This window comes from Paenibacillus sp. GQ49, from assembly GCF_059759055.1.
The window spans coordinates 57,672-173,014 of the sequence record NZ_JCAXEL010000015.1 but is presented as its reverse complement, the minus strand read 5'-3'; the positions used below and the strand labels follow the sequence as shown (position 1 = coordinate 173,014).

Below are 115,343 nucleotides of genomic sequence, written 5' to 3'. Positions count from 1 at the left end.
GGCGATTCAGTTGCAGACTAATGGCGCGTGTCTGTGAGGACATATGAATGCCTATATAGTCCATGCGTTCTTTAGGCAACTCGTCTGCCCGATATCGCGTAGTCAGCAGTTCGTGAAGAAATTGTTTGCGCAAATACGGAAGTACCCGTCCAACCTCCTGCTTGTATGTCCGCTCCAGCCGCTCATGCCGCTCTCGCACATCTTGTTCCAGTAGCACCTCACGCAGCACAGACTCAATCTCCTCAACCTCTGCCGGCTTCAGCAAAAAGTGATTCACCCCCCAACGCATGGCTGCCCGGGCGTTCTCGAATTCGTCATATCCACTAAGAATGATGATCGGCAAGTGGGGATGATCACGGCGCAACGTCTGTGTGATCTCAAGCCCGGTCATCCCCGGCAGGTAGACGTCAGTCATAACGACGTCTGGATGCATGCGGTGAAACAACTCCAGCGCATCCAAGCCATTGGAAGCAGTGCCTGCAATGCTGAGGCCCAGAGAAGGCCAATCGATATGATCTGTTAATGCCTTTACAATATGAGGATCGTCATCAACAAGCATAATGGTCTTCATCATTTTTCACCGTCCAGCCATAGATTTAATTGCTCGTCGGTCTCAATACGCGGCAGCGTAATGGTCACTTCCACGCCACCTGACTCTCTATCGCTCAGTTGAACGCCATACCTCTTCCCACAATAGAGCTGAATGCGCTGATGTACATTCCGTACACCGATGCCACACGTCTCTTCGAGTTTCCACCCCTCCGGCAAACCCCGCCCATTATCCGTGATACGAATGACGATATCCTCATGCGGGCCAACCTCTTCGTGCATATGCACCTGAATTCGAAGTGTGCCTTCTTCAGGGCGCCCGTGCATAACGGCATTTTCGATGAAGGGCTGCAAAATGATCTTGGGAATGTAACAACCGCGAATATGCGGATCGATCTGCTCCTGATATTGAATGGAGAACGGCAGCCGCTCTGACTGGATGTTAACGTAGCAACGGGCATGTTCCAACTCATCACGAACCCGTATAAACAGTCTCCCTCCACTCAGTCCGATCCGTAACAGCTTACTTAGTTGTACAATCATGCGACTGATATCCTTGGCTTCGTAATCAAGTGCGCGCCAGTGGATCATGTCGAGGGTATTGTATAAAAAATGGGGTTTGATCTGGGCCTCAAGCAAGCCCGTCTGGGCTTCACGCTTGGCCCGGCTCTCATCCTTCACCTGTTCCATCAGCGTAGTGAGCTGTGAAGCCATATGATTAAAGCCATAAGCCAAATGGGCATATTCCTCTGTAAACGAAAGTTGGACCCGGGTATCGAAGTCCCCTTTCTCCAGTTGTCTCATTCGCTTGATTAATTGTCGCAAAGGCCGGATGATCTGCCTTACAAACAGGTACGCCAACACAGCCGAGCATAATAGTCCCAGCACGGCGATGCCGAGGATCTGCCAGCCCGCTTGTCTGAGCGGAGATAACAGTGTATATACCGGAATAGTCTGTACGAGGCGCCACTGAAGCATCGCTGGCCTGGAGTACAGCACCAATTGAGCACCTCCGGGTTGGCCGGAAACTACTTCGTACCCGTCTGCACCATGCTGGACATGTTCCTGAATCCATGCACTATCTATAATAGAAGAAGATGAATTTACAGCTCCACCCGTTTCCTGTACTTTACTCGCTTCATTTCTTCGATCCGCTCGTTCCTTCTCCCCTGCTGGATCAACTCTCCCCATCTGCATTACGACATTACCAGCGGTATCTACCAACAGGACTTTTCCATCAAGCACCATGGGTACATCGGCAAACCTGCGTACAATGTCCGCTCTACTCAGTCGAATGAGCACATAAGCAACCGTTCCACCACGACTGTCGAAAATCCGTTGGGCGTATCCGACCAGGGATTGGCCAGATTCGTTCTCACGCAGCGGAACCCAAGCCGCATCAGCCTTTTCCAGCGTAGCAAACCAAGAGTCGTGTGCGATGGTGTCCACCGGAAATATGCGATCAGCCATAGTCACTGTCACTTCATTAAAGGCATCCGTATACAGTTCAATGGAAGTGATGCCTTCACTCACGACCATGGTATGATCCAGAATTCGAGAGACCTCTCTCCGCTGGTGAATCTGTGCAAGCCTGCCCGTATCAGCCGTTTCGAGCAGACTGGACAGTTCCCGATTGCTTGCCAAGGCATAAGCGGTTCCAGTTACCCCTGTTATAAAATCAAATCCCCGACGTGTGCTTTCGTTCAGAAGAGCCAGGCGTGCTTTGCTAATCTCGGCAAAGGTGACTGCTGAGAAAGACTGATATGCCAGCCAGACCACAACCGAGACGAGCAGAAGGTTAAACGCAATAAAGCAAGTCACCATCAACGTGGAGAGCTTGCTTTGTTGCAGCTTTTGATTAATAAATGAAGACCATCTTCCTTTCCTCATGGAAAAATCAACTCGTTTCGTCTTGGAATTACCCTTTGAGCCCAGAGGTCGCGATTCCTTCCACGAAGTACTTTTGACACACGATAAATACAATGAAACATGGCACCAACGACAATACCGACATCGCAAACATCGGACCCCAATCGGATTGAGAGCTGGAATCAAGGAACAGGCGCAGACCCAGCGGCACGGTATATTTGCTCACGTCACTCAAGTAGATCAACTGACTGAAGAAGTCGTCCCATGTCCACAAAAACGTAAAGATCATCGTGGTAACCAATGCTGGGAAAGCCAGTGGAATGATGATTTTGGTGTATATTTTCACAGGACCACATCCATCGATGGTGGCCGCCTCATCCAGCTCTTTAGGCAATCCCCGGAAGAACTGTACCATGAGAAAAATGAAGAAGGCATCTGTCGCCAGCCATTTAGGCACGACAAGTGGCAGATACGTATTCACCCACTCCAGGTGGTTGAAGAGAATATACTGCGGGATCAGCGTCACATGATGTGGCAGCATGATCGTCATGAGCATCAGTCCGAAGCAGATGGCTTTGAAACGAAAATTCAATCGGGCGAAGGCATATGCCGCCATAGAGCAGGAAATGACATTGCCCAGCACGGCACCAAGCGACAGGATGACAGAGTTGGTTAGAAACCGGGAGAACGGGTTGCCCTGAATTCCGGACCAGCCATTCATGTAATTTTGCCAATTCCATTCCTGTGGCCAAAACCAGGTCTCTGTAAAGATCATATGTCCCGGTTTGAATGAGCTGCCCAGCATCCAGAGGATCGGGTAGAGCATGACAAAGGCGATGCCTGAGATCAACACATGTTTGCCGACGACCCATGCTGTAGAGTTCCGTTGTCCAATCATGATTTCCCACCATCCTCATAGTGCACCCACAGCTTGCTACTGCGGAATACGAGCAATGTAAATACGCCAATCAGGATGACCAGCACCCAGGCCATCGCAGAAGCATAGCCCATCTGAAAGAATGAAAATCCTTTTTTGTACAGATACAGAGAGTACATTAGGGTTGAGTTCACTGGCCCTCCGCTACCATTACTGATAACAAAAGCCTGCGTGAACGATTGAAAGGATGTAATCAGCTGCATGACAAGATTGAAGAAGATAACGGGTGACAGAATCGGCAACGTTATATAGAAGAATCTCCGCAGAGGACCTGCACCATCTACCGCTGAGGCTTCATCATACTCGGGCGGAATCTGCTTCAGGCCTGCCAGGAAAATAATCATGGATGATCCGAACTGCCACACGGATAACAGCACGATGGAGTACAGAGCATATTTCGGATTCGCTACCCAATCGGGCGCTTTAATGCCCACCATGGCAAGCACACTATTGAGTAGCCCGTCCCCACCCAGCATTTTACGCCACAACATTGCAATCGCCACGCTACCTCCAAGCAATGTCGGGATGTAATACACCGTACGGTAAATACCGAGTCCTCGAATCCCTTTGTTCAGCAACATCGCTACAAGCAGCGCGAAAATCAATTTGACCGGTACGGATACAGCGACATACGTGAAGGTGACTTTGAGCGACTGGGTGAACAGTTTATCCGATGTAAACATCGTGGTGTAGTTATCCAGACCGACCCAGGAAGGGGCGGCCAGTATACTGTAATCGGTGAACGAGATGTATAACGATACCAACATTGGACCTAGGGTAAGGAATAACAATCCGACAAGCCATGGGGCGAGAAACAGAAGTGCGGCTCCATTATGCGCATATCTCCGTTTGACCCGCCGGGTAGTTACACGCTCGATTCGGGCTTGACTGACCTGTGATGTCGTCATCTTCGCAACCTCCCCGCAGAATTAGAAGTGTGAGACAGTTTCAATCATTATTGACTCGATCCAAGCGTAGCCTTGGCTCCTTCAATAAACTGGGCAATGACATCTGGAGTATTACCTTGACCGAAGGCGATCTGCTCGCTTGCGCTCTTGAAACTTGTGTCCACTTCAGCGAATCCTTGCGGGTATGGCGGGTCAATCTCGCTGGAGTTCTTCGATACCGTATCGATAAATTGGAAAATGGTTTGCTCCGCTTCCGGTAGCGTAGGCTGCATCTGTTCACGAATGCTGGAATTGACCGGAACCCCACGTTCAGAACCAAGAATAGCGGTTGCTTCTGGATCATTGACCATGAAATCAATGAACATGGCAACTTCCTTTGGATGTTTGGTTTTACCATAACCGGAGAGGAACTGGCCTGGTTTCAGATATTCACCGATTTGCTTTTCACCTACACCATGCGGAAGCACTTGTATGCCAAGCTTATGATCCTGGTTTTTATTGACCTGCTGGAATGTCAGTAATTGATTGGACCATGCAAAATCCATGGCAGCTGTGCCCAGTGAGATCGGGCGTGTCTCCAGCGCATTGGTTGTGGATGCCGTTATCTCCGCTGTGGTCACTCCACCATTCTCGCGTAGTGCGCTCCACATATCGAACCATTGCTGAAGCTCCTCGCTGGTAGCGGTCATTGTGCCACCATCAAACAATCCTTTACCGGATTGCCGAATAAACACTTCAAACATGTTCGTTGTACCAGAAATGTCTGCAGATCCATAGAACCCCTCACCTTTGGCTACGGCGATCTTGGTTGCAATATCCCCAAAATCCTTCCATGTCCAGCTCTCTTGTGGTTCTTCGATACCTAATTCCTGAAATACGGTGGCGTCATAGATGACACCTGGTGCGTTAACTCCGAGGGTAATCGCATATAATTTATCGTCAATCGAACCGGCTGTAATCATGCTCTGATCATGATCCTCTGTCCGCAGCTCTTTGCTCTCTGCAAACGGAGTCAGGTCAAGCAAGGCACCACGCCGGGCAAAGTCAGTCAAAAAGGCGTAATCCATCTGGATGATATCTGGTGCATTTGAACCGGCTACCTGTGTAGTCAACTTGTCAAAGTAACCGTCCCAACCGGAATATTCAGGTTTAATGGTGATTCCCGGATGTTTCTCTTCAAACAATTGGATCACTTTGGTCGTCAGATCATGTCTGGTCTGTGATCCCCACCAGGTCATGCGCAGTTCAATCTTGCCTGATGAATCTCCTTCACTTCCACTTGCTTCCCCAGAAGAAGAAGATGTATCGGCGGCCCCTCCAGAACAGGCTGTAGCGAACAATAACAGGGACAGACAGAACAGGGTTACCCACTTTTTTGTAATCATCATAAATGAATTTCCTCCCCTTCTTGCATTTATGGAATCGCTTACAAAACCTATTGTATCGGTCCATTGCTGCACATGACATAAACAAAAGTAAGCTTTCCTGTCAAAAAAGTAAGGAGTTACAGGAATCAAAAACCACCAGGAATGATATTCCCGGCGGTTCCGTTCCCGTATCGGTATGATTACGGGTATACATGCATGATACGTGAGAAGAAGATAGCGGGTTGCTGTCAGGAATGTGAGACGGCAGGTGAAGACACCCTGTGTTCAGCCAGATGTTTCTTCATTTTTGCTACTTCAGTTCCTGCCAGCATCATAATGCCTATTCCGTGATTGTCATTGGTGACGGTACGCAAGTCCTGATCATAATACTCTGCCGTAAACGCATATCTCGAACCGCTACACACGCCATGCACATTCCCTTGACGGTCAATTGCTTTGCAGATGAGTCCTTTCCAAGCCCGCTCGGCAGCTGTGACGTAAACTTCAGGGTCTTTGAACCAGCCAAAGCGTACACCTCTCGCAAAACCATAGGCAAACATCGCCGTGCAGGAGGCTTCTTCATACGTCTGCGGAACATTCAACACCTGATGCCACAACCCGCTTTCCCCTTGAAGCGCTGCGTACCCCTCACACAGCTCATTGAAGAAATCTATTAAGGCTGGGCGCTCGGGATGTACTGTTGGCAAAGCTTCCAATACCTCTGTCAAGGAAAACAGTGTCCAGCCATTTCCCCGTCCCCATGGAATCTGCGTTGCCTGTCCGTATTTGAAATCATACACATGGGACATGATCTTGAACTCAGGCATAAACAGATACTTCCGATACAGTGAAAATTGTCTGGCGGCTTCATCCAATGCGGCTGAGTTGCCTGTCACCCGTGCATAACGAACGAGAAACGGCGTGCTCATATAGAGGTCATCTGCCCACATGGTATTCTCGGCATACTCCCCTACACATGTGCGATAAAATGCACCATCCTCCTGCCGTTCCAGGCGGGAAAGCATGAAATCTGCAATCCGTTCAGCAATCGGAAGAAACGTTGGTTCATGACACTCTGAATACGCTTCCAGCATGGCTGAACCAAAAGAACCGCAGTTATCCAGCATTTTTAGCATGACCAATTGTTGATTGACTGCTGGGAAACCATACTGCTCCCGATCCCATAAGGAGTATTCATACATCTGGGTACATGCCTGCACATGCTCAGCCGCATAACGTGTAATGTCCGGTCTTTGCAAATAACGCCCCGTCCGTAATAGACCATATACAGTGACACCCAATGGATAATCCCAGCGACCATAATTGGTCACACTGCCCACTGTCCATTTGTTGCTTAACATCGCGTTCTCATAATAAGGTCTGATCCAAGCATCCGGTCGATCTAAGCGCCAATACGTCTGTTCTAGACCCGTTTGATACACTCGGTCCGTTCGAGTCAGATCCGCCAAGTCCGGTTCAACCTCCGACTCAAAAGGTCCAACATATAACCAAGACTCTCCATTAGCTCCGTGCACACGCTGAGGAAGTTCCAGTGAGAGCGGCTTACCCGACACGGTTGCGTTCAAATTAAAATGCCAAGGTCCAGCTGTATCGTCATATTCACTTCGGACAAGCAGGTCACTCCGCCCAAAGGAAGCTGGTACATCCACCTCGAACGGACCCGCTTCCTTCACTTGCGCCACAGGCTTGCCGCTAATCCATATACTTAGAGAACCGGAAGATTGACCTGACAATCGCACTGCATTCCCGGTTGAATCGTTATTGTTCAGATGGGTCCAAGCATAAGCATGCTTACCAGCAAGATTTCCGAATATTCGCTCGAAAGCTGGCTTGGTTTTATCTTCATCAGACCAGCCTGTCTCAGGCAACCAGTTCAAGCTGACGTCTGATTCTTTTCCAAGCAGGTCCGGTTGTTTACTCGTGGCTGGGTTCGGTTGGGAGAACACCCACCCCGCTTGCCCCTGTCTCTCCTGAAATGGAGCATATACATTCAAAATGCGCACTTTTCCTTCATCTGACCCAAATTGGCAGCCAAATCCGGCAGGGGTGTTTTTCATCTCCAGCCAAATGGTGTTCCAACCAGGCTTGATATCGATGCTGAGCTTCACCGTTGCGTCTGGACTAATCTCATCCATTACGGTAGAGCGATAGACCAACTGCTCATTGAAATAGAAACGAACAGGCCCATAACAGCGGACCAACACGTCCAGATTCCGGTCCTCGTCCCCCCAAACCAATGCAGCTGCGTAGGATATATGGTCTTTAGGTGCATCAGGAAAGCGTTTACTTAAATTCAGATCATAAAGCCCTTTTTCATTTTGCAAAATACCAGACTTCTGGAATACCCGATATACAAAATCAGCCTGCGCATTGGCTCCAATATACCTCTCGGCTAGTACCTTCAACACCTGATCCTGATCTTCTCCAAATCGGTAATACATGCTCTGCGGTTCACTGAAATAGGTCGTCATCGATGGCACACATCCTTCTTCTGTTGAAATAAAGTCTTATATCATAGCATTCATACCGTCCACACTAGAGCACTAAACTAATATGCAGTAATAAAGTATAGCGCTTAACCTAGGTGGGTAATCCCCTTACCGGGAAATAGGTATGTCCCTTGGTTATCTTCTGAATAGCCGAATAATAATCCCAGTATAACTGACATGTTCGGTGGTGGCTACAGATTTTTGATTACGCTTTCAAAAAATCAGAAAATTCGGTTTTTACTTCGCCAATTACACCTTCATTGGGACATTAATTCAAAAAAACGGAAAATGTTACCGATATAGAAACTATATATGTTGAACTAATCATTTACACAGAAACGTAGAGGACAGAAAAAAACTGAAAAAGCGAAGCGTTCGCCTAAAAGCTTTCTGAAAGAAAGCTGCATCGGAAGCATACGCTATCACCGGATTTTTCCCTTGAGAAAAGGGAATCAAAAAAATCTGGGGATAACAGCGATTGGAAGGTTATTCTGTCATCGGAGTGTACGTGTGAATATATCTTTAGTTCAACTTATATAGATTGAAAAATTCCACTTTTTGTATTGGGAAGGAAAGATGCACATTGAATACTCTTGAATCTCTGGCAAATGCTATGCCTTTTGTTAGCCAAATGTTCCGTGACGACATATCCATATCCATTAATGATCATGAGAAAGTATTGTATTTTTCCGAGGCAAAAAGTCTGGAGATTGGCGTGAAGGTTGGGGATGAGCTGCATGATGATTATAAACATTTCAAAATGCTGACTAACAGAGATTCCCGTACCGTGGCACGTATGCCTGGTGATCTGCAGGGCAGACCTTTTGATGCCATTCTAATCCCTATTAAAGAGAACGATCAGGTCGTGGGTATATTGGGTGTGAACTACGCACTGGATAGTCACATGACACTGGAAACGCTGATCCGTGAAAATGAAACGACCATTAATGCGCTGGTCGGCGGCATTCAGCAGATTGCGGCACATTCCGAAGAACTCTCCGCGACATCGGAAGAGATTCTGCGCAATTCCAAAAAAGCTTCAGAGAACTCGGTCAGTGTAAGTAAAGTAACAAACGTCATTCGTGAAGTATCGGAACAAACCAATCTGCTTGGACTAAACGCCATGATAGAGGCAGCCCGTGTGGGCGATCAGGGGGCCGGATTCGGTGTGGTGGCCAGTGAAGTACGTAAACTGTCGGATCATACGAAACAAGCAGCAGCTGATATCGAATCGTCCCTAGGCAGCGTGCAAGATTCCATGAAACATATGGAGCAGGAGATCGGTCAGATTACAACCGCAACAGTGGATCAGGCCAAGCTTGTTACCGAGTTCATGGAAAGTATCGAACAGCTTAGTGAGACAAGCGCGAATCTGAAAAAGTTCGTACATCAGATGCTGGCGCTCGAATAACAATAGAGTTCCACAACAGAAAGAACAAACGATATGAAATGTACATAACAAATGATTTAGAATGTGAAAAGCCTCCGGCCACTTCCCTTTACAGGAAGTCAGCGGAGGCTTTGTTTCGTACTTGCGGTGATATCACCTTTACGGTTTATGCTCACACGGCTGTTATATCTCTACAGCGACGCCAAAATGGTCAGACACGACCGGTCCATTTTTACCGTTCAAGACCACGGTTGAAGATTTAGCCTGAATCGGACGATTGGAGAAAATATAGTCGATCCGAAGATCGCGTTTGTTATCTGCCCAGCCGGCAATGGCCTTCACCACGGTTGCTCCTTCATCCTTTTGCAATGCTGTAGTGTACAGGTCATTCCATCCTTTGCTCATCATATAATCATAGCCTTCTCCACGCACTTCCGCGACATTATTAAAATCACCCATTATATATAACGGCTGATCCATGTAGGGGGCAAGCTTGCTCTCCGTCAACTCCCACTGTCCCTTGAAAGGTTCCTGCGCATCATCCCACCAGTTATAGTGTCCGTTCACAAACCAGATTGCTTCACCTTGGACGACCGTCTGGATTCCCACAATCTTGCGTGTACGGTAATTGTTATAATCCCGCATGTGGGACACGTATTCTCCAAAAGCCTGCATAATCGGCGTCCGGCTAAGGATCGCCAGTCCTTCATCGTATTTTTGGAACCCGACATGCGCGGGAATCCACGTCCAGTGATATTGCTCTGTCAGCTGCTGAAGCAGGACGTATGCATAGTTGTCTTTTTTAATCACAGCATCCGATTCAGTAGGATAATACATCTTCAGTTCTTCTTCAGAAAGCGCCGCTTCCTGCATGGACTGGTTAACCTCTTGCATGGAGATGACATCAAATTGATGTGTATTAATAAAATCAGCCAGCTGACTGATCTTGTTCAGTTGATCTTCTTCCGCCCAAGCGTGTGTGTTTAACGTCAGTATTTTCATATGCTCTCTCCTGTTGTTTGTAATATGACCGTTTCCCCGGCCTGCATCGTTCCTGAAAGGAATACATACGATAAGCATACACAATATGGAGCAATCATGCATGCCACTCGCTCACGGCACCTGCGTATTCATCTTGATTCCTGTGAGTCTGAAATAACTTCAAATTCTTCATAACCCATGCACGGATCGGCTCATAACTGATATGATGGATACAGCAAATTTACAACATCACGTCATAGACGTGGTGATTACTGAACCTATGTTTACCCCAGGAGATGGAATGATGAACATACCGAATAACATGAGGATGGATGATGCGCAGTGGCAACAGTTGATCAGGCAGGTTGCAGAGCATTTTAATAACCTGACGATCATGCGCGGATTCCAATATTATAAACAGAAACGTGTCGGACCATTAACCTATTCAGAACAACAAGGGATCTCGGCCGATGTACAAGGATCGGAAGAATATGAGGTCACCCTGAGCATGCAATCCCTGTCTACCAGTCATTGTACCTGCCCGGTGAGTTCCGTATGCAAACATATGACGGCTGTCTTGATGAGTTATGCCGAGCAACTGGAGCGACCTGTGCACGCGATTGTGAATGCGCACTCCAGTACTGCGCTCAAACAAACGACCAAACCTGTCGGGGCCATGTCCGCAGGACTATCCAGTTACGCAGATGCCGATGAACAGCAGGATATGGACTTTCCCGACAACCAATACAGCCAGATCAAGGAACGTGCAACAGAGCTTGCCGATCTCGAAATCTCGGAATGGCATGAGTTATTCCACTCCTGTCTGAAACGGCTGGGTACCGGCACAGCCAGCACATCCTACGTGCAGGAAGCAACGGACGAGTTATATGCGATTAAGCCAAGGCTGACCACTGCGATGGACCAACTTTTTGAACTACATGTGCAGCTGCACCTCATACGATTCTGCGTGCCGCCGGCTCGTAACTCAATCACGCATACCCCGGTGTACTTGAGCTACCCTGCTCAGCTCGCGGTGGATGCACTTCTGAAAGACATTGAGCGGATCTTTAACCATCCACTAGACCTGTCGGGTCTAAAGGGAAACAAGCTTGAACAACTTTGGAACAGACTGTCTGAAACCTCAGCTTATTTACGTAAACAGATGATGCCTGAGACAGCCAGCATGATGTTCTTCACTCCGATCTATCGACAACTGTGGTTGAACTGGATTGTACCTGAGCTTCAAGGGTCGCGGGACATGTTAGCGTCGGAACAGGCCATCTTAAATGATATAGAGCGCAATATAACCGCCGCTTCGACACCTTCCCAGTCAGGTGGAAGTGTCTTGAGTAGCGCTCAGAGTAATGGAAGTAGCATTGATAGACCAGGCAAAGCCGTAACACTGCCCCTGCCGCTAGTACTCGCGCAGAGCTGGATGCACTTCCTTCTGGGGCAGGATGATCAGGCATGGCAGCGACTCATCCATGGAAGCTCGGCCTACGGTTTCCCGCCAGAACAACTGTTGCATTTTCTCCATGTACTCGCAGATTCGGCTGAATGGAAGCGGCTTGGCGATTGGTTGGCACAACTTGGCCCTCTTCTGGCGAATCGCCGTAATACACCTTTGAATGATTACATGCATCTATGGGATACGGCCATTCAACATCTGCCCGATGCAGAGAACCGTATGTGGGACACGCTTGTCAGTATGCTTCCCCACTCCCGCCCCGCCTACGAGGATGCTATGCATTCGCGTGGACAGTGGCGCAGATGGATTGATTTTCAGCTGAGTACGGGAACGGAACCTCTCGAATTCCGCGTAGCGATGCTGCAACCTATCGAAAAAGATGCACCTGAGCTGCTGCTTCCCTTCTATCATCAGGCAGTGGAGCGTTATATCGGACACAAAAACAGGGACGGATACAAAGCAGCGGTGAAACTGCTGAAACGTCTGTCCAAAATCTATAAAAAAATGAAGCAAGAAGCGCACTGGGAGCAATTCATCACCACACTCGCCGTTCGTAACAGTCGGCTGCGCGCCCTGCAGGAAGAGCTTCGGAAAGGTAAACTGATCTCATGAGCTTAATTCATCCTTACACTGAAACGATTGAGGTTCACGTCGCTTTAACCGGATATGGCGATGCTTTGTTTTACGGAGCACTCAACACACACCACTTTGTATCAGGACAGTCGCTGAAGCAGCGATTGTTCGCTTGGCATGTGCCTTCCTTCTACGGTACCGAACTGGAAGTTCGGCAGATTGAGGAGATTGAGCTGGTTGTTCTGCCTGCGGAAGAAGTGATTCCCTTCTTTGCCGAGATGCATACCCTGCTTCATATTGAATGGAAATGGGATGAACAGGCTGAACATCTGATTCGACTAGCTCCCGCGCTCGCAGCATCTATCGAAAAACGCAAATACGTACCTAGCTTCGAGGCCTACCGTGCAGGACAGCTTCAGTGGACTTGGGACCCGGATAGCTTGAAAAAGCAGGAGCGGGCATCGCTTACCAAGGCGATTCAGCAAACGGACGAGAGTTATGCCGAAGGACTCGGGGCGGCTTACTCCGCCTTCGTATTCCAGCGCTGGTACAGTTCGGAAGAAGCTGCAACGGATCTGCGGCGTGAATTCCCGCAGTTGTTCCCAGAGCGCGGCACTCTCCCCAAGACAGCCGGAATGGACGCCCAGTCCTGGCTCGTATCTATTGGCTGGAAAGCGGATGCCGCACCATTCAGACCCATGCTGCAATTGCAGGAGCCGGATGAGGATGAGCCATCATGGCGACTGCGACTGGTATTACAGAATAAGCTGGATGCCGCCGTATTGGTACCAGTCATGCTGGATTCACGGGGTAGGCTTGAAGGGGAATGGCCAGAGGTATGGACCCCCTTCGTTCTGGACCGCTCTGCCGGATGGCTGGATCAACTGCGTGCACATCTGCCGAGTCTCGGAGGTTCCATTAGCGGTAGACGCGATGTGCTGAGTGATCCTTTGGGAGATCAGGAAGCCTGGCAGTTCCTGACGCAGGATAGCGGGCGGTTGCTCGCAGCAGGCTGGCAAGTTCTGCTGCCTGGTTGGTGGGAAGCAGCCCGTAAGAAGAAACCAAAGCTGCGTGCCAAGGTGCAGCCGGAGGAAGGCAGTGAGCGGGGACAGTCGTTCTTTGGACTGGACTCGATTATTCATTTTGACTGGCGAATTGCGATTGGTGACACGGATCTTAGCGAAGATGAATTCGCCGACCTTGTTGCCCGTAATGAACGATTGGTTCGCTTCCGCGGAGAATGGGTTCCTCTCGACCCCGACCTGCTGGAACAGATACGTCGTGCCATGGGCGGTGTAGATCGGGAACAGGGACTCTCATTCCAGGATATTCTGCACCTGCATCTGCTGCATAATGAACAGCGCGAATATCGCAATCAGAAATGGAAGGAAGGACAACAAACCGAGGAAGAGCAGCAACCGCAGGATGATCAGAACATTCGGCTTGAAGTAGAGCTGAATGAGCACCTGAACCGGGTTATTGCACAACTCGGGGGCGGACAAGGCGGCGCACCTTCCTTACCCATTCCGACAGGGCTTCATGCCGAGCTGCGATCGTATCAGAAGGAAGGTTTTGCATGGCTTGGTTTCCTGCGCAGATTCGGACTTGGGGCATGTCTTGCCGATGATATGGGTCTTGGAAAAACCATTCAGTTCATCACGTATCTGTTACACATCAAGGATCATGAACCACGTAAGCCGGGACAAGCCCCGGTACTTCTAATCTGCCCAACCTCCGTACTGGGCAACTGGCAAAAGGAAATTAGCCGCTTCGCACCCTCCATTAATGTCAGTCTGCATTATGGTGCACGCCGATTAAGTGGAGAAGAATTCCGGGAGCAGACCGAGCAGGTGGATATTATTATCACGTCCTTTGCTACGGCTACACTGGATCAGGAGATGTTACAAACCTATACCTGGTCATGCATCTGTCTCGATGAAGCACAGAATATCAAGAATGCTCAGACCAAACAGTCGCTGGCTGTCCGCAGCTTCCCTGCGAAACACCGCATTGCCATGACAGGTACGCCGATCGAGAATCGGTTGTCCGAGCTGTGGTCGATCTATGACTTTATCAATCCAGGATATCTGGGCAACGCCCGGGCATTCCAGACTCGCTTCATCAGTGCTATCGAAAAAGACAAAGATGAGCAGCGGATGCAGGATCTGCAGCAATTGGTGAAACCATTCATGTTGCGCCGCAAGAAAAAAGATCCCAATATCCAGCTTGATCTGCCGGACAAAAACGAGATGAAAACCTATATTCACCTCACGGGCGAACAAAGTGCATTGTATGACCAATCCGTGCAGGCCCTGATGGATAAAATGAAAGAGCTGGAAGGTATCAAGCGCAAAGGTGCAATTCTATCGGCGTTAACCCAGCTTAAACAGTTGTGTGATCACCCTCTGCTGCTGACAAAAGAAGCTTTGCCGGAGGAACTGCCCGAAGACGGTGCACTGAAATCTGCTTATGACGTGTACAGCCCGCAAGATATGGCGATGCTGATCAGCCGCTCTGCAAAGCTGGAGCGACTGATGGAGCTTGTCCGTGAATTACGGGACGAGGGCGAGCGATGCCTGATTTTCACCCAATACATCGGTATGGGACAGATGCTGCAACAAGTACTGCGTCAGGAGTTGCAGGAGCCTGTGCTGTATCTGCACGGGGGTACGTCCAAAACGGCGCGGGATCGTATGATTGAGGAATTCCAATCCCGTACATTGCCTGAGGATAAGCAACCGTCCGTCTTCATTCTGTCCATCAAGGCAGGCGGTGTGGGATTGAATCTGACCGCAGCCAACCATGTCTTCCATTTTGACCGCTGGTGGAACCCGGCTGTTGAGAATCAAGCCACCGACAGAGCTTATCGGATGGGTCAGACCAAAGATGTTCAGGTGCATAAGTTCATCTCTCTTGGCACATTGGAGGAGCGGATCGACGAGATGTTGGAGAGCAAACAGCAGCTCAGCGATAACATCATCACAAGCTCTGAGAACTGGATTACCGAATTGTCGACGGATGAGTTGCAGGATCTGTTCACTCGGCGTCGTGACTGGTCGGGCTAACTTGGATTGAAGAAAACAGTATACAGACTGGGTCCACACCCGGAATAGATGAGATATATCATAAAAAAGAGAAATACAAAAAGAGCGAAGTTTCGGAAAGTAAATTCCGGCTTCGCTCTTTTTGTATTGTTGCAGATAATTATCCGTTCTTAACGCATGTTACCGATGATGGATGATCTTGAATCCTGCATTTTCTTGATAAAGTTTGTCATGACATCAAACGCTTCATTGCGCTTGTTGGACATGGACTGCAGACGAAGCATGTCCATCTGTTGGGAATTGCCCGCTGCATCAATTTGGCCTTTCAGCTTTTGAACAGCTGCTTCATCCCCGTTTTGCTGGGCTATCTGCAATTGAGAGTTCAAATCCGCGATCTGTTGATTACGGTTCTGTACCTCCTGAATTTGCGTTTGCAATTGCGCATCCAGCAATTTGGTACGTTCGCTCTGAACCATCATCAAAGCCGTTTCGATATCCATACTGCTAATGTTGATAGGTGTTACGCCAGAGATGTTGGAGACGGAAACTGTGCTCGCTGAAGCTGAAGAGACGATAGATACTGCAGCGACAGCAGCAACTACGGATGAAGCGAAAAATTTACCTGAACGTTTCATGACTGTTCCTCCGAGTCCATATGTAATATGTACCAGTTTTTTGTTGGTATCTTCCGTCATTCTAAATCAAAAGAACTAGTTGTTCAATCAAATCAACTTCAAATTTGAATCAATTTTCGAGATCCCTTACACACGCCTACCTCCGCTTACAATATGAGTAAAATAAACAGGGCATTATAAGTAAAAGTGTATTCTTACGGGCATATTTACTACAACTAGATTGTTCTTTAATCCTAAGCTTGAAAGTCACATTAGAGATCGACGATACGTTCATGATTTTACTTTAGAACATGGTTATGTTATATTCACTAATATATTTTACACAATTTAATTTTGTGATATTTAATATAAATTGATGTTATATACTTTACGGGAGGTTTTTATATGAAAAAGATACTGGTTGTTCTAACAAATGTAGATAAGTACGCAACAAAGGACGAGCCTACTGGCTTATGGCTGAGCGAAGCAACTCACTTTATTGAAGAGTTTGACCATAATGACAATGTTCAGATCGATCTGGTTAGCCCTAAAGGTGGGAACGTACCTCTTGATCCGAAAAGTCTGGGCGACTCTCTGGATGAGAGCACCAAAGCCTATTTCGAGAACGAAACGTTCATGAACCAATTGAAAAATACGTTGAAACCTGGCGAAGTAAACGCGAGTGACTACGATGCAATCTACTTCACAGGGGGTCACGGTACGATGTGGGATTTCCCGGACAATGCCGAACTTCAAGAGCTTTCTCGTGATATCTATGAAAAAGGTGGCGTTGTATCCGGCGTGTGCCACGGGGTTACAGCCCTGCTGAATGTGAAGCTGTCCAACGCCCTGCTTCTAATCAACGATAAAACCGTTTCCGGCTTCACGAATGAGGAAGAAGCATTGGCTCAACAAACCGAGTATGTTCCTTTCCTGCTGGAAGATGCTTTGAGAGAACGCGCTGCACAATATGATAAAGCTGCTGCCTTCAGTTCCTATGTCACAACAGATGGCCGCGTGGTCACAGGACAGAATCCGCAATCCAGCAAAGCTGTAGCTGAAAGTGTTAAACAACTGCTGGGTCTGTAAAATAAACCGATTGATCCTTCTCCTCCCCCAGGAGATCATATAGATGTACAAAGCAAAACAGCACGTGATCCGTCATAATCTGACAGAACACATGCTGTTTTTTTCTAGTGATTTGTCGAAGCAGAAGCTTCCGTCGCTGTTCCTCCCGCCAAACGCTTCACGATATAAGGCACGGTCACCGACGTCAGGATCACGGCAAACGCAATCTGAGCGATAGCTGTGTCCACATATGGCGCATACACCGGATTGAATTCGGCAGCCATCGAAGGCACCACCATGGATAATCCAGCAACCGAACATGTCGCAGCCGCTGCGTAACCGGGCCGTCTTAATATCGTGCGATCGATTCCAATGAGCGGCAGCATGCAGATCAGCAAAAATAACACCGTGACCAGCAAACCGGACAGACTGGACTGAAATGCAATACGCAGATCAATATTGGACCCAAAGCTTGTACCTAGGAAAGGCAGCAGAATCAGTGTTCCCGGAGCGAACATCTTCTGTATATTTCTGTCCAGGTTACCAAGCAGTATCCCGATCAAGAAAGGTACTAGCGTAGCAAGTACACTGAGATAATCAATACCGACACCGCTTGCCGAATTCAATATCATAACCGGAATAACCGGTACGGCGATCAGATTCAGAATACCAAACGCAGCACGATCCACATCATCTCCGTACGTGTTCATCAAGGCCAGATATAATCCCGGATTACAACTGGTCAGAACGGCAATGAAGGCTACCGCAGAAACTCCACCGATCCCACTTATACCAAAAAAGTGTACAAACGCCCAGCCGAACAGGCAGCTGATGAGGATGCGTGAAATACAGAGCACTCCTGCTCTCTTCAATGTCACCAGAAGCTGTGACAAGTTAAGCTGTGTTCCTGATATCAGTAAAATCATACCGATCAGCACCATGGTACCTTTCGATGTGAACAGCGCTGTCGTTGGATCTCCGATCTGAAAGAACGATGGAAACATTGTGTTAATGACCGCGGCAGCCAGCATAGGAACAATTAGCAAGCCGCCGGGTATTTTTTTGATACGACCCAAAATATTCATGCTCTGTTACAGTTCTGCTCCGTTGGTACGGATCACATTCTGATACCAGAAGAACGAATCCTTACGATATCTTTCGAGCGTACCATTGCCATAGTCATTCTGATCCACATAGATAAATCCGTAACGTTTGCTCATCTCGGAAGTCCCTGAACTGATCATGTCGATTGGTCCCCACATCGTGTATCCCGACACCTCGACCCCATCAGCAATGGCGAGTCCCATCTGTTCGATATGTTTGCTCAGGAAATCAATCCGGTAAGGATCGTTGATCGTTCCGTCTTCATTCAATTTATCGTAGAAGCCTGAGCTGTTCTCCAGAATAAAGACCGGTTTTTGATACCGATCATAGACGAGATTCAGCGTATACCGCAGGCCAATCGGATCAATCTGCCAACCCCACTCGTTAGCGGGCAGATGCGGGTTTTTATATACACTGTGTACATTGCCTGCCGTTAGTTCGAGTTGTTCGGTATCACTACTGGAAATCATCGAGTTGTAATACGACATCCCCACGAAATCAGCCGTGTGCGCGCGAATACTATCCAGATCGCCATCCTTGATATTCAGCTGGATCTCCTTGTTTTTGAAATACGTTTTACTATAGTAAGGGTACTCGCCTTTATTGAGCACATCGAGATAGAACTGATTTTTCATCTGATCATCCTGTTGCATCTGGAGTGCATCCTCCGGCTTGCAAGTGTAAGGATACGTTGTAAAATAAGCCACCATACTTCCGATCTGGTTATTCGGATCAATCTCATGAGCCATCTTGGTTGCTCTGGACGCAGCTACAAATTGATGATGCAGCCCCTGGAACAGCATTTCTTCATAATTTGGAGCATCATAATCAATGATTCCCAGCGTTTTGGCCGATGCTTTCACGCTCATGTTGATCTCGTTGAATGTCACCCAATATTTCACTTTGCCCTTGTAGCGATTAAACAACACATCACAATAGTTCACATACAGATCGATCAGCTTGCGGTTATACCATCCTCCGAACTTGTCCATCAGTACAATTGGTGTATCAAAGTGACTGATAGTGATCAGGGGCTCCATACCGTGTTTAAGACATTCATCAATAACCTGATCATAGAACTCTAATGCCTTTTCATTCGGAGTAGCATCGTCGCCACCCGGGAATACTCTGGCCCATGAAATCGAATAACGGAATACTTTGAAGCCCATCTCAGCAAACAAGGCGATATCCTCACGGAAAGAATGATAAAAATCAATTCCCCGGCGCTTGGGATATTTAACTGTATCCTGGTCATTCCTGGCCTCTTCAATCATCTCCCAATTCACTCTGATCTGCTTGGTCACTTTGCGGTCGTTCTTCTCGTTAAATTTCATCACTTCAGGGATGGTCAGACTCTTGCCGTCCACATTATAAGCTCCCTCGGCCTGACAGGCAGACAGTGCACCGCCCCATAAAAAATCTTTTGGAAAATTGGAATTCGTCATTTTAGTTTCCTCCTGTTATTACGTGTTATTAGAGTCTTATTACAAGTTTTATGGGATCAGCTTAATTAAAGCTTCACTCTCCCGGATCGGGCCGCTGGTCGCTGTAGTCAGTACGTCTCCATACTGTTGCATGTTGGTTACCACAATCGATGTAATCGTGTTATATCCTGCTGACGTAATGCCTTCTGGATCAAACTCCACTAATAAATCCCCAGCCGTGATTTTCTGTCCCTGTTCGATATGGGCGTTAAAATATTTCCCTTTCAGACTGACGGTATCCACTCCGATATGAATCAGGATCTCGACACCATTCGCAGCTTTCAATCCGATGGCGTGTTTGGTGCGGTAAAGTGCTTCGACTACCCCGTCAAATGGAGCGTATACTTTGCCATCTGTCGGAATGATTGCAATGCCTTTACCCATTAACTCTTGGGCAAACGCCTGATCTTCTACCTCAGAGATTGGTTTGATCTCCCCTGTCATTGGACTAACGATAAGCATGTCAGAAGATGTGGATGTCTGTGATGATACGGACGCTGGAGTTACCTCTGTGGCAACGACTGTCTGATTGCTATTTACTTTATCCGTAGCTAGCTGCTTCGATTTACTTCCTTCAGTATCTTCCTTGATGCCCGCCAACAGCGTGAACACAAACCCGAGTACAACTGCGGCAACACAACCAATAACGACATACATGTAACGATCAGAGGAATACGTGCCAATGGCCAATACACCTGGAAGTGAAATTGCATTCGCTGTTGTATGCACCAAGCTGTAGAATCCACCAACTAATCCTCCTGCAAGACAACCTGCGAAAAAGGGACGTTTGTATTTTAGCGTTACACCATAGATCGCCGGCTCGGTAATCCCGAACAACGCAGTGAATCCACTCGAAGCAGCCGCTGATTTCATCGTTTTACTCTTCGTTAGGACAAACACACCGAAGGCTGCTCCAGCCTGAGCCAAATTCGCCGCCAGTGCCGTTGGTAACAGTACGGTTGCACCCAATGTAGCCACTTGTTGAACCTGAATCGGCATGATCGCATAGTGCATACCAAACATGACCATGATCGGTTTGAAAAATCCAAGAATCGCACCAGCAAGAACACCTGCGGTTGAGAACAATGAGTTAATGCCATTGGTCAACCAGTCACCGATATATGAACCTACTGGACCAAGCACGATTAATTCCACTGGAATCATAATGAACAAAACAATCATTGGGGTAAGCAGGACCTGTAGAAACTTGGGAATCACTCGATTGACGATTGGATACACATAACTCATAATCCATACCGCCAGAATGATGGGAATGACGGAAGAGGAATATTTCATCAACAGAATCGGCATGCCGAGAAAATCAATACTGTTTACACCCGTCTCAGCAATCTGGGACGCAGCGTTCAGAATGATGGGGTGCATCAGCCCCGCAGCGAGAGCTACCGCCAAATAGGGATTGGTTTTGAAACGGTTTGCTGCACTAACAGCCAGGAAGAATGGCATGAAGTAGAAAATACAATCCCCGATCATGTTAATGATCGTCAGGAAGCCGGAGCCTTCCAGGTAACCCATGGCAGTTATAACGGTAGCCAGACATTTGATCATCCCGCAACCAACAAGTGCTGGCAGAACAGGCGTGAATATACCTGCGATAGTTTCAAGCACTACGTTGATGGGGTTACGTCTCTTTTTCGGTCCACTGTCTGTAGACTCCGTAAGCTCGCCAATATGGTCAGAAGTTAAATTCTTCACTTCACTGTATACCGCGTCTACTTTGGCACCGATAACAACCTGAACCTGTCCACCGGAATTTTGTGCCTTGAGCACGCCTTCGAGCTGATCCAGCGCCTTGAGGTCTGCTTTGTTATCATCCTTCAATACGAATCTCAAACGGGTTGCACAGTGTGTTAGCCCGGATATATTTTGCTCGCCGCCAACGAGATCAAGTACGTTTTTAGCCAATTCTTTGTTGTTCATGATCTTTCTCCTCTACATGAATAAATTGGATATATAAAAATGACCAAGCCGGGGAATCGTCATTCCCTACGCTTGGTCATGCCTGATCGAATCAGTAACAGTCCAATATGGATTATTCGGTTAGTTCCTTCACTAGTTCATTCCGTTGGTTCATTTGAAATCAATCGTTGGATATGCAGTATCAGATATAATTTTTCATCATCCGAACAGGTCCAGCCATAGTTATTTTTCAGAAAGTCCGCAATCTTCTCCACACAAGCGAGTTCTTTCGGAAACTTCTCCTTCACCATCAGGAACAGCGATTCATTCTCGTCTTTGAGCGATTTACCGCTCATCTGCCTCAGAATGAAATACCGGATATGTGTGGCAAAGCGCATGAAATGGATGGATTCCTCCTGAAAGTCAATTTTGAGCGCATATTTGATCACGGACAGGATCTCGCCCGTAACTGTAGTTACCTTGGTTGTATCCGTCATCTCTCCCGAGCCAACCTGTGCATTGACAAAATGTAATGCAATTAGTGTTGTTTCAGCTGTTGGCAGAGCGATATCTGTTTTTTCCTGAATCAGCTTCAGCGCAGCCTCCCCCACCCGGGTCTCGTCCGGATAGAGTGTCCGCACTTCCCATTCCAGCGGGTTTTTGATACGGATACCTTCTCTGGTTCGGGTTAATGCAAAACTGATATGGTCGGACAGGGTGAGAAGCAGATTCGGGTTAAATGTTTTATTCAAGATCTGACTGCCCAGCTTGATGACTTCCTCCGCGAGATAAATATCCTCAATCGGAATACTGTTCAGCAGATCATACATCCGGATGTTCTTTGGTGCCACGAAAATTTTCTCCACCAAGTCTGTCTCCGTCAGCTCATAGGGCGTTTTCAGAAATCCTACACCCTTGCCTACGACAAAAACCTCTTCGTTATGTTCATTAATAGCGATGGCTACGTTATTGTTTACTTTCTTGATAACCTTCAATGTTCTCACCCCCCAACAAAAATAAAAAAAGACCGAAAGCGATTACAGTAAAGCAATCGAATTCGGTCATGCCTGGTTTCCCCAGTAACAGTCCGTGTTATGAATATAAGTTTATTATAGTGCTGTTTTTAAAAAAGTCAATCATCCAATCTTAGGGAAAAATCAGCCACTCTTATCATTGAAGGGAACGCAGAGACCCGATACGTCATATATAACAACACCCTTTTTTAAAACTATAAAAAGAAAATGTGACCATATGCCCTACCCGCCAGTCTAATTCATATAAAAACCAGCCAAGTGCTGGCTTCATCCCTCCAATACGAAAGGAGCTGTTATCCATGGGTTCAACCGATCTCGTTAACCAGGCCATCCAAGGAGATCGTGAAGCCTTTATCCGGCTTATTCGAGACATTGAAAACTCTTTGTACAATACGGCAAAATCCATGCTGCGAAAAGAGGAGGACGTGGCCGATGCCATTCAGGAGACAATCCTGAACGCATACAAATCGGTGCATACACTCCGGGAACCCCGGTATTTCAAAACCTGGCTGTTTCGCATCCTCATCAATGAATGCAACACGATGCTGTCCCGCCGCGCTCTCTCCACCGCTTATGCGGAAGTACCTTCAGAAAAGCGGGAGCATTCCAGTCCCTACGATGAGGTCGATATGCGAGAAGCGGTAGACCATCTGGAGGAATCGAAACGAATTGTTGTCGTTTTGCATTATTTTGAAGACCTGTCCCTCCGTCAAGTCGCCCATGCCCTGAATATTTCCGAAAGTGCAGTGAAAATGAGACTTACTCGGGCAAGGCAGGAGTTATATCAGAAATTTAAAAATTTTCGGGAGGTAAACTTACATGTCAAACCCGTTTAATATCGATCAGGAATTAAAGAACCAAGCGAAGGAGCGTCCTCTGATGTCTGAACTCGTTCGTAACCGGATTGATGCCACACTGGATTCTCTGCCGGCGTCACCAAATACATTGAAAACCGAACAGACTTTGCGCTCCAGTCGCCGGAACAAGCGATGGCACAAGGCTGCAGCTGCGACGATCGCAGCGGGAGTGTTGGGCGTTACCGTATTTGCATCCGGCTTTGTATCACCGGCCATGGCTGCCTCCTTGCGCAATATCCCACTCGTAGGCAGCCTCTTCAGCTCGATAGAAGCCGATATGGGTCTGCGAACGGCGGGCAACGAAGGCTTAACTACCCCTGTTAACAGCAAGGTCGCTTACCAGGATGTGAAGCTCGAAGTACTTGAAGCGGTATATGATGGTACACGTGCTGCGTTTCTGGTTCATTTCACTGCGCCTAATCTGAATCAAGGCGAATATGACAATGGCAAGGACATCGTGAAACTGAGCAGCGGAATTGAGAATGTCTTTTTCAAAGTCGACGGGACCCGTCCGAATAGTGGACTGTTCTATAGTTCGGTAGGAGAAACGCAGCCAGATACACTGCTCTTTGAGCAGGTCATTTCCTCCGATCAGGGAACGGCACAATTGCCGGATCAGTTCGAGGCGAAGGTTCAATTGACGTTGCAGGGCATCGATCATGAGTTCGAGTTGACGGTTCCTTTTGCCAAATCAACAGAAAACGTTCATCAGGTTCTGCCTAACACAGCCATGACCAACGATGTGTATACAGCCGCTATTACGGAAGCGGAGGTTACCCCTGTCACCACCCGCTTAACTACCGTTATTGGGTTGAACGATAAGAGTACACTTACGGCAAAAGAGGAAGAACAGCTGCGTCACATCGGATTCGCCGTCTATGATGATCAGGGGCGGCAGCTAACCGCTCTCAGCGGCGAAGGTCTATACGAGGGGAACCAACTGAAATCGGAACGCATATATGCCACAACTGCCAAGAATATAAAATATCTGATAGTGAAACCTTTTGAGATCAAGGATGACTTCGCTGAAGAGGTTAAAGATAAACAATTCATCAAGGGAATGGAAATGAAGATTCAACTTCAATAGCCTAATATCAGTGCCTTATCGAAGGAGCCATTCCATGTCCATCCAATATTCAATCTCATCTCTCATCGTACTTGGTCCGTTATTCGTTCTGGTCCTGCTCGCCCTGATGCTCCATGCCAGGGTGAGCAAAACCAGGTACACGGTCAGACAGTATGTGTCGATGCTCGCATTTGCCATATATATGTTGGGCGTTATGCATTTTGTATTTTTCCCTATCGACGTGAACATCGGAATCTATGCCAATCAGACCCCATGGTATCAAAGCATTCAATGGATTCCGCTCCTAACCGCGGATGCAGTAAGCTTTCTCCTAAACATCGTGCTGTTTATGCCACTGGGGTTCATGCTTCCTTTCATAAAGCCTTGGATTCATTCGATGCGAACAGCAGCATTAGCGGGATTGGCTATAAGTATCCTCATTGAAGTAACACAGTTACTGCTCCGAGTAACCTTGGGCAACGGTCGTAGTACTGATCTGAACGATATAATAGCCAATACAACAGGAAGTGTACTTGGTTTTATCATCCTGAATCTGTTCACCAAAAGTTCCATCGGCCAGCGACTAATGGCCCTATGGGAGTCACCACAGGGAGTATCATCCAAAAATATGCAGTAAAATGAATATGAGCATGCATAACGCCCCTTGAAGGCAAAACATGGTCCATACACCAAGATGAAAAAAGTCGAGTGCTATGGTACAATGAAGGAATTGTGTATTCAGAGACAGACATGTGGATAAAGGCCATGAACGAAGGATTTCTGATGCGCTTTTATCCATTCATCATGCTGCCATTTTAGGGAGGCTTATGGAACAACCATGCTCATTATTGGTATCGCCGGAGGAACCGGCTCCGGTAAAACGACGGTAGCCCGCTCCGTCATAGACCGTCTGGGATCAGCTAAAGTTACGTTTATATCCCAAGACAATTATTACAAAGACCAGTCGCAGCTCACACCTGAGCAACGCCGACTCACCAATTACGATCACCCGTTTGCCTTCGATAATGATCTGTTGATTGAGCATCTCACCCTGTTGAAAAAAGGCCAAGCGGCGTATGCTCCCGTATATGACTTCACCATAGATAACCGTGCTGCCAATGAGACGGTTGAACTGGCACCGAACCATATTGTCATTGTAGAAGGATTGCATGTGCTGATTGACGAACATCTTCGCAGTCTGATGGACATCAAAGTATTTGTTGATACCGATTCCGATGTGCGGATTCTACGTAGAGTACTGCGGGACATTGAAGAACGCGGACGCACGATCCAATCCGTGTACAAACAATATCTCGAAACGGTAAAACCAATGCACGATGCTTTTATCGAGCCATCCAAAAAGTATGCCGATATCATTATTCCAGAAGGCGGACATAATGAAGTAGGTATTCAGATGTTATCCATCCTCACTGAGAAATACCTCACCGGAGAGAATTGGAACGGCGCTTAATTTGCTGTAAAACAACACAACAGAAATCCAGGTTACGATACAGCGTAATCTGGATTTTTTGTTAATTTTTCATTTATAATAGTCCCCAATAGTTGAAAGGAGATCTACCCCTATGGCTACTTTTGAAGAATTCATGCAGCATGACATCCGGGTTGGTACCGTGGTGGAAGCCGAACCCTTCCCCAAGGCTCGCATACCCGCAATTAAAATGACGATCGACTTCGGACCACTTGGTCTTAAACGTTCCAGTGCACAGATCACCCAGCGCTATACCCCTGACATGATCATCGGCAAACAGGTCGTTGCAGTAGTTAATTTTCCACCTCGGCGTATTGCCGGTTTTGTCTCTGAAGTACTTGTGCTTGGCGGCGTGCCTGGTGAAGGCGATGTTGTCTTACTTACACCGAATAGCCCATTGCCTAATGGAACACCGATAGCCTGACTTTATTTTGAGGAAGAAGAATATGGGCTTTTCAAATGTTTGGAAATCGAGTATTCTTGATTTATTGATTATTGATTTGAACTACATATGTTGGAGACCTTAAAGCATAAGGCTATGAATCTGCGGATTCGTGGCCTTTTTTTGTATTTTTAGAGGAAATATAGGTCTTGAGCATTAGTAACAGTTGGGTGGAGAGGAGGAAATATATTGATAAATCATACCAACAGCCTAGTTATACATGGTAGAATATTGATTATTATTACAAATTTAGTATCTAGTAGCCTGAAAAGTACATATCAAGGAGAGAAATTCACAATTGAGAGGAGTAAAATTCATGAGAAAAATGATGATTTCCGGCGTAACGGCATTAGCTTTATTAACAGGGGGTATCGTAGGTTTTGGAAGCGTTGGGAGTTCTGTAGAAGCCGCACAAGTTACAACTACATTCAAGGACGTCCCTTCTACACACTGGGCATCTTCAGCAATTAATTCGGCCGTGGAACTAGGTTATTTCAAGGGGTATGCCGACGGGACATTTAAACCAAGTTCACCTGTCACCAAAGCTGAAATGGCAAGTATCCTGGGACGTTTATCCGACCAGCCTAATGTATCAACACAAGAACAAAACAATTTCACGGACATACCCGAGTGGGCAAAAAGTGGTGTCTCTACTGCTATAGCAAAAGGTTTTATCAGCCCTTCTAATTACAAGGGAAAATTGGATGCTCAAGGCGCTCTTCAACGAGGCGAAATGGCTATTTGGCTGACTCAAGGGCTAACCGTGGTTGATCCTGAGTACAAACAAGCACTCTCTGATGTAACCAACACCGTTGTGCCTGCAAAGGAATATTTCACAGGTAAACTCGCAAGCGCTCAAAAAAATGCAGTAGCCGTTGCCCTGGGAACAGGACTGATGAGTGTCGCAAACGATAAAACATTTGGCGTTGATCGTACTACAACACGAGCTGAAGTAGCTGTATTGATCGCCCGTTATGCAGCAGTTGCCAAGACAAAACCTGCCGATTTCCAGGGTCTGAATGAGCTGCGAGCAGTGGGTTTGACGGGGACGAATTTGAGTATTATTGCGCCTAAGTATCAGAAGACACCAAAAAATAAATTCTTTGATTCGTATGATTACAGTAAAGTCACTGATCAATTCTCTCAAGTCAGAAATAAAGAATTAGTTACAGTTACTAGTTATGCAGATGTTAAATTAAAAAATTGGATTATCATAAATCCGTATGTTACAGGATTGAAACGTAGTATCTATTATCCAGTTTTTGTTGATGAGAAAGACACCTTACTGCGTGGATCGTATTATTCTTTTGCTGAATTTGATTTAAATATTAAAAATTCCATGACTCAACTTCAGGCTGGTAGCCTTTTACAATCTCCAAGTATCAATGCTTTAAAATCACCAAATTCTGAATCTTTCTCTAAATACTCAGTACCACATGTTAATGATTTCCTTGGTAGTAAAGGGTTATTTCAGGTTAAGAATCCTACTTACTGGTCTATGGGATTGTTACACTTTGATAAAGAATTAACCACTCATGTGAAACTCATTACCAAAGAGGGAATCGACTTCAATGTCACATCAAATTAATTTCAAAAGGGTGATTCGCATTGCGTTTCGATTCCGTACTTAAAAAATCATTCATTTCTTTACTCATAATAAGTATATTATCACCTATTCCTTCTATTCTTGCTGGAGGTGGCCCGGGGGTAAAACCCCCTTTGGAGGCTCCACGTTGGGAGCCTTCCACCCCAGCAAAATCTCAAAAGAAAGTTAGTCCTGTCGAAGGTAAAGGTACAAGTAATATCGGCATTTACATATATCAACTAGATAATATGAAGTGGCAAGTAGACGGAGAATGTAATGGACAAGAATTATCAAATAATTCTACGACAAATAAACCCAATTCATCCTTGGTGTGTATCAATCTTCCTTTAGACAAACCAGTCTACAAGCCAACTGCATATACAGATAAGCTTGGTGAACCACATCATAGCTCTGAATTCAAATCTGCTTCACTAAAACCAATGTATATGGACAATAAAGATTACTATACTTCGGGTGAACCTATTTTGGTGAGCGTAGATAGTTTCACAGGTGATGCAGTAAAATTTACGATGCAAATCGGAGGTGCTATTGAACCAACAGCCCACAGACCCTATAATCCACCTAAATTTTCTGCCGACTACATATTCAATACGGATATATATTGGAGGGCCGTAGCCGAAATAACAAAAGAGATCAACCTTACCGCTGGCGGGCAACTTAGCTTGAACCAGTCCAAACAATTGACTGCAACGGTCAAGACGAAAACTGGAGATGGAAACTTTGGAGCGGAGACCAATGTAAACACTGGAAGCGGTGGTACAACTACATGGGAATCTTCCAATCCTGGTGTTGCTACCGTTAGTAACTCCGGAGTAGTTCAAGCTGTCAGTAGGGGAACTACAACCATCACCGTACTGTGGAAGAAAGATGGATTTCAGTTAACTACCACAACAAACATTGGTGTTGAAGAGAACCCAGGTACGGGCGGGGGCGGGGGCGACGGTAACGGAGGCGGTGGTGGAAGTTGCACGCCAACGATTGGACCACCTTCTGCTGCAACCATCATGAGCATGAATGATCTCGATCCAAATGCCAACGGTGTTATCAAGTCAGATAACAGAGATAATGAAACATTCAATGTGTTAAGAGGAATCCCTACTTCCGAGTCACTCTACACAAATGCCTTTGCTGACAATTATCTGTTTAAACAAGCTTGGGCAAAAATGAGTGGTAAAGTTACATACAACTGTAATGTCACAATCTCGTACGACAGAGAGTGGACAGTACCTGGACCAGAGGAATGTGATGATGATGGTTGTACACCAGGGCCACCTGTACCCGCGAACGACACGGTACCCAAGCCATACAACTTCCAGATCACAAGAGACTACTCCTACTGGAAAATTAACAATCTGGAAGTATACAAGATCGCTAAAGCAACCATGAACAATTATGCTTTGCCTGGAGAGACCGTTACGATGAGTCCTGCAGGATATACACCACCAACACTGGAGTCTACAAATGATGAATCCGTAGAAAGCCATGTACAACCAGGGCAAACCACTTCAATCTCATATACTCCACCCAAATTAACAGGTGGTTTGAACCAACCTCCCAGTGTGCCTGATGATACATCACGTTTAAAAGGAATGGCTGAATCCAACACACCTCAAAGTAAAGTGAAGAATGATTTGGTGAAATTCAACAACACAACCATTATGAATGATGTGGAAGCAACCAAAGATGGGCCAACACCATCCAACATTCCTAATCCAACGACGATTGGGCGTGATGTGCTGTACAAACCGGGTAATATGATCAGCAATTCCCTGCTGAATAAAGCAAACACCACAAGCTCTGGTGAGATCTATTATGATTTGCTACCGGGTAACGTGAATGGCGGCGCCAATAAAATATTACCGATTAACGGCATCAACACCGTCACGGTACACACCCCTGTCGTCAACTACGCCTGGGTATCGGATGATCAGCCGCATAATCAGAAAACCGTACCGGACCCGACCAGCGCTGCACTCATTCTGGAACGCCCGTTCATTGTACGAATTCCCACATCGGGACAGCACTTGGACGCAGCGAGTTATCCCGGTTATGGAAATCGGGACTATGCCAAATATTTTCGAATCAAACAGGTGCAATTCCCGTTTGATGTCTATAACGCTGACCGGAGTCAGTTTATCCCTGCCAAGACATGGGTCGATATTCCGGTCAATCAACTGGATACCACATTCTATCTCCCTGTATGGGTAGACGAAGGCAAGTACCACATTGTATTCCGCAATATTGCAGAGAATGCACCTGCAAACTTTACCGAGCAACAGGATGCCAATACCAATCTGGCACATCATGTTGCAGCAGACACCGTGCCGGTAGATATTATCGGAAGGTTATATGATTTTCACGTCACTGATATCTCCGATTACAATTGGGAAAATGTATTTCGCAAGCGATTGGGTAGTCCCGAACCAACGGGCTATAGCTACTGGACCGGGAGGAATAGCATTGATGGTGATCCGCGAGGTAACCTGGCTCCATTTGTATTGCCCATCCGACCAGGAAGCCATCCGGTGCAGGGATTCGCTAACGCAACTGTGAAGACAGGATACCATTTCAAGTTTGATCTAAAGACCAAGGGCAATATGTTTGGCAAGCAGGATGGTATTCGCATAACACCAACTTTTTCTTTTGTAAGCAAAGACGGGTCCTCCCGGCAAGAAGTGGATCTGTACTACCATCGAGGCCAGGAACGCCTAATCCGTATCGGATCGGCACAGGATCTGGAGAAACGCTTTGTTGTGCTGAACTCACGGCTTCGAAATGTACCCGGCACAGAGTTAGGCGATACAGCGCGTTATCAGTATACTTATGAACTGTCAGCGGAAGAACGCAACCAGCGTACGTTGGCAGAACATATGGTTCGCCTGGTCGATCAGACTTCTCATCAAAAAACATGGGTAGGTCGTTATGACTGGATGATCCTGTCTGCTCCAATTCGGACACTCATCGGACCCAAAACGGGCATTCCTTCCGGGGTCAACGTGGACCGGGCCAATGCAGCAATCCAACGCTGGTACGGGGAGTACAGCTTGCCGGCCGATGTATATGCCGTACCAAAAGGTACGGATCTTGAACCCCTCGCCCGACAAAATCAGCTGGATGAGAAATCGAATGTTTTCCTAAAAAATGGTTATATCGTAGTCAACTTCAACATGGAGAGCCTGCGGAATGGAAATACAGAGGCGCCCCATCTGCAATACATTCATGCACCATTGATGAATCAATGGCAGATGGAAGGTTTCAACAAAACGCCAACAGACAGTCAAAGCAGAACCTGGCCGCTGAAGGATGGCGACATTGTCTTTTATCATGCTGATCAGTCCAGCCGGAATGACTTCCAATCCCAAGTACCACACTAGTTTGAATCTCTCATGTCAGCACGACTGGCTAAGCAGATGTAGCCAACTACATGTGGACAGAAGAGTCTATATGCGGAGTACCTCTCCAAAATAAGACTGACTGTCTTTATAGCGTTCATCACCAATGAAGCAATCAATAATTGTATGATAAAATAGCCATGAAGTGTCAGACTAAGTACTATACAGCCTGCGCAAAACTATGGTGTACTGAATGACATAGGTGCACTGAACCACATACGATAAAGCTTTCACAAGTGATTCCAGTGTCACATCCCAGCTACACACAACATGCCTGTTATACAACAAAAGGGTTATCCTGGAAGTCATCTATGGACTTCTGGGGTAACCCTTCTTGCATCATTCTCATTTTATAACCTTACTTAGACTATAAAGAAAACCCGCACATTAGTATTATCCTGACAGACTTTCTCCAGGAGACAGGTAGGTTAGCAGGAACGTGATGCCGAACAATACGACAACCAGTTGTAATAAACGCTTAACGATATATCTGCTCAAGTGCTCAAACGTCCTTCCCCAAAACTTTATGTATGTGCCATGATGTTCTCCGTCCACAGCTCCGCTGAAAACTTATAAATTCTATCAAAAAAAAGCGTCCCTCTCCGTGTTACTGGATGAGGACGCCTTAAATAAACAGAATTTCATAAAAAACCATGCTCTCTAAACACCTTCCTATCTCCCGTAGGGTACTACTGTGTTTGTTAAACCTGGCAGGTCTCCTGGCTCCAGAATCATCGTCACTTGCAGCTCCTTCCCGGCTTAAACCAGTGGATTATCGCTACTTGACTCCTCTGTTACAGTGGCGGGACCGCGCCGGTATCACACCGGACTTCCCTATTAAGCTTCCACCCTGACGGGCAAAGCACCAAGTTCCACATATTCAATTACACTTCTGTATCAGTTTAGCGGGACGACGAATAATGATCAAAACTTTTCTTTTAAATTTGAAACCCTGGATACGTCTAACCGCCAATTCTCGAACCCTTCGGAGACACACCCGTCACTCGCTTGAACATCTTGGAAAACAATAATGGGTCTGTATAGCCAACCGAATGTGCCACTTCACTGACCGACAGCCCTGGATTCTGAAGAAGTTCGGCAGCCCGATTCATACGGTACTCCAGGAAAAAGGACTGTAGCGACATGCCATATCGCTCTTTGAACAATCCTGATAGATACGTGCGATCCAGCCCCACAGCTTGGGCAATATCCAGAATGGAGGTTCGCTGGCTGTACCTGTTCTCCATAAACTGCACCGCCTGCCGGATGTACGTCTCTTTGTTCGAAAGGGGCTGTCCGATTTCTTCCTCCACAGGTGAAGAAGAGATTAATTCTGCCATCAAGCGGTACAAGAGACTCTGATTCATCACATCGCCTCCCGGACGCGTAGAAGCCTGGACCAACTCCGTATACAACTGTTCCATCGTATTGGTATCCTGAGCATCATATATCGGACGCTCCGGGCTCAATTGGGCACGTTGCATGAATGCTTTGGCTTGTACGCTTTTAAAACCAAACCAAGAATACGTCCAGGGCTCCTGCGGATCTGCCTCATAATGTATAAGTGTGTCCGGGAGAATGACAAAACCCTGTCCCTGGGTCAGATTGTACTCCTGATCCCCCATGTACACGGTGCCCCGTCCTTCATGGATGTAGTGCACAATGTAAGAATCACGTACACCCGGTCCCCAATAATGCGCAGGGTCACATGCCTCCCACCCGAAAAACAACAAAATCAGCTCCATCTGTGTCCAGCCGGCGGGAACCACATTCATCTCAATGCGACTCACTTTTTCGCCCCCCTCCTTATTTCCTTCCGCGGTTCACCATCTGTATGTCTAATTAAATTATAACAGCTAAAGTACACAATTATTAGTTGAAAACGGAAACAAAAATGGGATTATACCATGTTTGAGAGGGGTTGAACCATAGTTATATGTGCCAAATCGGCCTATAGTTGGGGTACAACATTTTTCAGGGAGGCTGAACTTAAGATGAACAAAATTACATTTCTCGGTGCGGGAAGCACCGTCTTTGTCAAAAATGTATTGGGTGATGTCATGATGACCGAAGCACTGCAGGATTTTGAATTAGCATTGTTTGATATCGATGCTGAACGTTTGAGCGATTCAGAGCGTTTGCTGACCAGTCTGGCTCGTTCACTCGGAAGTCGTTGCGTCGTGAACGTATATCATGACCGCAAAGAAGCGCTGCGCGGGGCCAAATATGTCATCAACGCTATCCAGGTCGGTGGATATGATCCATGTACCATTACAGACTTCGAGATTCCGAAGAAATACGGACTGCGTCAAACCATTGCAGATACACTCGGTATCGGCGGAATTTTCCGTAATTTGCGGACGATTCCGGTCATGCTGGATTTCGCCCGGGATATGCAGGAAGTATGTCCAGATGCATGGTTCCTGAACTACACCAACCCGATGGCTGTGCTTACTAACGTCATGAATGTGCATGGTGGGATCAAAACCGTAGGTTTGTGTCATAGTGTGCAGGTATGTGTACCACATCTGTTTGATGCACTGGGGATCGATCAGACAGGTGTTGTGGCTAAGATTGCAGGGATCAATCACATGGCGTGGCTGCTCGAAGTTACAAAAGACGGGCAGGATCTGTACCCCGAGATTAAACGTTTAGCGAAGGAAAAACAGAAAGAACAGCATGACGACATGGTTCGTTTTGAGTTGATGCAGCGTTTTGGCTATTATGTAACGGAATCCTCCGAACACAATGCCGAGTACCACCCTTACTTCATCAAGCGGAATTATCCGGAGCTGATTGAACGCTTCAACATTCCACTGGATGAGTATCCACGCCGCTGTGTGAACCAGATTGAAGGCTGGAAAGAAATGCGTACCAAGCTGTTTGCCAGCGAAAATATTGAACATACCCGCAGCCGTGAATACGCATCGCATATTATCGAAGCGATGGAGACGAATAACCCGTACAAAATTGGCGGCAACGTCATGAACAACGGACTGATTACGAACCTGCCGCGCGAGGCATGTGTCGAGGTCCCTTGTCTGGTAGATGGATCAGGAATCAGCCCTACGTACATTGGGGATCTGCCTCCACAACTCGCGGCATTGAACCGGACAAACATCAACACGCAACTGCTAACAATTGAAGCGGCAATCACTGGAAAAAAAGAACATATCTATCACGCCGCCATGCTTGATCCACACACAGCTGCAGAACTGTCTATCGATGACATCGTAGCGATGTGTGATGAGTTGATTGAGGCTCACGGCGACTGGTTGCCAAAATACACGTCATAATATAAAAGCACCGTTTCCTTTGCAGCTAAAGGGGACGGTGTTTTGTTCTTTCCGTATCGCTTACCCGCTGAATGGTGCATCACATCATTGTTACGAAATGTCCCGCTCTCTTAAACCCTTATTCGGCAGGGAGCAAAAAGCGATAACCAATGCCAGGCTCCGTCTGAATATATCGCGGATTCGTTGGATCTTCATTTAATTTTTTACGGAGATGTCCCACATATACCCGAAGATAATGGCTATCAGACTCATGATGATGCCCTCCCCATACTTGCTGCAAAAGCTGGCGCTGAGTGATGATTTTCCCTGCATTGGAGGCAAGCACCTTCAGCATCTCATATTCCGTTGGGGTTAATTTGACCAAAGCCCCCTCCAGTTCGACCTGCCTTTGGGCCAGATCAACCCTCAGTGATCCGAAGCGCAGTGTTGGCTCATCCGTCGTTTTGGCTACATGACGCAGCGCAACCCGAATACGGGCGACCAACTCACCCATCCCAAAGGGTTTGGTCACATAATCATCTGCACCACCATCCAGCGCAGCAATTTTATCCCCCTCCTGATCCTTGGCTGTCAGCACGATAATCGGCACCTGTGACCATTCACGAATCCGGCGAAGCACCTCCATACCGGACATGCCCGGCAAACCGAGATCTAGGATGATCAGATCCGGATGTACAATGCTGGCCTGAATAACGCCCTCTTCGCCATCCCCACACTCGTGGAGTTCGAATTGGTGTGCCTGAAGGGTGACCTTGAGCAATTTGCGAATCTGCGGCTCATCATCGATCACCAGTATGCGAGCCCCTAGTGGTGCGTTCATGTTATTCTTCAACCTCTCCTTGTTCTGAATAGGGAAACCGTGGTCCGTGAGCCTCCATGGGGATATCTATGCGCATTCTCGTTCCCCCGCCCGGATTCGGCTCTGCTACTATGGTACCTCCGTGGACTTCCACAATGCCTTTGCAGATCGCCAGACCAAGCCCCGTTCCTGTGACATGCTGAGTCGACTCCGAGCGATAGAACTTATCAAATATACGTAATCTTTCCGCTTCCGGTATACCGATACCTTGATCAGCTACCCAGATCGTCAATTGACTTGAACTCTTATCACTCGTCACAGTGATGACAATCTGGCTCCCATCAGGCGAATATTTGATGGCGTTGCTGACGATATTGACCAACACCTGCTCCAGTAACACTTCATCTCCGTAGATAAAGGCCGGGTCATCAGGCAGTTCAACTTGAATGTTACGATGCGGACTGAATTCCCGAACTTGTGTCAGCACAACGCTAATGATATCTCCCACGTCACACCATTTCCGGTTCAATTGCAACATGCCGCTCTCCAGCCGGACCATACCCAACAGATTTGTGACGAGACGATTCATGCGCAAGGCCCCATCCCGAATGTTGCCTGTTAATTCTCTCCGATCCTCGGGTGTAAAAAGAGTATCATTCTCGAGCAGTCCCGTAGCCGAGCCGATAATGGCGGTTAGGGGCGTACGCAATTCATGAGAGACAGAGTCCAGCAGCGCTGTGCGTATGCGCTCTGATTCAGCAGTGATCTGCGCCAACCGGGCCTCTTCCGCCAGCTTCACTCGGGCAATAGCACCTGCGGCCAGCCCACCGCATGCCTCCAACAGCCGAAGTTGTTCTTGCTGCTCATGAACCTTGCCGGCGTCCATGCTCACGGCGAGTACGCCATGAATCTGCTCCTCTGTGCGTAGCGGCACGTAAAGTCCGGGAGATTCCCGCAAAGTAGATGATCCTTTACCGGCGACCTGTCCGTGATTATACACCCATTTGGCAATGGAAATCTCCGACTCTCCATCTCCCCAGCCATCCTTTTCCCCCTCTGATGCGGGTGCAGAAGAGCTTGTAACCAGCAGATCCCCCTGCCCATCCGGAAGATACACAGCTGCTGGCTTGCCCAAGGTGAGCGAAACCTGGGTTGCAATGTTAACCAGCAACGTATTCAGATCCGTAATGGCTGTCATCTGACGACTCAATGCGTACAGAGAATTAGTCGTGGCCTCGCGTGCTTTTACCATCTCCAGTTGTTGTCGCAATCGACCTGCAAGACTCGCTGTCAGGATCGCCACAGCAAGATACACGACAAAAGAGATGAGATATCTCAAATCCTCAACCGTAAAGCTCAGATATGGCGGTACAAAAAAGAAGTCAAACATAATGACGCTAAAACTCGCGGCATATACAGCTGGCCCCATTCCCCAATACACGGCACTCACTAATACGGGAAACAGGTATAACAGCGCTACATTAACCAGATCACCATTCATACCGATCACATGAAGCAGCAAGGTTAACAGCGTAACTCCTAGGGTTACCCATACATATGCCGGAACCCGTTTCCCATGGAATGCCCGCGTTTCTTTTTTTATTCGTTCAGATAACATACATTCACATCCCGCTCAGTTCATAATCGTAATCTGCAACGATCAATATATCCAGATGCCGCGACAAACGTACAAGTCGGTTGACCACCGAACCTGAGCCGCGGTAGCCATTCAGCCACCACACCCGTCTTGCCTGCCCGACCACCAACTGCGTTGCTCTCGCCTCCGATGCCTTTCTGGCCAACATCCCAGGTACATCGCGTAGCCTTGGACTGTGATGAATATGAAATTGACCACCAAGCCGAATCGTCAGCTGCTCCAACGCTTCCAGATGGCACTTCACTTCGTCACTCATGGACTCACCAATGTGGATATGGTGTACATGCCAGATGGCTTTTAGACGATAAGCCATACGGAATCCGCGCCGGATCAGCCGCTCGGCATGACGATCACTGCTTACACATACAAAGACTGCCTCCTGTCTGCGCCAAGGTCCTCGAAGTGCAATTTTGGCCTGCTGTGCTTCAAGCCGTTCATCCACATCGTCCGCCAGTTCACGAAGGGCAAGTTCACGCAAGGCAATCAGATTACCGATTTTGAAGAAATTCGCAAGGGCTTGCTCGACCTTGGCAGTTGCATAGATTTTACCCTCCCTCATCCGCTGCCGCAAGGCCTGGGGCGCCACATCAATCAACTGCACCTCATCCGCCATCTGAATGATCCGATCGGGTACGGTCTCGCGGACACGAACACCGGTAATATGTTCAACGGCATCATTCAGACTTTCTAGATGCTGTACGTTCATTGTGGTAATCACCGAGATGCCTGCATTCAGCAGGAGCAGAACATCTTCATAACGCTTTTGCCGAACACTCCCGGGTACATTCGTATGCGCCAGTTCATCCACAAGCACCACTTCTGGGCAAAGATGCAGAATAGCCTCTGTGTCCATCTCTTCCAGACGCGCCCCCTGATAAACGCGTTGCGCGCGAGGGATCGCAGACAGGTGGCCCATCTGCTCCACGGTCTCCGCCCTCCCATGTGTCTCCAGCAAGCCGATCTGCACATCGATGCCCTTGCGGAGCAAATCATTGCCTTCCCGAAGCATCATGTAGGTTTTGCCTACACCTGGTGCAGCTCCGATATATATTTTAAATGTGCCGCGCTGAATCTGACCAATCTGTTCCTTCATTTCCTGCTCGCTTAGTCTGCGGTATGTCAGCGACTCCACATCGTTAACTTTAGCCGGAACCACACGTTCACCCTCCCGGGCCGCTCGATCAGCAACCAGAAACAGGTCGACACCACGTAATCTGCGCAGCAGCGAGTTAACAACGGACCCTTGCCACAGTTCCTGCCAGCGCGTACGCCGGGAGTGTCCCATTACAATGCGGGTAATCTGGTGTTCCATTGCGTAACGTGCCAGCGTAGACGGGATGTTGCGACGGCGTAATATAGACAGCTCCTCCATATGGCCGCCAAACTTCTCTACCAACTTGATCATATTACGCCGAAATACGGTTGCCTCCTTGGTTAATGGCTGCTTCATATTCCGAAAAACCACAGCGCACAAATCACCATTCAGCCGTTTGGCAATCTGTTGTCCACGCCGGATATAGATGGAGCCATTCCAGTGATATTGTGTAGACACCAAAATCCGTTCCATGATGCCTGTTGTGACGGTAATTCCCATCTCCTCTCGATGCTCACGCAGGGATTCATTAACTCCCTCCGCAACCAATCTCAGGGCCAGTTCGCGCAGAATGCCCAGATTGCCTTGACGAAAAACAGCTTCTCCCTCATGCCCCTTCAGATGACCTTCTGCCAGACGGCTCAGTATGGTTTCCGGCGTGACGTCAATCAACTTCACTTCATCCGCAAGCTCCAATGTATCGGCAGGCACCGTATATTCTGCTGCGATCCCCGTAAGTTGTCGTGCCAGCTCTGTATAGCCTTCCAGCTCATACACATTCACCGTTGTCATGACACTGATGTTGTTTCGGAGCAAGAACTGAATGTCCTCCAGCCGGGTAGCATAGCGAGCGCCTGCTCTGTTGCGATGTGCCAAACCATCCACCAGCACAACCTCCGGATTACGCACCATTAGTGCATCCAAGTTCAGATCCTTCATCTCTACATCATCACTCTGGCGCACCCAGTGAATGCTTGGAATCCGTTCGAGTGCGCCAAGTTGCTCTACCGTTTCCGGTCTGCGCATCGTGGACACGGCACAGATGACCACATCAATGCCCCGCTCACGCAACGTATTCCCTTCTCGTAACATGTGATACGTTTTGCCCGATCCGCTGACTGGGCCAATGTAAATTTTGAGCGTACCCTGCTGCAGCTTCGTAATCATCTTCAACATCTCTTCTGGTGACTTGCGCTTGAAGCTGTCTTCCATCCGTCCTCTCCACCCTTTCGTATTAGAGCGTGTCTTATAATATGAAGAAAAAAATGGAGAAAGCCCCTCCCGATATATCGTGAGCAGGCTAATATGTTCGTTAGTTCAGTTCTGCTGTCAGCGCCATATTCAGAGCCGTTACATTCACACGCGGCTCCCCGAATATACCCATTTGCCGGCCTTCTGTATGCTCATTTACAAGTTGCACAAGTTGCTGTTCACTGAGCCCTGTAGCTTTGCTAATGCGCGGGATCTGTGCCTCAGCGGCTTCGGGAGAGAGATCCGGGTCAAGTCCAGAGCCTGAACCCGTCACGAGATCAGCAGGGATCTGCTTCAATCCCGGGTTTTCCTGCTGGAGCTGAGCAATCTTTTCCTTCATCTCGCCGATATACTCCCCCGAGGCTACGGCGCGATTTGAACCAGCTGAAGCCGTTGGGTCATAACTGGCACTCGATGCCCGGGGCTGGAACAGCCCCGGCGATTGGATTTCCTGCGCCAGCAGGGATGAGCCGATGATTTTCTCATTTTGCGTAATCAGACTTCCATTCGCCTGCGCAGGAAAGAGAAGCTGGGCTACGCCAGTCGTTACGAGCGGGTAGATTAGGCCGCATATCAGCATAAGCACAACGGATAACCGTATAGCGGGCAAGAACATGTTCATACAGATCACTTCCTGAATTCATTAGGATAAAAGAATAATGTTGATAAACGTTGTTATCTCGTTAAAGGATTCCCGACAGAACCATGTCAATCAGCTTAATGCCGATAAAAGGTACAATCACACCGCCCACGCCATAGATGAACACATTGCGACCAAGTAACCGTTCGGCTGACATCGCCCGATACTTAACCCCTTTCATCGCAATGGGAATAAGCAGTGGAATAATAATGGCGTTGAAGATCAGCGCCGACAGGATCGCAGACTGTGGTGAAGCCAGATTCATAATATTCAGCGCCTGAAGCTGCGGCATGGCGAGAATGAACATGGCTGGAATGATGGCAAAATACTTCGCGATATCATTGGATATCGAAAAGGTTGTGAGTGCGCCGCGTGTAATCAGCAGCTGCTTGCCAATGGAGACAACCGACAATAACTTGGTCGGGTCGGAATCCAGGTCAATCATGTTGGCCGCTTCCTTGGCCGCCATGGTACCCGAATTCATCGCCAGGCCCACATCGGCCTGCGCCAGAGCAGGAGCATCGTTGGTACCGTCGCCCGTCATGGCGACGAGTTTGCCCTCCTGCTGCTCTTTTTTGATCGCCGCAATCTTGTCTTCGGGCTTCGCTTCGGCAATAAAATCATCCACGCCCGCTTCCAGCGCTATGGTCGCTGCGGTTAGCGGATTGTCGCCTGTACACATAATGGTCTTAATGCCCATGGCACGCATCTCAGCGAACTTCTCTTTCAGTCCTGGCTTCACAGTGTCTTTCAGATAGATCACACCGTAGATTCGCTCATCGATGGCCACAGCAAGCGGCGTGCCTCCAGCCTTCGCAATACGATTTGCAATCTCATCCAGATCATCGGGTATGCGACCTCCTTCGGAAGCAATATAACGTTTGATCGCATCCACCGCACCTTTGCGGATCTTCATACCGCTACTCAGATTGAGACCGGACATCCGAGTCTCTGCTGTGAATTCCACATTTTCCGCATTTGCATACTCCGTCTCAGACCAGCTCTGACCTTGTTTGCCTGCCAGTTCCACAACAGAACGTCCTTCCGGGGTCTCATCTCGCACAGAAGCCTGTAAAGCAGCTTGCGTCATCTCTGACGAAGTAATGCCCTGAACGGGAATAAACTCAGATGCCATGCGGTTTCCGTATGTGATCGTTCCTGTTTTGTCCAAAATCAACGTATCGATATCCCCGGCCGCTTCCACCGCCTTACCCGACATGGCGAGCACATTGAACTGCGTAACACGGTCCATCCCGGCAATACCAATGGCAGACAGTAATCCACCAATTGTGGTTGGGATCAGGCAGACGAGCAGTGCAATCAGGGTCGCCAGATCCAGTCGAATACCCAGGTAATTCGCCATCGGGACCATCGTCAGAATGACGATCAAAAAGATCAGGGTTAATACGGCGAGCAGGGTTGTCAACGCAATTTCATTGGGTGTTTTCTGGCGCTGAGCACCCTCAACCAGAGAGATCATCCGGTCAAGGAATGACTCACCCGGATCGGTCTGAACACGCATGACGATGTAATCGGACACGACGCGGGTACCTCCGGTAACGGAGGAGAAATCGCCTCCTGCTTCCTTGATAACTGGTGCGGATTCTCCCGTAATGGCCGATTCATCAATGGAGGCCAAGCCTTCTGTAATTTCACCGTCCGTTGGGATCAGTTCACCGACCTCCACACGGACCATATCGCCTTTTTTCAACTGGGTCGAAGACACTTGCCGGATTGTTCCATCCTTCTGCACCAGATTGGCCAGGGTGTCCGACTTCGTCTTGCGTAACGTATCCGCCTGAGCCTTACCTCTGCCTTCTGCAAGTGCCTCCGCGAAGTTAGCGAACAGCAGCGTGAACAGCAGAATGAAAAACACGGCGATGTTGTACCCGCGTCCAGCCTCGGATGCGGTGAAAAGATCGGGGTTAATGCATAATAAGAGCGTAATGAATGTACCTACTTCGACAATAAACATGACCGGATTTTTGATCATGACCACCGGATTTAGCTTTTTGAACCCATCGAGTGAAGCCTGAAGTATCATATCCTTGCTTAACGACCGTTTCGATCCGGGATCACGTTGAATATTACCACGGTTGTTATCCGGCTCTTTGCCCTTCGTTCTGAACATTTCTGTATCCATGTGTTGCATCGTCTGCTCCTTCTTTCGTTCGACTGCATTCATCGTGCACTGCCACCTCCATACATTACGTCCTTGCACCAATTCCTCTGTTGCTCCCCTGTTATATCCCTCATTGAATCATCGCCAGATGCTCTGCAATCGGTCCAAGAGCAAGCGAAGGGAAGAACGTAAGCGCGCCGACAACAACGATCATCATGACCAAGATACCAGCAAATAAAGGCGTGTGTGTACGCAGCGTACCTGTAGTTACCGGTACAACCCGTTTCGTAGCGAGTGAACCCGCAATAGCCAGCATGGCGATCATCGAAACGTACCTTCCCAGCAGCATAACGCTACCAATCGCGATGTTGTAAAAATCAGTATTGGCATTTAGTCCGGCAAAAGCCGATCCGTTATTGGCCGCACCTGAGGCAAAAGCATAGAGAACCTCCGTCAGACCATGCATGCCCCCATTCGAGATGGACGCAACGGCTTCAGGCCGCATAAGTGCGAGTGCCGTTGGCACAAGAATAATCAACGGATGAATGAGCAACGCAATGGATGCGAGCTTCACCTCTTTGCCCTCAATTTTTTTGCCCAGAAACTCAGGTGTTCGTCCCACCATCAATCCACAGATAAACACAGCCAGAATCACATACAACAGTCCGTTGATTAGCCCTACCCCTTTGCCACCAAACACATTATTGAGCATCATCTGCGCCAGTGCCACCAGACCTCCAAGCGGAGTAAGAGACTCGTGCATATTGTTGACCGACCCTGTTGTAGCTGCCGTCGTGACCGCTGTAAATAAAGCCGACTCCGGTATGCCGAACCTGACTTCTTTCCCCTCCATATTGCCCTGAAGACCTGCTGCATCCAGTGCGGGTACACCGCGATATTCGGAGACAAATACGGTGGTCAACATCACAAGGAAAAGAAAACTCATCGCTGCGAACAATGCCCAACCCTGCTTCCGGTTATTGACCATCAAGCCGAAAGCGTATACCAGTGCAGTGGGTAACAGCATCATGCAGACGATATGCACCAGATTGCTCAGGGCCGTCGGATTCTCGAATGGATGTGCAGCATTGGTTCCAAACCAGCCACCACCGTTGGTGCCAATGTGTTTGATCGACTCCAGTGAGGCGACCAGTCCACGTGAGATCGTCTGCTGCGCGCCTTCGAGCGTGGTTGCATTCACCGCTCCCGCAAGTGTCTGAGGCACCCCCTGGAACACAAGGAATAAGGCTACAATGAAACTGAGCGGTAAAAAAATTCTCGTAATCGACCGTACAAGGTCGACGTAAAAGTTCCCCAGTTCATCCCGGCGGCCTATCAGCCCGCGAATGAACGCAATAGCCACCGCAAATCCCGTCGCTGCGGACGTAAACATCGGGAACGTCACGACCAGCATCTGTGACAGGTACGACAGGGCATTCTCGCCCGTATACGACTGCCAGTTCGTATTGGTCATGAAAGATACAGCCGTATTAAATGCCTGTGCGGCAGGCATATTGCCGATTCCATCCGGATTGAGCGGTAAATATTTTTGCAGCCGCAGCACCAGAAACATCAATACCAACATTACAAAGTTGGAGAGGAGAACGGCCGTGAGATACTTTTTCCACCCCATGGACTCGTTCTCCCGTACCCCCATCACTCGATAGAGCAGTCGCTCCGGCCCGCCAAAAACCCGATCCAGCCCCGTTCGCTGTCCATCAAACACGTTCACTACATATTTTCCCACCGGTTTCACCAATAGCAGGATGATCAGTAGCGTCACTACTACTTGCACTACACCGATACCCATATCCGCATTTCCTCCCTATTCAACGTTCCCTTGTTCCCGTATTACGCACATCGCCAGCATCAGAATTTCTCTGGCTTCACCAGCACATAACCGAGATATATCACCAGTGCGAGTACAATCATGCCAATGACGATCATCTGGCTTCCCCCTCTCTACCCTCAAGCCTTCTCGCAGAATTTCAAGAATCCCCAAAATACCGCAAATAGCAGCACAACCAATCCAATCATCGTGGCATCATTCACCATGCGCCTTTCCTCCCTCTCTCTACCGTTCTCTGCACCTGCTACATGTAAAATCGTAATACGAAACGCTGTAAAAAAGGGGTAAAAAAATGCCTCCACAGGTGTAAAAAAAACGTAAAAAAGACCCGATCTCCTCAGCAATGGGCTGAAAAGAACGGGTCTATCATCATTTTTATACGGAGCACTCCATTACGTGCCAATCTATTACCTACCCGTCATTTCAAGAACTACGTGTAGGCATTTCCCTAACATTTTTAATACTAGTTTGTGGCTTGTTCGTCATGTACTTGTTAAAAAAGTCGGTGTTTATTCCTGTCATATGATGAAAGAAGGAAGTCTCCACTTTCCAATCCTCCTCAATCATATAACGGATATCCACAAAACCTTTATTGGAAAGCAGGTCAATAATGGTTTTAATTCGCATCGGCTTTTGAAGTGGAATCTCCCTGTCGAAAGGCTCCTTTTCCAGATATCCTCTTCGGTGCATCGCCGCATAGAAATTACGATGATCCTTAGCTTCCATCATTCCTAGATGTGCTGCTCGGTATCCCAGCACTTGTAGTGAAGTCTTCCATTTATTTTTCAAATCAAGATATTGATCGGGATTCGTCTTATAAGTGATATCATTCATGTCCGATGAAAACTCTTCTTCGGGCAATAAAAATGCACCCGCAAACAGATTAGCTTCATTTTCAATCAATTTGTGTTCTTTTCGGTCCAGATTGACAAATTCAAGACGATAATGGAGCAACAAATGACCAAGCTCATGTGCAATATCGAAATTCCTACGAACCGCAGAACGTTTGATGTTGCCCAGTATGATAAACGGACGATCATTTCGTGTCCAAAGGCTGTACGCATCAATTTCTTCACCAATCGCTTTTTCAAAAACATATACACCACTTTTTTCGATCCGGAACATCAGGTTCTCATTCGTGGATGGCTCCATATTCAGCCGTTGTCTCGCAAGCTGGGCAACATAATGGATCTGAGTCGTACGATCATCGTCTGTATGGTTCATATACTCAATTGCCTCTTCCCGCAATTGGATAATATTCAGTGTGGGAAGGCTGATCTGAGCGGTAATATAATTAATGAACGTGTCCAGATATTCTACATGCTTTGCTTCTGTCTGTGTCTTGGATATCACATTCATCACTTTCGAACGATAGGCAATGTTCATAACATCAATGTTGGCTGCGTTATTACGCTGTGTAAGCATATCTTTCGTATAAAAATACTTGCTTTTCACACTGAAAATGCGTTTCAACTCATTCACAATTGGCACCTTCGGAGAGGTATACGCATTTTCATATTGCCAGACCGCTTGTTCTGTCACACCTAATTGTTCGGAGAGCTGTTTTCTCGAATACCCATGCATGATCCGCAAATTGGTCAAATTTTCACCAACGAACATGCTGCTCCCTCCTTACTGAACGACACAGGGAATCACCCCCGCTGTTCTCCTTCCAAAATTTCAATATCATAAGCTGCCGGATCAACGATATCTTCCACATCAGGCGTAAGCGCCTCCCGTTCACTATCATCCAGTTCAGCACCAGAGATGAGGTCCGATAAATCTTCTATAAAATAAGCGATATTATCATGCGGATTAGGCAGATAATGCTGAACCTTCGAAATTTGGTATGCATCATCAATAGCATAAGTGAGTATATGAAACTCATTATATGTAGATGCAAGATGTTCAAGTTCTTCTTTCACACGGCTGACCTGACTCTCTGAGATTGGAAAAGAAAGTTGCTCAACCCTCTCCAACTCACCATGTTCATTACGGCGTGGTTGAATAAAAGAAAATTCCAGATCGTTATTAATCTTGGAGAGATCGTGTAAATAGGTACGGAAAGCACCTTTGTTGTCAACGCCCGTAGGTAGCTTGGCACTAGAAAAACTATTCTCATTAAAGTAGGCTGCGTTCTTTATCAGAAATAGAACTTTTGATTCTTCATGTGTGAACTGGAGATAATCCCATGTTAAACCTGCTTTGGATTTCTTGTGAGTGAATCCTTGTTCACCGCAATAATCTGCTATTTTGCTCTCAATAAAATTTCCCTTTGTCCAGGCAAAGGCTGAACTAATCTTCATGTTTCTCTTCCGATCTTTACGGTGATCAATATATTCGCGGTATCCTTCAACAATAGCATCAACAAGCATCTGACTATGTTCCGACTTGAACTTATATTGTTCCATATAGATCACTCCGATTCATAAATATGAAGACAAGTTATATTTTAATCGAAGTTCGTGTGCAAAGATATGATTTTTTTTGATATTTTTAAAGTAAACCTATCTCATACACTTCATCCAAATGGATTCTGTGCCCACTGCAATAATCTCTTCTTCGTGATTTTGCCATGGGAGGTATGATGGACGACTTGTCCCTGATCAAGCAAAAGTACCTGAGGTGACTCATGGTGAACCTCTGTCTCTTCCGCAATATGGCGGGACAACGAGCGATTTTCAATCACTTTGACGATGCGGTAATCCATGGGTTGTTTGGGATCTGATGCATGGGTGCCTACAAACGCCATAAACTCTCTGTACGCTCTCGCACTGGTCGGACACGTCGTGCTGTGCTTCAGGATAAGCACCGGATGATCCTGCGAGCGATGAAGCGCGTCTTCCCAGTCATCTGGTTTGTGCAATTCCCGGACATGCTCGCTGAGCATATGTTCCGAGTCTGACCCCGCACGTTTGCTAACCACCGAACCAATCACAATGCCAAGCGCCAAACCAAAAGCAATGCCGAGTCCAAGCTGCTGCGTAGCCGTACCAATGCTGACTCCCATAGCCGTTCCTATAGCAAGCCATACAGCTTGATGATTTACTTTTTTCTTCATGCAGATCTTCCCTTCTTAAACTATGTATATCAAGGCAACCTTCCCACCTTACATTCTGATCAAATTATAGCATAGCCCTCTGTGAGCAGGTTGATAATCTTCATCTCCGGGTACAGATTTCAGTGATTGGATTTATGCAAAATGCTCATTTGTGATACACTGGTTGTAATTTGGAAACGATGAACATGAAGAATGGATTGGAAGGGCGGAAATTCCATATGACATACGCATTTATGATTGAACCGCAGGATTTTATTGCGCTGGATAACGAAGATGAGCTGATTGAGAAATGTCAGGAGTGGGGCCTGCTTTCTGGTAAAGCGACCAAACTCAAAACGTTCTATTATAAAGGAAACGGATTGAACATGCCGTGCACCATCATTGGATATGTCGATCACATGGCAGCCGTTATTCAACTGGATAATGGACAAAAGCATTGTATTCACCCGTCTTATCTGAAGGAAATGCAAGCGTCCAGTTACAGTGCCAGAAGCATAAGTAATGCCGGTTCAGATCGAAGCACAGAACCCTCAATTTCGGATACAGTCGCACCAGTCGCTGCTGATGTTACGCCAACTCCAGATGCCCTGGTTAACCCGGATGAAATGCCGGTGGATCTGGATGATTCGGACGATACGGACACAGATGAATTCTCCTCGGGGCTGAAGGGTGATCCGGATGGGTTAGTAGAAGAGTATGTTGGACCTCAGTCTGGGGCAACCAGTGAAGCCAAACCCAAAGCCAAAACAGCGAGCAAAGCCAAGACCGTCAAGATTGATCTGCCAGAAGGTAAAGTGAAGATGAGTGCCGTTGTCAAAGAGTTCACCACCGTGCCAAATCACTTCTCGGACAATGACGATGAAGTCATTATCTATGAAGCAGTTACCATCACGGAGCCAGACGTCATCGATGTTGGAGAAGCCTGGTCGAGCCACAGTGCCACCGTTAAGAAACAGGAACTGGAAGTGGGAGATGTCATTACGTTTGAAGCAAAAATTATCAAGAAGAAGCTGACACGCAACCCGGTTCCCTATAAAATCAACAACCCTTCCAAGATTCAGAAGGAAGGCTAACAAGGAAAATTAATTACGAGTCATTACAAAAAAAGCAAAACAACCTCCACAACTGCTCAAAGCAGACCGCGGAGGTTTTTGCCATTTGAAGTTTATATTAGTGAAGAGTACGCTCTTAAGCTTGTCCCGGTGTAGCACTAATTTGAAACTGTACACCAAACTTGTCGACAACCGAGCCGTAGGCTGGACTCCAGAACGTCTCTTGTATCGGCATTTTCACTTCGCCACCGTCTTGCAACTGGTTGAAAATCGCTTTGGCTTCTTCCGCCGTATCCGTGTTCACTGTAACGGTAATATGATTACCTACAGTGTGCGGCATGCCTGGAAACGTATCAGACAACATTAATACCGAGCTGCCTATCTGCAAAGAAGCATGCATAATACGGTCTTTCGCTTCTGGCGGGATCGGGTGATTCGGGTCAGATGGACCGTCGCCAAATGTTTGAAGCGCGAGCACTTCGGATCCAAATGCCTTTTGATAAAATTCAACCGCTTCACGTCCATTACCGTCTGTTACCAGATACACATTCAAGCTGATCGACATGCGTTCTTCATCTCCTTGGGCTCATGTAATTATACGATTCACGCCACTTGCGACATGAGTATATATGAACAGGTTGTCCTTTGACAAGCGTATATTTTCTCACTACTTCTGTTGGACCATTACACGATTAGGGTTACCAAATAATTCTTAATCCATCCCTCTCTCCACTACTTCTTGCGCTTGCGTATATAATAGAGAACCGTGATCAGAACACCCGGAACCAGTGCTGCAAAACTGGCATAGATCAGGCACCATTTCAACAGGGTAAATATCGGAGTGAGTTCAGTAAGCACAGGCGTACGTTCAGGATAACGATACATGATCAGGGATGCACCTATATTTTCAAGCATGTCCATAGCCCAACCTAAGACCGGAATCAGATTCACCCAACGCCAGCGACTCTTTATCGGAAGCACGCGATAGAGTAACGATAACAGAACAACCAAGAGGGACAGATAGGCCAAGGGCCATATGAGGTCAAATGTGAACCGTGCCTGAATATAGGCGCTTTGCCCTGCTTCTCCATACTGCTCAGCCATCTGATAAAGATCATCCGCCGTGTACAGAAAAGAGGAATCCGGGGACTGCCCTCCACCTGTGGCCTGCTCCGACTTTGCCGCCTGCCAAGGCAGAATAAATGCAATGAAACAGGCAAAAACAACAATTGCAGCTACAACCCATTTCCAATTCACCCGCTGATAGAACCAACTTGACACTTTATTCAGCACGTTCTGTCCCCTCTCCGATAAAAAAAAGACCACTCTCCCGAATCCTGTCGGTAAAATGGTTGTGTTCAATCCTATGAAATTATCGAGCTTGAACGATGTTATCTATTTCACTTTTCAATAAGAGGTATCGGTGAACACTTCTCATGATCGGGACCTTCGTTAGTTTGTTCTTGTCCACGTACAGTTTCATCTGGTCTTTGGTCAAACCAAGCAAACTTCCAGCTTCCGATACCGTCAACACTACCTCTGGGTTCGTAGCATTAAACGTCCTCTTTACTTTCTGATTCCAGTCCTCGAATACCTGCATAGATCAGTGACATCTCCTATCCATAGCCAGTTATTATCAGGCTGAATATATCCAGTATACCACACTTGTGCTGCTCGTAACTTAATCCTTGCGCAGAACCATATTCTGATAGGCAGATTTCCTGCTTGACCCTGACGTTAACTCGAGGGTTTATACTGGCTTCAGGAGGGGATTAGCATGAGTATGTCACCTGAACATGTAACCAAGAAACGACGCAGCAGTGGTATAGCCATTATTGGAATGAGTTGGTTGACAATGACATTGGGTCTGTTTTTTGCTACACTCGCAGGGGAGTTTATCAGCACTATTGTTGTTGCTGCTGAATGGATGGTTCATCTCACCCAAGCTGTTGTCATTATTAGTATCGTCTTACCCGTATTATTCGTCATTCGAAGACACTTCCATATGAAGTCCGTTCTTCTTCCTCTGACAGGAAAAAGCATAATTCACTTGCTCTCTGGCGCATTATTTGCCACTTCTCTGGCCTTTATCGGGTTGGCGATAGCCAGTATGAACAACTGGATTACGATTACGGAGTGGCACTTCTCAGCCGAGTTCTTGCTTGCTGTCGTACTTAATAGTTGTATTGCTTTCTTGTATGAAGCTTTGCCAGAGGAACTATCCATGCGAGGCATGGTCTATGATGGATTACGCTCCAGACTGCGACTTCCTGTGTTTTTCGCTTATGTAACTCAAATCATACTCTTTCTGCTGGTTCCAATGAGTGTCGGTCTATTGCAAGAGCTCGTCGGTATGGATGCCGGAAACCGGATAACCTTGGATTATATGATCCTGCTCTTGACTTATGGAATTACGTTACAGCTTCTGCGCAGTTTGACTGGATCTTTATGGGCCTCCATCGGATTTCATATCGCTTACCTGGAAGTAGCCCGATTCGTTGTTGTGCCAGGTGATAGACCGGCATTGTTAAACTATACCGCGCAAGATAACGGGTTGGCCGAAATATTTATTTTGTATATGATGATAATCTTCGTCGGTGGAATCATTCTGGCGGTGCTCAATGCATGGCGCTGGTGGAGAATACATAAATCATGAGGGAGGGTTCTGCCTGTTGTATACCGTTGGACAACTATCCAAACATACCGGAGTATCCATCCGAACACTGCATTATTATGAGAAGCTGGGTTTACTGCGACCGGCCCGTAATGAGAACAATCAGTATCGCTTATATGGTGAAAAGGATATTTTACGGCTTCAGCAGATTACCATTCTGAAGAAAATGCATTTTAAATTGAATGAGATTGGAGAATTCCTCGATCAGGATGCTGCTCGCTCTGAACCAGAGAGTAATCTCACTTTATGGAATAATACGTTGGAACAACAACTGGCCGTCGTTAAGGAACAGCAGGAGAGATTAAGCAAGGTCGAGCATCTTCTTTTTTCAACCATATATGCCATCAGAGCATCCGGTACAATCAGTCTGGATGAAATGTTGGGTTTCATCCGTGAACTGGATCAGCCTCCGGGCAGGTTCCGTCAAGATGTTTTTACACCTGAAGAAATGGAATCGTTACCTCTGAATAATCAGAACAATTCATTATCCATGGAATGGGCCGATATTCTTAAAGATATTCATGCATGCAAGATGGAACCTCCGGATTCCGAAGCCTCACGGTTACTGGCCATCCGAATCTCTGATTATGCTGAAAGGACTTTTCAAGGGAATGCAGAATTGGCAGAAAAATATTGGGATTATATCACCCCAGAGGATGATCAGTCAGCTCGTGTATATGGTATGACAACGGATACCATGCGTTACATCGAAATGATCCTGGATCGATGGGCAGTCCAGAATCCTGATGATCAACAATAAGAGCCACTTCGAAAAGTGGCCCTTGATCCATTCCCTCTTTATGCTTCGTTATGCTTCGTTACGCCTCTTCCCAGAAGCGGCGCAGGTTGTCCATGGCGATCTTGGATGCGGATTTGCATTCCTCCATGCCTTCGAACTCCACCGTAATGTTGCCATCATAGCCGGAGTCTTTGATCAACTTTACAATTTTACGAATTGGAATGTCACCTTGTCCAACGATGGCACCTCTCAGGAAGTTACCGTAGGCGGTGGTGAACCATTCACCCTCACCCGGATGCTCATCATAAGGACGGAAGTAGAAATCTTTGAAGTGGACCAGAGAAGCGTACGGCAGATTTTTCATGACACCGATGATCGGATTCTCATCCACGCACATGAAGTTGCCAATATCGAGTGTTGTTTTGAAGTTCGGACGATCTACAGCATGCAGAACACGCTGCACCCGATCACTCGCCTGCACGCTGAAGCCGTGATTCTCAATAGTTGTGGTGATGCCAAACTGCGCAGCATAGTCCGCAATGATCTGGCTTCCCCGCACCATCAGCGGCAGATGTTCCTCGAACCAGGCAATGGTCATCTTCTCCTTCGGCAGGGTAAACGCCGTGACGTCATGACGCAGATGTTTTACACCCATCCGGTGTACCACATCCACATGTCTTTTGACCCGAGTCATCTCTTCTGCAAACGCCTCTTCCGTCTCCTGCACGAAATTGGCTGGCATCGAGTAGTTGGACAGTTCAATACCCACAGACGCTGCCCGTTCCCGAATTGCATCCGCCAGATCGTGATTATCCTCCACGGTATAACCGTAAGGAACCATCTCCATATGCTCGCCGCCGTTCGCCGCAATCCAGTCGATCACATCCAGCACCGTCATCTCACCCGAATTCAGATCGTTCAACAAACTATACGTGCTCAGGCCCACTTTCATCTGCTCAGCTCCCTATCGATATTGTTGGATAAATTGAACCGCCTTGCGAATATCCTGCTCCGGCTGATGACCAACCTCGCGTTCAATCGTCAGATAACCGGTGTAGCCAATCTCCTGAAGCGCTGCAAAGTATCCGTCAAAATCAACGCCACCCTCGCCCAGTGGCACCTCACGGAAGAACGTTCCGGACGAGACCATCTCGGCAATCTTTTCGTGATCCATAGGCGCATAACCGACCGCTCCGTATACGTCTCGTGGGTCGACTTCCTTCAACCGCACACCATCCTTCACATGGGTATGTACGATGTAATCCTTAAGCAGATGAACGCCCCGAGCCGGATCATCTCCGGTCACCATCACCATATTCGCCGGGTCAAAATTCACCGATACTCCGTTGGTCGACAACGTATCTAGAAATCCTTTCAAATCAGCAGCCGTTTCCGGTCCTGTCTCAATAGCAAAGTATGCACCAACACTTTTGGCGTATTGGCCCAGTTCCTCACAAGCAGCGTGCAGCGTAGCATAGACTTCCGATGAAGGGTCATGTGGAACAATGCCGATATGTGTGGTGACGATGTTGGTGCCCAGATCGAGGGCCAGATCCACGATCCGCTTCGACTTCTCCACTTTCCACGGATTATCTTCCTTGACCTGAAACCCATGTCCGCCCAGGTCACCGACCAATGCTGAAATTTCAAGACCCAAAGAATCGATGTAACTCTTCAGTTCCTTGCGCGCCGTAGGCGACAAATTTTCAGGGTCCATCTCTCCCTTGACAGCATAGATCTGCACACCTTCTGCACCTACGTCTTTGGCTTTGTTCAACCCTTCCCGTACGCCTACGCCAAAGCTATCCACGATGACACCGATCTTATTGGTTAATTTCATGTCATACCTCCTGAGGATTACGTATTTGGATTCACTGGAACAAGCTTCACCGACTTAATCTCATACGGTTTGAATGTCAGTTCGAATGCTCCGTTTGGACAAACCAACGGATGGATCTCATCCTCCAGCAGATTAATGATGGACGCTTTAATTTCCTTTTCAGCCCACTCAACTTGTACCGTTTCCCGACCTCCTGATGATTCGTAGAAACGCAGTACCGTTCCCGAGCCGTCTTCCGCAGCCTTGATGGCATCCAGAATGACATGCTCACTGTGGAACTGAACCCACGCGTGTTCAGATGGCAAGTGACCCGGAGACGGACTCGCTGTTACAACCTCCACCGGATGATTCAGCTCCATCGCCCGGCGAACGACGGCGGCTTGTCGCCAATCGCCCTGATGGGGCAGGATCGAATACGTGAATTCATGATCGCCCTGATCGGCATGTTCATCCGGCCATTTCGGAGCACGAAGCAGAGACAGGCGGATCGTCCGATCCTTGATGTCATACCCGTACTTGCAATCATTCAGCAAACTCACACCGCTGTTGCCCTCCGAGATATCCGCCCAGCGATGCCCGCAGACCTCGAACTGCGCCTGCTCCCAGCTGGTGTTGTTATGAGTTGGACGCTCCAACGCTCCAAACGGGATTTCATAGGCTGCTTTGGCTGCCACCAGATCCACTGGAAAGGCCACCTTGAGCAGCTTATGACTCTCCTTCCAGTTCACTTTTGTATGGAAGTCAACACGCCGCTGGTGACGATGCAAAATGATATCCTGGCTGATCTCGGATTGATTCAGCTTCCAGACAAAACGCAGTACATCTTGCGTAGCCCCGCGCTGTACAACCTCTCTGGAGATCAACTGCACTGCACCTGCTCGCTGGGATTCAAACCGTGGATCGATATCCCAGGCATCCCAGTACGTCGGTTTGTCATGGAAAAACTGCCACTCATTCGCCCGATCACCGGGCTTCAGCCAGTCACGTCCTGCCGTTTTGTCATACCACTTGGTGATCTCTCCTAAGTCATTGAACTCAAGAGTATAAAAATCGGTTTCCCATGTGGAAGGGAAAGATTCTTCTTCCCTTACTGGAAGGATAACATCCGATGCCTCGCGCAGCCATATGGTTGTATACCCAAAAGCAGGAATCGATGGAACATACACGAGCAGCATGTACTTGTCTTCCTTTTGCACCAGATCAACAGCCAGACGGTTTCCTTGACGATCAAATGCAGCCATCCCGGCGAGGTGGGCATCGCCTGTAATGGTGATATTTTCTCCACGTTCCCAGCCGAGGCTGTTAAATACAATGTAGGGAAGACCATCCACTTCATCTGTTGCAATGTTCCCCGCAAGGGTATCCAGCGTTTCCCTCAGTGCGGACGTACCCAGTGCAAATACCTTCGTGTACTCCTCAGTGGACGTTACATAAACTTCAGGAATCGACGTTCCCGGAATAATGTCATGGAATTGGTTGAGCATAATCAGCTTCCAGCCTTCATCCAGATCATTCTTCGTGTGTGCAGCGCAAGCCCCGGCAAATTGCCCCCAGATCTCCGCTTCCCGGTACAATACCTCTGCCTTTCGGTTGCTACGTTTGTTCCTCGCATGGGTCGTATAGGTTCCGCGGTGCAGCTCCAGGTACAAGTCTCCGTGCCACTTTGGCAACGTTGGATGATTTAACGATATGTCTTCAAAAAAAGCGCCTGCCGTGCTGAATTTGCTGATCGGCTGCCCCACCATCAAGTGGGATCGCTCTGCAAACTCCACCATCTCATTCGTCACGCCGCCACCACCATCGCCATGTCCGTAAAGCAACATTTGCTCAGGGTGTACATCCTTTTGTTTAAATGATTGCCAATGTTCATCCACATCTTTAGGCCGTGTATGTTCATTCACCCCATGATTCAGATATGCCAGTACAGAAGTACCATCAATGCCTACCCAGTCAAAGAGGTCATACGGAAACGCATTGGTATCATTCCAATTCAGCTTCGTGGTCATAAAATAAGGAATATCCGCAAGCTTCAGCATCTGCGGTAAAGAAGCACAGTAACCAAACGTATCGGGCAGCCACTCGATGTTGGAGCGTTTGCCAAACTCCGTCTGGTAGAAGTTCTGTCCATACAGAATCTGCCGAACCAACGACTCGCCACTCGGGATGTTCAGATCCGGCTCCACCCACATGCCTCCAACCAATTCCCAGCGTCCCTCGGCAACACGGGCTTTGACTCGCTCATACAGCTCCGGGTAATGCTCCTTCACGAAGGCATACAATTGCGGCTGGCTCTGGGAATACACAAAATCCGGGTACGTATCCATCAAGGTACACATGGTCGAGAATGTGCGACTGGACTTGCGAACTGTCTCACGTACAGGCCACAGCCAGGCAATATCAATGTGGGATTGTCCAACCAGATGCATGAAGCCACTTCGATATTCCTCCGGGTCTTCCTGCTGTACCGACTGTACTAATCCATGTTCAAAGTTCTGTATCCAGGCTGCTTCACTCCAGCGGTTCGGGTCATTGTACATCTCATCCATCACCTGATGAATGGCCTGAATAAGGGCCATCCGCTTGGGCTCCTTCTCGTTATATGCCCGGAGCGACTCGGCGAGTACCGTCACGCTGTACATCAGGCTCTGCAATGGCTGATTGATATGAACCAATGCTGCCCGAATGCCCTGAATAGGCGGCTGAATAACAGCTTGTCGGTTGAGTGGATCATGCGGCTCTGGAATTGGATCGTAGAGTTCAATCTCCAACTTCGGCGTATTCCCTACCCGACTTCGCGGAAGGGGTACGAACCCGTGATTCCGGTCCAGTCCGTGATAAGGCAGGCCATTCACCTTCAGCAGCCCTTCTCCTCCAGTCTCAAAGATCAGCCCAATAGCCTGATCTTGCCATTCCGCAGGAATCTCCACACTTTTGCTCAGAAAATACGTCGTGCCATATACGCTGTTCAGCGGATTCAAGTTTTGCATGGCCTTTTCTGCCTGCTCATCTTCATTTTCATATCCCTGCTCGTACTCGTATTCCCCTGGCCGAATGTATCTGGCCCTCTGCATCTCCCACGCTGGAAGCTCAATCGTATCCAGCCATTGCCGCTGTTTCAGATCTTCGATGAATCGCTGAATTCGAATCATACCTCCACCCCCACCTTCTGGATCTGCAGACTGCAAGCGGTCCAGTCAGCCGAATTGCGGCCAACCATGAGCCTGAATTCGCCCGGTTCCACGACAGACTGAAGACGAGAGTCGATGAGTGCGAGATGTTCTTTTTGCACAGGGAACGTAACGGTATGAGTCTGCCCTGGCTCCAGATGGATCTTACGAAAACCTTTCAGTGACATCTCAGATCTAGTGACCGAAGCCGACACATCCGTGATGTATAACTGCACAACCTCACTTCCCGCAACCGCTCCGATATTTGTGACTTCAACCATCACCTGTGCCTCATCTTCTGGACCAATTACGTCGGGTACAACCCTTACATTCTCGTAACTGAAATCCGTATAACTCAGTCCATATCCGAACGGATACTGCGGCGCAAGATCCATCTCCAGATACCGCTTGCCACGAGTGCGTTTGGCATGATAGTAGACCGGAAGTTGCCCAACATGCTTGGGAATGGAGACGGTCAGGCGGCCCGATGGATTCACATCGCCAAACAGAATATCCGCAATCGCGTTACCACCTTCCTGTCCGGGGTACCACGCTTCCACAATGGCATGGACATGCTCATCAATCCAAGGTTCAGCAATGGGGCGGCCGTTGATATACACCACGATAACGGGTTTCCCCAGCTTATGTACCTCCTGCACCAGTTCCAATTGAACACCCATGAGATTCAGGGACGCCCGGTCAATGCCCTCGCCGCACTCCATGTCGTTCCATGGATCATCGGTCACCACGGATGCTCCTGTCCGTAAGTCTATGGTACCTTCACCAAAATCGCGGGCGCTGGACCCGCCCATCACCATCACAATGGCATCCGCCTGTTCCGCACAGGCGAGCGCTTGTGCAAAGCCCTCTCTGGAATCGCCTTTAATCCGGCAGCCAGGTGCGTACAGCACCTGACCTGAATCCGCGCCAAGCTTGCGCGTAATGCCATCCAGTACGGTGACAATCTGTTCTCTCGGCTGTGGCGAGGTATAGTCCCCAAGCTGGTTATAGATATGGTTCGCGTTCGGACCAATAACAGCTAGCTTTGTACCTGTTTTGGCAAGCGGAAGAGCATTTCCCTCATTTTTCAGTAAAACAATCCCCTCTTGTGCGACTTCTCTCGCCAGCTGAATATGGTCTTCACATCCGATAACCTGTTCTGCAAAGTCAGGATCTACGAAAGGTTGTTCAAACAGACCAAGTCTGAATTTCATCTCCAGCACCCGCCATACAGCCAAGTCCAGATCCTTCTCTTCGATCAATCCCTGCTCCAACGCCTGACCAAGATGTTTGCGGTACATGTACCCGGACATTTCCATGTCTACCCCTGCCTGAAGGGACTGCGCTACGGCCTGCTCCCCGTTCTCGGCGGTGTTATGTCCATGGACCAGCATCTGAATAGCGCCAAAATCAGTAATCACAAACCCATCAAAACCCCACTGCTCACGCAGAAGGTCATTCAGCAGATACGTACTGGACGTGCACGGTACGCCATCAATCTCGTTATAAGCTGTCATCACGGAACATGCCCCGGCTTCCACTGCTTTTTTGAACGGCAACAGATCTATTTCATGCAATTCACGTAATCCCATATGCACAGGTGCTGCATTGCGCCCACCCTCTGAACTGCCATAAGCCGCAAAATGCTTAAGTGTCGCCACAATCGTCCGGTTGGAATCGAGACGCTCACCCTGTAGTCCCTTCATGGCTTCTACTGCAAATTCACCGATTAGGTATGGATCTTCGGCAAAACATTCCTCCGTCCGTCCCCATCTCGGGTCACGTACGACATCAAGCACCGGGGAATACGTTGCCGCTCCCCCCTGGCTCCGGGTCTCCACAGCGATGGCTTCACACATCTTGCGGTACAACTCCATATTCCACGTACTTCCCACCGTTAACGGTACCGGAAATACTGTCGCACCAATCGCCATATGCCCGTGGGAACACTCTTCTCCGAACAAAATGGGAATGCCCAGCCGGGAATGCTCCATGGCATACTGCTGAATGACATTCGTTGCAACGGCTCCCTGCCGTGGGGTCAGCCCCGTTTCCAGCGTCACTTCGGTCCATGGATCGGCCCGAAGCACACCATACAGAGAACCGACACCGCCCTGTTCCATGTCCGCTTTGAACTCTTCCGTCACCCGTACTGTACCATCAGCTGTTTTATCATACGTCTTCCAGCCCATCGGCTGGATGAGTTGCCCAATCTTCTCTGCCGTTGTCATCCGTCCGATCAGATCCTGAACCCGCTCCTGAATGGGAAGCGAAGCATCTTTATAGTCCATATGCATATTCTCCTTATGCGTTCGGAATTAGTTAGGCGCGTGCACTTACATCACATGGCTTTGCGGTAGTCACTTGGTGCCACACCCACCACGTTTTTGAAAGCCCGGTTGAAGGAATTATAGTTCGTGTATCCCACTTCCTCACTGATCTCCTGAATAGCCTTATCGGTCTCCTGCATGAGCAGCTTGGCTTTTTCGATGCGATGACTAATGAGCAGATCCACAAACTTCTCCCCAATCTCATCCTTGAAAAGCTTGCTCAGATACTTCGGATTAATATCGAATAGATCACTAAGGTAGTTCAGTGACAGATCAGGATTGTTGTAATGCTCTTCGATGTATTTGCGAATCTCCAAAATATTCGATCTGTGTTTTCGGGAACAATGCAGCGTCTGCATCTGCAGCGCCAGTTCTCTGAACCCTTCCCAGCACAGCTCACGCAGATCGTCTAACGTCTCCCAGCCCTCAAGCCTTGGGAGAAGCGGGGTGAATATAGCGGCCCACGAATCCTGATACTCCCGTGGAAGTTCGGCGAATTCCCGATTGTAATGTTGAAATAACAATTGGATTGTATTCATAATTTCCTGACGGGACAGAACGGACTCACTGATTTGTCCAAAGAGTCTTTCAAAATGCTTTTCCCAGACATCGTCCGATAAACGCATCGCCTGTACCAGCAGCGAGATGGTTTTCAGGAACTCATACACATCATTGGTTGAATTCGGCACATCGCTACACGGAATGATGCGATTTATCCCCAGTACAGCCTTATACTCCAGCGCGTGCACAGCTTCTTTCAATGAAGCTCTCAACCCCCGAATATCGACAGCAACCCGACCAACACCAATGGTCACGGTGAAGTTCAGATACTGATCGATTCTGTCCAGATAACCAGCAAGCAATCGATGCTCAGTTTCCTCGGCCTGTTCCATGTCCGGAATCCAGAGGATGGCGTACAGACGCTGATCGGAGATCCATTCAGCCCATACTTCCGTTCCTTCATGGCGGGCACTCTCCTGCAGAATACTGGATAACACAAATTTCAGGAGGGATTGGTCCTGATGATGATATTCCGTCGCAAATGCATCATACCGGTCCATCTCAACTACCATGACGGCCCAGCGATGCTCCAGCTCAGGCAGTTTGAACTTCATCATCTCAGCTGTAAGCTCCGTGCTTGTAAAGTCTCGTGTGCCCTCCAGCAACTCCTGAAAGAACATTTTTTTCTGCAAAATCAGATTCTCTTCATGTTCCTCCTGATATTGTCTCGTCTGATCAATCATGCGTTCCAGTGTTGTATGGATGAATCGGAACTCATTCTCTTTGCCATAGTTCAGTCCGGATTGTTTCTGCGAAGAAACGGTCTGAATTAACGTGACAATCTGCTGAATCGGCTTGTAGTTTCTGCGGGTCACATAGATTACCCACACAACCCCGATCAACACAACCACTGCAGCAAAAGCAAACCAGATATTATAAAATTGCAGAGCCCATTTGACGATTTTTCCATTGTTGAGACCTGTCTGTACCTTCCAACCGCTATAACTCGACGTAAATTCGGAGAAGACTTCTCCCGATGTAGTTTTAGTGGAGGCTGTAACCCCTTCTGGCATACTGCTATCCCACAGATTGCCGCCTGAACGGTTGAAGATGTTCACAAACGTAAATTCCGGATCATACATCTGCATGATGGATTTCCTCAGGGTACTCAGGTCCACGTTTGTGACTACAAGTCCTTTACCGTTCCCTACACTTCGCACAATCGTAATCACTTGCTCAGTCGCTTGCGAAGGGAAAGCCCGGAACGCTCGTGCCCCTGCCCACTTCTGTTCATCCCTTGACCGGCTATCTGCAATAAAGTCTGCATCCGGGAACTCTTCAATCGGAACAGCCTTCCCGTTACTGAAGACCGTGCCATCTCCATATCGAACCAGATAAATCGAATCAATCAGCGGATACTCTATTTTCAATTCATCAACCACCTGGACCGCCTGAATGCCGGCATACACATCATCGCTGCCAGATACCGAGAAATAATTCTTCAAGTTAGGGTTGGTCAAAATCTCACGCAGTACCTTGAAGTCGATGGAACGCAGGGAGTTGTCCAGATATTGCGTGACCTGAGAGGCCAGGAATTCATTGGCCTTGAGCGCTTCTCTACGATTCTGTTCATTGAATACTTGAAAGAAAATAAAGAATAGAATGGTCGTCACAATAAAGAAAACAGGCAGATACGATAACAGCAAACGTCTAAACCAATTGTTGTTCATCTCCGAGATCCCCCCACCATTACTATTCATGCTGAATGACGACAAACACCTGTGCTGATCGTTAATTTTCCATAAATATTCAGTACATTATATCGGATGACGTGGGGTTGTCATAGGAGAAGACTGTCCCGGTCACGGGTGACAGACGGGACAGCCTCTATATGGAATCTTTCAACAATTATTGATTCTTCTCAATGGCACGTTGGTAGATCTCAAGGTAATTATTCAGCCCAAGACCATCGAAGCCTTTGACATACGAATCCCATTCCTTATCAATGCTCTTGCTGCCAATAATGAACTGTGCCATATTCGTCTGCACATAATCCTTGATCGCAGTAGTCAGTTGTGCAGCTGATTCCGTATCCTCCGGACGGATAAATACGTTCGCAGGGTACACTTCTTTGGGTGCATATGGTTCATACACATTGGTAGCTTGAGCCAGACGTGTACCATAACCCTCTGCTTCTAAAGGATTCTGTCCTTCGGCAAACAGATTACGGAACGTGTTGGACAAGTCATGTGCTCCGATCTGTGACCAGCTCTCGTTCACAACAACGTTTGGATCACGCTCAGGCAGGTTGTAGTAGCTGTATTTGGCAGGCTCGCCATTGATGTTTTTCTCATCGGCATCTGCCTTCTTCCAGCCCTTGCCTTCGGTTGGACCATACTCCGCGTACAGCGCACCTTCTTCACTGAACATGTAGTCCACAATTTTGATGGCGGCAATCTGCTGTGCTTCTGTCGCTTTGTTCGTGATGGCAAATTCAAACTCACCTACACTCTGTGTGGCGCCTGTCGTCTGCACTCCATCTGGTCCTTTCAATGGAGGAACGATCTCCCAGTGCTGGTGACGGGTGATGTCTTTGTCATACGTATTCACGAGATAACTGACCAGCGCCGTCGTAATGGAGCCAACCACTTCATCACCTTCCTTGTTGCCCAGTTGTCCGATTGCCTGATCGTTCTGTGTAAAGGAAGCCGGATCAATCAGGCCATCTGCATAGAGCTTGTTCATGTACTCCAGCCCCTTCTTCCAGCCTTCCTGATTGGCGGCAAAACTCACCTTGCCATCGTTCACGATCAGGTATTTGTCGTTATCATTGTAGATAAAGCTATTCATCAGGTAGGCATCAATGTTGCCATTCCATACATACTTGTTCGGTGCGCCCGTAAGTGGAATCTCATCCGCTTTCCCGTTACCGTTTGGATCTTGTGTCTTAAACGCCTTAAGAACGGTATACAGTTCATCTGTTGTTGTTGGCATTTTCAGGCCCAAATTATCGAGCCACTCCGTGTTGATCCAGTATTTCTGTGCATACGTGCAGTGGTAACATTCATTGAAGATTGGCAAAGCATAGATATTGCCGTCCGGTGCTGTGATGGCTTCTTTGAAGTAAGGTTTCTCTTCCATAATCTTGGTCAGATTCGGACCATACTCCTTAATCAGATCCTGTAGCGGAAGGAACACGCCTTGTTTTCCATAGGTTTGAAGGTCTGAGGTGGTGAACTTGCCGTGAAGAAACACTTCGGGATAATCACCACTGGCCAGCAGCAATTGTCTGCGATCCTGCAAGGCGTCCGTTGGGGCCAGATCCCATTTTAGGGTAACGTCGAACTTGTCTTCGATAAATTGGGTGAATTCATTCTCTTCCATGGACGCTTTGCCTTGCGGAGCAAAGAGGGTCATGGTTACAGGACCGCCGCTCTCCCCGCTACCGTCGCTACTTCCACCCGATTCCTCGGATGAACTGCACGCGGACAACAAAGCCATCGAAGCAAAGACCAGAAACAACATCGAAATCCAAGATTTTCTCAATCTGACTCCTCCTTTTTGTTCATAACGGCAAATTATTGATTTGTACTGCACGTTTATAAAATCGATCCCGGAAGCCGGCGTGTTCCTTCCACCTCCTCTCAAGAGGCAACCGGGCTTAACTCACAAGGATTAACCTTTCAGGGAACCAACCATGACCCCTTTGACAAAATGCTTCTGTACAAATGGATACATGATTAGAATTGGGATACTCGCAACAACGATCAGTGCATATTTCAACACCTGCTCAAATCCTTGATCCCGCATCTGTTGGCTGGTATTGGCAAGCATCGCCGGATCAGCTGCGTTGAGGATAAGCAGATTGCGAAGCACGTATTGCAGAGGGAACAACTTCTCGGAACGCAGGTAGATCAGTGCATCAAAGTACGCATTCCAGTGACCTACGGCATACATAAGTGTCATGACCGCCAGAATGGGCTTTGATAAGGGAAGAACTACGCTGATCAGATACCGGATATCCCGGCAACCGTCCATTTCCGCGGCCTCCCCGAGTTCTTCCGGAATGGAAGATTGGAAGAAAGTTCTTGCCACGATGACCTGGAATACTGCGAGCGCCCCGGGCAGCCACATCGCCCAACGTGTATCGAGCAGGTGCAAATCCTTCATCAAGAGGTAGGTGGGAATCAGACCGCCATCAAAGAACATCGTGATCATCATGAAAATGATGATGGCACCTCGTCCATAGAACGATTTTCGTGACAAAGGATACGCCAGCATGACGGTCAGCACCACGTTAATGAACGTGCCCACCACGGTGTAGATGATCGTGTTATAAAAACCGAGCATAAGCTGTTGGCTTTTGAAAATGGAGATGTACGCCTTGATGTTAAAGTCTACCGGGAACAGCCACACCTGACCGGATGTCACGGCTCGTGAAGAGCTAAACGAAGAACTGATGATATACAAGAGCGGGTAAAACACCGTTAGCAGTATGGCGAACAGAAAGATATAGTTGAATGTCATGAAAATGCGGTCACCGAGTGGGTCCTTGATCCGGTTACGATTAATCAGGTTGAACATGGATAAACTCCTCCTTTACCACAAGCTGTTCTGGGATACTTTGCGCGATATGCCGTTGACGATAACCAGCAGGATCAGGTTGATAATGGAGTTGAAGAACCCTACTGCCGAGGAGAAGCTGAAATTCGCTCCGATCAGACCCACCTTGTACACATACGTGGAGATGACCTCCGAAGCGCTTGTGTTGAGCGGATTCTGCATCAGGTATATTTTCTCGAAGCCCACGCCCATAATGCTGCCCAGACTCAGAATCAGCATGATAACGGTGACTGGAATGAGCGATGGGAGGTCAATGTGCCATATTTTCCGAAGCCTTGATGCGCCGTCCATCTTTGCTGCTTCATAGAGAGATGGATCAACACCAGCAAGAGCTGCGATATATATAATTGATGAATACCCCATGCCCTGCCACACACCTGACCAGACATAGATCGATTTGAAGTATTCCGGTATGCCCATGAAGTTCGTCATCGGGAAGCCGAGCAGTGTGAACAGCTTGTCTACCACGCCGACATGCGGGGAGAGCATCAGAATGATAATGGATACCATAACAACCGTTGAGATAAAATGCGGAGCGTAAGTGACCATCTGCACGGTCTTCTTGAAGTAACCCGTTCGAATCTCATTCAGCGCCAGCGCAAGAAGGATCGGAATGGGGAAACCGGCAATTAAGGAATAAAAGCTGATGCCTATCGTGTTTTTGATTAACAGCCAGAAGTTTGGAGATTGGAAGAAGGCTTCAAAGTGTTTGAATCCGACCCACGGGCTTCCCCAGATTCCTTTGACTACACTGAAGTCCTTGAAGGCGATTTGGACACCCACCATAGGGATGTACTTGAAGATCAACAGATACAATACCGGGGGCAACACGAGCAGGTAGAGTTCCCAGTGTTTCTTGAGGCTTTTGATGAATGGATGCTGCCGCTTGGGCTCCACATGTTTCCTCTGTTGGAGTTCCATCTTGGCGGGTATGCTTTCCGTAGCTCGACTCATTTGCGTCACTCCTTCTACACCTCAAGTGTAATAATACATTACATTTACATCCCTTAAACATCCTTTTTTCTGTTCCTAGTTCCTTGTTTAACAAACATGATGTAAACATTCATATCAGGTAGCGCTTTCTTAATTTGATAGTACATTGCCCGATAAACTTTTATCAATTTGCAATTTTCTCCGACTTCTCTTTATTCCACAAACCCTTGTGTGACAAGCAATTTCGAGCCGTTTCTATTGGGAATTGTGTCCCTTATGTATGAATAAAAAAATTCCGGAGGCTGTTATATCTCCCCCGGAATTGACATGGCATTCTTTACATGCAAGTTCAAAAAGTTAACGATTCAGCACCGAGAAGGTTGCGAGAACCTGAAGGAGGAGGAGCGGAGTGTAGGCAAACCTACATGAGCACCGGACTCCGAAGGTGAACGCAAGATTCGATGTCGAGTTAGCTTCGTGGTCTACTTCGTGATCAATTGGAGACTTTTTGAATAACCTCTATACGCTTGTGATCAATCTGAACGTGTGTGTGATCGGTGCCGCACTGGTTGTAGCGGATTGTGGCAGATCCACAAGAAGTCCGTCTTCTGTCTGCTGATACGAAAGTACGTCATCGCTACCGACGAGTTCGATCCGCTCTACCTTTTCCAGATAAGGAATGATTAACTGTGGTTGTACCGTCTCATTCTCGTTTCGGTATAACCGGAAGGCATATACGGTGTTGATCTCTTCTTTCTGTGTGAAAGCCCAATCTTTCGTAAAATATGGTCCGCAGATCCGGGTTCCATAGACGCCTTCTCCATGAGTACCCAACCATTCACCGAGGCCCTTGATGCCTCGAATTGCCCCTTTTGGCAGACGCCCATCGGGTTGTGGTCCTACATTCAGCGCCAGGTTACCGCCCTTGGACACCACTTCAAGTAGAATATGTGCCAGCTGTCTTCCCGTTTTATACTGATCATCGAATCCAAAAGCAAAGGAGTTCCCCACGGTAATACAGCTCTCCCATGGAATGTTCATCGGATGTTCCGGTATGGTCTGCTCGGGGGTAACGATATTCTCATACGGTCCACCGACGGTGCGATCTGCGGACAGGAGCCAAGGTTGTGTGGTCTTACGCGCCCGTTCCACAACTTCTCCAAGCCTGATATCCTGACCATTGCGACCTTCGCGCACCCAGCCGGCATCCAGCCACAGACATTCGATTCGCCCGTAATTCGTCAACAGCTCCATGATCTGCTCATGTGTGAACTCCACGAATTTCTCCCACAGCCACGGATACTTATGAGGATCATACGAAGGCCCGCGCCACATATGACGTCCACGCTCCATGCCCGGTGCCCAGTAATACGGGGTATGCCAGTCCGCTTTGGAGAAATACGCTGAGATGCCCAGTCCTTTGACCCGAAAAGCGTCAAACAGTGCTCGGCAAATGTCTGCATACTTATGGGTATGAAAAGGCGTGTCCTTGCCCGTAATCCGGTAATCCGTCGTCTTGGTATCCCACATGCAGAAACCGTCATGGTGCTTGGTGGTAAACAGGAAATATTTGAACCCGTTATCTGCCGCCATCTGTGCCCATTCCTCGGGCTGGAAGCGAATCGGATTGAAGGTTTTGTTCAGATCGAAATATTCCCGTTTGAAGTCTTCCATATCATCCGTCCAGTCGATGTCATCGCGCGACCAATCGCCGTCCTCATCGCTCAGCGCCCAGGATTCCACGAGACCAAGCTGGGAATACGGCCCCCAGTGCATCATCAGCCCCAGCTTCTGATCCTTGAACCACTCCAGCCGCTCATTCAGCAATGGATCTTCCGGTTTGATCCACTCTTCCTCTTTGCTAAAATTGTGCACGCCGGCTTCGACAATCTGCTCTTCCTGCTCCAGTACGGTTTCTTTGGTTTCGCTCATCCTGTTTCATCTCCTCTAGATTTCAATGTCAAACGCTGAACACATAGGTTTACACTCGGCCACTGCGCTGCCAGAATAATCTTCCGATCGCTGTTATCCCCAGATTTTTGTGATTATTTCCCTCGAGGGGAAATCCGGGGATAAAGGCGAGCGCTCCGCTTCTTCAGATTTTTTCTGCCCTCTCCGTTATCGTGTAAACGTTTAGTTCAACTAAGAAGGACATCGTAAATCCTGTCATTTTTAGTGTAGTAGGATCTTCCGAAGCTTTTAGCTTGTTACTTCGGATTGGTTCTGCACTCTCCGTTTTGGCGCAAACGGTAAGTCTCTATAGGATGCGTCTTCAACTTCAGTCAGGGAAGATATATGATGATGGATGTCAGCGCGTTTATAACGTCTCGAAATCCAAGCGGCTGATCCTGGCAAATGGGTAGATAATTTTCTAAGGAACACAGGGCGTCTTATTTAACCTTTTGATCCTCTTTTTAAATTGTAAGGAACATCAGACACGTTATTTTCCGAAATTAGGTGGTAAAAACGCTGTAAACTGCTGCTTATTCTGATATAGCATGTGTCAGGTTCCTTAGATTTCTGCCAGCGCTTCGAATCCTTGAATAAGACGCCTCAGATTCGTTAACGCTCGCCCCCTACTCTGCTCCAACGACGAGCGGAGAGGACAACTTCGAGTCTCGCCCGGAGCGGAGCTTTCATTGAAAAGGAGCAAATTGCTCATAACTTTCAATTCCACAGGGGTAGTAATGTATCAACGTAGCGTAACAACGCTATGCAATGCTCCTTTTACAGCGTGATTTCGCGGCCCTGACGGGCTGATTCGTAGATGGCGCAGAGCATTTTCATCACTTCGACGCCGTCTTCGACGGGACTAAGTGTTTCTTTGCGGCCCTGTGTACTATCTATAAAATGGTTGATTTCATTGCGGAACGAACCCATAAAATCGAATGATTTGAAATCCACCTGTGGGGTCATGTTCAAAATGGTGTTGAATTTCTCGCCAATGATCGAAATTTCCGGCTCCAGCTCGGCACCGCCTTTGTCGCCATATAGCTTGACCGAAGTCTCATCTGCTTTGGCATGAATTGTGAAACTGACATCCACGAGCAGGCTTGCACCGTTCTCGAAACGAATCAGGGCATTCGCCATGTCCTCAACAGTGTTCTGCTCCGCGTCATAGTCGGCTGCTTTGTAGAACGACAGATTGTTAATGTTCGAGCGGTTCCCCAAACGGTTGGACACGTTAGCCGAGACGGATTTCACCTTTGGTCTGCCCATCAGATACCAGCAAATGTCGATCACATGCACCCCGATATCGATTAGTGGCCCGCCGCCGGAGCGGTTGATATCCGAGAACCAGCCACCCGGATTGCCCAAACGACGCAGGCTGGAGGCCTTAGCATAATAGATCTCACCCAGCTCACCCTCGTCGATGAACTTCTTCAGAATCTGTGCATTGTTGCTATAGCGGCGAACAAAACCGACCTGAAGCAGCTTTCCGCTGCGATGAACCGCCTTCTCTACTTCGAGGGCATCCTCCACCGTTTGGCAGAGTGGTTTCTCACACAGCACGTTTTTGCCCGCGTCCAGAGCAGCAATACTAATCTCGGCATGGGAGTCGTTCCATGTACAGATGCTGACGGAATGGATCTCGGGCAGTGCGAGCAGTTCCTTATAATCGGTAAACACATGAGGTGCATTATATTGCTTCGCCACTTCTGTGGCACGTGCTTCATTCAGGTCACAGATAGCATATATTTCAACGTCCGGGTTACTGGCATAGGCTTGCAAATGGCAATCGGATATGGATCCGGCACCGATGACGGCGACTTTCAATTTGGACATAGTGCTGATTCCTCCATAAATAAAATAATTGACGTCCAGCGGGTAGACGTTCCGATTGCGAATCGTTCTTCCGATCGCTCTTATCCCCAGATTTCTTCAATCCCCTTTTTGCAATGGGGAAATCCGGTGATAAAGGCGAACACTTCGTTTCTTCAGAATCGATTTCGCCCCTCCACTACTTTTCCTGACTGAATTAACTTTCCGTTTGAGCCATACGTAACTATTCATATTTCATTTAAAAAAAGTACTCAGCCCTATGCCTCTTCCCATAGGCGGCGGACATTATCCATGGCAATGCGTGAGGCGGTTTTGCAATCCTCCATGCCTTCAAATTCAACCGAGATATATCCTTCATACCTGGATTGTTTCAACACACGGAATACCTCAGGCATGTCGATATCGCCATGGCCCACAATGGCACCGCGCAGGTAATTGCCATGCGAGGTTTGGAACCAGCCTTCACCGGGGTTCCGGTAGGAAGGTCTCCAGTAGAAGTCTTTGGCGTGCACAATCGACGCGTATGGAATGTTATTTTTTACGGCACTCACCGGATCTTCGTCCACACAGAGGAAATTGCCGACATCCAGTGTGGTTCTGAAGTTAGCCCGTGCCGTTTCGTGTAACAAACGCTGAATTCGTTCACTCGACTGCACATAGTACCCATGGTTCTCCACGCTTGTTGTAATTCCAAAATCCGCTGCATAATCGGCTATCCGCTGACAAGCCTTCACCAGTACCGGCAGGTCGATCTCGAACTGGGCTACAGTTCCTTCTGATGCAGGGCGGAAAGCCACGTCATGACGCATCAGTTTCACACCCAATGCAGCAGCCACATCCACATGTCGCATCACATTTTGGATCTCTTGCTCCAACGCTTCGGCGTCTTCCTGCACAGCAAAGTTAGCGCCGATGGCATAATTGGAAATTTCGATCCCGACCTCGTTTGCCACAGCTTTAATCTCATCAATCAACTCCGGATTATCGATTAGACTGAATCCCATTGGAACAATCTCCACATGTTCTCCGCCCTGATCAGCAATCCAGCGAATGGCATCCGGCACGGTCAATTCTTTGCGATCTAATGCTTGTTGCAGACTGTAAGTGCTGAGTCCAACTTTCATTTTCCCTCATCCTCTCCTGTAGGACGTGTCTCAAAACTCACTGAAGTGCATCTTTTACCGCCTTTTCGCCCCCTGCTGCGTCACTTTCCCTATGACGTGCCCCGGCACGCCTGCGGAAAATCTCCTTGCTTGGAACGAAAATTCGGCAAAATCTGCGTCCTTCGGAGTTTTCAGACACGCCCTAGTCGATGTCCATACCCAACGTATACCTTTTTCCGGCGAACACGACAATTCTCAATAATCGTTTGGCTATACTATTTTCCTTTTTCTAGCCCAAATCCGGTGTATCCACGAATGTTACTGCCAGATCATCCGTCTGATGAAGCTCGAGTACAGTGATTTCATTCTCACCTTCACGAAGGAGCGGGGCAGGTACATACAGTGTTTTTTGCGGTCCTTTACTCCAGTAGCGTCCCAAATTGAATCCGTTTACAAATACAACCCCCTTGATCCAGCTATCCAGACCCAGAAAAGTATCTCTTACATCCGTGATATTAAACTCTCCTCGATAAAATGCTGGTCCCTGTACTTCATTAACTGTTTCGTTAATTGCTTCGCTAATCACATTACTAAATTGCAAACCCGACAGATCGGTTAATGGCAGACAATGAATCGTCCAATCATATAAAAATTGAAAACCATGTCGCACTCCCTCCGTAATGCCCTTCGGATCTCTCAGGTACGGGCCATAGTTGATTCGCCCCATATTTTCAACAAGGATCAATAGATCTGCGCCCTCAGGCGGCACTGCAAAGGAAACCGATAATGCCGTATTCCCCCGTTCCAGCACGCCCTGAAATTGCTCATCAACAAACACAAGCGCACGGTCACGCACCTCCTGAACCACCAGTTCCTGTTGCTCCCTGGGCCCGGATATTCGGGTTTGATAACAAATAAATCCATAATCCTGACCCAGCTTCTCCATCGGTTCCGGATTTGTACGCTGCACCGGGGCTGATATCCGGTCCAACTGGGCCAGTAATGGCGCCTGCTGGGTCAACTCCACCCGTCCATAAGCGATGGTCCCCTTCGATTCTGGCAGCACAAGCTCACCCAAGTCTTCGCCGCTATACTGAGCAATAAGGTTCCTCACCGCATGGAACTTCGCTGTCGGCTCCCCGGATTCACTGAGCAGTGAATCATAGTCGTAACTTGTAATTGTGGGTTCATATTGATCCTTCTGCTGACAGTTCGCCCCATTATAAAATCCAAAGTTCGTTCCACCGTGGAACATATAAAAGTTAACCGAAGCCCCTGCCCGGAGCATCTCCTCAAACACACCAGCCACATCTGAGGCTTCTCGGGTATGATGCGACTCACCCCAGTGATCGAACCAGCCATTCCAATACTCCATGCACATCAAAGGTTCATCGGCCTGATATTCACGCAGCTTGGCGAACGCTCCCTCCGTACCTGATCCAAAATTGACTGTAGCCAGATGCCCTGGCACTGATCCCGCTTGCAGCATGTGGTCTGTCGGGCCGTCCGAGGTAAATAACAACACATCCATACCGCGTTCCACCATGCCATCACGTAAATATCGCAGGTAACTGGCGTCATTCCCGAAGCTACCGTACTCATTTTCAATCTGCATTGCGATGATCGGCCCGCCATTGGTACTAAGAAGGGGGTTTAATTTGGGCAAAAGCACATCATAATAACGATCCACATTCGCCAGAAATTTTGCATCATTACACCGCAGACGAATTTCATCATCGGCAAGCAGCCAGGCAGGTAATCCGCCAAACTCCCACTCGGCACATATATAAGGACTTGGGCGAACAATCACATGCAGACCCACATCTCCCGCAGTGCGAATAAAACGTTCCAGATCAGCCATGCCTTCAAAACAATACTGCCCCGGCTGCGGCTCATGAACATTCCACGCCACATACGTCTCCACCGTATTGAAACCGCAGGCTTTCAGCTTGAGTAACCGATCCTCCCAATAGTTGGGGACCACTCTGAAATAATGGATGGCACCCGACAAAATCCGAATGAGCTCGCCATCATACATAAATTGTGAACCTCTATACGTCAGCACGGCCATTCTACGGCCCTCCCCGCTCGCTCAGATATATGCCTAACCCGGACAACGTAGGGCACCATCTGGATTCATGAATGCTTAAACGCATCTTTCTCGATGTGACCTGTGGGAAACAGCAAATTCGCTTATACCCCACCACCGTCCCCTTGTAAAACTCTTCCCAACCACCATCTGCCGTCTGTGACTCCAGTGTAAAACGCTCAATCCGTTGGCCTGTCTGGATATGTTCCATCAGCACCACCCGGTCAAACGATCGTTCTTCCTGCAAATCCAGCTCGATCCAAGCCTGCTCCGTTCCTTCGTGAGGACACCAATACGTATCCCGTCGTTCCGTCAGCACTTCCGATACAGCATGTTGTTCATCCATCGTCTGCGATGCTTTTACCAGCGCCTGCAAGGCGAAATTTTCCTGAAAAATGGTGCGCAGCGAATCTCCCAATTCCTGTAGTCGCTCCACATCCGTTTCGTGAATGAGACCACGTGTATCCGGTGGCAGATTGAGTAAAAAGGTGGCGTTGCCCCCCACTGCGCCGTAATAGACGGCGAGCAGTTCTTCCAATGTTTTGACCTGATCATCTTCACTGGCATGATAGAACCATCCCGGGCGAATCGAGGTATTCACCTCGGCAGGGTACCAGATCAGTTGCTCACCTTGGGAACGAATGACCTCTCGGCTTCCCAAATCACTGTCCTGCGTATTGATCCTTGTGGCGAACTCACCATCATCCACCTGTTGCGATTGCTCCTGAATTTTCTCATTATCCTGCATATGCGCTGGCACAACGCTCCATTCCGATTTCCGCGTATGCCCAGCCTCATTGCCACACCAGCGAACATCCGGGCCACATACCGAGATGACAGCTTTGGGCTGAAGTTCACGAATAAGCGCATAATAGGCGTCCCAGTCATAGACCTGCCTTTTGCCATTCGGACCCTCACCACATGCACCATCAAACCATACACAGAAGATGTCGCCATAATTCGTGAGCAACTCGCGCAACTGATGGAGGAAAAACTGGTTATACCTCTCAGAATCTCCATAAGTGGCTTCATGCCGATCCCAAGGAGACAGGTACACGCCAAACTTCAATCCGCCCTCACGGCAGGCATCGGCGACTTCCCGAACCAAATCCCCCGTCCCGTTCCTCCACGGACTAGCCGCGACCGTATGCGCTGTAAACTGACTTGGCCACAAACAAAATCCATCGTGATGCTTACATGTCAAAATCAGCCCCTTCATCCCCGCAGCCTTGCACGCCTGCACCCATTGCGCTGCGCTCAGTTCAGAAGGATTGAAAATTGACGGGTCTTCCTCCCCAGTGCCCCATTCCTGATCCGTAAATGTATTTACCGTAAAATGAATAAACGCGTAGAACTCCATCTCCTGCCACCTCAACTGGCGTTCCGATGGGCTGACTTGTGCTACGGACTTAATCCATTCGGCTGATTGCAGTTCATAATTCATGGCGTATCACTCCTTTTATTTAGCGCATCCCTATATCATTGGACCACCCTTGCTTGGACCGCTACTCAGTGCACTACTGTCCATGAAATGGCTGTGATGCAAGCAATAACTGCTGCTTGGCTTCTTCAACCAAATGTGGATCAATGGGATAATTAAAGCTGCCTTTGTACCTCACGCCTGATCCCATATGGATTTCCGTGATACCCGTCTGACTCACTAGCGTTTGAATTCCCTCTATGGTGACCCCCGACCCTGCCATGACAGTGATGTTCAAGGTTTGCCCCAATTGCTGAAGTTGTTTCAGTTCCAGTATGGCTTCAGGCGCTGTCTGTTTCCCTCCCGATGTAAGTACACGCTCTACGTTGCCCAATGTGTTAATGGCCTTGAGCGCCTCAGTCAAGCTTGTGCTCACATCAATTGCACGATGAAACGTAACGCCCAAACCCTGAGCCTCGGCCATACATGATTGCAAGGATATGAGGTCGACTTCACCATTTCCGGTGAGGGCACCGATCACAATGCCAGCGGCTCCAAGTTCCCTCGCCACGCGTACATCCCGGGTCATGGCGTGGATGTCATCTGCGCTATAGCGGAACGAGCGGCTATGCGGACGGATCATGACATACACTGGGATGGAGACTTGAGAGAGTACTTGCTTCATGACACCATAACTGGGGGTAAACCCTCCTTCGGACATCGCAGACACCAGCTCAATCCGATCAGCCCCTCCCTCTTCAGCTGCTCTGGCATCTGCCGCATCTACAGCGATGACTTCCAATATAGGCTGTCTTTTCATAAGGATCGCTCCCTTCACTTCTTCGTTGAATATTACAGCGTATTAAGGTGATCATCAGCAGGACATTATGTCGTAAGTAGATACTTCCGAGATTGCAATCCCGTATTCTCACCCAACCCTCGCAACGTTAACCAGTATTGATACACATCTCTCGAACTGCACACAGCCTGATCCATGACATAAAGGACCGACTGAACGCTTCGTCAGCGCTCCTGCGGTCCTTCTTCATCATTATGGGCGACGGTCAGCTTCCCAGATCGCAATCTGCAAAGACTGACCTTCATGAACGATATATGGTTTGTCGGTAATGATCTTCATGATTGGATTCTCCTTTGGGGACCGGAATGGGCTAGCAAATAGAGAGCGCAACGGATTTCATCACTTCATCTAATGAATTTTGTTATTTTTGTTATTTATAATGTTATTATTTATTAGCAATAGTCTAAAACGTTAGGATCAGAACGTCAATACAAAAAAAGACACCCGGAGGATGTCTTCGTGTCTTGGATAACCTTCTGGTTATCCGAGCTTTTTCTATTTTCTACGCCGAGCCTTCGTCATTCGATTAAACATAATCAGTGCAGCAATAATCATAGCTATCATGGCAATATTACTCGCCACTTCTTGTGATAGTCCGAAAAGAACCCCCAGGTTAGTCACCAGGCCTCTCACAATCAGCGCCACCACAACCAGCAGGATTGGACTCAAAAAATTATAATTTCTCATTCCTCGCAACACCCCTGACCCCATTGTTCAGAACTACGAATCTCATAACACTATCATAACAGTAGCTATTCTGTGTTACAACAAAGGACACCCGCGTACAGTGTCCTTTGTCATATACCAACGTATTCTGTTTTGGATTACAGAACAACCTTTCGATTGCTCTTATCACCTGATATTTCCGATTATCTTCTACACCTGTTTGAATTCGATCCAGTCAATCTGGAGGCCTGGTTTCGTGAAGTCCAGTTTCAATTCATATAGTCCTGCTTCAAGATCTACTTTGACAAGCTTCTGTCTGATCCATTTGCCTTCCGTACCATTTGTTTGGATAGTGGTTACCAACTGATCATTTAGGAGCAGGTTACATGCACTTTGAGCGAGTTCCGGCTCAGGGGACATGATCTGTACGATAATCCGGTAATGGCCTGCCTCGTCCACTTTCATGTAGACCGGTTCAGCTGTCGCAGGTTTCACCTGTGCGTTCTCAACCAGATCCTGAGCTTGTGCAGAAGATAGGGAGGCATTCGCTTGGAACGAAGCGACGTTCTCCACGATCTCGTGTTTTCTGCCGGACACCGGTGCATTCATGATGAACTTGCAGATGTTAATCGCGGAACGTTGCAGTTCTCCGCGCGTAAGTGTTCCATTTTCCAAGGATTCAATCGTGTTATCGTCCCAGCCATTAATCTCTGCGCCGTAGTTCGGTACAACCATGTAGAGATCATTCTGCGCACGAATCATCCAGTTGGTGTATTTGCGATCAGCCTCTCCACCTTCGGTCACATCGTTCATAATCGCCCACCAGTCGGTCATTACGATTCCCTCGAAATTCCATTCGCCACGCAAAATCGTGGTGTTCAGGTCGTAGTTGGATGCTGCCCAGTGTCCGTTAACCGGGTTGTAGGAGGTCATGATGGAGTTTGCTCCGCCCTCTTTGACTGCGATTTCGAACCCTTTCAGGTAAATTTCACGCAGTGCGCGCTCAGAGACAACGGCATCTACTTTGCTACGGTGTTTCTCCTGGTTGTTGCAGGCAAAGTGTTTCAGTGTGGCATTGGAACCACCCTTCATGATACCTTTCGTACATGCTGCGGCAAATACACCCGAGATTAGCGGATCTTCGGAGAAGTACTCAAAGTTCCGGCCATTGAGCGGACTCCGACGGATATTGAGTCCAGGTCCGAGCAGGGTATCCACCTGATTTCTCAGCAATTCCTGTCCTTCCATCACATACAACTCTTCAACAAGATCCTTGTTCCATGTCGCCGCAAGCAACGTACCAATGGATACCTGTGTTGCCTTCTCGCCACTATCCATACGAATACCGGACGGGCCATCTGCCGTACATGCTACCGGAATACCGTAGTTAAACAGGCTGTCGCTGACACCACCAAATGCAGATGCCGTCCCCGAAGTAACGAGCGGACTGCTCATGCCTTCGCCACGGACAATCGCCGCCAGATCCTGATCACTCAGTTGAGCGATGAAGGTTTCCAGACTCACTTTGCCAGCCTTAACGTCACTCAGCTTGTGGCCCTGATTACCTGTCTGCTCCAGCGTTTGCGGGAGATTCTGCTCAATCCGGTTTGCCATGGATATCTTACGTTTCGGTACTTCTGCATAAGTCAGTTCATAAGATCCATCTTCCTTGCGTGAACCTGGTTTCATCCGTGTAAAATCTTCAGTTGGGGCCATCGCTTCTTGCAGTTGCTCCACCAATTGAAGAGATTCAATACTATAGCCATCCTGGCCATCAATGCTGATATGCTGCACTTGTTTCACACTGGTTCCTACATGCAGTCGGTATGTGCCTTCTTCCAATACGTACGCGGAAGCAAAACCTGTAACACCCGCATCATCATAGGATGCCATGGCATGGATCGGGAAGCTGATCGTCAGAAGTTCTGACTCGCCCGGCTGCAACAATCCTGTTTTGCCAAAAGCCACCAAAGCCTTCACCGGTTGTCCCAGTTTGCCTTGTGGTGCTTCATAGTAGACCTGCACAACCTCTTTGCCCGCATATGTTGTGCCTGAGTTGGTCACATTTACACGAACTTCAATGTAGGTTTCACCGTCTTTGAACACTGATTTTGCTTCTTCGTGCTGGGCCAAAAACGTCGTATAAGACAGGCCGTAACCGAATTCAAACTGAACGCGCTCAGGTCGAAACGTTTCGAAATAACGATAACCTACATAGATATCTTCCTGATACAGGTTCTTGAACTCATTGCCGTAGTTGCTGGTCGAAGGGTAATCTTCAATGGAATATGCAATCGTATCTGTCAGTTTACCGCTTGGTGTAACGTCCCCCGCCAGCACATCAGCAATCGCGTTGCCACCCTCCATACCGCCATGCCAGGAGTAAATTACACCTTCGATCGGATGTAGATACGTTTCGTTTAGCCAGCTCATGTCGATGATATTTGAGACATTCAACACAACGATCGTGTGTTCAAACTGCGAAGTAACTTGCTTCAACATCGCTTTCTCATCTTCTGTCAGTTGGTAACTTCCTGGCGCATCCGCATTATCCTGGTCTTCTCCTGCTGTACGTCCAATAACGATAATGGCTTTGCTAGACTTGCTTCTGGCCTGTGCAACCAGTTCATCCGTCAAAGGCATTTCTTTCTGATTCCATGGCTCGGCCGCCCATACTTTTCCGCCATCATCAAATGGATTTTCCTCAATCCACTTCTCATAGACAGCTGCTAGCTCTTCATTGACCGTTATATTCTTCTTGCTGCGCAGACCATCCAATAGATTCGTTGTATAAGCCACATGTACACTACCGCCTGAACCTGTACCGCTGCGATAATAATTGACTTGAATTCGACCAAAAACTGAAACGTTTTCGTTTTCACGAAGTGGAAGCACTTGGCCTTCATTTCTGACTAAAACGGCTCCTTCTGCGGCAACCGTACGACTAAACTCTGCAAACCCTTCCAATGGAACTCCGATTTGATGTGTGCTCAATGATTTCCCTCCTGATTGTCATCCCCATCTCTACGAACGAATAAGACCATTCAATATGATCTGGTAGATTCACTTGTACATAGTCTCATATTAACAGATTCTATAGAAGAAATTAAATTAGATTTGTGCTTTTGAGAAGAAATTACCCTAACGTCAAAAGTTGTAGACACAATTACGCGGTTCCACGATGTAAGAACACGCTCATTCAATCAATTATTCGTTAAGAATACAATGATTCAAGGATAATATTTAGGGAATTATTTCCGATAAACGTATGGATAATATCTCCCATTTTGTTGAACTAAAAGGCTTTTGTGGTATACTAGTGATATCAACAAATTAGGAGCGTACTGTGCTCACCAGGGTTGCAACCCTTGGTTCCACTCCGCAGTGGACTTTAAATAAGATGCGGAATAGAGTATTTAGTTGCATAACACACGGTAATACGGAATATACTATATTTGGACCCCTAGGGTCACTGGGGAAGGCGACCCCTAGTTCCACTCCGCGGTGGACTTTAAATAAGACGCGGAACAGAGCTTTTAGTCGCCACCATATTGTAATTGTGAAGGCGCGGGTTCTATCTACCTAGCGTCTTTTTTAGTTTGCAAATAGAAATTGTGAGGGAACCTATATGCTCGAAAGGATATCACATGTCCAGGACTTACACTCACTAGATGTAAAACCAAGAATAGATCAGATTAACCTAAAATTGCTCCTCGACTATTACATCAGCTATCTATTACCTTATCGATTTACATACCATTTGGAAGATGGCTCCATACTCCACTTAGATTTTAACAAAGAAAACTTTTGTCATTTTGTAGGCTTACAGAGTATTGTCAATAAAACTTTGAAGGAACGCGCAGCTTCAAAATATAGGGGCATGCCAGGTTTCAATGGTGTAATGAACGGTATAATTACGTTTGAAGATTTAAAGAAGAAAAACAAGGGTGGATTCAATAGTGTAAAAAGTAAATTAGTTAATTTCCATCTCATTCCCAAGCTACTTATGTCTTCAACACAAGTCGTTTACTACACTCAACCTGTTAATAATATTAATTGTGCCCTATTGATATTTGATGTGTATCACAATGCCTATATCCATCTTGGAATAGATAAAATAGTGGAAGGAACATATGTAGCAAGAACGTTTCTTATCGAACCGATAACACAAAAAAATTCGGGCACTACTTTCATTGATGGTCAAAAAGGACCCATACCCATTGTTAAAACTTTAAAAACGTTAAGACCGTATATACACAAGTAACAGCCTCTACAGCTATCACCATCACTGAATCATCAGATAACTGTTAATGGTGGTTCATCTGGGATCGATTTCAGGTATAAACTAAATAACCGTTCTCCGGTCTACTACTGGAAAACGGTTATTTAGTTTGTTTTGCTACCTAGAAGGTTATAGAATTCCTTTTATATATCAAGTTGTAAGTTTCGCATATACCAGGAAGAATAACATCTCTTCGCCCATGATGACATAACCCGGAACCCGATAGATCAGATCCACAAGGACAAATGCCACCAGCAACCCTACCATCACCGCCAGATGACGTGGCCGGAGTCGTAGATGTGCGTGTCTGTAACGATGGAACACAAGTGATGTCGACAAGAAATATAGCAGCGTTGATCCAAACACAAACCCTAGCATGAACACATAGTTTAACTGATTTTGATATAACAGCTGAATTGAAGCAGCGATCATGCTCATGGAGATGTAGATGAACAGATGGCCGTATATGATCGCTTGCCCGGCTGTCTGAATCTCTTTGCTAACCTTTTTCTCCACGTTGTCGAAGTATTGCCACCACATCGCAATGACAAAGATGGACGTAAAGGCTGCAAACAAGATGGATTTCATATCCCAATGATCTGCTTGCAGCACAGCGATAATGCTTACCACCGATTCACCAAGCAGGATAAGTGTAAAGAGTGCGAAACGTTCCAACAAGTGATGGGTCTGAACGGGCACTTTCACCAGATTTTTGCGTCCGATCAATGGAAGTACGATGTCCACGGCAATCCCCGCATACAAAATCACGTAGCGCAGCCAGGAATCGAAAAACAGTGAACCCGATGAGATCAAGATCCCAATAAGGAAACAGATACCCAAGTAACGAGCGGCTTGCTGCTGATGCTCGCCTTTTGACTTGTGAGCCGTCAGATACTGAATCGCCGTAAATGCCCGTGAGCCGATATATCCAACGAAGAAGGACAGGTAGTATTGGTCAAAATGGGTAGAGAGACTCGCCGTCATGACCATAACGGACAGAAGCTGAAGGATGAGGAATATTCGATGGATGAGGATATCTTGACCATAGCGGTTAATAAACAAGGTCTGACCAACCCATGCCCACCAAACAGGGATAAAAATAAGCACAAACTTCATTAGATATTCAAACGTAATTACTCCGTGTTCGGCATGCAACAAGACATGACCCGCTTTGGCGACCGCTGCTACGAAGAGCAGATCGTAAAACAGCTCCAGCCAGGTAACCTTTTTCTCCATCATCCTTCGTTGCTCCTTTAGGTTTTCTCATAATCTAACGTCAGCTATATAAGTTGAACTAAAGCTGATTCACACATACACTCCGATGACAGAATAACCCTCCAATCGCTGTTATCCCCAGATTTTTTTGATTCCCTTTTCCTAAGGGAAAATCCGGGGATAACGTACGCTTCCGATGTAGCTTTCTTTCAGAAAGCTTTTAGGCGATCGCTTCGCTTTTTCAGGTTTTTTCTAGAACTCTTATTAATTCGCAGCTGTAGCAGGTGCGAGCGTTCTTACCACGATTGGTTGCAGGTTGTCCTCAATTTGAGGGCGGTATTTCTCAAACCACTCTGGCAACATCAATTTTTGTCCAAGTGAATCAGCAGGTTCATCTTTGGCAAAACCCGGAGGATCTGTAGCAATTTCGAACAGAATGCCGCCAGCTTCTCTGAAGTAGATTGCGTTAAAGTACTGACGATCCCGAACTGGAGTTGGTTGGTACCCATACTCGCGTACAGCTTCACTCCACTGTGCATGCTCCTCATCGTCTTTGGCACGCCATGCAATATGGTGCACGGTTCCTGCGCCGCCCATACCCAGAGGTATACGGGTCACTGGAACATCTACGACATTACCGATATCCCCGCTGGACCGGAAACGAGCATATTCTTCATTTTCACTCACTCTGACAAATCCCAAAATTTTCTCAAGAGCATCCATCGTTCTTTGCGGGTTAACACTGAACAGGACAGCACCACCGAAGCCTTTGATTGCTTTATCTGTTGGAATCCCCTCGTGCGCCCAAGTGCTGGTTGCTCCCTCTTCCCGTTCAACAAGCTCAAGCCGCAGGCCTTCGCCATCTTCGAATTGAAGCAGGTCTTCATTGAAGCGACTTGTTTTGGTTACCTCAATGTTATACTGTTCCAGCCGATTCTGCCAGAAGCCAATCGACCCAGGAGGAATGACATAGGAAGTGATGCCGACCTGACCTCCACCAATTTTCCCCCGTGGTGATCCAGCGGATGGGAAGAAGGTAATGATGGTACCTGGGCTTCCGTGCTCATCGCCAAAATACAGATGATATACATCAGGTGCATCGAAGTTGATTGTTTTTTTCACAAGACGAAGTCCCAGAACTCCGGCATAAAAATCAACGTTGGCCTGTGGATCTCCTGCGAAAGCTGTAATATGGTGAATACCTGTTGTTTGAATAGTCATGATTAATTCCTCCTTGGTTTGGTAAGCTTGTTTTGAATTGAGTAGGTGTTAGAGATAGTTGAGATAGTAGATTTATAGTAAGTTTGTATTATCTTTAAATTAAGATATATGATCTAGCGAATTATATTTTAGTTGTTATTTTGATTAGCCTGTTCTTGTTTCAATTTATCAGGAGTCACGTCATCGCCGTTTGGATCATAGATGGTAGCATTCAGCAGAATGTCGTTGACCGAACCGCGAAAAGTTTGCAGATATTCTTGGCGAAGACGAACCTGTTCCTCTTTCTCCATCTCCGTCAATCCGCCCTCTTTGGCTTTTCTTGAAAGTTCATTTATTCTGGTCAATGTTGGGATCATCATCTTGATCTCTCCTTGTCTAATGGATTAAAGATATTTGTTTTGGTTGATATTTATATTTAAATTAAATATCTTAAGTTAAAGATAAATGATTTGTGATCGGTTGTCAACTCTTTTATCTAAACTAAAATAAATGAACCCGTTCCTCTGCTCTACGCCATTTTGCTTTAACTATGAATCCAAAAACAAAAAAAGGGCTAGCTCCGCAGTAATTCACTTACTACGAACCTAGTCCTTCATGTATTGATTTAATTAGCCCAGCTTATGACCACAATTCGGACAGAAGTTGGCTCCTTCATTTTTGGCTCCACAGTTCGGGCAGAAGTTTGGCTTCTTGTTGCCTTCTGTCGATGAAGAGTTACCTGAATCACCATTGCTATTTCCCGCTGGCTTCTGGTCAGCATTCTGATTCTGAGACGAACCCGCATTATTGTTCTGGTTCTGGCCTTGGTTCTGATTCATGTTTTTCATCATTTCATTGGCCATATTCATACCCATCATCATACCCGCCATATCCGAGGCAGCGCCGCCGCCCTGTACTTTACCGGATGAGATGCCGTCTGTCATGCTGACCTGTTGATACTTTTGCAGATTACCAATCATCTCATGCGAAGCGGTCTTTGTAATCATATCCTGAATCTCTTTTGGATAGTTGAAACTCATCACTTGGAAACCGGTAATCCCAATACCGATGTCTATCATCTGCATATCCAGATCTTCCTGAATACCTTTGGCAATATCCGATGCGTTGGCCTGCAGGTTGAACATATCCTTCCCTTCGCGGCTAATCCACTTCATCAGAAGCTGATCCAGCACGGAAGTGATTCGGATTTTGACATCCTCCACCAGATAACTCTGCTTGATCCCTGCAATCTTATCAATCAGGGTGACATAGTCACTTACTTTAAAATTAAATGTACCGTTCGCCCGAATCGGCATCCCGCCCGGCAGTTGTGGTGTTGGAATCAACACCGGACTTTGTGTGCCCCACCGCACGGTGAACTCTTTTGTATTTACAAACAAGACTTCGACCCGCATGCCGCTGTTGAATCCGAATTTGAACCCTTTTAATGTAGAAAGGAATGGAATGATCTCGGAATCGATATTAAATGATCCTTCGTCCTCGAAAATGCCTTCCACTTTACCGTTATTCAGGAAAATGGCGTCCTGACCGGAACGGATGATGAGTTTACTCCCCTTCTTGATCTCCCGGTTGCTCCACTTCCAAAATATCATGTCATCTCTGAACTCTTCCCATTCCACCACATTCGAAAATTGATTTCTGAAAAATCCCATACTCGTTCCCATCCCTTCTATTTAACATAATTCGCAAACTCCGTTACTAAAACGACCCTCTACTTCCACTGTGTGAATGACCGCCTCGGGAGGTACCCCCGCCTCCTCCTCCGCCACCGTTGTTATTGTTCTTCTCGATTTTGCGCTTGGTTACGGTTGTACGGATATAACGATCCTGACGATCAATTACACTGGAATTGCTTGAATCCTCATAAGTCGCACGATTGACCGTGACACGTCCCCCGGAACGATAGGTCATAATACCAACAACAATACCGCCAAGAACTACAGATACTCCCAACTGAAACCAACCGTTGAACAAAATATTGTTTGGATTCACACCAGGTTCATACCCCATATATTTGTAAGAGAGCTCAATATATTTCTCAAATGCGAGTTTATAATCCCCATTGGACAATTCAGAGGTAATTCGGGTACGGATAGCATCAAGCCGCTGATCGTCCAGATACTCTTTTGCCTTATAAAATCCAGCCAGATACACTTCGCGATTATTCATATCCATCGTCAATATGACAGCATTACCAAATTTCTTATCGTACCCTAACCCCTGCTCATCATAAAAATCTTCCGTTAAGAGCATAACATCCTGATTCTCAACATTATTTGTTGTATAGATAACAAAGTCCGTCTGCCGTTCCGCGCCATACTGATTCGCAAGTAGATTCAGTTCACTTATCTCCTGCTCACTCAGCAGGTTAGCCTCATCGTAGATGAGATTTTTGCTCTCCGCTGCGGATGCCGATGATATGGGAATCAACGGAGCCACAAGGGTTATCATAAGTAAAATGAGCGTAGCCATCACGCCCAGAGGGGTTCTTTTTCTCATAAGAATCCACCTCCCATCATCCAGGAAACCAGCTTCAGTGACAACAACGAGACTGCAGAGACTCCTGCGAACCATCCTGCCACTTTAGCTTTGCTGATCGGCGGTTTACCGACCACTTTCCCTGTCTGACCATTCATGGCAAAGGTATACTGTGCCCGATTGTAGTCATAGTTGACCATCCACACCGGGAGCAGCACATAGTCTGCATTTTTGAGCGTGGTATCAATCTGTTTGTCCGTGTAGCTCACGCTGGTATATCCGGATACGGTTGAAGCAATATACGAATCAATGTACGATCTCGTTTTATCCTTGGCCCGTGGAAAAAGTTCCTCGTCCGTATAACTGTATTTTTCCGCAATGTACCCCGCCAGATACGGGGTCTTGAACAATTTCAGCTGATTATATGGAAATGGCTCCAGCTTATCCATCAGTTCATCCTTCATTTTCTCCGATGCATCGATGGGCAGGTTCACGTAATTCAGCCGAATCCGGCGGTATATATCGAAATGCTGTGTTTCCGTGTAATGGTAGTCGCCCTGGGTGTAGGATCTGACCTTGGTGCCACGACCATGCACTTCGATTTTGTTATGTAACTCGTACAACCAGAACGGCACGTACATGCCAGTAATGCTCTGAATCCGATCGGCGGACATGAAGCCACTTGGCGTCAAAAGGCCGTTTTTGCACCACTTTTTGAAAGCCTGCTTGGCTTGATCCTTGTTGATCGAAAAGGGAATCACCATCGCAGGGGCCAGATTGCCCGTCAGCCGATCACTGAGTACAACCGCTGCACCGCAGAAACTACATGTCGTCGCACTGGTCTCCGGTTCTGTCACGATGTCAGCTCCACAGCTGTTACAGTGGTATTCCTTGACCTCATTTTCGGTAAATACTTGTCTCTTCAAGGGATCGGGGATCTGCTCTATGTTGTCCTGACGGCCGCAGCTGGGACAGGATAATGCACCTGACACACTGTCAAAGATCATGCCACTGCCGCAGTTTGGACATTTATATTCAATAACCGGCATCTGCTCACCTCAATGTTAACGAAATATGATTCTTTTCTGCCCTCTACGTTGTAGTCTATATGTTAAATTCCGTTCTTCAGCTTCTCCTGAATCGCTGCGAGTTCTTCCTCTGCACTTGGCGATGCATTCTCATTATTACCCGCATCTGCGTTCATGTCCCTCTCCAACTGGGCTATTAATTCGTCCAAATCATCTTCCTGTGTCCCAGCACGAAGTTCTGCCAAAGCCTCTGCTTCGTTCAGCGCCTGATTCGCCTTGTCTTCCATGGCCTTCAATGCAGCATCGGCTCTGCCCGCAGATGCATTCCGTTCGTTGGCCTGTTGCTGTGCCTTTGCATCTGCGATGCGACCTTTCAGTTCTGCATGCCTTGCTTCCAGTTGCCCCAGATCTGCAACCAGTTTATCGTTCATATGCTTCATCATCTTGGCTTTGGCAGAAGCACGTTCATAGGCGGCTTGTAATTCGTTCAATTTGTCAGCAAGCTTCAATTTCTTCTCCAGAAAACCACGTGCCTTGTCTTCGTCTCCCGACTCCGCCGATTTTTCCGCATATCGCTGTAACTTCTTGACCTCGGCGCTGCACTCATCCAATGCTCGCTTCGCCCGGCTCTCATCGGACAACACCGCCGTTGTCTCCGCTTTTACCTGACCCAGATCACTGCTCAGACTTCGCATATACTCATTCACGCTTTTCTCCGGGTCTTCCGCCCGAGACAACATGTGGTTCACATTCGCCTTCATCACGTCTCTAAACCTCGATAAGATTCCCATGACTTGTTCCTCCTCCGAAAAGTTCATATGTATACTATAATACATGAATACGCCCACATACGTTTCACATTTCACGATGGCAAGTGGAGTTACTACGATTCAAATCCGTACTATAAAAATGTAATATAAGAAAAGACGAGCACTTATAGTGTCGCCTTATAATCAAAAAAATCACTCATATTATCAGTATCATTGTTCCTCAATCACAGTTCGTTAATGAATTGCATACTTTCATCTGTGATCCGATCTTGATCGGTATTAAGGCTCTCCACCGCTGTGAAAAACACATCCAGTAGCTCGACGTTGTACACTGTACGGATATATTCGGTTATTAACGCCACATCCTCTTCCCTCTGATACTCCAGACATGGACGGCCCTCACTCCACAGCACCCTGCACGTGAACTTCCCGACAACATCCTTAATGATGTGATCCGGCTCAGCTACTTTATGAATCTCTCCCATATGAAATCTCCTCACTTCTCCACACTTAACGTGTGCAATTATCCGTTAATTTTGAAATACATAACAATTCGATTCAGTGTACTTCATCACATTCCACTCGGAGAGTTATCGCGGCATATCACACAGGCATTTTACAGATGTGACAGTGTTGGTTCCCCCATAGGTGCCATTCCTTCGCAAGTTGGCTATAATAAGGGGATCAAAGTTTTCTATAAAGGCAGGAAAAATATGCGTACACGAGTTCACTTTATTGCTCCCTACGAATCGATGATTCCTATTATACAAGAGTGCATTCCTCGCTTTCCCCAGTTAGCCATTCAGACGGACGTGGGCGACTTGGCGAACGGTGTAGAATTAGCAACTCAAGCTGAGAAAAATGGTGCAGAGATTATCATCAGCCGCGGCGGAACCGCCCAACTCATTAAAAAAGCAGTGACCATTCCCGTCATTGATGTGCAGTTATCGGGCTATGATATGATTCGTTCACTTACCCTGGCAAGCCAGTTTAACGGCCAAACAGCCATTGTTGGCTTCTCCAACATCACCTCTGGTGCACAATCGATTATTGATCTGATGGATCTGCCCCTTAAGGTCTATACCATACATAGCTCGGAAGATGTGGCAAGACTCCTCTTGGAGTTGAAAGCTTCCGGGTACCGACAGATTGTCGGAGATGTGATCACCGTCAACACCGCGAAGACCTATGGTCTGGAGGGATTGTTAATCCAATCTGGCCAGGAATCCATCCTTAGAGCGATGGAGGATGCACAGCTGGTCTATCGTTATTTGAGCAAAAATCATGCGATATCGATCATCCTGAATGACCTGGTTACACGGGAACATCCCAATTTACTTATTTTAAATGAACGGAATGAAGTTGTATTCGAGAACCTGACCGATTTTGAGAAAAATCCGCTGACCGATAATCACATATATCTGACCAATACCAGTCTGGAATTCCATCAATCCCACATCCAAAATGTGTTCATGGTGGACGATTACCAGCTCACGGTTAACGCCTATGAAACGACCCTGGACAACAAGAACTACAAGGTGTATATGCTGGAAAAAGGACAACCCTATGCCTTTGCACAATTCGGCATAACAACGTTCACAGATGCATCGATGGAGCCCATCGTTGCCGAATCCCCTGCCATGCAGGCGGTATTACAGAACATTCGGGCACTTTACGAGAATCATGAACCGATCTATCTGCGGGGTGAAGCGGATTCCGGTAAATCTTTTCTGGTCAAACACATTCATCAGATGTACTCCGGTGGTGGACTGTTATTACAGATGGATCTCTCGCAAGTTCCGCCCGGTCATTTGCACAAGATACCACTCGCCAAGGTTAGAAATGTAGAGATTAACCACATGGAAACACGCATGGAAGATCCGGAGTTGCTCGCCTTTATCCAGAGCTGCCTTCAAAATCAGATTGGGGTGTTTATACTCGGGGAACAGATAATGAACCCGCAGTGGTCACTTGATCTGGAGCTCAATACAATTATGATGCCAAATCTTGCGGATAGACCAGAGGATCTGGCTCCACTGATGCAGCATTTCCTGACGGATTACTACCACAAATACGGAACTACTGCGGTGAGGATAAAAGAAGATGCACTACAGCTGATCCGGGATCAGATCACGAATATGAACGTCAACCAGTTGAAACACCTGATCAAGCAGGCTGCACTCAATGAACAGGATTATGTAATTACCACGCCTACCTTGTCCCGCTTGCTGGATCAGCAACCTTCTTCAAGCCCAATGAAGTTGAACGGTACGCTGAAGGAGATTGAGAAGGAAGTTATTCAGTTCGTGCTTCAGGAGGAAAATAACAATCAATCCAAGGCCGCAGAGCGTCTGGGGATTAACCGGGCCACATTATGGCGTAAACTTAAAGATTAACTTTAAGTTTGCGTCTTTTTTATCGCCTTTATGTGTTGCATTTTTAAACAATTAATTATGTATTTAAAATTTACAATAATTTATTGTTGCTATATTAAACGATATGGGATAACATAATCCCTGCAAGCGCTTCATAAAAACGATTACTTCATAAGGAGCTACTACTATGAACATTAAAGCAACTTTAGATCGCATCCCTGGCGGTATGATGGTCGTTCCCCTGTTACTTGGTGCAACCATCAATACATTCTTCCCAAATGCTCTGCGCATTGGCGGATTCACGGAAGCTCTCTTCGTTAACAGTTCCAGTACGTTGATCGCGCTGTTCCTATTGATTGCGGGTACACAGATTACGTTCAAAACAGCGGGCTCATCCGTCGGCAAGGGCGTTACCTTGCTGGTCGTCAAGTGGGCGATCGGTGCAGCACTCGGTCTCGTTGCCATTCTATTTGCTGACTCAAGTGGATTATTCCTGGGTCTTGCCCCACTGGCCATTATTGCAGCAATGACCAACTCGAACGGTGGTTTGTACATTGCACTCGCCGGTCAATACGGCAAAGAAGATGACAAAGCAGCCTATCCGTTCCTCGCACTCAGCGATGGTCCATTCCTAACCATGGTAGCGCTCTCCATCTTCGGTGCGATGGGTTTTGCAAACGGCATGTTTTCCCCTATGGCCTTTGTTGCGGTATTGCTTCCGCTCATCGTTGGTGTCATTATTGGTAATCTGGACCGCAATCTTGCGGAGTGGCTGCACAAAGGCAGCGACAAACTTGTTCCGTTCTTCGCCTTCTCACTGGGTATGGGAATCAACTTCTCGTCGATCATCCAAGGTGGACTTGGTGGAATCATGCTTGGCGTTCTGACCGTTCTTCTCACAGGTGGAATTGGATTTCTGTTGTTCAAAGCCATCGGCTGGAACCCTATCGTTGGTGCTTCCGAAGGTTCTACAGCCGGGAATGCCGTAGGTACACCTGCTGCCATCGTGGCTGCTAATGCTTCATTTGGCCCGATTGCCGAGATTGCTACGGTACAAATTGCAGCGAGCGTTGTAACAACAGCCATCCTGTTGCCAATCTTCATCGGGTTCCTCTCCAAACGACTGGAGAAATCAGGTGGAGTCGAGAAATACAATCAACGACCAACCACATAAATGGTTTTCACCTGAACTAATGTGCTTAATCTGTGCTTAGTGAATGATCTGAACAGACTTTTTATTGAATTGTGCTTACAAGGAGGGATGACTGCATGAAATTAGCCATTATTGCAGATGATTTGACCGGTGCCAATGACAGCGGGGTGCAGCTTGCCCGTCATGGCTTGAAGACCAGCGTTCTTTTTAATATGGATGAAGGCCCTCTTACACGTTACGATGCCGTCGTCTTTGATACAGATAGTCGTTCCATATCCCCGCAGGAAGCGTATGACCGGGTATATCGGGCTGCTGAATTGCTGACGAACAATGGATTTGAGACGATTTTCAAAAAAATGGACTCCACCATGCGCGGTAATATCGGCATCGAGATTGATGCTGTATATGATGTCGTAAAGCCGGACTTTATGATGATTGCCCCGGGTTATCCAAAAAATAACCGGACGATATTGGAAGGAATTCATTACCTGAACGGCGTTCCGCTGGCAGATACTGAAATTGCCCATGATCCGAAGACACCTGTAACGATTTCCTACCTTCCGGACTTGTTGAAACAACAGACCAAGTACGATGTTGGCGAGATCACCGTCGCCGATCTGGAAGCCGGGCAGAGTCATATTCGCACCAAGCTAGAGCAGTTGAAAACAAATAACATTCCGTATGTAATGGTGGACTCCACCGAAGAAAGACATCTGGAACTGATTCTGCAGATGACTCGCGAGTTGGAGTATACCTTTACTTGGGCAGGTTCGGCGGGCATTGCCAATTACCTCCCCGCACATTACGAGTTGGAATCCAGGGCTGCGTCACTTGATATCCCGGAGAATCCCGGTCCAATCCTAACGGTGGTTGGCAGCGTGAACAAGAATTCCCGTGAGCAGCTGCATCGCTTGATGCGCAAGTCCCGCGTGGCTTCAGTCTCCTTCCATTCCTTCAAAGCGGTATCCGCAACCACAGACCGCGCGGAAGAGATGGAACGTGTCTATAACGAAGTCCGAGACAAAGCGCTGGAAGGACAAGATGTTGTCCTCTACTCCACCGCTGAACAGGTGGATATCGAACTGGCACGGGCAACGGGCGAAGTTCGTGGTCTCAATCACACGGAAGTCAGCAACCAAATTGTACTCGCGATGGGTGAGATCTGTGCCAGACTGCTGGAAGAGGGACTTTTCAAAGGGGTCTCCATGACTGGCGGCGATACGGCAAAACAAATCTGTCTGAAATGGAATATCAGCGGCTTCGAGTTGCTGGATGAGCTTGAAATCGGCGTGCCGATCTCCAAGTTTATAGGGATTGATGATCTGCATGTGATTACCAAAGCAGGCGGATTCGGTAAACCCGATGTCTTTATTCATGCGATTCAAAAATTAAAAGGGGGTATTCTCGTATGAAACCTACAATTGGAATTACGATGGGCGACGCAGCAGGCATTGGACCGGAGATTATTATGAAAGCACTGGGTCATCAAGAGATGTACGATCAGTGCAATCCACTCGTTATTGGTGATGCAAAGATTCTGGAGCGTGTGTTGCCAGTCATCGGCTCAAGTCTGAACGTTAATGCGATTCAAGAGCCTTCCGAAGCCAAGTATGAATTCGGTACTGTGGATGTGATTGATCTGAACCTTGTTCCTGCGGATCTGGAATATGGTAAAGTATCGGCCGTGGCTGGAGATGCAGCATTCCAATTTCTCGCCAAAGCCATTGATCTTGCCAAAAAACAGCAGATTCATTCCATCTGCACCGCACCTTTGAACAAAGAAGCTCTCCATCAAGGGGGGCACCTGTATCCGGGACATACTGAGATTCTGGCTGACCTGACGGATACGCAGGACTTCTCAATGATGCTGACCACGCCGAATCTGCGTGTTATTCACCTGACAACACACATGGGTCTGATCGATGCTATTGCGAGTATTAATCCGGAAAGAACCTACACCGTCGTGAAGCTTGCTCATGATACGTTGAAAAAAGCAGGCTTTGAGAATCCGCGTGTTGCCGTATGCGGAATCAATCCTCATGCCGGAGAGAATGGCTTATTCGGCAACGGTGAAGAAGAAGAGAAACTACAGCCCGGCATTGAGCGTGCGCAGCAGGAAGGCATTAACGTCGTTGGTCCACTGCCGGCGGACACACTCTTCTTCCGCGCTGGTCGCGGTGACTTCGATATCGTTGTAGCCTGCTACCACGACCAAGGTCACGCACCAATCAAGGTAATGGGCATCGAGGAAGGCGTGAACATCACCGTTGGGCTGAAAGGCGGTATCATCCGTACGTCTGTCGACCACGGTACCGCCTTCGATATCGCCGGCAAAAATATCGCCGATGATAAAAGCATGCTGGCTGCCATCCGCTCTGCTATTGAGCTGGCGCCGAAGGATCAGGGATAACATCAAGATTCATTCGGTACATGCTTGAGTCTGATCGTAAGATCAATTGTATTCGTATCGGTATATATTCGGTATTCGATAAATAGAAGGAAAAAGGCAATCCCTTTGTAACTTAGAGGGTTTGCCTTTTTGTATATCGTCCACCCATTTATCCAGACCAATAGTCTTGGTTGGTATTATGGCCATCAAACATATGCTAAACTGATCATAATATGCAAGTAAAGTGTAGGACTCCTGTAGACCTGCAGTACACATCGATTACGTGAAGTTCACACCGACTTTAAATGATAAAAAGGAAGAGATTTAATGGGAAGAAAACAATCTTTTACTGAGACAGAGCTACTGGACACAACTAAAAAATTAATACTTGAGCATGGCTACGACGGTTTTCATCTCAAGCTACTCTCACAGCATCTGTCTGGAGCCCGGAGCACGATATATCAATATTACTCTAATAAAGAAGAGATTGTTGCTGCTTGTATGAAGCGCTCCATATCAACCGTATTAGAGAATTCATTAGCCATTGATGAGACAGATCCAATGGATGCCCTCGAACAATTGCTCCTCATTTACGCAGAAGAATCTACGCTCCATCAACTTTTGGGAGATGCTAGTAAAATTAATACGACTAATTCTTCCGCAGCAGCGAGAGATATTGAATTTATTGAGAAAGCACATATGACTCTTAAAATTCAATTATCACGCTTGTTTGAACGCGCTCAGCAGGATCAAGCTCTGCGACAAGATATTCCTCTACCTGTACTTATTGGTGTTTTTTTTAACTTAATTAATACGCCTAATATGCTAAATATCCCTACGCCTGATTGGGGTAAGCTGTTGTTTCAAATGTGGGTTGGGGGGGCCAAGAGCTAGATTTATTCTTGGATTAAATTTGACACATGTGTCATTTATATCGTTTAATTATATAAACCACGTGGCTGCACCTCTAATTTGACACATGTGTCAATAAAAAAACGAAAGAAGGAGTTGAACAGATCATGTTTTTAGCTATGAAGGAATTAATGCATAATAAAATGAAATTTTTAATGATTATTATTATTTTCGTACTAATGGCTTGGTTAGTCTTTATTTTATCCGGTCTGGGGAATGGATTATCTACGCTAGCTGCCTCAACATTCAAAACCATGAAGGCTGATTATGTCATCTTTGAAGAAGGAGCTCAGTCTTCCATGAGCAAGTCACTGCTGTCAGATCAATTGGTTGCTCAGGCAGAAAAGCTGCCAAATGTGGATGCTGCTGCACCCATGGGAAGTACGATGGCAACGGCACTGAAAGAGAATAGCACCAAGAATAAAGATAAGGTAGATATAGCGATTATAGGAATTGACCCAGGAAGCTTTTTGGAACCAGCTATTGTAGAAGGTGAAAGCCTGTCTTCCGAGAACCCTACGGGTGTCGTGGTGAATTCAACCATGAAAGATGAGGGCTATCAACTTGGGGACACCTTTCAACTGGATGGCACAACGGAATCATTGACGATTATCGGATTTGTGGAGAATCAGACGTATAACCACGTTGCATCCGTATTTACCCCAATGGCTGAATGGCGGAAGATTACCTTCGCGGCTCCAGGTTCAGATAAAGGAATTGCCGGACCGGTTAATGCGATCATGTTACAAGGCGAGAATATTGATCCAGAAGTTATAAATAAAGAGTTAGCCAGCACAGATACAGTTACCCGAGCAGCAGCTGTACAAGGAATGCCAGGATACAAAGAAGAGAACGGTACGATTCTAATGATGCTTACATTTCTACTCGCGATCTCTGCATTTGTACTCGGGGTATTCTTCTATGTCATTACGATGCAAAAAACCAACCAGTTTGGCATTATGAAAGCGATAGGCGCTAGTAACCGTTTCTTGGGAAAAGCCATTATCTCGCAAGTGTTTGTACTTTCGCTGACTAGTATTGTTGTTGGAATCTTGCTGACTTATGGGACAGCAGCAATTATGCCAAAAGGAATGCCATTTAAGCTGGAAACCAGTCTTGTCTTCAATTATTCTGTTATCTTGCTGGTTATTGCTATGTTAAGTTCACTGGTATCTGTTCGCAAAATTACTAAGATTGATCCGCTTAAGGCGCTCGGGAGGGTTGAATAATGAGTAAGGGACTGCACATGCGGGAAGTCACCATGTATTATGCCGAAGGAAACAATCAAATCACTGCACTCGATCATGTATCCATATCAGTAGAGCCGGGAGAGTTTGTTGCTGTGGTTGGACCTTCCGGTTCTGGTAAAAGTACATTCTTATCTATTGCTGGAGCCATGCTTAAAGCCTCTGAAGGAGAGGTTCAACTAAATGGGAATAACATTTCTGCACTTACTGAGAAAGAACTGTCTAATATTAGGTTGCAAGAAATTGGGTTTATTATGCAATCTTCGAATTTGGTTCCCTATTTAAATGTTCTTGATCAATTGCTCGTGGTAAAAAGAATGTCTGGCAAGGTTGGAAGGCAGGATAAGGAATTTGCCTCTAAGCTGTTAGAGGAACTGGGTCTGGGTTTGAAGTTGAACAGTTTCCCAGAAGAGCTATCAGGTGGTGAGAAGCAACGGACAGCCATTGCTCGTTCTTTAATGAATAATCCCAACATCATCTTAGCCGATGAACCAACCGCCAGTTTGGATACCAAACGAGCCCATGAAGTGGTCAGTCTAATTGCACGCGAGGTGAAATCACGCCAAAAAGCAGCCATTATGGTTACCCATGATGAGCGCATGCTTGAATATTGCGATAAAGTATATCGGATGAGTGATGGAGGATTATCCCTGGCAGAATCATGAATATACTGACACATCAACATACCCGTCATGTCCCTATCTATTCATGTTATGCAAGGCTTCTGTCCAGAAAATAACCACTTAAGTAGCGCTTTAGACCTGTCCATCACTACCCTCGTACATCTCATCTAGGTGCTCAAGTCACTCGGGTCTCGCCCGCAAGCATCATCTTACGTTCGCTCTGTGAAGGTCTGCTCTGGCGATAAGCACTTGGTGACATACCACTCTGTTTGTTGAAGATGCGATTGAACTGGGAGAAGCTTGCGAAACCGCACTGTGCAGCAATATCCGTAATTTTCTCCCTCGAATTCAGCAGCAATTGCTGGGCATTCCGAATACGAGTCATCTGCACATACTCCGTGAAGGTGAAGCCGGTGACTTTGTTGAATTGGCGAGACAAGTGATGGGCACTTACATAGAATTGCTTAGAAACCTCATCCAGAGATAAATCCTGTTGATAATGGCTATGAATATACGATGCAACGGCATACATACGCCGGGCCATCGATGATCCTGTCTCTTCACGAACGTACCCATTCTCTACCGAGTAACGATGAATCGCACACAGAAACTCAACAAATCTATGATGAATCACAACCTTTTGAAGTGCAGAAGGCTGCTGCGATATAGCAAAAATATCATTGATCGGCGTGAGGACTTCCTTGCGTCTTTCTTCTGTAAATCGGAATATCGGGATGGATTCATCAAAAATCGAAAACAGCTCATTGTAATCGCTCTCAAGACCAGGTGTATTACGTGGCATGGCAAAGGTGATCATCAATCGTTTCGGCGGGGCACCCTTCGGATATTGCGTTTTATGCAGCAAAGAAGGTCGCAACAGCACGATATCATAAGGTTGAATCTCGTACAAACTGCCTTCAATGATGTGCGCAGCCGTGCGATCCAGAAGAATACAGATTTCATAGAAATCATGGAAATGCTGAAACTCCATATTTAGATCATGAGAACGCTCGTCATAATCCAGATGATAAAAAAGCGAATCTCCAGGCTGGTTCACATGGATCGCATATCCCTGCTCGTATGCCAAAACCGATTGTGTCATGAACATGCCCCCATCCTGGTTCTAATGAGTTTATTTTAGCATGAAATGCAATAAAAAGACGTTATTTTCAGCATACAATACGTAGTTTCGCCCATTTCTCTTTTGTTATGATAAAGTTGATATGTTAGCGCTTGCAGAATTCTTGCTCCAACGACGACTACAGCCTGTACTTACTACAAACCAAGGTGGGAAACCAACATGAAAATGAATTCCTTGTATACTCGGATCCATACCATTGTTAAACACTTGGAACGTGCACGACTAACCTCAAAGACATATATCCCTGAGCTTTATCATAAAGAAAGTGGTTACCACTCCTGGGAACTGGTGCATGAGGACCCTTCCTCCTGGAACGTATTCCGTAAGGGTGATGGCTGGGGCGGCAAAGACGTACATAGCTGCTTCAAAACCCGCATTCAAATCCCGGATCATCTGGAAGGAAAAAAGGTCGTGTGTGCCATCGTCACCGGTGCTGACGATATCTGGAATTACGATAATCCGCAGTTTCTGGCATTCCTCAATGGGGAATTAATCTGCGGTCTGGATGTTAACCATACGGAGATTGACTTGACTCCATCCGCGGTGAAGGGCGAAGAGTTTGAGTTGGCATTATACGCGTATTGCAGTACGTCTGCAGCGGATGTTTTTCTAAATGTATATATCGCCGAGCATCATCAGCAAGTCTCCGATTTTTATTATGATCTCAAGGCTGCGCTGGATGCTGCGGATCTGCTGCGTGAGGATGATCTGGAGCGGCTGAAGCTGATCGAACATCTGAATAAAGCCGTGAATCTGCTGGATTTACGACAGGAAAACAGCACAGAATTCCATGCGTCGGTACTGGAAGCACGCCGATATCTGCAAGATCATGTCTATGGTGATATCCGCCCTGCCGGTGATCACATCCCTACCGTGCACTGTATCGGACACACGCATATCGATGTGGCATGGCTGTGGACGCTGGATCAGACTCGGGAGAAGGTCATTCGTAGCTTCGCCAGTGTGCTGTATCTAATGGACAAGTTCCCGGAGTATACCTTCATGTCCTCTCAGCCCCAGCTGTATGCATACCTGAAAGCAGATTACCCGTCCCTATATGAGAAAATTAAGGAAAAGGTGGCCGAAGGCCGCTGGGAAGCGGAAGGTTCAATGTGGCTGGAGGCCGATTGTAACCTGATTTCGGGTGAATCCATGATCCGTCAGATTGTCTACGGAAAACGTTTCTTCAAGGAAGAATTCGGCGTGGAGAACCGTGTGCTCTGGTTGCCGGATGTATTTGGTTATAGTGCAGCGATGCCCCAGATTATGCGCAAGAGCGGCATTGATTATTTTATGACAACCAAAATTGCCTGGAATGATACCAACCAGATTCCAAATGACACGATGTACTGGCGAGGAATCGACGGATCAGAGGTCCTCACCCATTTCATCACAGCAACAGACTATGACAAACATCCTGATTTCAGGCAGCGCCGCTTCGAAACAACCTATAATGGACGATTTAATGCTTCGCAAGTGAAAGGCACTTGGCAGCGTTACCAGAACAAAAACATCAATGCAGATGTCCTGCAATGTTTCGGATTCGGAGACGGCGGCGGCGGACCAACCGAGGAGATGCTGGAGCATGGCAGACGACTTGATATCGGACTGCCGGGTGTACCCGCAGTGAAACGTACCTTTGTACGCGAGTTTTTCGAGAAGCTGGAGCAAAATCTGACGGATGTTCCTTCCGTTCCCCGCTGGTCAGGTGAGCTGTATCTGGAGTATCACCGGGGGACCTACACGTCCATGGCGCGTAACAAACGGTACAACCGTCATAGTGAATTTGCGCTGGCTGATGCCGAGCTGTATGCCATGATTCATCGTCAGGCGAATGCACAGGCGGCCTATCCAACCGATGCACTGGAGCATGCATGGAAGCTGACGATGCTGAACCAGTTCCATGATATTCTCCCGGGCAGCTCCATTGAGCAGGTATATGTGGATTCCAAGGAGCAATATGAAGAAGTCCTGCGTGTCACCGATGAGCTGAAAGACAGCGCGCTGAACGGCATTGCAAGCCGAATTACGTCTGATGGCGAAGCCATTGTAGTATTTAACACGACCGGATTTGTACGGACGGATGTGGTTGAACTGCCTGCTTTTGCGAGAAAAGTAACCGTCTACGATGGAGATCGCCCTGTACCAAGCCAGCGGACTCCCGAAGGCGGACTTGTATTCCTTGCAGAGAACGTGCCTGCATCCGGGTATAAATCTTTCCGAATCACACCGGATCTAACAGGCGAGCTTGTTGCGGGAGTTTCGGTTGCACAGTGGGAAGCAGATCGGCGCCACATCCATACACCTTGGTACGATATTCACCTGAATGAAAGTGCCGAATTCACATCCGTATGGGACAAGCTGGAGGGCCGTGAGCTGCTTCAGTCTGGCAAGCGCGGTAACGTGTTGCAAGTGTTCGAGGATCGACCTGCGGAATACGAGGCATGGAACATTGACGATTATTATGAACAGCATATGTGGGAGATTAATGACCTGCAGTCGCTGGAGTGGGTTGAAAGCGGGCCCGTGCGTTCCGTGCTTCAAGTGAAGCGACAGTTCCTGGACTCGGTCATTGAGCAGACGATCATCTTCTATGCGCATACGCGCCGGATTGATTTCCGTACGTTTGTGGATTGGAAGCAGGAGCATTTGCTGCTGAAAGCCGCCTTCCCGCTCGATATCTGGAGTGAAAAGGCCGTCTACGAAATCCAGTACGGCAACGTTGAGCGTGCTACCCACCGTAATACGAGCTGGGATCAAGCCCGGTTTGAAGTATGCGGGCAGAAGTGGGCCGATCTGGCGGAGAACGGGTACGGTGCTGCTCTGCTGAACGACTGCAAATACGGATATGATATTCATAACTCGGTGATGCGACTGTCACTGATCAAGAGTGCAACGTACCCGAATGAAAATGCCGACAAAGAGCAGCACGTATTCACCTACGCGCTCTATCCGCATCAGGGCGACTTCCGTGAGGGACGTGTCATCCAAGCTGCTTATGATCTCAACCGTCCGCTGGTTGCCCGTGAAGTAAGTCCGCAAACCGGTACGTTGCCGGGAACATGGTCAATTGCATCGGTCGATCAGGATAGTGTCGTGCTGGAGGTTATCAAAAAAGCCGAGAACAACGATGATATGATCATCCGAGTCTACGAAGCACATGGCCGCCGCAGCCGTGCTTCCCTGCAATTGCCTGAGGGAGCAGGTGCTACGGCGTACGCGTGTGATTTGCTCGAGAATAACGAAGCGGAATGCGCCGTGGAAAATGGTCGAATTTCGTTTGATATCAAACCGTATGAGATTCTGACCTTCCGTATCCCTGCGGGACAGTAAACAGAAATTACGCAACATGAAAAACTGCAACATTGCTTACTATGCTTCAATAGTGAAGGGCTGCCTCCAGTCATATCTGACATGAGAGCAGCGCTTCATTTGTCGTTCTTTAAAATTCTTCGTACTCGCTTGGGTCCTGATCCCACAAACGTCCATCTGGACGATTAAATGCAGAGATGACCTGCATCTCTTCTGTGCTCAACTCAAAATCGAATATATCGATATTTTCCTGTTGATGCTGCAAGGAGCCGGCTTTCGGAATGGGAATGGAACCCAGCTGAACATGCCAGCGCAGAATGATCTGGGTTGGCGTTTTGCCATGCGTTTCCGCAATCCGAAGAATGTTCTCATCCTTCAGAATATCCTGCACGGCATCATTGCCACGTCCAATCGGACTCCAGGATTCATTCACGATGCCATGCTTTGTATCCTGTTCCCGCTGATCGGCTTGGTCAAAGAACGGATGCAGCTCAATCTGATTCAGACTCGGCGCTATCCCCGTTTCCTTAATCAGCCGTTCATTATGCTCAGGCAGGAAGTTGCTGACTCCAATGGATCGGATATATCCACGTTTTTTGGCTTCGATCAGCGCTTGCCATGCCTCGACATACATGTCCTTTTTCGGATTGGGCCAGTGAATCAGATACAGGTCGTAATAATCCAGATCCGCTCTGTACAGGGATTCCTGGATCGCCACAAGTGCTTTATCATGAGCGTGATAACGTCCCGGCAGCTTCGAGGAAATGAGCAGATCTTCTCTGGCGATGGAGCTTTGTTTGATTGCTCTGCCCACCGTTGCCTCATTCTCATAGTTATACGCCGTATCAATTAATCGATAACCCGCATCCATTGCGGACGCGATCGATTTAACGCCTTCTTCACCTTTTAAACTATAGGTACCAAATCCAATTGCAGGCACTTTCAAGCCATCGTTCAATGTATATTCCGGTATTTGATGATTCATCTGAAGACTCTCCTTTGCAAAAGGTATACGAACAATATGGTGAAAATAATGCCCCTCTCCGTTTATCTACCCCTCCATACGCACTTGAATCAATTGGAAGCCACCACTCCTTTTTAGTCGGGTGACGGCTTCCTCTTCTAGCTCTCATGAAGAGCGGTCTCCTTTTCATTCAAACGAAGAGATGGGCGTTGCCGATAACGGCTGATTGCCTATAAAGTTCTTAATGGCCATAGCAGCCTGCTTATACCCGCCAGCATCGCGTAACGTTTTCCCAATAACCTCAGCATGCTCCTTGTAGGAGGCATTACCGAGCACTTCTAAGACTGCATTTCTAAGCACATCGGGTGTAAGGTTATTTTTGTCCACAATGACCCCTGCTCCCAACTCCTGTACCCGGCCTGCTACACGCGGCTGATCCGATGTTAACGGAAGCATGATTAATGGTACATTGTAATACAAAGCTTCGCTGGTACTGTTCATGCCTGCATGTGTCAGAAAAGCATCTACACACTGCAACACTTCCAGTTGAGGGACATAGGGTCTTATGATGAAATTGTCAGGAATGAGATCAGCAATGGGCTCCAAATCGGTATCCTTCCCAGAAGATAATATAAACTGCACAGGCAAATCACGAAAGGCCGTAAAGCAAAGCTTATAAAACTCGAGATCTTTATTTAAAATGGTTCCCATCGAAATATAAACTGCCTGTTTGTAAAGAGCATACAAAGACTCGTTTGCAAAAGCTGGCGCATCCTTGCGTGGGATAATGGATGGGCCGGTGAACACAAAGCTGTCGTCCAGCTTGTCCCCCATGGGTTGAAAATAACGACTTGTATAGACAATCTTCAGTTGTCCTGAATGCCCTGAAAGTTCCGCCAGGGAAGGTACAGCCACATCGAATTGGGAAGCTATTTGCTGGGACATTTCCACGATGCTGTTATATAGCTCCTTGACCTCCTCCGTATCATCCTTCAGTTGATTGTCTGATCCAAGAGGCTCCACAAAAACAAAGGTGCTGGTTGAGCATACCGTTGGTATACCTAACTTCTCACCTAGAATTTGTCCTCCCCAGCCTATTATGGAGTCAAAAATGATATAATCGTAGGTTTCATGTTCGATCAGATTCAGAACATCTGGTATAAAGCGTTGAATCACTTTATTCAATATCATATATAAAAATTGGTAAGGATGTTTGAGTTCAAATGGCTTCATACCAGGGTTGTTGAGCAGGGTTGCCTCGTTGAAGGAATAGGCCTTAAATTGTGCGCCTAACGCTTCAATCTTCGTCCGGTATTTTTCTGTACAACAGTAGACCACTTCATCACTGTTCTCTACCAGTTCCTTGATTAATCCAAGCGACGGATTGATATGGCCTTCTGCAGGGATCATCACAACTAATACACGTGCCACGGCACTCACCTCCATTAAATTTTCCAACAATCAAAGCGGTACATTGTATATCCATATGATTGAGAAGATAAAGAAAAATAGAATATGGAAATCAAACCCATATAAACATACTATTAATTATTTCCATTTTTGTAAATAGTAAATATGTCACTTTTTAAATAAAAAAAAGCACCTTTACGGTGCTTCGGATCTCAATATCCGCTCGAATATTGTTTGTTTTCTTTCAGTTGCACGATATCATGTCCGGTTGGGTTCTGGAAGGCCCGTAGTCCAAATGTTGACGCCACCGCGAAGATATGGTCAAAGATATCCGCCTGAACGTTCTCATATACACCCCAGTTAATATCATTGCTGAATGCATAGATTTCCAGAGGCAGCCCACGATCTTCCGGTGCTAATTGTCGCACAATCATCGTCATATCTTTATTGATTTTTGGATGATTCCTCAAATATTGATGGATATATTCCCGGAATACACCGACGTTTGTCAGTTGTCTGCCGTTCACGTTGCTTTCGGTATTCACCTCGTGCTCCATGTTGTATGCTTGAATTTCCTTCAATTTTGCCGTGACATAATCAGTCAGGTAGTGGATTTTCTCAAATTCCGCCACCATCTCTTCCGTACAAAAACGGATACTGCTGATATCAATATAGATACTCCGCTTAATCCTTCTGCCGCCGGACACCTGCATGCCTCTCCAGTTACGGAACGAATCCGAAATGAGGGCGTAGCTGGGAATCATCGTAATCGTTTTATCAAAATTCATAACCTTTACCGTATTCAGTGTAATGTCGATGACGTCCCCGTCCGCATTATACTTTGGCATCTCGATCCAGTCACCAACGCGCACCATATCGTTCGACGATAGCTGTACACCAGCCACGAGGCCCAGGATCGAGTCTTTGAACACGAGCATTAATACTGCCGATAACGCCCCCAGTCCACTGAGGATAATGAGCGGGTTCTGTCCGATCAGGCTGGAGATGACGATAATGCCCCCGATTATGAACAGGACAATCTTGGCTACCTGAATGTAACTCTTGATTGGGCGAATCTTCGACACCTCATAGGTACGATAGATATCATCGAAGACATTCAGCAGAGCATTCAGAACCGTAATCATGATGACAATCATGTAGGTCATTGCTGCTTTTTCAATCAAAGCCTGATAGGGCGGGAAAATATAAGCAGAATAATAGATTATAATGGCTGGCACAAGATGCGACAGCTTCTGAAATAAATTTTTCTGCACCACGATATGGCCCCACTTGAAACGATTGTTACTCACGATACGATGCACTGTCTTCAGTACCACTCGTTTGGCAATAACATTCGCCATTACCGAGATTAGCGCGATAAAAATAACCATAATCACATTCGAAAGGTATCCAATGGAAGGTCCACTCATGCCGAGTTCTTCTAGTTGATTTCTGATAAAGTCCATTGTTTCCTCCTGACATAATCTAGTTTAGCCTATTATTATAAAGTAGTTTGAGAGGGCAAGCAAAGTTTGTGCTCCCGCTCCGTTCTTCCTATGTATTATATATATTAAAAAAAGACCCTGTCATTCAAAGAATGATGGGCCCACTTGCTTATGTCGTCTTTATATCATGCTCACGAGAAATGTCTAACAACTCACTCACCGTCACCAGACGGTACCCTTCCGCGACCAGTTCCTCCACCAGCACACGAACCGCCTCCACCGTCTGGGAACGATCCCCGTACCCATCATGGAATATAATCACGCTGCCGGGTTTCACTACAAACCGGGTATGCTCCAGAATGTGCTCAACACCGGGATTGTCCCAATCCCTCGCATCACCGTTCACCGCACCAATCGTGCGATATCCACGCTCCGCTGCCAGAGACAGTAGATCATCGTTTACGCCAAAATACGGCGGGCGGAAGCTGCGGGCAGGTTGCCCCGTAACTTTTTGAACAAGATTTTCTGCGCGTTGCAGCTCCTCCCCGGCTTCCTCCAGCGTCAACTTGGTCAGATCTGGATGCGTGTACGTATGGTTGGCAATCTCATGCCCTTCACGATGCACCTCCGCCGCAATCTCCGGGTGGTTCTCCATCTCTTGGCCAATCATGAAAAACGTCGCCTGCCCACCCGCATGGCGGAAAATCTCAAGCACTTGAGGTGTATACACCGGATGCGGCCCATCATCAAACGTGAACGCCACAACCTTTTCCCGAACTGACTCCTGCTCTACCATCGCGATATTGACCATAAATAATGACCCCTCTCTGCAACTGCCTGCTACATACTCCCTTATTATTCCATGACCACAGGCTCCGGTCTAGTCCAGAGATCACACCTTGCGAAATCCCGATCAACCCGATATCCACCAGAAAGAGAGTACAGCGAGCAAGCAGCGAGCCTTCTACCGCCACGCCCTCCAGTCCAGCACCCAGCTAACCTTTGATCGCACCTGCAATCATACTCTTCTGCACCTGTTTGTTCAGTAGCAGATAGATGACCACCGTTGGCACCGTCGTAATCATCAGTCCAGCACCAATGATACCCCATTGCGTAATGTACGTTCCCACCATCGACATCATGCCCACCGTCAATGTCTGGTAAGCCGTGTTATTGATAAACGTAACTGCAAACATCAGCTCATTCCAGCAGGACAGAAATGTGAAGATGGCTACCGTTGATATAGCCGGGGTTACCAGAGGCAGGATAATGGAGAAAAACGTCCGGTATATGCCGCAGCCGTCGATAACCGCCGACTCCTCCATCTCTCTTGGGATACCTTTGAAAAAGCTGCCCAGAATGAATACCGCCATCGGAATGCCAAATGCCACATAGGGAATAATCAGAGACCAGTAGCTGTTGAGCAGGCTCAGATTCTTCAAAATAATAAACAGTGGCAGCAGCGCCGCATGAATCGGCACCATCATGCCCAGCAAAATAATCGTCATCGTCAACCCGCTGAGCTTCCAGTTCATTCTCGTGATTGCGTAACCCGTCATGGAGGACAGGATCAGTACCAAGACAATGGAGGCCGCAGTAACCAGCACACTATTCATAAAATAGGTCAGCACATGGCCGTCGGACATTGCTTTGGTGTAGTTGCTCCACAGAAACGCTTTGGGCAACCCGGCCACATCACCGCTAAAGATCTCACTGTTATCCTTCAGGGAAAACAGCGCCAGCCAGATCAGCGGGTAGATCTGCACAATCGCGACGAGGATCAGAAACGCTTGCAGGAACACTTTCCCGATCGGTCCGGAGATGGACCTCGGCTTGGGCTTTTTTTGTAACATGACTTCTACGGTACTCATGCCTTTTGCCTCCCTCTACTCCGTTTTGAACAATGAATTAATGAGGATCGTACACACCAGACACTCCACAATGATGAAGACCGAGATCGCACTGCCATATCCATACCGGAACGTATCAAAAATGGTAGCGTACATCAGTGTGCTCGGCACTTCAGTGGTGTAGAACGGTCCGCCTCCCGTCAGCACATAGATCAGGTCAAACACCTTGAACGCACCGATGACGGAAAAAACAAGGCTTACCTTCAGAATCGGCTTCATTAGCGGGATCATAATGGACCACGCCGTGCGAATACGGGAAGCACCATCCATTCGAGCAGCTTCGAGCACATCCTGAGACACGGACTTTGCTCCTGCATACATTAGCAGCATGTGATACCCCACGTACTGCCACAAGGTCGGAATAAACGATGCCGCCAGGGCAGTGTCCTTCTGCCCCAGCCAGTCCTGTGCCAGGCTGGATAAGCCGATACTTTGCAGCAGCACATTCAGCAGGCCGTAATCGGCATTGTAGATTTTTGACCACAACTGGGCAATAACCACCGTTGAGATCAACACCGGGATGAAATACACGGTCCGGTAGAAACCTTCACCCTTGACGTTGGACGCCAGAATCAGTGCAAGTACCAACGAGATCGGCAGTTGAATGAACACCGAAGCACCTGCGAATAACAGGGAATTTTTGATCGAGTTCAGCACCCGGGTATCCGTAAACATCTCTACATAGTTGTCTAGGCCGATAAATGTCCCCCTACCCACGCCGTTCCAGTCCAGCAGACTGTAATAACTGGAGACAAAGATGGGAATAAGCACAATGCCGCAGAATAGAATCAGTGTGGGCAGTACAAAGACGGCTATCGTGCCTTTATTGGAAAATACAGAGTTCATTGTTGTTCTCCTCTCAAAGGCGTGACCGGGATATGCCGGACGACGCCTTGTTTGGGTTCATCTTCATTGTTAGAAGCGGTAGCATTGCAAGCTCACAAGGTCTATGCGCAAGATATTCACAGGTAATTTGCAAAGACTTGTAGTGTAAGGACCTAGGGCCTGTAAGCATTTAAGCTTGTAAGCTTGCACGCACGTATACCTGCCTACCTGTTTTCTATAGACTTAGCTCTGTTGGTTTGAGCTGTGCCATCTGTTTGCAGAACTCCTCCGGTGTTACATCTCCGGCAAGCAGTTGGGCAATCAGATTTTTGTGCGCTTCGGCAGACTCCGCTGGCAGAATGTTATCCCACCACGCGATGAATGAGGTCGCTGTTTTCATAATATCTGCCGCAGACAGATCAAGGGAGGACAGGCTGGACGTGTCGAGTGCATCTGTTTTCCAGCTTGGCAGGCCGGCTCCAGCCAGGAAACCTTGCGTACCAAGCTGTTCGCTCAGATACATGAGGAATTCCACGGCTTCCTTGGAATGTTTGGTATTCTGGTTGATGTAGAAGCCATCGACGGCTCCGCCGAAGATTTCGGTATTTGTGCCTTTGCCATCCTCAAACACCGGGAACGGAATCACTTTCACTTTGCCTTTGACTGCGGAGGAAGGGTCCTCAATTCCTGCATTCACCCAGTTGGCCTGGAACATCATCGCCCCGTTACCTGCATTAAATGCCCCAAGCATCTCGTCATAGCTCATGCTGAACATGCTGCTGTTGAACGCTCCTGCTTGCGCAAGCTGCTGCATTTTAGTCGCGGCGGCTACAAAGTCGGGCGAATCCCACTTCGACGGATCTTTAAAGGCTTCCATCACCGCAGCATTGCCTGCCTGACGCATCGCAATAATGTCGTACCAGTACATGCCCGGCCAGCGGTCCTTTTCCCCAATCACAGCCGGGGTGATCCCCGCCGCTTTCAGCTTGGAGACTGCATCCAGCAGTTCGTTATAGGTGGTCGGAATCTTGGCACCCGCCTGCTCAAACAGTTCCGTATTCACGTAAAGGTTGGCGATATGTGTGTACACGGGCAATGTGTAGATTTTGCCGTCCATATTGATGGCCTCAGCCATACCCGGGCCCATTCGTTCTTTGATATCGTCCGTCAGGTAACTTGAGATTTCCAGCACATTGCCGGATTTGATGTACGGCTGCATGAAGCTGCCGCCGCCCATACCGTAGAACAGGTCTGGCGCCTCACCAGCCGCAATCGATGTTTTGACTTTGGTTTTGTACTGTTCTCCTGTCGTGCCTGTACGTTCAACCTGGATGTCCGGATGCTCGCTGTTCCATTTCTCAACAATCTCGGGCAGCAGTTTGGCCGAAGGATCGGTATTGCCGACCGATTGATCCCACAGCGTCAGCTTGATCTTGCCATTACTTTCCCCCTGTGTACCACCGGACGAACCGGATGAACATGCCGCCAGACTGCTTACAATTCCCAGAGTCAGAATTAGACTTGCTGATTTTTTTAATAGCGCTTTCATCTCTATGGACCTCCCTATGTGTTTTAGTTCGTTCTAGCCCATATTTTAGGCGAACTGTGCGTTGTTCTCCATTTAGAAAACAGGCATCAATTTGTAATATTCGAACATATGTGGAATTGGAACTGGGGATACGCTCACACCTTCTCTACACTCCCGAGTTGGTATTCTCGTTTTTCAGGTTTTTACATTCCGATATTCGTTCATGGACCGACCGATATGTTTTTTGAACAAGACGCTGAAATAATGCGGGTCCGGGATGCCTACCTGCTGCCCGATCTCATACCCCTTTAAATCGGTCTGCTTCAGCAACGTTTCGGCCTTTCTCATACGAAGCTGCGTCATATATTCCACAAATGTCTGCCCGGTTTCTTTTTTCATCAGCCGCCCCAGATGGCCCGAACTTACGTAAAAAGCAGCCGCGGTGCTGGAAAGCCCCACTTCCGCATTGCCCATGTTCTCTTCAAGATAACCCTTCACCCGTTCGATCAGATTGCCTTCCTTGGCCTGTCGCTTGGCTTGTATGACATCCGATACGGTGCGGACATGCTGCCCCAGCATGCTTTTTAGTTCGGGCAGATGATCTGCTGTAAAAATGGCCGCAACGGCCTCTTTGTTCAATGCGTGCTCTCCCTCAATCTGCTGCTCTATGGCAGCACGCTGGCACTCCGTAACCACATCCATGGCTGCCATCCGAAACTGTGAAACGTCCGAGAACGGCACAGACAGCATACGCTCCAGCAACAATACGGCTTCTTCCCCCGCACCAACACTGACGTAAAATTGCAGTTGTTGGAGCAGCTGAGCATCCGAGTGGTAGGGCCTTTTCCCGCCTTCGATGACCAGATCCTCGAAGCAAATGACCTGATTCTTCCCCACAAACGCCTGATAATCGAGTGCACGACAAGCTTCCCGGTATCCCACACAGGCCCTCCCCCATCCTGATTGCCATTGCCCAATCCCTACGGTCACATCAACTTCACACCCTTCGAGCTTAAGCGAATGTTGAAGTTCTTCCTGAAGCTGCTGTATCTGATTGGCAAATTCCGTATCCACACCAAGTGAGAGCACAACTATCCGGTTATGCGGGTCCATGACGATAATGGTTTGCGAATCCTCCAGATAAAAGGCCTGAACCTGCTTCATGCCTACCATTCGCAGCAAAATATGTATTTCCTCAGCGGGTTGTCGATGCGCTTGTGTCTGATGCTGGCTTAATTGGGGCTGACCGTGCTGTTGTTGTTGAGGCCCTCGTTGTGTTTGGTGTGTTTGGTGATATGGTTCGGACAGATGAGGATATACCTCTGGTGCAGCTATCTTCACTTGCGGTACAGCAACCTCCACCTCCATTACTGCGATGCGTGATCCTGGTTCACCAGACGAGATAGGAATACCGAAGAAACGCGCATTCTCTTTTAGTTCATCCTCATGCATCACATCACTTAACCATTGATTCACAAATCGCTCCCTGAGATAAGGCAAGCTCTGCTTCATTTCCTCCCGCAGCTTCATCAGCTCGTACTCGCGCCCCATCTCCTGCTCGATTGCCACTCGCAGCTTCGCCGTAACCTGTAATAATTCAGAAGCACGGATGGGTTTCAAAATAAAATCGGATATGCCCAGCTTCACACTCTGACGAGCATATTCAAATTCATCATGTCCCGTCACAACCACGATTTTTATGTTCGGGTAACGCTCCATGAGGATGCCGCTTAGTTCAATGCCGTCCATCTTTGGCATGTATATATCCGTGAACACAATGTCTGGACGCAACAGCTCAACCTGATTCAAAGCCTCTTCAGCATCGGAGGCCTCGCCAATGATACTCATGCCTTGTTGCTCCCAATCGATACGCATGCGTAGCAGATTTCGGATGAGGTACTCATCATCCACAATCAATACCTTTAATGGTTCCACAGTTAATTCCATGATTCATCGGCTCCCTTCGGGATCGTTATGATAATGGTGGTTCCTTTTCCAACTTCGCTCTGAAGCTTGAGTCCATCTTCTCTGTCATAAAAAATGCGGAGCCGCTCCATCGTCCCCCATAAGCCAAAGCTTGGATTGTGTTTAGCGTTATAGGTAGGACTAGAAGTATTAGAAGTATTAGATGAGTTAGATGAGTTAGAACGGTTAAACCTGTTCATTTCTGTGCGTTGAACCTGTTGCACGTCTTCCTCGGACATGCCGACTCCGTCGTCAGTGATCGTTAGAACTACTCCCTCCTTGGATCGACCAGCTTGAATGCGTATCGTGCCTGGGCTGCCTTTTGGACGAATACCATGATACAGCGAATTTTCCACCAGTGGCTGGAGCACGAGCTTGGGAATCATCACACGCTCACAATCTGGAGCAATATCGTACTGCACCTCAAATACACCCGGGTATCGCACCTGCTGTATCGTCAGATAATTGCGTACAATCTCAACCTCTTCGTGCAGCGTAATCAGTTCACGGCCTTTGCTGACACTCAGCCGATAGTAACTTCCAAGCGCTTCTAACAGCTCACATACCTTGTCGTTCATGCCCGACATCGCCAGGGAGGTAATGGAATCAAGTGTGTTGTATAGAAAATGCGGCTTGATCTGCGCCTGAAGTGTATTCAGCTCTGCTCGGCGGATCGTCTGCTGCTCCTGAATGATGCGTTTTAGCATCTGGTCAATCTGCTCAATCATCTGGTTGTATCCTCCATATAGCTGTGCGAATTCGTAGCTGTTCAGCTCAACCGTCACTTTGCGGAAGTTGCCGCTTGGCGCTTTCTGCATGGAACGAAGCAGCTTGTGAATCGGCTTAATGACGCTGCGAGAGATGATGAACGAACTGATGAAAAAGACCGTCCCGTTCACTGCGAGTAGAATCAACGCAAGCAGCACCATGGATTTATTACGGGTATCTGTAGCCTGGTATGGGCTCATGCTGATGAATTTCCACTGATCATCACCAGCCGAACGATAGGTCACCGCATTTTCCTGACCACCCGATTGCAAGGTGATGAAACCGGAGGATTGCTCTTGAAATGTTTGTTTTAACTTGGCCTGATTGGCCTCTAACATCTCTTGCATCCCTCCCTGTCCAGAAGCCGCAGACATGGATGCGTCGGATACAGCAGGCCCGGCCTTCTTTCCATCGGTTGCGTTCGTTGCGATCACCTGCTGATGCTCATCCAGGATGGCCACCTGAAATGAATCCGGTGCAGACAGGTTGGCATAGGCCTGAGCAATGGATTTTCCCTTGATGTTCATGACCAGAAATCCAAGTGGAGACGTATCATCCAAATCTCGAATGAGTCGAATAAATGAGACCACCTCGTGCCCATCATTCTCACCCGTCGTCGAGACTCCGCCGTCGTTGTTGCCACCATTCAGCCTGAGCAGATATCGTCCGTTGTGCTTCAGTGCCTGTTCGTACCATGGCGCTTCCTTCACATTCGCTTCCATAAACGTGGGCCATTCCTGAGTACCGACCGAGAATCGATGCCCCGAATTATCGTAAATATAGACTGAATCGATAATTGGAACCGCTTGCATAAGATTGGTCAAATACGCGCTGACCTTGGACTGTGTCTGTAAATTGGAGTACACATTGCCCTGCCGCAGCAGGTTCTGCAAGTTGGGATCGGAGAAAATCATTTTCGAATAATTGTTCACGTTCTCGATCATCAGATTAACGTTGGTTTCAATGGATGTAATCGTCTGCAGTGATGCTTCATTGATCTTTCGCTGCGCGTCACTTTCCGAGATTCGATTCAACACCAACGCACTGAACGCCACCGTTAGCAGAATAATGACAAAGTAAGCAAACGGGATTTTAAAAGCCAGCGTCTTGGGCTTGCGTTGAATGAACTCTTTAAAACGGGGAGTCCAATTCTTCTTCATTGCACTGGTGTTCGCTTTTGTATTTGCGTTTACTTCTGCATCGGTCTCAACATCTAATTGAGTTGTTGCTTTCACTTTTGTTTTTCATCTCCTTCTGTTGTTGCTCCTGCATCTGTTTTTGCATCTTTTGCTCTGTGTTTCACTGTGCCCCTCCTTTGGTTCCGATGTGTGATGGGTTTATCGGTTGTGATCGGATGATCTGTTGTGATATCCACCACTCTCTCGGATTTTATACAATTGTATATTATAGGACTGTGTATGGAGCAGGCTCAACTCTTTTTATCGCTTACGGATGGGTTGACTGAGTGAAGTAGAATGAGGCTTTGGGGATCTGATTGTTGTGAATGCAACGGGTAGGGCCCCCGTAATTGGAGCCGCAAGGAGTATTGCTTTATAAAATGTTGGAGGTACAGATAATAAGTTGTGGTTTGTGCCGGATAGAGAGAGAGAAGCGGGGGAAGCGGATGATCTGAGTACACAAAAGACGATGATAAACGTCTACCTTGATATGGCATACTTCTGAGCAAAATTACGATATGTACGAGCATAATTCTTGCTACTGACAGTGTGTTGATCGAGTGGTTAAGTTTGGGGGAGTCCACTCATCGTTTTCTTGTATCATGAATTTAAGTGGGGAAAGTGTCGGGGCAAACTGCCCTCGGGCAGGACAAGTACAGAGTTCGTTATGGTATGAAACAGCGAATCGTGATCAAAGCGAGAATTCGGTAACGCCTTTTTTGGAGGCATATTTCAGCGTGTAGCTTCCTTCTGTTCCATATGGCATCGTAGCGATTTGGATGCGGGTGTAATCCAACCGACTCTCTCTCAGCACTTTTTTAATTAGCGCTATGCTCCGATCCTCGTCCGTTACCACACAGAAAATGTTCATTACATATTCCTTCGGATCAGCCACACGGCTACCCAGATCGCATCCATCTACCTCTCCCAAATCCGCCTGGGTTAGAACGGTTTCCAGATATTCCATCACCTTTTCCTTCAACCAATGATCCCGTTTGCTGCCCTGCGCGCTCTTCAGCGGATATTGCACCACAAGCCAGTATTTTTCACTCATTCAGCTTCACCAACCAGTCTTTATATGATGGGACACTACGTTATGTGTAGGGCACTTGAACGATAAGGTGCATATGTTAGCCTTACATTCCTCCAGTTCAAAATGGGCTAGATCATTGACCTTACTGCTTTTTGGAATTGTACTGCCCTTCCATTTGCAGGATGAGGAACATGGTGATGTTTAATGAGATGGGAGCTTAACGTGTCTGCTGACTTTCTGCCAATAGCCACGATCTGAGCACCAGGATTCAGTTGCATAAGCTGTCTCGCGAATAACACACCAGCCTCCAACTCTGCCAAAGTCGGCGTTCGATTCGTCATCCTGTTTGCAGGAGATTGATAGGGATGAAAGGGATAGATGTTCCAAAATATAAAGTCCGTTGGTTTCCACCTTGAACTGGATAACACTTCGCCCCATATGATGGATGCTGTCGGTTCTGCGAATCCATACAGCGCCTGACTCCGGTTAGGTTTAGCGATATTGGGCAGGCTTGTTCGCACACCCGGTTTGCCTGAAAAAATCATCTGGTGATTCACCAGCGAGTGATTCCCGGTAACCATTCGCTCGGACGTCAAGGGTACGCCGGTGAACCTCGCCCCTTGATATCCCACGGCTTCCGCGATAAAAATGTACCGAGCCTTGGACATTCTTGGTTCCAAATACCTGACCAAATGTTCAGAACGAATCTTCACCGCTTCGGGGCCGATATCATAGCCCGCCACATAATCTCTCCAAGGATTAATCACATTTACGGGCGAGACATATGCTTGTATCCCTGCAACAAACTCGTGGATCTGTTGCTGCGTTTGGCTCATGCTTTTTTGCCTCCTTTGGGAGATTACAGAGTAAATCGGGCTTGCATCAGCTTATTTCACAAAGATTATATCATAAACAGAAAAACCACCAACCAGACCGCTGGTTGATGGTGGATAGAAACTGTAGAAAACTATTGCGGTATAACTTCTTCCCACTGACCATTGGTGGTTTCTTTGTAGGTAAGAAGGTTTCCATCATACTTTCCCTGAATAAAGTTAGAACCCGCTTCTTTCCATTCCTTAGTAACAGATAGGACAACTTTAGAATCCTGTAAATTTATTGGAACATACTTTCCTCTTGATAAATTTATCTCAAAGGCTACTGGATAAAAATCGTACCAGAATAGTTTGTCTGATTTCTCTCCCAGTATACCCGCATCACCACCTTTAGAGAAATGAGGACTGATGACTCGAAACCTGAACTCTAACCACTTTCTGGGATCTAAAGGAAATTCATAATGACTATCGGGCTCCACTATAATATATGACTTTTCAGGAACTGGGTGTTGAACTTGAACTTTGTGCTCGATTATTTCTTTTGATATTATTCGAAAAACTAAATATACCAATATGAATAGTATCGAAGTAATTACAGGTAATTTAGGCTTGTTCCTCAAAAAAACACTCAATCCAAGACCAATAATTAACGGAAACCATATCCATGGATCTCCCAATGTAATGGCTTCCATAATATATGATTTATCGCTAAGGGGATAGAATGCTGGTAAATCATGTCCCATATAGTCTAAAAATAAGTGTCCAAACAAGACAGACAAAATAGAAGATCCCCAGATTAATTTGAAACTTGTCTTTCTATAGAACAGTTTTGTCAAATAGGCTATTCCTAAAACTAAAAAGGGTGTAAATAAAACCGAATGGGACCACGGAGCTACACTTCTATCCCCGAAAATATCAGGGATTATTCCACACAATGCACCCGAGCATAGACATATCATAAGATCTTTCCATGTATTCCTTGGCAAAAAACAGTATGCAATTACCGCCCCAAGAAGAGCATGTGATAGAACATGAAAAAACAAATATAAATACGGATCCAAAATAACTACTCCTTTACTCTGTCAGTATTAAAAATATGGTATTTAATGTTAAACGTTATAAATTAGTTTTTATATGAAAGACCCTGAGAGCCGAACATCTTCCAAAGGTCTGTGGCGAGTAGTCTCCGTTTGGATGTATCCAATCTATTTTCTTAGATCAAAAATTCGGGCCCAAGCTAGCCCAGGCTTCACAAAATAGAATCAACAAGCTTTAAATTCCCTAAACCATTAATGCCTCGTATGTATTTTCTATTATCATAATTCAGTCTAGCTAAAAGTTTGTTTCCGTTCATGTTGATTGGACTTATTTAAATTTTTTTCGAGCTGTTCTCGATTTTTCAACATCTTGAGTCCGCCAATCTAAATTTCTGTTTAGATTATATCATAATAAATGGAAAAGCCACCAACCAGAACACTGGTTGGTGGCTTTTGACTTGACTCTAATGGAGGCGAACCGTGGCTATGCAAAACCACAATTCGCCGCAATTTCTACCTGGTCGGGCTTGCTCAAGTCCGTAGGTATTTTACGACCCGAAAGTGATCCCTTTTGGAGTTCATCTTTCGGGTCACCGTTGACTGCCCGCCTATTTATACTTCTTCTTAAAATCTCACTTATGGTGCAAGCAGTTTATCCAACAAGCGAATAATCATCGCAACTGACTCAGCACGGGAAGCAGAATCACTCGGTTTGAACAATCCGTTGCCTTTACCACTTACGATACCTGCATTCGCGAAAGCATTGATTTGTTCAGAAGCCCAGTTCGTAACTACATCCGAAAATGGATTGGATGCGCTGGGAACGTAGTTCGTCAGCCGAGCAAGCATGGCAACGATCTCAGCGCGGGAGATTTCTTGATTAGGATGGAAAGAACCATCACCATAACCCTTGATTATCCCTTTAGACTGTAATGCTGCAATCGCTTCTGAAGCCCAATGCCCTTGCGTGTCAGAGAAGGAAGAACGGCTTGAATCCGTTAGACCAAAAGCTTTTGCAAGCATCGTGGCAAACTCGGCGCGAGTTACCTTTTCATTGGGACGGTAAGAACCATCACGATAACCCG

At 47.3% G+C, this 115,343-nt stretch carries 88 protein-coding genes and 1 riboswitch (2 of these 89 cut by a window edge); of the genes, 24 read left to right on the top strand and 64 right to left on the bottom strand.

The window, feature by feature from the left end; translation table 11 throughout:
- The 6 genes from AC6CIF_RS22930 to AC6CIF_RS22905 all read right to left on the bottom strand — a co-directional run.
- A protein-coding gene (locus tag AC6CIF_RS22930; protein ID WP_498201679.1) for a response regulator crosses the window boundary here: on the bottom strand, positions 1–574 show its 5' end (the start). Its footprint begins 1,031 nt before the window's first position; the window shows 574 of its 1,605 coding nt (coding positions 1–574); its start codon is at positions 572–574; its stop codon lies beyond the left edge, outside the window.
- On the bottom strand, positions 571–2,439 hold the full coding sequence (locus AC6CIF_RS22925; protein WP_498201678.1) for a cache domain-containing sensor histidine kinase: 1,869 nt from the start codon (positions 2,437–2,439) through the stop codon (positions 571–573). Before AC6CIF_RS22925 ends, AC6CIF_RS22930 begins: the two co-directional genes overlap by 4 nt.
- A gap of 28 nt (positions 2,440–2,467) precedes the next feature.
- Positions 2,468–3,316, bottom strand: coding sequence for a carbohydrate ABC transporter permease (locus AC6CIF_RS22920; protein ID WP_017691148.1), 849 nt, complete (start codon positions 3,314–3,316; stop codon positions 2,468–2,470).
- Positions 3,313–4,263 carry a carbohydrate ABC transporter permease gene (locus AC6CIF_RS22915; protein WP_036616398.1) on the bottom strand — a complete coding sequence of 317 codons (951 nt, stop codon included), beginning with the start codon at positions 4,261–4,263 and terminating at the stop codon, positions 3,313–3,315. The genes AC6CIF_RS22920 and AC6CIF_RS22915 overlap by 4 nt, the downstream gene beginning before the upstream one ends.
- A gap of 47 nt (positions 4,264–4,310) precedes the next feature.
- On the bottom strand, positions 4,311–5,651 hold the full coding sequence (locus tag AC6CIF_RS22910) for an ABC transporter substrate-binding protein (RefSeq protein WP_498201677.1): 1,341 nt from the start codon (positions 5,649–5,651) through the stop codon (positions 4,311–4,313).
- Between the two features lie 227 nt (positions 5,652–5,878).
- Entirely contained in the window at positions 5,879–8,122 is a 2,244-nt protein-coding gene (locus tag AC6CIF_RS22905) for a glycoside hydrolase family 88/105 protein (protein WP_498201676.1), read from the bottom strand.
- Between the two features lie 601 nt (positions 8,123–8,723).
- On the opposite strand from AC6CIF_RS22905, the gene AC6CIF_RS22900 reads away from it, so the two are divergent.
- Positions 8,724–9,551 (top strand): methyl-accepting chemotaxis protein, encoded by an 828-nt coding sequence (locus AC6CIF_RS22900; protein ID WP_498201674.1) that lies wholly within the window; start codon positions 8,724–8,726, stop codon positions 9,549–9,551.
- Between the two features lie 162 nt (positions 9,552–9,713).
- Here the strand turns inward: AC6CIF_RS22900 and AC6CIF_RS22895 are convergent, their stop codons facing one another.
- On the bottom strand, positions 9,714–10,532 hold the full coding sequence (locus AC6CIF_RS22895) for an endonuclease/exonuclease/phosphatase family protein (RefSeq protein WP_498201673.1): 819 nt from the start codon (positions 10,530–10,532) through the stop codon (positions 9,714–9,716).
- Between the two features lie 280 nt (positions 10,533–10,812).
- On the opposite strand from AC6CIF_RS22895, the gene AC6CIF_RS22890 reads away from it, so the two are divergent.
- Both AC6CIF_RS22890 and AC6CIF_RS22885 read left to right on the top strand, forming a co-directional pair.
- The gene (locus tag AC6CIF_RS22890) at positions 10,813–12,591 is read left to right on the top strand and encodes an SWIM zinc finger family protein (protein WP_498201672.1); all 1,779 of its coding nucleotides are present in this window, start codon (positions 10,813–10,815) and stop codon (positions 12,589–12,591) included.
- A gap of 5 nt (positions 12,592–12,596) precedes the next feature.
- Positions 12,597–15,617, top strand: coding sequence for a DEAD/DEAH box helicase (locus tag AC6CIF_RS22885; protein ID WP_498201682.1), 3,021 nt, complete (start codon positions 12,597–12,599; stop codon positions 15,615–15,617).
- A gap of 149 nt (positions 15,618–15,766) precedes the next feature.
- Here AC6CIF_RS22885 and AC6CIF_RS22880 read toward each other — a convergent pair whose 3' ends face one another.
- Positions 15,767–16,231: a hypothetical protein gene (locus AC6CIF_RS22880; RefSeq protein WP_498201671.1), complete on the bottom strand. Its 465-nt coding sequence runs from the start codon at positions 16,229–16,231 to the stop codon at positions 15,767–15,769.
- A 384-nt stretch (positions 16,232–16,615) separates the two neighbouring features.
- Here AC6CIF_RS22880 and AC6CIF_RS22875 point away from each other — a divergent pair, with 384 nt between their 5' ends.
- Complete coding sequence (locus tag AC6CIF_RS22875; protein ID WP_498201670.1) at positions 16,616–17,299, top strand: type 1 glutamine amidotransferase domain-containing protein; 684 nt, start codon at positions 16,616–16,618, stop codon at positions 17,297–17,299.
- Positions 17,300–17,403: 104 nt separating this feature from the next.
- Here AC6CIF_RS22875 and AC6CIF_RS22870 read toward each other — a convergent pair whose 3' ends face one another.
- From AC6CIF_RS22870 to AC6CIF_RS22855, 4 genes are all read right to left on the bottom strand, one after another.
- Entirely contained in the window at positions 17,404–18,363 is a 960-nt protein-coding gene (locus tag AC6CIF_RS22870) for a 2-keto-3-deoxygluconate permease (RefSeq protein ID WP_498201669.1), read from the bottom strand.
- 6 nt (positions 18,364–18,369) lie between these two features.
- Entirely contained in the window at positions 18,370–19,827 is a 1,458-nt protein-coding gene (locus tag AC6CIF_RS22865) for a glycoside hydrolase family 1 protein (RefSeq protein ID WP_498201668.1), read from the bottom strand.
- A 48-nt stretch (positions 19,828–19,875) separates the two neighbouring features.
- A complete protein-coding gene (locus AC6CIF_RS22860; protein WP_498201667.1) occupies positions 19,876–21,804 on the bottom strand; it encodes a beta-glucoside-specific PTS transporter subunit IIABC in 1,929 nt (642 codons plus the stop codon).
- 137 nt (positions 21,805–21,941) lie between these two features.
- On the bottom strand, positions 21,942–22,787 hold the full coding sequence (locus tag AC6CIF_RS22855; protein ID WP_498201666.1) for a PRD domain-containing protein: 846 nt from the start codon (positions 22,785–22,787) through the stop codon (positions 21,942–21,944).
- Positions 22,788–23,116: 329 nt separating this feature from the next.
- Between AC6CIF_RS22855 and AC6CIF_RS22850 the strand changes: the two genes are divergently transcribed.
- The 7 genes from AC6CIF_RS22850 to AC6CIF_RS22820 all read left to right on the top strand — a co-directional run bounded on the left by AC6CIF_RS22850 (position 23,117) and on the right by AC6CIF_RS22820 (position 31,651).
- Positions 23,117–23,653 (top strand): RNA polymerase sigma factor, encoded by a 537-nt coding sequence (locus AC6CIF_RS22850; RefSeq protein WP_498201665.1) that lies wholly within the window; start codon positions 23,117–23,119, stop codon positions 23,651–23,653.
- On the top strand, positions 23,637–24,761 hold the full coding sequence (locus AC6CIF_RS22845; RefSeq protein WP_498201664.1) for a DUF4179 domain-containing protein: 1,125 nt from the start codon (positions 23,637–23,639) through the stop codon (positions 24,759–24,761). The genes AC6CIF_RS22850 and AC6CIF_RS22845 overlap by 17 nt, the downstream gene beginning before the upstream one ends.
- Before the next feature lie 34 nt (positions 24,762–24,795).
- The gene (locus tag AC6CIF_RS22840) at positions 24,796–25,377 is read left to right on the top strand and encodes a VanZ family protein (protein ID WP_498201663.1); all 582 of its coding nucleotides are present in this window, start codon (positions 24,796–24,798) and stop codon (positions 25,375–25,377) included.
- Positions 25,378–25,578: 201 nt separating this feature from the next.
- A complete protein-coding gene (gene udk / locus AC6CIF_RS22835) occupies positions 25,579–26,211 on the top strand; it encodes a uridine kinase (protein WP_036616377.1) in 633 nt (210 codons plus the stop codon).
- A 112-nt stretch (positions 26,212–26,323) separates the two neighbouring features.
- Positions 26,324–26,653: a chaperone CsaA gene (gene csaA, locus AC6CIF_RS22830; RefSeq protein WP_498201662.1), complete on the top strand. Its 330-nt coding sequence runs from the start codon at positions 26,324–26,326 to the stop codon at positions 26,651–26,653.
- Between the two features lie 334 nt (positions 26,654–26,987).
- A complete protein-coding gene (locus tag AC6CIF_RS22825) occupies positions 26,988–28,259 on the top strand; it encodes an S-layer homology domain-containing protein (RefSeq protein ID WP_498201661.1) in 1,272 nt (423 codons plus the stop codon).
- A 485-nt stretch (positions 28,260–28,744) separates the two neighbouring features.
- Positions 28,745–31,651, top strand: a complete 2,907-nt coding sequence (locus AC6CIF_RS22820) for a DUF5704 domain-containing protein (protein WP_498201660.1) — start codon at positions 28,745–28,747, stop codon at positions 31,649–31,651.
- A gap of 710 nt (positions 31,652–32,361) precedes the next feature.
- Positions 32,362–32,554: riboswitch (cobalamin riboswitch) on the bottom strand.
- A 77-nt stretch (positions 32,555–32,631) separates the two neighbouring features.
- Here the strand turns inward: AC6CIF_RS22820 and AC6CIF_RS22815 are convergent.
- A complete protein-coding gene (locus tag AC6CIF_RS22815) occupies positions 32,632–33,459 on the bottom strand; it encodes an AraC family ligand binding domain-containing protein (protein WP_498201659.1) in 828 nt (275 codons plus the stop codon).
- A gap of 204 nt (positions 33,460–33,663) precedes the next feature.
- Here AC6CIF_RS22815 and AC6CIF_RS22810 point away from each other — a divergent pair, with 204 nt between their 5' ends.
- Positions 33,664–34,965: an alpha-glucosidase/alpha-galactosidase gene (locus tag AC6CIF_RS22810; RefSeq protein WP_036616368.1), complete on the top strand. Its 1,302-nt coding sequence runs from the start codon at positions 33,664–33,666 to the stop codon at positions 34,963–34,965.
- Between the two features lie 118 nt (positions 34,966–35,083).
- Here AC6CIF_RS22810 and AC6CIF_RS22805 read toward each other — a convergent pair whose 3' ends face one another.
- The 10 genes from AC6CIF_RS22805 to ytxJ all read right to left on the bottom strand — a co-directional run bounded on the left by AC6CIF_RS22805 (position 35,084) and on the right by ytxJ (position 47,437).
- Positions 35,084–35,785 (bottom strand): response regulator, encoded by a 702-nt coding sequence (locus tag AC6CIF_RS22805; RefSeq protein WP_498201658.1) that lies wholly within the window; start codon positions 35,783–35,785, stop codon positions 35,084–35,086.
- A 1-nt stretch (position 35,786) separates the two neighbouring features.
- The gene (locus AC6CIF_RS22800; protein ID WP_498201657.1) at positions 35,787–37,382 is read right to left on the bottom strand and encodes an ATP-binding protein; all 1,596 of its coding nucleotides are present in this window, start codon (positions 37,380–37,382) and stop codon (positions 35,787–35,789) included.
- A 4-nt stretch (positions 37,383–37,386) separates the two neighbouring features.
- Entirely contained in the window at positions 37,387–39,726 is a 2,340-nt protein-coding gene (locus tag AC6CIF_RS22795) for a histidine kinase (protein ID WP_498201656.1), read from the bottom strand.
- 100 nt (positions 39,727–39,826) lie between these two features.
- Positions 39,827–40,387, bottom strand: a complete 561-nt coding sequence (gene kdpC, locus AC6CIF_RS22790; protein WP_498201655.1) for a potassium-transporting ATPase subunit KdpC — start codon at positions 40,385–40,387, stop codon at positions 39,827–39,829.
- 61 nt (positions 40,388–40,448) lie between these two features.
- A complete protein-coding gene (kdpB, locus tag AC6CIF_RS22785) occupies positions 40,449–42,449 on the bottom strand; it encodes a potassium-transporting ATPase subunit KdpB (protein ID WP_498201681.1) in 2,001 nt (666 codons plus the stop codon).
- Between the two features lie 208 nt (positions 42,450–42,657).
- Positions 42,658–44,337, bottom strand: coding sequence for a potassium-transporting ATPase subunit KdpA (kdpA, locus tag AC6CIF_RS22780; protein ID WP_498201654.1), 1,680 nt, complete (start codon positions 44,335–44,337; stop codon positions 42,658–42,660).
- Between the two features lie 59 nt (positions 44,338–44,396).
- On the bottom strand, positions 44,397–44,459 hold the full coding sequence (locus AC6CIF_RS22775; RefSeq protein WP_353884092.1) for a potassium-transporting ATPase subunit F: 63 nt from the start codon (positions 44,457–44,459) through the stop codon (positions 44,397–44,399).
- A gap of 340 nt (positions 44,460–44,799) precedes the next feature.
- Positions 44,800–45,996, bottom strand: a complete 1,197-nt coding sequence (locus AC6CIF_RS22770) for a spr1629 family repressor/antitoxin (RefSeq protein ID WP_498201653.1) — start codon at positions 45,994–45,996, stop codon at positions 44,800–44,802.
- A 32-nt stretch (positions 45,997–46,028) separates the two neighbouring features.
- Entirely contained in the window at positions 46,029–46,787 is a 759-nt protein-coding gene (locus tag AC6CIF_RS22765; RefSeq protein WP_498201652.1) for a spr1630 family ClpXP-sensitive toxin, read from the bottom strand.
- Between the two features lie 110 nt (positions 46,788–46,897).
- Positions 46,898–47,437, bottom strand: coding sequence for a bacillithiol system redox-active protein YtxJ (gene ytxJ, locus AC6CIF_RS22760; protein ID WP_498201651.1), 540 nt, complete (start codon positions 47,435–47,437; stop codon positions 46,898–46,900).
- Between the two features lie 218 nt (positions 47,438–47,655).
- On the opposite strand from ytxJ, the gene AC6CIF_RS22755 reads away from it, so the two are divergent.
- Complete coding sequence (locus AC6CIF_RS22755; protein ID WP_498201650.1) at positions 47,656–48,510, top strand: hypothetical protein; 855 nt, start codon at positions 47,656–47,658, stop codon at positions 48,508–48,510.
- Between the two features lie 115 nt (positions 48,511–48,625).
- Here the strand turns inward: AC6CIF_RS22755 and AC6CIF_RS22750 are convergent, their stop codons facing one another.
- The 3 genes from AC6CIF_RS22750 to AC6CIF_RS22740 all read right to left on the bottom strand — a co-directional run bounded on the left by AC6CIF_RS22750 (position 48,626) and on the right by AC6CIF_RS22740 (position 50,089).
- Entirely contained in the window at positions 48,626–49,054 is a 429-nt protein-coding gene (locus AC6CIF_RS22750) for a VOC family protein (RefSeq protein WP_498201649.1), read from the bottom strand.
- A 167-nt stretch (positions 49,055–49,221) separates the two neighbouring features.
- Positions 49,222–49,782 carry a hypothetical protein gene (locus AC6CIF_RS22745; protein WP_498201648.1) on the bottom strand — a complete coding sequence of 187 codons (561 nt, stop codon included), beginning with the start codon at positions 49,780–49,782 and terminating at the stop codon, positions 49,222–49,224.
- Between the two features lie 79 nt (positions 49,783–49,861).
- On the bottom strand, positions 49,862–50,089 hold the full coding sequence (locus tag AC6CIF_RS22740; protein ID WP_017691180.1) for a hypothetical protein: 228 nt from the start codon (positions 50,087–50,089) through the stop codon (positions 49,862–49,864).
- Between the two features lie 177 nt (positions 50,090–50,266).
- On the opposite strand from AC6CIF_RS22740, the gene AC6CIF_RS22735 reads away from it, so the two are divergent.
- Together AC6CIF_RS22735 and AC6CIF_RS22730 are read left to right on the top strand one after the other, a co-directional pair.
- Positions 50,267–51,145 carry a CPBP family glutamic-type intramembrane protease gene (locus AC6CIF_RS22735; protein ID WP_498201647.1) on the top strand — a complete coding sequence of 293 codons (879 nt, stop codon included), beginning with the start codon at positions 50,267–50,269 and terminating at the stop codon, positions 51,143–51,145.
- 16 nt (positions 51,146–51,161) lie between these two features.
- Positions 51,162–51,923 (top strand): MerR family transcriptional regulator, encoded by a 762-nt coding sequence (locus AC6CIF_RS22730; protein WP_498201646.1) that lies wholly within the window; start codon positions 51,162–51,164, stop codon positions 51,921–51,923.
- Positions 51,924–51,981: 58 nt separating this feature from the next.
- On the opposite strand, the gene AC6CIF_RS22725 is transcribed toward AC6CIF_RS22730, so the two are convergent.
- The 16 genes from AC6CIF_RS22725 to AC6CIF_RS22650 all read right to left on the bottom strand — a co-directional run bounded on the left by AC6CIF_RS22725 (position 51,982) and on the right by AC6CIF_RS22650 (position 78,210).
- The gene (locus AC6CIF_RS22725; protein WP_498201645.1) at positions 51,982–52,854 is read right to left on the bottom strand and encodes a sugar phosphate isomerase/epimerase family protein; all 873 of its coding nucleotides are present in this window, start codon (positions 52,852–52,854) and stop codon (positions 51,982–51,984) included.
- A 12-nt stretch (positions 52,855–52,866) separates the two neighbouring features.
- A complete protein-coding gene (locus AC6CIF_RS22720; protein ID WP_498201643.1) occupies positions 52,867–53,742 on the bottom strand; it encodes a sugar phosphate isomerase/epimerase family protein in 876 nt (291 codons plus the stop codon).
- A 17-nt stretch (positions 53,743–53,759) separates the two neighbouring features.
- Complete coding sequence (locus AC6CIF_RS22715) at positions 53,760–56,891, bottom strand: alpha-mannosidase (protein ID WP_498201642.1); 3,132 nt, start codon at positions 56,889–56,891, stop codon at positions 53,760–53,762.
- Positions 56,888–59,200 carry a glycoside hydrolase family 3 N-terminal domain-containing protein gene (locus AC6CIF_RS22710; RefSeq protein WP_498201641.1) on the bottom strand — a complete coding sequence of 771 codons (2,313 nt, stop codon included), beginning with the start codon at positions 59,198–59,200 and terminating at the stop codon, positions 56,888–56,890. Before AC6CIF_RS22710 ends, AC6CIF_RS22715 begins: the two co-directional genes overlap by 4 nt.
- Before the next feature lie 50 nt (positions 59,201–59,250).
- Entirely contained in the window at positions 59,251–61,470 is a 2,220-nt protein-coding gene (locus AC6CIF_RS22705) for a helix-turn-helix domain-containing protein (protein WP_498201640.1), read from the bottom strand.
- 178 nt (positions 61,471–61,648) lie between these two features.
- Positions 61,649–63,286: a type 2 periplasmic-binding domain-containing protein gene (locus tag AC6CIF_RS22700; RefSeq protein ID WP_498201639.1), complete on the bottom strand. Its 1,638-nt coding sequence runs from the start codon at positions 63,284–63,286 to the stop codon at positions 61,649–61,651.
- A 129-nt stretch (positions 63,287–63,415) separates the two neighbouring features.
- Positions 63,416–64,324, bottom strand: coding sequence for a carbohydrate ABC transporter permease (locus AC6CIF_RS22695; protein ID WP_017691189.1), 909 nt, complete (start codon positions 64,322–64,324; stop codon positions 63,416–63,418).
- A 15-nt stretch (positions 64,325–64,339) separates the two neighbouring features.
- A complete protein-coding gene (locus tag AC6CIF_RS22690; protein WP_017691190.1) occupies positions 64,340–65,317 on the bottom strand; it encodes an ABC transporter permease in 978 nt (325 codons plus the stop codon).
- Between the two features lie 498 nt (positions 65,318–65,815).
- The gene (locus AC6CIF_RS22685; RefSeq protein ID WP_498201638.1) at positions 65,816–67,228 is read right to left on the bottom strand and encodes an alpha-L-fucosidase; all 1,413 of its coding nucleotides are present in this window, start codon (positions 67,226–67,228) and stop codon (positions 65,816–65,818) included.
- 795 nt (positions 67,229–68,023) lie between these two features.
- On the bottom strand, positions 68,024–69,082 hold the full coding sequence (locus tag AC6CIF_RS22680; protein ID WP_498201637.1) for a Gfo/Idh/MocA family protein: 1,059 nt from the start codon (positions 69,080–69,082) through the stop codon (positions 68,024–68,026).
- A 254-nt stretch (positions 69,083–69,336) separates the two neighbouring features.
- Positions 69,337–70,203 (bottom strand): sugar phosphate isomerase/epimerase family protein, encoded by an 867-nt coding sequence (locus AC6CIF_RS22675; RefSeq protein WP_498201636.1) that lies wholly within the window; start codon positions 70,201–70,203, stop codon positions 69,337–69,339.
- Between the two features lie 268 nt (positions 70,204–70,471).
- Positions 70,472–72,253, bottom strand: a complete 1,782-nt coding sequence (locus AC6CIF_RS22670) for a glycoside hydrolase family 35 protein (RefSeq protein ID WP_498201635.1) — start codon at positions 72,251–72,253, stop codon at positions 70,472–70,474.
- 1 nt (position 72,254) lies between these two features.
- Positions 72,255–73,715 (bottom strand): alpha-L-fucosidase, encoded by a 1,461-nt coding sequence (locus AC6CIF_RS22665; RefSeq protein ID WP_498201634.1) that lies wholly within the window; start codon positions 73,713–73,715, stop codon positions 72,255–72,257.
- Between the two features lie 73 nt (positions 73,716–73,788).
- Positions 73,789–74,511 (bottom strand): copper homeostasis protein CutC, encoded by a 723-nt coding sequence (locus tag AC6CIF_RS22660; protein ID WP_498201633.1) that lies wholly within the window; start codon positions 74,509–74,511, stop codon positions 73,789–73,791.
- Between the two features lie 534 nt (positions 74,512–75,045).
- A complete protein-coding gene (locus AC6CIF_RS22655; RefSeq protein WP_017691199.1) occupies positions 75,046–75,237 on the bottom strand; it encodes a hypothetical protein in 192 nt (63 codons plus the stop codon).
- 189 nt (positions 75,238–75,426) lie between these two features.
- Complete coding sequence (locus tag AC6CIF_RS22650) at positions 75,427–78,210, bottom strand: glycoside hydrolase family 3 C-terminal domain-containing protein (RefSeq protein WP_498201632.1); 2,784 nt, start codon at positions 78,208–78,210, stop codon at positions 75,427–75,429.
- 634 nt (positions 78,211–78,844) lie between these two features.
- Between AC6CIF_RS22650 and AC6CIF_RS22645 the strand changes: the two genes are divergently transcribed.
- The gene (locus tag AC6CIF_RS22645) at positions 78,845–79,480 is read left to right on the top strand and encodes a PBECR4 domain-containing protein (RefSeq protein ID WP_498201631.1); all 636 of its coding nucleotides are present in this window, start codon (positions 78,845–78,847) and stop codon (positions 79,478–79,480) included.
- A 168-nt stretch (positions 79,481–79,648) separates the two neighbouring features.
- Here AC6CIF_RS22645 and AC6CIF_RS22640 read toward each other — a convergent pair whose 3' ends face one another.
- The 8 genes from AC6CIF_RS22640 to AC6CIF_RS22605 all read right to left on the bottom strand — a co-directional run bounded on the left by AC6CIF_RS22640 (position 79,649) and on the right by AC6CIF_RS22605 (position 86,695).
- On the bottom strand, positions 79,649–80,737 hold the full coding sequence (locus AC6CIF_RS22640; RefSeq protein ID WP_498201630.1) for a low temperature requirement protein A: 1,089 nt from the start codon (positions 80,735–80,737) through the stop codon (positions 79,649–79,651).
- 240 nt (positions 80,738–80,977) lie between these two features.
- Positions 80,978–81,934 carry a ring-cleaving dioxygenase gene (locus AC6CIF_RS22635; protein ID WP_498201629.1) on the bottom strand — a complete coding sequence of 319 codons (957 nt, stop codon included), beginning with the start codon at positions 81,932–81,934 and terminating at the stop codon, positions 80,978–80,980.
- A gap of 128 nt (positions 81,935–82,062) precedes the next feature.
- Positions 82,063–82,290 (bottom strand): DUF896 domain-containing protein, encoded by a 228-nt coding sequence (locus AC6CIF_RS22630; protein ID WP_076254330.1) that lies wholly within the window; start codon positions 82,288–82,290, stop codon positions 82,063–82,065.
- Between the two features lie 252 nt (positions 82,291–82,542).
- The gene (locus AC6CIF_RS22625; protein WP_498201628.1) at positions 82,543–83,586 is read right to left on the bottom strand and encodes an SPFH domain-containing protein; all 1,044 of its coding nucleotides are present in this window, start codon (positions 83,584–83,586) and stop codon (positions 82,543–82,545) included.
- A gap of 46 nt (positions 83,587–83,632) precedes the next feature.
- A complete protein-coding gene (locus tag AC6CIF_RS22620; RefSeq protein WP_498201627.1) occupies positions 83,633–84,433 on the bottom strand; it encodes a TPM domain-containing protein in 801 nt (266 codons plus the stop codon).
- On the bottom strand, positions 84,430–85,461 hold the full coding sequence (locus AC6CIF_RS22615; protein ID WP_036616300.1) for a TFIIB-type zinc ribbon-containing protein: 1,032 nt from the start codon (positions 85,459–85,461) through the stop codon (positions 84,430–84,432). Before AC6CIF_RS22615 ends, AC6CIF_RS22620 begins: the two co-directional genes overlap by 4 nt.
- A gap of 62 nt (positions 85,462–85,523) precedes the next feature.
- Positions 85,524–86,231 carry a PspA/IM30 family protein gene (locus AC6CIF_RS22610; RefSeq protein ID WP_498201626.1) on the bottom strand — a complete coding sequence of 236 codons (708 nt, stop codon included), beginning with the start codon at positions 86,229–86,231 and terminating at the stop codon, positions 85,524–85,526.
- Between the two features lie 203 nt (positions 86,232–86,434).
- Positions 86,435–86,695, bottom strand: coding sequence for a hypothetical protein (locus AC6CIF_RS22605; RefSeq protein WP_498201625.1), 261 nt, complete (start codon positions 86,693–86,695; stop codon positions 86,435–86,437).
- A gap of 228 nt (positions 86,696–86,923) precedes the next feature.
- On the opposite strand from AC6CIF_RS22605, the gene AC6CIF_RS22600 reads away from it, so the two are divergent.
- From AC6CIF_RS22600 to AC6CIF_RS22570, 7 genes are all read left to right on the top strand, one after another.
- On the top strand, positions 86,924–88,606 hold the full coding sequence (locus tag AC6CIF_RS22600; protein WP_498201624.1) for a PrpR N-terminal domain-containing protein: 1,683 nt from the start codon (positions 86,924–86,926) through the stop codon (positions 88,604–88,606).
- A 166-nt stretch (positions 88,607–88,772) separates the two neighbouring features.
- Positions 88,773–89,759 carry a 2-keto-3-deoxygluconate permease gene (locus AC6CIF_RS22595; protein ID WP_169482134.1) on the top strand — a complete coding sequence of 329 codons (987 nt, stop codon included), beginning with the start codon at positions 88,773–88,775 and terminating at the stop codon, positions 89,757–89,759.
- A 95-nt stretch (positions 89,760–89,854) separates the two neighbouring features.
- Positions 89,855–91,150, top strand: a complete 1,296-nt coding sequence (locus AC6CIF_RS22590) for a four-carbon acid sugar kinase family protein (RefSeq protein WP_498201623.1) — start codon at positions 89,855–89,857, stop codon at positions 91,148–91,150.
- The gene (gene pdxA / locus AC6CIF_RS22585; RefSeq protein ID WP_017691213.1) at positions 91,147–92,148 is read left to right on the top strand and encodes a 4-hydroxythreonine-4-phosphate dehydrogenase PdxA; all 1,002 of its coding nucleotides are present in this window, start codon (positions 91,147–91,149) and stop codon (positions 92,146–92,148) included. The genes AC6CIF_RS22590 and pdxA overlap by 4 nt, the downstream gene beginning before the upstream one ends.
- Positions 92,149–92,454: 306 nt before the next feature.
- Positions 92,455–93,021 carry a TetR/AcrR family transcriptional regulator gene (locus tag AC6CIF_RS22580; RefSeq protein ID WP_076210202.1) on the top strand — a complete coding sequence of 189 codons (567 nt, stop codon included), beginning with the start codon at positions 92,455–92,457 and terminating at the stop codon, positions 93,019–93,021.
- Positions 93,022–93,146: 125 nt separating this feature from the next.
- Entirely contained in the window at positions 93,147–94,268 is a 1,122-nt protein-coding gene (locus AC6CIF_RS22575; RefSeq protein WP_498201622.1) for an ABC transporter permease, read from the top strand.
- Positions 94,268–94,951, top strand: a complete 684-nt coding sequence (locus AC6CIF_RS22570) for an ABC transporter ATP-binding protein (protein WP_498201621.1) — start codon at positions 94,268–94,270, stop codon at positions 94,949–94,951. Before AC6CIF_RS22575 ends, AC6CIF_RS22570 begins: the two co-directional genes overlap by 1 nt.
- A 133-nt stretch (positions 94,952–95,084) precedes the next feature.
- Here AC6CIF_RS22570 and AC6CIF_RS22565 read toward each other — a convergent pair whose 3' ends face one another.
- Positions 95,085–96,011 (bottom strand): helix-turn-helix transcriptional regulator, encoded by a 927-nt coding sequence (locus AC6CIF_RS22565; RefSeq protein ID WP_498201620.1) that lies wholly within the window; start codon positions 96,009–96,011, stop codon positions 95,085–95,087.
- A gap of 198 nt (positions 96,012–96,209) precedes the next feature.
- Between AC6CIF_RS22565 and AC6CIF_RS22560 the strand changes: the two genes are divergently transcribed.
- Positions 96,210–99,383 (top strand): alpha-mannosidase, encoded by a 3,174-nt coding sequence (locus tag AC6CIF_RS22560; RefSeq protein WP_498201619.1) that lies wholly within the window; start codon positions 96,210–96,212, stop codon positions 99,381–99,383.
- A gap of 109 nt (positions 99,384–99,492) precedes the next feature.
- Here the strand turns inward: AC6CIF_RS22560 and AC6CIF_RS22555 are convergent, their stop codons facing one another.
- The 13 genes from AC6CIF_RS22555 to AC6CIF_RS22495 form a co-directional block, all read right to left on the bottom strand.
- On the bottom strand, positions 99,493–100,347 hold the full coding sequence (locus AC6CIF_RS22555; protein WP_076329620.1) for an aldo/keto reductase: 855 nt from the start codon (positions 100,345–100,347) through the stop codon (positions 99,493–99,495).
- Positions 100,348–100,512: 165 nt separating this feature from the next.
- On the bottom strand, positions 100,513–101,757 hold the full coding sequence (locus AC6CIF_RS22550; protein ID WP_498201618.1) for a macrolide family glycosyltransferase: 1,245 nt from the start codon (positions 101,755–101,757) through the stop codon (positions 100,513–100,515).
- Positions 101,758–101,948: 191 nt separating this feature from the next.
- Positions 101,949–103,202, bottom strand: a complete 1,254-nt coding sequence (locus AC6CIF_RS22545; protein ID WP_498201617.1) for a mechanosensitive ion channel family protein — start codon at positions 103,200–103,202, stop codon at positions 101,949–101,951.
- 148 nt (positions 103,203–103,350) lie between these two features.
- Positions 103,351–103,992, bottom strand: coding sequence for a polysaccharide deacetylase family protein (locus AC6CIF_RS22540; RefSeq protein ID WP_498201616.1), 642 nt, complete (start codon positions 103,990–103,992; stop codon positions 103,351–103,353).
- A 184-nt stretch (positions 103,993–104,176) separates the two neighbouring features.
- Positions 104,177–105,052 carry a carbohydrate ABC transporter permease gene (locus tag AC6CIF_RS22535; protein ID WP_017691224.1) on the bottom strand — a complete coding sequence of 292 codons (876 nt, stop codon included), beginning with the start codon at positions 105,050–105,052 and terminating at the stop codon, positions 104,177–104,179.
- Positions 105,053–105,067: 15 nt separating this feature from the next.
- Positions 105,068–105,937, bottom strand: coding sequence for a carbohydrate ABC transporter permease (locus AC6CIF_RS22530; RefSeq protein WP_498201615.1), 870 nt, complete (start codon positions 105,935–105,937; stop codon positions 105,068–105,070).
- 214 nt (positions 105,938–106,151) lie between these two features.
- Positions 106,152–107,465, bottom strand: coding sequence for an extracellular solute-binding protein (locus tag AC6CIF_RS22525; RefSeq protein WP_036616255.1), 1,314 nt, complete (start codon positions 107,463–107,465; stop codon positions 106,152–106,154).
- Between the two features lie 174 nt (positions 107,466–107,639).
- Positions 107,640–109,391, bottom strand: coding sequence for a response regulator (locus AC6CIF_RS22520; protein ID WP_498201614.1), 1,752 nt, complete (start codon positions 109,389–109,391; stop codon positions 107,640–107,642).
- Complete coding sequence (locus tag AC6CIF_RS22515) at positions 109,382–111,412, bottom strand: cache domain-containing sensor histidine kinase (protein ID WP_498201613.1); 2,031 nt, start codon at positions 111,410–111,412, stop codon at positions 109,382–109,384. Before AC6CIF_RS22515 ends, AC6CIF_RS22520 begins: the two co-directional genes overlap by 10 nt.
- Before the next feature lie 634 nt (positions 111,413–112,046).
- On the bottom strand, positions 112,047–112,409 hold the full coding sequence (locus AC6CIF_RS22510) for a hypothetical protein (RefSeq protein ID WP_315939084.1): 363 nt from the start codon (positions 112,407–112,409) through the stop codon (positions 112,047–112,049).
- A 107-nt stretch (positions 112,410–112,516) separates the two neighbouring features.
- On the bottom strand, positions 112,517–113,224 hold the full coding sequence (locus AC6CIF_RS22505) for a uracil-DNA glycosylase (protein WP_498201612.1): 708 nt from the start codon (positions 113,222–113,224) through the stop codon (positions 112,517–112,519).
- A 131-nt stretch (positions 113,225–113,355) separates the two neighbouring features.
- Positions 113,356–114,282, bottom strand: coding sequence for a metal-dependent hydrolase (locus tag AC6CIF_RS22500; protein ID WP_498201611.1), 927 nt, complete (start codon positions 114,280–114,282; stop codon positions 113,356–113,358).
- Positions 114,283–114,894: 612 nt separating this feature from the next.
- On the bottom strand, positions 114,895–115,343 hold the 3' portion of the coding sequence (locus AC6CIF_RS22495; RefSeq protein ID WP_498201610.1) for an S-layer homology domain-containing protein. It continues 3,310 nt past the right edge of the window; 449 of the gene's 3,759 nt are visible here — the last part of the coding sequence; its start codon lies off the right edge, out of view — the gene reads right to left on this strand; it ends in the stop codon at positions 114,895–114,897.

Coding starts and splice junctions, on each gene's coding strand:
- AC6CIF_RS22880 (WP_498201671.1), bottom strand. CDS start 16,231: ATGAAACGTTCAGGTAAATTTTTCGCTTCATCCGTAGTTGCTGCTGTC.
- AC6CIF_RS22800 (WP_498201657.1), bottom strand. CDS start 37,382: ATGTTATCTGAACGAATAAAAAAAGAAACGCGGGCATTCCATGGGAAA.
- AC6CIF_RS22570 (WP_498201621.1), top strand. CDS start 94,268: ATGAGTAAGGGACTGCACATGCGGGAAGTCACCATGTATTATGCCGAA.
- AC6CIF_RS22810 (WP_036616368.1), top strand. CDS start 33,664: ATGAACAAAATTACATTTCTCGGTGCGGGAAGCACCGTCTTTGTCAAA.
- AC6CIF_RS22765 (WP_498201652.1), bottom strand. CDS start 46,787: ATGGAACAATATAAGTTCAAGTCGGAACATAGTCAGATGCTTGTTGAT.
- AC6CIF_RS22910 (WP_498201677.1), bottom strand. CDS start 5,651: ATGATGATTACAAAAAAGTGGGTAACCCTGTTCTGTCTGTCCCTGTTA.
- AC6CIF_RS22605 (WP_498201625.1), bottom strand. CDS start 86,695: ATGGGAGAGATTCATAAAGTAGCTGAGCCGGATCACATCATTAAGGAT.
- AC6CIF_RS22660 (WP_498201633.1), bottom strand. CDS start 74,511: ATGAAAAGACAGCCTATATTGGAAGTCATCGCTGTAGATGCGGCAGAT.
- AC6CIF_RS22565 (WP_498201620.1), bottom strand. CDS start 96,011: ATGACACAATCGGTTTTGGCATACGAGCAGGGATATGCGATCCATGTG.
- AC6CIF_RS22655 (WP_017691199.1), bottom strand. CDS start 75,237: ATGAGAAATTATAATTTTTTGAGTCCAATCCTGCTGGTTGTGGTGGCG.
- AC6CIF_RS22750 (WP_498201649.1), bottom strand. CDS start 49,054: ATGTCGATCAGCTTGAATGTGTATCTGGTAACAGACGGTAATGGACGT.
- AC6CIF_RS22620 (WP_498201627.1), bottom strand. CDS start 84,433: ATGAGAAAAAGAACCCCTCTGGGCGTGATGGCTACGCTCATTTTACTT.
- AC6CIF_RS22890 (WP_498201672.1), top strand. CDS start 10,813: ATGATGAACATACCGAATAACATGAGGATGGATGATGCGCAGTGGCAA.
- AC6CIF_RS22825 (WP_498201661.1), top strand. CDS start 26,988: ATGAGAAAAATGATGATTTCCGGCGTAACGGCATTAGCTTTATTAACA.
- AC6CIF_RS22560 (WP_498201619.1), top strand. CDS start 96,210: ATGAAAATGAATTCCTTGTATACTCGGATCCATACCATTGTTAAACAC.
- AC6CIF_RS22595 (WP_169482134.1), top strand. CDS start 88,773: ATGAACATTAAAGCAACTTTAGATCGCATCCCTGGCGGTATGATGGTC.
- csaA (WP_498201662.1), top strand. CDS start 26,324: ATGGCTACTTTTGAAGAATTCATGCAGCATGACATCCGGGTTGGTACC.
- AC6CIF_RS22640 (WP_498201630.1), bottom strand. CDS start 80,737: ATGATGGAGAAAAAGGTTACCTGGCTGGAGCTGTTTTACGATCTGCTC.
- AC6CIF_RS22805 (WP_498201658.1), bottom strand. CDS start 35,785: ATGAACGCACCACTAGGGGCTCGCATACTGGTGATCGATGATGAGCCG.
- AC6CIF_RS22740 (WP_017691180.1), bottom strand. CDS start 50,089: ATGCAGGTATTCGAGGACTGGAATCAGAAAGTAAAGAGGACGTTTAAT.
- AC6CIF_RS22755 (WP_498201650.1), top strand. CDS start 47,656: ATGACATACGCATTTATGATTGAACCGCAGGATTTTATTGCGCTGGAT.
- AC6CIF_RS22695 (WP_017691189.1), bottom strand. CDS start 64,324: ATGTTCAACCTGATTAATCGTAACCGGATCAAGGACCCACTCGGTGAC.
- AC6CIF_RS22630 (WP_076254330.1), bottom strand. CDS start 82,290: ATGATCCCAACATTGACCAGAATAAATGAACTTTCAAGAAAAGCCAAA.
- AC6CIF_RS22795 (WP_498201656.1), bottom strand. CDS start 39,726: ATGGAAGACAGCTTCAAGCGCAAGTCACCAGAAGAGATGTTGAAGATG.
- AC6CIF_RS22710 (WP_498201641.1), bottom strand. CDS start 59,200: ATGGACTATAAAGATGCTTCGCTTCCCATTCAGGAGCGGGTTCAGGAT.
- AC6CIF_RS22770 (WP_498201653.1), bottom strand. CDS start 45,996: ATGTTCGTTGGTGAAAATTTGACCAATTTGCGGATCATGCATGGGTAT.
- AC6CIF_RS22505 (WP_498201612.1), bottom strand. CDS start 113,224: ATGAGCCAAACGCAGCAACAGATCCACGAGTTTGTTGCAGGGATACAA.
- AC6CIF_RS22525 (WP_036616255.1), bottom strand. CDS start 107,465: ATGAAAGCGCTATTAAAAAAATCAGCAAGTCTAATTCTGACTCTGGGA.
- AC6CIF_RS22545 (WP_498201617.1), bottom strand. CDS start 103,202: ATGGACTTTATCAGAAATCAACTAGAAGAACTCGGCATGAGTGGACCT.
- AC6CIF_RS22850 (WP_498201665.1), top strand. CDS start 23,117: ATGGGTTCAACCGATCTCGTTAACCAGGCCATCCAAGGAGATCGTGAA.
- AC6CIF_RS22615 (WP_036616300.1), bottom strand. CDS start 85,461: ATGCCGGTTATTGAATATAAATGTCCAAACTGCGGCAGTGGCATGATC.
- udk (WP_036616377.1), top strand. CDS start 25,579: ATGCTCATTATTGGTATCGCCGGAGGAACCGGCTCCGGTAAAACGACG.
- pdxA (WP_017691213.1), top strand. CDS start 91,147: ATGAAACCTACAATTGGAATTACGATGGGCGACGCAGCAGGCATTGGA.
- AC6CIF_RS22905 (WP_498201676.1), bottom strand. CDS start 8,122: ATGACGACCTATTTCAGTGAACCGCAGAGCATGTATTACCGATTTGGA.
- AC6CIF_RS22665 (WP_498201634.1), bottom strand. CDS start 73,715: ATGAATTATGAACTGCAATCAGCCGAATGGATTAAGTCCGTAGCACAA.
- AC6CIF_RS22870 (WP_498201669.1), bottom strand. CDS start 18,363: ATGAATATTTTGGGTCGTATCAAAAAAATACCCGGCGGCTTGCTAATT.
- AC6CIF_RS22915 (WP_036616398.1), bottom strand. CDS start 4,263: ATGACGACATCACAGGTCAGTCAAGCCCGAATCGAGCGTGTAACTACC.
- AC6CIF_RS22715 (WP_498201642.1), bottom strand. CDS start 56,891: ATGATTCGAATTCAGCGATTCATCGAAGATCTGAAACAGCGGCAATGG.
- AC6CIF_RS22680 (WP_498201637.1), bottom strand. CDS start 69,082: ATGTCCAAATTGAAAGTCGCCGTCATCGGTGCCGGATCCATATCCGAT.
- kdpC (WP_498201655.1), bottom strand. CDS start 40,387: ATGAACATGTTCTTGCCCGCTATACGGTTATCCGTTGTGCTTATGCTG.
- AC6CIF_RS22535 (WP_017691224.1), bottom strand. CDS start 105,052: ATGAGTACCGTAGAAGTCATGTTACAAAAAAAGCCCAAGCCGAGGTCC.
- ytxJ (WP_498201651.1), bottom strand. CDS start 47,437: ATGAAGAAAAAAGTAAATCATCAAGCTGTATGGCTTGCTATAGGAACG.
- AC6CIF_RS22555 (WP_076329620.1), bottom strand. CDS start 100,347: ATGAATCATCAAATACCGGAATATACATTGAACGATGGCTTGAAAGTG.
- AC6CIF_RS22720 (WP_498201643.1), bottom strand. CDS start 53,742: ATGAAATTAACCAATAAGATCGGTGTCATCGTGGATAGCTTTGGCGTA.
- AC6CIF_RS22920 (WP_017691148.1), bottom strand. CDS start 3,316: ATGATTGGACAACGGAACTCTACAGCATGGGTCGTCGGCAAACATGTG.
- AC6CIF_RS22865 (WP_498201668.1), bottom strand. CDS start 19,827: ATGACGAATTCCAATTTTCCAAAAGATTTTTTATGGGGCGGTGCACTG.
- AC6CIF_RS22845 (WP_498201664.1), top strand. CDS start 23,637: ATGTCAAACCCGTTTAATATCGATCAGGAATTAAAGAACCAAGCGAAG.
- AC6CIF_RS22600 (WP_498201624.1), top strand. CDS start 86,924: ATGCGTACACGAGTTCACTTTATTGCTCCCTACGAATCGATGATTCCT.
- AC6CIF_RS22575 (WP_498201622.1), top strand. CDS start 93,147: ATGTTTTTAGCTATGAAGGAATTAATGCATAATAAAATGAAATTTTTA.
- AC6CIF_RS22540 (WP_498201616.1), bottom strand. CDS start 103,992: ATGGTCAATATCGCGATGGTAGAGCAGGAGTCAGTTCGGGAAAAGGTT.
- AC6CIF_RS22530 (WP_498201615.1), bottom strand. CDS start 105,937: ATGAACTCTGTATTTTCCAATAAAGGCACGATAGCCGTCTTTGTACTG.
- AC6CIF_RS22675 (WP_498201636.1), bottom strand. CDS start 70,203: ATGAAAGTTGGACTCAGCACTTACAGTCTGCAACAAGCATTAGATCGC.
- AC6CIF_RS22635 (WP_498201629.1), bottom strand. CDS start 81,934: ATGACTATTCAAACAACAGGTATTCACCATATTACAGCTTTCGCAGGA.
- AC6CIF_RS22510 (WP_315939084.1), bottom strand. CDS start 112,409: ATGAGTGAAAAATACTGGCTTGTGGTGCAATATCCGCTGAAGAGCGCG.
- AC6CIF_RS22690 (WP_017691190.1), bottom strand. CDS start 65,317: ATGAGTCGAGCTACGGAAAGCATACCCGCCAAGATGGAACTCCAACAG.
- kdpB (WP_498201681.1), bottom strand. CDS start 42,449: ATGATACTTCAGGCTTCACTCGATGGGTTCAAAAAGCTAAATCCGGTG.
- AC6CIF_RS22735 (WP_498201647.1), top strand. CDS start 50,267: ATGAGTATGTCACCTGAACATGTAACCAAGAAACGACGCAGCAGTGGT.
- AC6CIF_RS22645 (WP_498201631.1), top strand. CDS start 78,845: ATGCTCGAAAGGATATCACATGTCCAGGACTTACACTCACTAGATGTA.
- AC6CIF_RS22580 (WP_076210202.1), top strand. CDS start 92,455: ATGGGAAGAAAACAATCTTTTACTGAGACAGAGCTACTGGACACAACT.
- AC6CIF_RS22625 (WP_498201628.1), bottom strand. CDS start 83,586: ATGGGATTTTTCAGAAATCAATTTTCGAATGTGGTGGAATGGGAAGAG.
- AC6CIF_RS22875 (WP_498201670.1), top strand. CDS start 16,616: ATGAAAAAGATACTGGTTGTTCTAACAAATGTAGATAAGTACGCAACA.
- AC6CIF_RS22685 (WP_498201638.1), bottom strand. CDS start 67,228: ATGAGCGAAACCAAAGAAACCGTACTGGAGCAGGAAGAGCAGATTGTC.
- AC6CIF_RS22895 (WP_498201673.1), bottom strand. CDS start 10,532: ATGAAAATACTGACGTTAAACACACACGCTTGGGCGGAAGAAGATCAA.
- AC6CIF_RS22705 (WP_498201640.1), bottom strand. CDS start 61,470: ATGAACAACAATTGGTTTAGACGTTTGCTGTTATCGTATCTGCCTGTT.
- AC6CIF_RS22860 (WP_498201667.1), bottom strand. CDS start 21,804: ATGAACAACAAAGAATTGGCTAAAAACGTACTTGATCTCGTTGGCGGC.
- kdpA (WP_498201654.1), bottom strand. CDS start 44,337: ATGGGTATCGGTGTAGTGCAAGTAGTAGTGACGCTACTGATCATCCTG.
- AC6CIF_RS22840 (WP_498201663.1), top strand. CDS start 24,796: ATGTCCATCCAATATTCAATCTCATCTCTCATCGTACTTGGTCCGTTA.
- AC6CIF_RS22610 (WP_498201626.1), bottom strand. CDS start 86,231: ATGGGAATCTTATCGAGGTTTAGAGACGTGATGAAGGCGAATGTGAAC.
- AC6CIF_RS22670 (WP_498201635.1), bottom strand. CDS start 72,253: ATGGCCGTGCTGACGTATAGAGGTTCACAATTTATGTATGATGGCGAG.
- AC6CIF_RS22725 (WP_498201645.1), bottom strand. CDS start 52,854: ATGAAAGTGGGCCTGAGCACGTATAGTTTGTTGAACGATCTGAATTCG.
- AC6CIF_RS22925 (WP_498201678.1), bottom strand. CDS start 2,439: ATGAGGAAAGGAAGATGGTCTTCATTTATTAATCAAAAGCTGCAACAA.
- AC6CIF_RS22520 (WP_498201614.1), bottom strand. CDS start 109,391: ATGGAATTAACTGTGGAACCATTAAAGGTATTGATTGTGGATGATGAG.
- AC6CIF_RS22590 (WP_498201623.1), top strand. CDS start 89,855: ATGAAATTAGCCATTATTGCAGATGATTTGACCGGTGCCAATGACAGC.